This window comes from Enterococcus sp. 12C11_DIV0727 (assembly GCF_002148425.2).
GTDB lineage: Bacteria > Bacillota > Bacilli > Lactobacillales > Enterococcaceae > Enterococcus_L > Enterococcus_L lemimoniae.
Map to the genome: position 1 here is coordinate 3410307 of NZ_CP147248.1, position 115343 is coordinate 3525649.

The window sequence follows — 115343 nt, forward strand, 5'->3', positions numbered from 1 at the left end:
CTATTACCTCGTTTAAAGAAATTGTTTCTCGTGAATTGACACCTTATGCTTCTGCGATTCTTTTAGATCCAGAATACGGATTATCTGCAGCAAAAGTGCGAGATCAAGAAGCAGGGTTACTGGTTGCCTATGAAAAAACAGGGTATGACGCTAGTGAACCGGGACGTTTGCCTGATCTATTAAGTAATTGGTCAGTTAAACGGTTGAAAGAAGCTAAGGCAGATGCTGTTAAATTTTTATTGTATTATGATGTAGATGAGCCAAGCGAGATCAATGAACAAAAACAAGTTTTTATGGAACGAATCGGTTCGGAATGTGATGCAGAAGGTTTGCCATTTTTCTTAGAATTAGTATCCTATGATGCAAAAATAACGGATGTATCAAGCAAAGAATATGCCAAAATCAAACCGCACAAAGTCATTGAAATGATGAAAGAATTTAGTAAACCACGCTATAATGTGGATGTTTTAAAAGTAGAGGTACCTGTGAATATGGCGTTTGTAGAAGGTTTTGGTTCAGACGTTTGTTTTTCAAAAGAAGAAGCAAAGCAATTATTTAAAGAACAAAGTGAGGCAACGAATCTGCCATTTATTTTTCTAAGTGCAGGTGTTAGCAGTAAACGTTTTCAAGAAACGTTGTACTTTGCAAAAGAGGCTGGTTCAACGTTTAATGGCGTATTATGCGGTCGAGCAACATGGAAAGATGGGGTGATACCGTTTGCGCAAGAAGGAAAAATAGCAGCGGAGCAATGGATGAGAACTGTTGGGAAAGAGAACATCGAATCATTAAATCGTGTCTTGAAAGAAACAGCAACACCATGGATGAACAGATAAAATGAACTTGGAAAAGGCAATCTGCTACTCAGTAGGGATTGTTTTTTTCAATAAAATCAGTTGTAAAAAACCAAAAATTTGATAAAGTAAAAGAGAAGAGAAATTCTTGGAGGCAAAAGATGAGCGTATACCTAGAACGACCAGAGTTTGAAGGAAATCTCCTATTTAGAGCTTTTATCAATGACGGTATGACAATTGTTTATCCTCATTGGCATAAAGAAATTGAAATCATCTATTCAATACGAGGAACAGTCAACATCGGTGTAGGGGATGACGTTGTTTCCGTTTCAGAAGGGGAAATTTATTTTTTTGCCAGTGGAGAACCCCATTATTTTCTAGCTTCGCCAGATAGTGAACGAATTGTTTATCAGTTTGACTTGAGTTTATTTGATGAAAAAAACGTAAAATCAGCAAAGGATTGTTCCTTGATCGAACTATTTGAAACTGGAGAAAAGCATAGTTCAAAATGGTCGAAGTCATTAATAGTGGAGATGAAAAAACTATTGCAGCAGTTATTCGAGGAAGTTGAAAAAGATGCTCCAGGGAAAAACTATGCATTGTTTCATTTACTATTTCAACTGATTACAACCTTTTACAGAAGGTTACCTCAAACTCAGGTAAAAGTAAAAAAGGGTGCTAAGTCATCGACAATTAACTACAAAGGAAATTTAGAGCAGTTAGATCGGATCTTTACGTATGTTGAAAATCATTATGAAGAATCGATAACACTAGAAGAAATTGCCAAGTATAGTGGTTTTAGCTCCTATTACTTCACCCGCTTTTTCAAAGCGAATACTGGTACGACCTTTATGAGCTTTTTGACGGAATATCGAATTAATCAAGCCAAGTTTATTTTGGCAAATGAAAAAGTACCCATGATCGAGGTAGCTGAAAAATCAGGATTTGCTAGTGTGAAGACGTTTCACCATGTTTTTAAAGAACAGGTTGGCATATCACCTTTAAAATATCAGAAGAATTTTTTTGAAATATAGTATAAAAGCCCAAAATTTAGGGCTTTTTTTAATAATAAAAACTTGTATTTTCTGTTAGTTAATGTTATTCTTATTACTCTCAAAAAGTAATCATTACGATTTAGGAAGGGTGAAAAGAAAATATGGCTAAAAAATCAAAAATTGCCAAAGCAAAACGACAACAAGACTTGATCGAAAAATATGCGGAACTACGCATGGAATTAAAGGCAAATAACGATTACGAAGCATTGGCAAAATTGCCAAAAGATTCTAACCCGAATCGCTTAAAAAATCGTGATTTGATCGATGGACGACCAAGAGCATATATGCGTAAATTTGGCATGTCACGAATCAATTTTAGAACCTTAGCACATCAAGGAAAAATTCCTGGCGTGCATAAAGCAAGTTGGTAACAGTAACTAATAAATACTAGTAATGAGGTGATTTGATGGAAAAACAAGATCTTTCAAGTGCACGGAGACGATTGAAGTGTACAAATCGCAAAACAAGAAAACGAGCGTTAAAAATCATTCAGCAATCTAAGCGGGAGCAAAGACATCGTGCGATGGCTGCGGGTACTGTTGGCTGAGTGTTTTAGGGATCGGATTAGAGTGTGAAGTTCTTCCTTTTGTATAGAAGGGAAGGGCTTTTTTTATTTTGTGTGAGGTGTTTGGTGATTCAAGAGTAAGGAAACTTTTCTTTCTTTGTTTGTTATGTACTGCTTAACATTAGTTTTGTGTGAAGAGTTTGGTGATTCACAAGTAAGGAAACTTTTCTTTCTTTGTTTGTTATGTATTGCTTAACATTAGTTTTGTGTGAAGCGTTTGGCGATTCACAAGTAAGGAAACTTCGCTCCCTTTGGTCGCCAAGTACTGTTCATCATCTGCTCTGGCGGAGCCAGTCGCAGTGATTCACAGCAATATCCAGGAATTTTCCACCCATAATCTAGGAAGAAAGCTTTTTCATTTTTTTGTATAGTAGTGATATAGAAGTGGAACCGCTTTATTCGTCCACGAAATAAAATCCGATCACTGGAGGTTTTTTGATGTCATTGTTAAGAGTAGGAATTATTGGTTGCGGTGGAATTGCGAATGGGAAACATTTACCAGCCCTTGCACAAGTAAAGGAAGTAGAATTGGTCGCGTTTTGTGATTTGATCAGTGAACGGGCTGAAGAGGCAAAACTGCATTATGGTACGTTGACTGCTAAAACCTTTACTAATTATCAGGATATGCTTGAAGAGATGACGTTGGATGTTGTTCATGTTTGTACGCCAAACAGTACCCATGCGGAATTATCGATTGCCGCAATGGAAGCGGATTGTCATGTGATGTGCGAAAAACCAATGGCAAAAACCGCTGCTCAGGCTCGTAGCATGATCGAAGCAGCAACAAAAACAGGTAAAAAATTAACCATTGGGTATCAAAATCGCTTTAGAAAAGATTCCACATACTTGTACGAGATTTGTCAAGAAGGGGAGTTAGGAGACATTTATTTTGCCAAGGCTCATGCCATTCGTCGTCGTGCAGTGCCAACTTGGGGTGTTTTCCTTGATGAAGAAGCACAAGGTGGCGGGCCATTAATCGATATTGGCACGCATGCGCTAGATCTGACGCTGTGGATGATGGACAATTACAAACCAAAATATGTAGTGGGGAAAGCTTATCATAAGCTAGCTGAAACAGAAAAGGCAGCCAATGCTTGGGGTTCTTGGGATCCTGAAAAATTCACTGTAGAAGATTCAGCGTTTGGTTTTATCATGATGGAGAATGGGGCAACGATCTTTTTAGAATCTAGCTGGGCACTAAATAGTTTGGATGTAAAAGAAGCTAAAACTACTCTCCACGGAACGAAGGGCGGGGCTGATATGAATGATGGGTTGACCATCAACGGAGAAGATCACAGTACACTTTTTGAAAAGAAAATCGAATTAGAACCTGGTGGTGTTGATTTTTATGATGGCTCAGGAGATAAGCCTGAAGTGTTAGAAGCACAGTCTTGGATCGATGCAATTCTCAATGATACGGAACCTGTTGTGAAACCTGAACAAGCGTTAGTGGTGACAGAAATTCTTGAAGCAATCTACAAAGCATCAGAAACAAATCAGCCTGTATTTTTCGATTAAAGAAAGGATGGAAAAACGATGATCCAAGTCACAATATGGAATGAATTCCGTCATGAGAAAACAGATGAAGCGGTAAAAAAAGTTTATCCTGAGGGGATTCATCAACAAATCGCACAATTTTTAAAAGAAGATGATTTTTCAGTACGAACCGCTACTTTGGATGAGCCAGAACACGGTTTAACAGAGGAAGTATTAGCCAACACAGATGTTTTGATTTGGTGGGGACATGTTGCTCATAATGAAGTTTCTGACAAAATTGTTCAACGTGTTCATCAATGTGTTCTTGAAGGAATGGGACTCGTTGTACTTCACTCAGGTCATATGTCAAAAATTTTCATGAAACTAATGGGAACTTCCTGTGATCTAAAATGGCGGGAAGCGCAAGAGCATTGTCGGATCTGGACAATTGACCCCAGTCATCCAATCGTTGAAGGAATTGGTGAGTACATCGAATTAGAACAAGAAGAGATGTACGGGGAGCATTTTGATATCCCGACACCAGATGACTTGATTTTTATCAGTTGGTATCCAGGTGGCGAAGTCTTCCGCAGCGGTTGTACTTATCATCGTGGGAATGGAAAAATCTTCTATTTCCAGCCAGGTCATGAAACCTATCCTTCCTACTATAATAAAGAGGTCCAAAAAGTCATTAAAAACGGTGTTCGCTGGTGTCAGCCTACACAAAATACGTATCCTAATTATGGCCATCACGAACCATTAGAAGATATTACGAACAGGAAAGGAAATAAACAATGAAACTAGGTGTATTTACTCCCTTATTTAATAACTTAAGCTTTGAAGCAATGATTGAAACCGTGTCAAAGTCAGGCTTGGAAGCCGTGGAAATCGGTACCGGTGGTTCTCCTGGAAATGCTCATTTAGATATCGATAAGATGTTGGCAAGTTCAGATGCTAGAAAAGAATATCTAGCGAAATTAGCAGATAAAGGCTTAACAATCAGTGCTTTGAGTTGCCATAATAACCCAATTTCTCCAATCAAAGAAACGGCTCAAGAGGCAGATGAACTGTTACAAAAAACAATCAAGTTAGCTTCTTTAATGAATGTGTCTGTCGTCAATGGTTTTTCTGGTGTTTCAGGAGGAAATCCAACCGATTCACAAGTCAATTGGCCGGTCTTGCCTTGGCCAACAGAATACGATGATAATTACAACTACCAGTGGGAAAATAAATTGATTCCTTATTGGAAAAATATCAATACAATAGCTGAATCAGCTGGTGTGAAAATCGGAATCGAACTGCATGGTGGTTTCTTATGCCACACACCATACACCATGTTGAAACTCCGTGAAGCAACTGGCAAAGCGATTGGTTGTAATCTTGATCCAAGCCATTTATGGTGGCAAGGAATCGATCCTGTTGCTGCAGTAAAAATTTTAGGTGAAGCGGGTGCGATTCATCATTTTCATGCAAAAGATACTTATTTAGATCAAGACAATATCAATATGCATGGACTAACCGATATGCAGCCATATGGTAATGTGAAAACTCGTGCATGGACCTTCCGCTCAGTAGGCTGTGGTCATGATTTAAAAGTCTGGTCAGATATTATTAGTGCACTTAGAATTTACGGGTATGATTACGTTTTGAGTATTGAACATGAGGATCCAATCATGTCGACCGAAGAAGGATTAAACCGAGCAATTACAAATTTGAAAAGTATTATGATCAAAGAACAACCAGCGGAAATGTGGTGGGTATAATCAAGGAAACAATGCTCCATAAAGTCGCCTTGTACTGTTCAACATCGACTCACCGTGTTCCTCGTGGTTCACAGCAAAGCTGGATGTCAAATAGAAGACAACAACTGTTTCTGATAGCTCCCAAACGCCAATTAGGCACTGAGTAACACCTATTCCCTATCTTACATCAACTAACGCTTATATAGAAAGGATTCAAAAAATGACAGCAATCAATTTTGCCGTAATCGGCTACGGCGGCATGGGGTCATACCATGTCCATAACATTATGCCCAATGAAAATGAACGAATCCACGTTGTGGGAACCTATGATATTTCTGGTGAGCGTCAAGAAATTTCCAGTCAACATAACCATAAAATTTACGCCTCGCTTGAAGAAGTACTTGCAGATAAAATGATCGAAGCAGTATTGATCGCCACACCCAATGATTCTCATTCAGACCTAGCAATCCAAGCCTTAAAAGCGGGAAAACACGTAGTTTGTGAAAAACCAGTGGCTATGAATGTCGCAGAACTAGATGAAATACTGAAAGTTGCCAAAGAAACTGGTCAAACCTTTATGGTCCATCAAAACCGCCGTTGGGATCCAGATTTCTTAATTACTAGAGAACTTTATAAAAACCAACAAATCGGTGAATTATTCCAAATCGAAACGCGTGTTCAAGGTGCCAATGGAATTCCTGGCGACTGGCGTCATGAGTTAAAACATGGTGGTGGAATGCTTTTGGATTGGGGGGTTCATTTACTAGATCAGCTACTATTTTTAGTGGACAGTCGGATTGAAAAAGTTTCCGCTGATTTAAGTTATATTTTAGGTGACGAAGTGGATGATGGCTTTATTGCTTATATTATTTTTGAAAATGGTCTACGTACCATTATTGAAGTTGGTACTACTAATTACACTAAATTGCCAAGATGGTATCTAAAAGGAACCCAAGGAACGGCTGTTATTAACGATTGGAATCTTTCAGGCGAAATGGTGGTTGAGTCTGGCAAACAAAATATCCAAGCGCCAACACCAATCCAAGCAGGCGTTGGCTTGACGAAAACCATGGCGCCACCTTCGGAAGAGGCTACCGAGACGTTGCCTTTACCAACAGCTTTCGCCGAATATGACACATTTTATAAAAACTTTTATAAAGTAGTCAGAGAGCAAGCAGAACCGGTAGTTAAAAATGACGAAGTACGTCAAGTGATGGTTTTAATTGAAGAAATAATGAAAGCAGCAAAAAGATAAGCGTAAAAAGTCAGTTGATCTCAGCTTAAAAGTAAAGTTCCCTTAGGGGTGCTTTACTTTTTTTTCGACTAAGCATAAAATGTTAAAGAACGTGTTTAGGAAAGAGAAAAGGGAGAACGTTGTGAAAAAAAAATTACAAATATTCAAAAAAAAACCAATTAAGTATTCATTTATTGTCATTGGCATGATCCTCTTAGTGGTCATTAGCAATTTGTATCTGCAATGGTGTCAAAATGAATTATCACTGGAATTAGTCTTCAAATTTGCTTTTTCATGGCATACAGAAAAATTTATTTTAGGAAGCCTTGTCTTGCTCATTTTTTTACTATTTTTATGTAGTTTGGCAGGCTCGCTTATTTTAGGCAGTGTCTTATATGCGATCACTATCGGTATCTTAGGGTTTGCTGACTATCAAAAAATGTTTTATCGTACTGAGCCAATATATCCTGATGATTTAAAAATGATCACAGAGTTTGGTTTGCTGAGAGAAATGATCGGCACGATTCCGTTTGTTTTGATTCTTTTGATTGCAGGAGTAGGTTTATTCTTTTTCGGAAAGGCAATGTACAAAAGCCGGCTATTACCGAAAAAAATCCAGATCATCCGCCTGTCAAGTTTAGTCGTAACAATAGGGTTGTTGGTTTATGTGAGTAATTTTAATAATCCAAATAACCTATTACGAAAAGCATATGATAAAACAGCACTTTGGATTCCTTACAGTCAGAAAATGAATTATTATAACACCGGATTTATGGGTGGTTTTCTATATAATCTCAAGGTTGAAGCGATGGATAAGCCAGATAATTACTCTAAAAAGACCATTGAAGCAATTACCAGTAAGTATACAAAAACTGCTCAAGAAGTAAGTGGTTCATCCGAAGCAGAACAGCCAAATATTATTTTTGTCATGAGTGAAAGTTTCTCTGATCCGCAAAATTTGACTGGTGTGACAGTGGATCAAAACCCTTTAAAATCCTATGACGAGATTGCTAAAACAACTTATAGTGGGAAAATGCTATCGCAAAATTATGGTGGGGGAACGGCTAATATCGAATTTGAAGCGTTGACTAGTTTTTCGATGGAGCTATTTAATCCACAATTAACAACGCCATACACAATGCTGATTCCAAAAATGACCGAAATACCTTCGATCGTTTCACTTTTAAAAAATCAAGATTACCAAGCAACAGCAATCCATCCTTATAATACCTCAATGTATAAACGCAAAGATGTCTATAAAACGCTTGGATTTGATCAATTTATTAGTGAAGAAACGATGACTTATAAAGATAAGTTACAAAACAATCCGTATATTTCGGATGAATCGGCTTATAAAGAGGTACTGGATCTACTAGAAGATGAAGACAATCCGCAGTTTGTCCACTTGGTGACGATGCAGACACATATGCCTTATAGCGATAAATATACTTCAACAGACTATTCTTCTAAGAGCCAAGGCAATAAAAAAGCAATCGATAGTTATATGCAGGATGTTGCGTATAGTAGTGAAGCGTTAAAAGAATTTACAACAGCATTGAAAGACGTAAAACGGCGGACCTTAGTTGTTTTTTGGGGGGATCATTTGCCAAGTATTTATTCAGATGAAATCAAAGCCGATAACGACGAAGTCAGAATGCATGAGACAGAGTTTTTAATGTACGATAATCAACAAAAATTAAGCGATAAAAAGAACCATGATGCCCTTAGTAGCCCTTTTTATTTTGCACCAACTCTGTTTGATCAAAGTAATATGCAAATGACTGGTTTTTATCAATTGTTGAGTGAACTGGAGAAACAAGTTCCAGCATTTGAAAAAGGCTTTTATTACAAAGATCAGCAATGGAGTCAAACCTTGACCCTAAATCAAGTGCAAAAAGAATTATATGAAGACTACCGTTTGATCCAATATGATATCGTATCTGGTGAAAACTATAGCTTAAAAACCGATTTTTTCAACTAAATGTTGGGATAAAAAAGGAGTCCAAAATGAGTTTTAAAAAGAAAGACAATCAAACCTATTATAATCCGATTCGTCGAGCTGTATTGAAGCATCAAATGATCCAGCCAGGTGATAAAGTAGCGATTGGCATGAGTGGTGGGAAAGATAGCACCAGTTTGTTGTATTTCCTAGATATGATCAGTAAGCAGAAACGATTAGGGTTTGAATTTGAAATCGTGCCGATCACCTTAGCAATGGGGTTTGATATGGGTATTGCACCGCTACAAGAATTTGTGGCAGGGTTAGGGTATGAATTAGATGTAGTGCCAACCAATATTGCCCAAGTCGTATTTGATATTCGAGAAGAACGTTCACCGTGTTCATTATGCGCCAAACTTCGCCGTGGCATTTTGTATAAACGAGCTAAAGAAGTTGGCTGTACTAAAGTCGCTTTAGGTCACCATTTAGATGATGCGATTGAAACTTATTTTATGAATTTCTTATTTCACGGTCAAATGGCTAGTTTTGAACCGTTGAGTTATTTATCTAAGACAGATATTACGCTGATTCGTCCATTACTTTATGTAGAAGAAAAACAGATTATTCAGTTTGTTCAAAGAGAAGAACTGCCTGTGATTTTTAACCCATGTCCAGTAGATAAGAAAACCAAACGGGAAGAGATCAAGCAGCTTGTGAGTGGTTTGGCACAAACTTACCCTGATATCAGAGAGAAATTTGTCATGGGTATGGAGCAAGGAACTGCTGAAAATTTCTGGAAGAAATCGGTGACGTCGATTGAGTGAAAAAAGAGTGTTATACGATAAAAAATACCTGACAAAAATTTTGTCAGGTATTTTTTATTGCTTATTGACCGTCTACACACTTCGCTAAAGTTTCTTTAATAGAAGCAACGACATCATAATGTTTAACATTCAAAATAGGGAAGGTATCATTCGGATCCAAATATAAGTCATATTCCTGCATCATGGCTGATTTTGTTGAGTGGATGCCATGTTCCAACCCACCTTGATCAGCTTGGGCATCGATTCCTTCATAAATTGCTTTAACGTCTTCATAGCTGATAACAGGAACCTGGGTTTGTTGTCCTAAAGCCGCAACCATCATTTCGTAAAATTCTTGGTATTTCATATTCGTATCGCCGATGGCATAAGTACTGCGATGCGTTCCATTTTCCATTGCACCAACGGCCGCTTCGGCTACTTGTTCAACAGTGACCATTGCTGTTCCACCTTTAAGGGCTGGGAATACCGCTTGTCCTTTGATTTGATCGGTAAACATCTTCCAAAGAGGCTCTCTCCCTGGCATTGTGCCAAAAATATAAGGAAGTCGTAAGCTTGTCACGGTCATACGACCGTCACCTTCAGCGAAAGCTACTTGTTCTTGCAACAAACGCATCATTGGATACGCTTCTTGTTTTAAATTTGATTCTGGTAAACGCTCAGCAAATTCAGTAAAGTAAGAGCCGAAGACAACAAAATCTTTTACCCCAGCTTCCTTTGCCAAGTAAGCTAAACGTTGTGTAGGCAACACATTCGCTTCATAGAAAAATTTAGAAGCAGGCTTTTCTGGAACCACACGTTCATCTGCGCCAGCGGCATAGATAAAGCCTACACAGCCTTCAAGCATTTCTAAAATAGCCTCATCGGTCATGTCATTGATATTCCCTAATGTCACCGAAACTTGCTTTGAAAATAGATCAGTAGCAGGCATGGGTGGCAGAGCCACTGTTGCTACTTCATAGCCTTTTTTCAACAATTCTTCCGTTGTGTAATAACCTAAAAAACCAGTTCCACCTAACACGAAAACTTTTTTACTCATGAGAAAACCTCCATTGGTTTTATTGTGATATAAATCACATGTACAACTATAGTATAATCGTATTAAGAGTGAAATGTCGGACATTAGAAATAGAATTCTTATCCTAAAAGGACAAAGGAGCAAAGCAATGAAAAAGAAACTTCCATATAATGGGACGGAGTATTATGGTTTTAACATGACGGATGCAGATTTTATCGTAAGAAAAATAATTTTTCAAAGTGAAACCATTAAAACTAGCCGGATGTCGGTCCAATTTTTCTTTATTGAAAGTGGTTCAGGTAAAATTCAAATCAACAATCAAGAATACAGCTTAAAAAAAGGGAGTGTTCTCTGGTTATTTTCTTATCATGTCTATCAGATTGTTGAAGTGGAGGAAGCGATTCAAGCCATCACGTTCGAGTTATCCTTAAATGTGTTAATGCTCGCTACATTGACCACTCGCTCCGTCGAACAACATATGAATTTTTTTGAGTATTGGGATACACCTGCTTTAGACTGTAGTAAGAACGAATTTGCCTATCTACAAACAATCTTTACCCATGCTTTAAACGAATCTGAGCAGCAAGAACGTCTTTATGATTTATCCTTACTAGCTGACTTATATCAAGTGATCGTTTGGTTTGAACGAACGGCTAGACGTAATTGGATTCGGGAAAAAGATATGCGTGATCTCAGTTCAAAAACGCTGATGTATCTTCATTTTCATTTTAGAGAAACATTAACACTTGATCAAACGGCTGAAAAATTCAAAAGTACGCCTCAAACAATCAATCGAGGTTTAAAAAAACTGACAGGAAAAACCTTTGGAGACATTTTAAGCGAAGTTCGGATCAATAATGCATTAGCAATGCTGAATTTTGACGAGTTAGGGATTGCATTTATTGCAGATTTTGTAGGCTATTATTCAGTCCCTAGTTTTAATAAACAATTTAAACGAATAACTGGTTATTCGCCAACAGAAATCAAAAAAATAAAGCCAACACAGAAACAAGTCAATTCTTTTCGTTTCCAAAATAGCTTGCCTTTTGAAATCTATACCTATATTAACCAACATTATAGTGAACCAATCACCGTTCAAACAGTAGCGAAATACTTTTATTCAAGTCCAACAAAAATCGACCAAATCATTTTAGCGGAATTTGCGATGACCTTTAATGCCTTAGTCGAATATAACCGCATGTTATTTGCTCGTTCACTGTTGTTAAGTTCATCTAAAAAAATCAGTGAAGTCGCTGAAGCGTGCGGGTATCAATCAATCCGGACCTTTAATCGCCACTTTTTAACTTTTTGGGGAAATACACCGAGTAAATATAAAGAATTGATAACGGCTAGTAAGAAAGGACAGTAAAAGGAATCAAACTAAATTGACAGGCTAACATAATCGGAGTACGATGATATTAGATAGTAATTAAATGAAAAGTGGTGAGTGATTATGGAAAAAGTAAAAAGGATGTTGATCAGTCTCCTTGGACTCGTAGGTGCGATTAGTATTTTTGGTGGTGGAGTGTTATTTGCGGCGCTATTTATTTTACTGTTTGTATTATCAGTCGGACTGGAAATTATTACAAAACGCAGAGAAGATTCATCATCAATAATCTAACTGACTTAAAAATCATCCCCTATTGTTTATTGAAGTCATAACGATAGGGGTGTTTTGGCTGTAAACAATCGTAATCCTAGCAATCGTCCCCTTTTTTCAAACCAAACAGAAATTTTTCTGAAAATCAATACGATTTCATTTGAAAAACATTAAAAGAACAGGTATAATTAATTCAGCAATGATAATTGGTGTAAGATATTCAATCGGCAGCCATTCTATTATTTCATGAGGGAGTAACTGGCGGCGCTAGCTGCGGCAACATCACCAACTCCGAAAGAAATTTCTGGTGTTGTCTTAAACGGTGAGACTTATGTATGTTCTATTTAGCATACAGAGGTCTATTTTTTTTCGTTTCTGCTGCGAACCAATAAGTCCAAAAACGTGTTCGTTTCGCTATGTATGAAGTAAAATAGATTAAAGTAGCTGTAAACTATGAGGAGGATATCATGTCAGAAGAAAAAAAGGTTCAACTATCTGAAGCATTTTACACGCAGTCAGATGAAGAGGTCTTACAAAAGTTTGATACGACAACTGAAGGTCTATCAGCTCAAGAAGCCAAAAAAAGGTTAGAGAGTTACGGCGCCAATGCACTAGATGAAGGGAAAAAGAAATCGATCGTTGTAAAATTCTTTGAACAGTTTAAAGATTTTATGATCATCGTATTATTATTTGCGGCGGTGATCTCCGCAGTATTTTCAGGTGATATGGTCGATTCGTTCATCATTTTACTCGTTGTTGTCCTGAATGCAATCTTCGGTGTGATCCAAGAAGCCAAAGCAGAACAAGCCATCGAAGCGCTAAAAGAAATGTCCTCACCCAATGCGAATATTCGCCGTGATGGTCATGTAATAACTGTTAAAAGTGATGAGCTAGTACCTGGGGATATTGTGATATTAGAAGCAGGGGACGTTGTTCCAGCTGACTTACGTTTATTGGAAGCAGCTAGCTTGAAAATTGAAGAAGCAGCACTTACAGGTGAATCGGTGCCGGTAGAAAAAGAAGCAACTATTTTAGAAGGCACTGCATCTGATATTGGGATCGGTGACCGAATCAATATGGCTTACTCTAGCAGTAACGTAACCTATGGCCGCGGAATCGGTGTGGTTGTTGGGACTGGTATGAATACCGAAGTCGGTAAAATCGCAGGTATGTTAGCCAACGAAAAGGAAACAGAAACACCACTAAAACAAAATCTAAACCAATTAGGTAAAATGCTGACGATTGCGATTCTAGTGATTGCGGCGATTATGTTTGTGGTCGGTATGATGAATGGCCGCACATGGATCGATATGCTATTAACCTCTATTTCATTAGCCGTAGCAGCGATTCCAGAAGGATTACCTGCAATTGTTACGATTATTTTAGCTTTAGGTACACAAAAGATGGCGAAGAAAAATGCGATCGTCCGCAAATTGCCAGCTGTTGAAACCTTAGGTAGCACCGATATTATCTGTTCAGATAAAACTGGTACATTGACATTAAACCAAATGACAGTTGAAGCTCTTTACACAGATAATGAAGTAAAACCTGCAACGGCCGAAGTGTCATTGGATAATATGGCATTAAAAATCATGAACTATACAAATGATACTAAAATTGCTCAAGATGGCACATTGATCGGTGATCCGACCGAAACAGCCCTTGTTCAATATGGTTTAGATCACGATTTCAATGTAACTGAAAAAGTTGCGGCTGAACCTCGTGTTGCTGAAATTCCATTTGATTCAGATCGTAAATTGATGACAACTGTTCACCAATTAACAGATGGAAAATTCTTAGTTGCTGTCAAAGGAGCACCAGATGAATTACTAAAACGTTGTAACCAAGTTCTATTAAACGGTCAAACACCAGCTTTAGAGGACAAACAACGTCAAGAAATTTTAACCAACAATACAAAATTAGCGAAACAAGCATTACGTGTGTTAGGAATGGCGTATAAAATCGTTGATGCAGTTCCAGCTGAAATGGACTCTGACGTCGTTGAAAAAGACTTAGTTTTCGCAGGTCTTGTTGGCATGATCGATCCAGAGCGTAAAGAAGCAGCAGAAGCTGTAAAAGTTGCCAAAGAAGCGGGAATTCGCCCAATCATGATCACAGGCGACCACAGAGATACAGCCGAAGCAATCGCTGCTCGTCTTGGCATTATCAAAGAAGGCGACGATGATGCAGTAATCACGGGTGCTGAATTAAATGAATTATCAGATGAAGCCTTTGCAAAAGTCGTTGAACATTATTCCGTTTATGCACGTGTTTCACCAGAACATAAAGTCCGTATCGTAAAAGCTTGGCAACAAGAAGGGAAAGTCGTTGCCATGACTGGTGATGGTGTGAATGATGCACCAGCATTGAAAGCAGCCGATATTGGTATTGGCATGGGGATCACGGGGACAGAAGTATCTAAAGGGGCCTCTGATATGGTCTTAGCAGATGACAACTTCTCAACGATCATCGTAGCCGTTGAGGAAGGACGTAAAGTCTTCTCAAATATCCAAAAAACAATTCAATATCTACTTTCTGCCAACTTAGGGGAAGTTTTAACCTTATTTATCGCAACAATGTTAGCTTGGGATACTTTGCTACCTGTTCACTTATTGTGGATCAACTTAGTAACCGATACGTTCCCAGCAATTGCTTTAGGTGTTGAACCTGCTGAACGTGACGTGATGAGCCATGCGCCTCGCGGAAAGAAATCAAACTTCTTCTCTGGCGGTGTTTTAAGCAGTGTGATCTATCAAGGGATTACCCAAGGTGCGTTGACGTTGATCGTATACAAAATGGCGATCGAATTCCCAGCACACACAGCAGCCAATATGCCAAACTTATCAGCAACAGCCTTGTATGACTTACAACATGGTGATGCTTTAACAATGGCGTTTGCTACATTAGGTTTGATCCAATTGTTCCATGCCTTTAACGTGAAATCTATTTACCAATCAGTCTTTAAAGTTGGGTTGTTTAGAAATAAATCATTCAACTGGGCAATCTTAGTATCGTTCCTATTACTAGCTGCAACGATCTTGATTCCAGGTTTCAATGACTTATTTAGCGTAACGTCTCTAGATGGATACCAATGGGGAATCGTTGCTGGAACATCCTTTGCGATTATTCCAATCGTTGAAATCGTAAAATTTGTTCAACGTCGAATGGGTAAAAGCTAAGGGCAATAGTAATAAAACAGAAATGTGTCTTCGGATACATTTTTGTTTTATTTTTAAGGTCAAAACAAGTCAAAAAAGTGGACAAATTTTCAGATTGCGGTATTATTAATATAGACATTTAGCTTTAAAATATGGAGGTTATTCACTATGAACTATTTAGATGAAAATGAAGAAACAGAAGAGAAACAACAACCAAATGCATTTATGAAAAAACTTTTTGAAGAACGAACAATTTTGATCTATGGTGAAATCAATCAAGATTTAGCACGAGAAGTAACATCACAATTGCTATTACTGGCAGCGATGAATGATGAACCAATCAAAATTTTCATCAATAGCCAAGGTGGACACGTTGAAGCTGGCGATACGATTCATGATATGATCAAATTTGTAAAACCAGAAGTAATCGTGATCGGGACTGGTTGGGTCGCAAGTGCTGGAATTACCATTTATCTAGCTGCTGATGCGAAGAACCGTTACAGTCTACCAAATACTCGTTACATGATCCATCAACCTGCTGGCGGCGTTCAAGGACAAAGTACAGAGATTCAGATCGAAGCCAAAGAAATCATTCGTATGCGTGAACGTGTCAACCGTTTGATTGCTGAAGCAACAGGGCAAACATATGAAAAAATTGCCAAAGATACAGACCGCAATTTCTGGATGTCAGCTGATGAAGCAAAAGAGTATGGCATGATTTCTAAGATCATCCAAACAAGTGACGAAATTAAATAAATAATTGAAAAATAGGTTGGGACAGAAGCGTCTAGGCCTGAGAAATAAGCTAGTATTCACGAAAATTGTTCTTTAAATTTTTGTGAATACTAGCTTATTTCCGATGGGACTGCTTCTGCTTCCACCGTTTATTCGGGATTAGTATGTTTAACAAAAAGAGAACCGACTTTTGTCCCAAACCCGTTTATTTTTCTATTAATAAAAGGAAATAAGCATTTTACAGATTACTCTTGTCATCCACCTATAAAAAAGTGTAAAATTGAGTGATTACTAAAAGAAAGTAGGAAAAATTGTGAAACCAAATTTAGGCTATTATGTGCAAAACATCAATGATATTGTCAAAGAAACAGAAGAAGTCGGCGAAAAAATGAACGACTATTACGAAGAAGTTCGTAAAGCAATCGATGAAGAAAAAACAGCAGATTTATCACCAGAAAGAATTGCAGAAATCCAACGCATCTTCCAAGATGGTACCAAAGAATATACGATCATGTTGGAAAAAGTTACGCAATTACGTCCGCCAGCACGTGTGATGGGGATCCACAAAAAATTTGAACGTTCATATATTGAATACTTGGCTGGATGTAACGAAATGATTTTATCTTTAGATCCTGAAAAAGGCATAGATATCGATCTATTCAATCATTCAGAAGAAAAACAAGATAAAGCAACAGATGATATTTCATTTGCCATTACTCGAATGAGCAATCTTTTGTTAAAAAAATAAAAAAATAAATGAAAAATTGACAAAAAATAGGGATGGTTAATTTCTTTTTAATGTTATTTTTAGTAGACAAAAGAAAAAATGTGTTGTATTATATATTCATACCAACAACAACCTTTTTATTTTTCATTTTACTCTTATTGAGTAATACTCCTTTTCCATCGGCCTTTTCAGCCGGTGGTTTTTTATTTTTCTTGATTTTTATTAAACGTTTAATATTTGTTTATTATATGTTTTTGTGTAAAGTAAGTTATATTATTTAGACTAGTTAGACAAAAAAAGGACTAAAACAATTCGTAGAAGAGTTTGTTTTAGTCCTTTAAACTATACTGCGTTGATCTACCTTAATTTTCTACATTACGAACATAATCATCAAAATACTGAACCAAATCTGATTTGATTTTTTGATAGTCAGCTTCTGTGTATTCACGTTCTTCAATCGTTCCATTAAAAAATGGAATCTCCAACTCTTCACGCAGTCGATCTACAACTTCGCTTTGATCCATTTGGGCACCTTCTTTACCTAATATCTACTCTATTATAAAACATTAAAATCATTCGTCAACTGCTCAAAAGAATCTTTCATCGCAGATAACTTACTATAAAGTAGCGTACTATCATTATCTTCAAGGAAGAAGACTTGTTTCAATTCAAAATAAAAATCTTCAAAAGCGGCAAAAAAGGGCTGAACTTCTGATTTGGTTAATTCACTATTGCTAAAATAAAAAACACGCACACTATGATAATAAGTGAAGACCTCATTGATATTCAAAAGAATCCGAGTATCTTCAGGACGTGGACGGCTAGTAACTAAATCGTATAAAGATAGGCTTTTTGTGTGGATTTCAGATAAATAAGATAAAAGTAAATCCACTTTTTCATTGCTTGCTGACATTAAATCGACCTCCAATTTCCCTAATTATAATAAAAAATGGAAAGAAAGAGAAACAGGACACTCAATTTAAAAGAAAAATTTATAAAAAATGAAAATAGCAGAAAAAAGTTGACAAATAAATGAGAATGTTCTAATATTGATTTTAATAAAAAACTCATTGAAAAGAAGAGTACACAAGCTGACATTTATCACCAGTGAACGAATGATTTACTGGTATCAGAGAGCTTTCGTTTGGTGTAAGAAAGCAATGATCCCTTGTCGAAAATGATCTTGGAGAGGAAAAATCAATTCGATTTTTACGGCAGCTACCGTTAACCAGGCACCAAATCAAGAAGTTATTCTGCGTTTGGGTTGAGATGGATTTAAATTCCAATAAAGGTGGTACCGCGACAGTCGCCCTTTACTAGTCTAAAGCTAGTAAAGAGCGGCTTTTTTGTTTCATTCAAATTACTTTCCAATGAGAATAAATAGAGGAAGAGGTGGTCATTATGCAAGAAGGTGACATGTGGTGTAAAAAGGGAAATAGCATAAATATAATTAAAAATAGAAAAGGAATGAAGCATAATGACAAACTCTAACTATCAATTTGAAACGATCCAAATCCATGGTGGGCATACACCAGACAAAGAAACTAATTCAAGAGCGGTACCGATTTATCAAACAACCTCTTACACGTTTGACGATACTCAAGATGCGGCTGAAAAGTTTGCCTTATCTAAGGTCGGTAATATCTATACGCGAATTACGAATCCAACAACAGCAGTCTTAGAAGATCGACTAAATGAACTAGAAGGGGGTGTTGGCGCAGTTGCAGTAGCTTCTGGAACTGCAGCCGTTACTTATGCCATTCAAAATCTAGCTAGCAGTGGAGATCATATTGTTTCAGCATCTACTTTATATGGTGGTACATTTAATTTATTTGCCCATACGTTACCTGAGTTTGGCATTACAACAACGTTTGTTGACCCAGATCGCTTAGCTAATTTTGAAGAAGCAATCAAAGAAAATACGAAAGCGATATTTGTGGAAACGATCGGCAATCCGATTACAAATGTTGCAGATTTAGAAGCGATTGCAGAAATTGCCCATAAACACGAGCTCCCGTTGATTGTTGACAACACTTTTGCGACAGCCTATTTAAATCGTCCTTTTGATTTTGGTGCTGACATTGTTGTTTATTCTGCAACAAAATTTATTGGTGGCCACGGTGTTGCACTAGGTGGAGTGATCATTGATTCAGGTAAGTTCAACTGGGCTAATGGCAAGTTTCCCAAATTAGTTGATCCAGATCCAAGTTACCACGGACTTTCGTACACCAAAGATGTGGGAGCAGCAGCTTATATCACACGTTTAAGAGTCTCGTTATTACGAGATACAGGAGCGGCTATTTCACCATTCAACAGTTTCTTGCTGATTTTAGGTTTAGAAACACTGTCTTTACGTTTAGAACGCCATGTAGCCAATGCCCAAACTGTTGCAGAGTTTTTGATCAAACATCCTAAAGTTGCATGGGTAAATTATCCAGGCTTATCAGACAATAAGTATCATGAACTAGCAGAAAAATATTTACCTAAAGGTGCAGGCTCGGTCTTTACTTTTGGGGTTAAAGGTGGAGCGGAAGCAGGAAAAAACTTGATCAATCATGTCGAACTATTTTCACTATTAGCCAATGTTGGAGATGCCAAATCATTGATCATTCACCCTGCTTCAACTACTCATTCCCAACTAAGTGAGGAGGAATTAAAAGCCTCAGGAACTTCACCGGAATTGATTCGTTTATCGATCGGGATTGAAAATATTGAAGATATTATTGGCGATTTGGAACAAGCACTGAATAAGTTATAAGCATAAAAAAGAAAGCTGATCCCGAATAAACGGTGGGAGCAGAAGCAACTCCTTCTTATTTCTCGGAGTTAAACGCTTCTGTCCCAACCTCTTTCTTAAAAAAATTCTCATAAAGTTATTGACTTTAATTGAAAACTTCTGTATCTTTAACACTATAGTTTGAATTATTCAAAAATTCTGACAATAAAGGATGTTGAAAATGATGAACAAACAGACAACAACAATTACATTCTTATTATTAATTAAGGACTCATCACACTGATTTCTAGAAACCAGCTGTAGCCCAGCTTTTTCTTATCAGACGTTGAGAGTCCTGTTTTCGCATTGCATGAACGGGATGACAAAACATCCCATATTCGTGGGATGTTTTTTTATTGCAAATCACAGCGACTGCTTGCAGAGCTGATGATGCGCAATACTTGGCGAACGAAGAGAGAGAAGTTTCATTCGTTTGACCTAACTATAAAAAAAATGAAGAACACTATTCACTCAATTCAGAAAGGATGTATGAACATGAAAAATATCCAATTTTTTGACACCACTCTAAGAGACGGCGAACAAACTCCAGGTGTAAATTTCAACACGAAAGAAAAAGTCCAAATTGCCAAACAACTTGAAAAATGGGGCATTGATACGATCGAAGCGGGATTTCCGATCGCATCAGTTGGTGATTTTGAAGCAGTCAAAGCAATTGCTGAAAATGCAGAAAAAATGACTGTCGCAGGTCTGGCACGCTGTCAAAAAGCCGACATTGATCGGGCATACGAAGCCTTGCAAAATGCCAAGTATCCACAAATCCATGTATTCTTAGCTACAAGCCCAGTGCACATGGAATTCAAACTAAAAATGACACCAGATGAAGTGATTGCTTCTATTAAAGAACATGTCAGCTACGCAAGAACTAAATTTGAGAAAGTCCAATTTTCTCCAGAAGATGCGACGAGAACTGAAAAGCAATTTCTACTAAAAGCGGTTCAAACAGCTATTGATGCAGGGGCGACGATCATCAATGTTCCCGATACTGTGGGCTATTCCAATCCAACGGAATACGGTGCCCTATTCAAATTCTTAATTGAAAATATCCAAAGCGACCAAGAAATTATTTTCTCCTCTCATTGTCATGATGATCTAGGCATGGCGACGGCCAATGCCTTAGCGGCTATCGAAAATGGTGCTCGTAGAGTGGAAGGAACAATCAACGGTATCGGCGAACGTGCTGGTAATACAGCCCTTGAAGAAGTAGCTTTGGCTCTTTACATTAGAAAAGATTTCTACGAGGTCAAAAGCAATATCACCTTGAATGAAACGAAAAGAACCAGTGATCTCGTCAGTCGGCTATCAGGCGTGGCAGTGCCAAGAAATAAAGCTATTATTGGATCCAATGCCTACGCACATGAGTCTGGTATCCATCAAGATGGTGTCTTGAAAAATCCAGATACTTACGAAATCATCACACCGTCACTTGTTGGGGTCAATCAAAACTCATTGCCGCTAGGAAAACTATCTGGTCGCCATGCCTTTGCGACAAAAATGGAAGCTCTAGGCTACCAACTAACGGAAGCAGAACTAAAAGATGCCTTCAAACGGTTCAAATCACTAGCTGACAAAAAGAAACAAGTTACAGAAGATGATCTGATCGCCCTAATGGTTGGTCAATCGCAAGAATGTAGTGAAGATTATCGCTTAGAGCGTGTCCAACTACAATATGTTTCTGATGGTAGCCAAGGAGCGATTGTTTCCATCAATACTGGAGATGACGAAACCAAAACAGAATCAGCGATCGGTTCAGGAAGTATTCAAGCGATTTATAATTCGATCGATAAAATATTTGTCCAAAAACCAGAACTACAAGAATATTACATCAAAGCCATTACGGGTGGGGAAGATGCCCAAGCAGAAGTCCATGTAACGTTAGCAGATGCAGAAAATAGACAACAATTCAACGGCATTGGCATCGACTTTGATGTTCTACAAGCGTCAGCGAAAGCCTATGTTAAAGCTAGTGAACAATTTCAAAAAGAAGTGGGGAAAGCCTAATGAGTAAACGAATCGTAGCATTGCCAGGTGATGGCATCGGAGCCGAAATCATGGATAGTGCACTAAAAATTGTAGCCGAAATCATGGTACAAGATAATCTGGATTTTGATATTGAACGCTTTGCTTTTGGCGGTGCTGGTATTGATGAACAAGGAGATCCCTTACCAGAAGCTACCTTAAAAGCTTGTGAAAAGGCAGATGCCATTTTACTTGGTGCTATTGGTGGACCTAAATGGGATGATGCACCGAAACGACCTGAACAAGGATTGTTGGGGTTAAGAAAAGCTTTAGGACTATTTGCCAATATCCGCCCGATTTCAGTGCCAGATGCAGTCGTTCATTTATCTCCGTTAAAAGAAGAAAATGTTCGCGGTGTTGATTTTGTCGTTGTTCGAGAATTAACTGGTGGTATTTACTTTGGTGAAAAGAAACTTGGTGAAACAGAAGCCTCTGATCTGTGCACTTATTCCAAAGCAGAGATTCAACGGATTATCAGAAAAGCTTTTGAAATCGCTCAAACTAGAAATAAAAAAGTGACCTCGGTAGATAAAGCCAACGTGTTAGCAACAAGTAAATTATGGCGTCAAACAGCAGAAGAAGTGGCACAAGAATTTCCAGATTGTACCTTAGAACATCAATTAGTCGATTCAGCAGCGATGGTCATGATCCAAAAACCCAAAGACTTTGACGTGATCGTTACAGAAAATCTATTCGGCGATATCCTAAGTGACGAAGCATCAGTGATTCCAGGATCATTGGGCATGATGCCAAGCGCTAGTCACAGCGAATCAGGGCCTTCATTATACGAACCGATCCATGGTTCAGCGCCAGACATCGCCAATCAAAATAGAGCCAATCCAATGTCGATGATTTTATCAGCCGCAATGATGTTGCGCCAATCGTTTGGCTTAGAAAGCTCAGCAAAGAAAATCGAAAATGCGTGTGATCATGTCATGAATCAAGGAATCTTAACGACAGATTTAGGTGGTAAAGCAACAACCACAGAATTTACCGAAGCGGTCATCCAAGCACTACAATAAATCAAATAAAAAAAGCAATAGTAGGTGAAGAATCCATGAAACGAAATCAGCAGATCCAAGCCCATTTTGACCAAGAAGCACAAGCGTTTGATGAAGTTATCCAAAAAATTATTCCACATTATGATCAAATGATCGAAGCAATTGTTGCCAGTATTCCTTTTGCAAAAGACCGACCACTTTCGGTGATCGATTTAGGTTGTGGCACAGGGACGGTAGCACAAGCCGTTCAAAATATCTATCCCAACGCCGTGATCACATGTGTCGATTTGAGTGAAGAAATGCTGGAGATCGCCAAACAAAAACTAAACAATCAAGTGACTTGCATTGTTAGCTCTTTTGAAAATCTGACTTTTGAAACAAGCTATGATGTCGTCGTTTCTTCACTTGCGTTGCATCATTTAGAAGATCAAGCGGCACATCAACACTTTTATCGTCAAATTTATCAAGCACTAAATCACACTGGATTATTTATCAACGCAGATGTGATTCAAGCATCAAGCACTGAACTACAAGAAGCCTTTATGCAAAAATGGATCACTTTTATGAATCAGCAAATTACATTAAAAGAAATTCAAGAACGCTGGTTAAAAAGTCATTTTGAAGAAGATCGTCCTCAACCTTTAATGGCGGAGTTGAAAACACTAGAACAAGTTGGGTTTCAAGCTATTGATGTCGTATATAAATACTATAACTACGCAGTGTATCTTGGGAAAAAGGCTTAGAATTAGAACGAAAATAAAAAATGGATGTGACTTAACATGGGAAAAACACTATTTGATAAACTTTGGGAACAACATGTGGTATCAGGCGTTGCAGGAGAACCACAACTACTATACGTCAATCTTCATCTGATTCATGAAGTAACCTCACCACAAGCCTTTGAAGGGCTAAGAGAAGCTGGTAGAAAAGTCCGCCGACCAGATAGAACGTTCGGCACAATGGATCATAATGTGCCAACACAGGATATCTTTAATATCACCGATTTGGTTGCAAAAAAACAAATCGAAGCATTACAGAAAAACTGCGAAGAATTCGGCGTGACTCTTTGTGATAATGGTAGTGACCGCCAAGGGATCGTGCATATGGTGGGACCTGAAACAGGCTTGACCCAACCAGGAAAAATCATTGTTTGTGGTGATTCACATACAGCCACGCATGGTGCATTTGGTGCGTTGGCGTTTGGGATCGGGACAAGTGAAGTTGAACACGTTTTTGCAACACAATGTATTTGGCAAAATAAACCAAAATCAATGGGTGTCAAGATCACTGGGAAACTAGCAAAAGGCGTGTATGCCAAGGATATCATTCTAGCGTTGATTGCAAAATATGGCGTTGATTTTGGTGTGGGACATGCGGTTGAATTTTACGGGGAAACGATCGAAAACCTAACGATGGAAGAACGCATGACCATCTGCAACATGGCCATCGAAGGCGGTGCAAAAATGGGCATGATGGCACCAGATGAAAAAACTTTTGAGTATGTACGTGGCAGAGAATATGCGCCAGAAGATATGGATGCAGCAATTGCTGATTGGAAAAAACTGCCAAGTGATTCCGATGCAACATATGATGTGGATCTAGAATTGAATGCGGATGAATTGGTTCCTTTCATTACATGGGGGACGAATCCAGAAATGGGCATCCCAATCACAGGAACATTCCCCGAAATCCAAGACATGAACGATGAACGTGCCTATAATTATATGGATTTAAAACCGGGACAACGCCCATCAGATATCGAAATCGGTTACGTCTTTATCGGCTCATGTACCAACGGTCGCCTATCTGATTTGGAAGAAGCAGCACGTATTGTAAAAGGGAAAAAAGTTAAAGAAGGCATTACTGCGATCGTTGTACCAGGCTCAAGACCTGTTCGAAAAGCAGCAGAAAAAATTGGCTTGGATAAAATCTTTACCGAAGCTGGATTTGAGTGGCGAGAACCAGGTTGTTCCATGTGTCTAGGCATGAACCCAGACCAAGTACCAGCAGGCGTCCACTGTGCTTCAACGTCTAACCGAAACTTTGAAGGACGTCAAGGTAAAGGGGCAAGAACCCATCTTTGTAGCCCAGCGATGGCAGCAACTGCTGCAATAGAAGGAACATTTAAAGACATTAGAGAGGAGCTTGGTGCATAATGGAGGCATTTACACAACATACAGGAACCACGGTTCCACTAATGAACGACAATATCGATACAGATCAGATCATTCCAAAATCATTTCTAAAACGAATCGAAAAAACCGGATTTGGCGAGTTTTTATTTGATGAATGGCGTTACTTGCCAGATCGTACACCAAATCCAGAATTTACTTTAAATGAACCGCAATATAAAGAGGCGACAATTTTGATTTCAGGTGATAACTTTGGTTCAGGTTCATCAAGAGAGCATGCGGCTTGGGCACTGGATGATTATGGTTTTAGAGCAATTATTGCAGGCAGTTTTAGTGATATATTTTATATGAATGCAACAAAAAATGGCTTGTTGCCGATTGTCTTACAACAGGAAGAACTAAACGCTTTAGCGGGGCTTGGGGCTGATGAAACGATCACGATTGATTTGCCTGCCCAACAAGTAATCACACAAAGTGGCACCTATTCTTTTGAAATCGACAGCACTTGGAAGCATAAATTGGTAAATGGGTTGGATGATATTGCCATCAGTTTGACACATGATGATGAAATTGCTGCTTATGAAGCGAAGATTCCGGCTTATTGGCAATAGGAAGAGTAAGAGTGCTACATCGAAGACTGTTTTCGGTGTAGCTTCTTTTCATTAAATCGTTAGGATGGTGAAATCAATGGAATGGAATGCAAAAAAATATAATACCACCCATGATTTTGTTTTTAAATATGGTGCTGGACTGTTGGAATTATTACCGAAAGAGCCGAAAAAAGTGTTAGATATTGGATGTGGAACAGGAGCATTGACGAATCAAATTGCAGAACTTGGACATGAAGTGACAGGAATCGATCAGTCGATAAATATGATCAATCAAGCAAAAGAAAGCTACCCTGATTTGAGTTTTTTACAGGAGGATATTTTAAATCCCTCGGATCAAATTAGGCTGTATGATGTTGCTTTTTCGAACGCAGTTTTTCATTGGATTCCTGATCAAGATTTATTATTAAAGAATATCAGTGAGCATCTAAACGTAAATGGACAGTTGATTTGTGAGTTTGGTGCAGTTGGAAATGTTCAGATGATTAGAGAAGCTTTTGGGCGTGAGTTAAAAGCATTGGGTGTATCTTTTGAGGAGCCGTTTTGCTTTACGTCTGTTGAGGGTTATCGGTTTTTGCTAAAAAAGAATCATTTTGAGGTTGTGGAGATTTTAGAATACGAACGGCCGACACCGCTTAAAGGCGGTAAGTATGGTTTGAGAGAGTGGATGGAACAATTTTATGCTGCTGAGTTGGGTGAACTGTCGATAGAACAAAAAGAACAAGTTTTTGTGAATATGGAGCAAGAATTGGCACCTCGTTTGTGGAAGAAAGATCATTGGGAAGCAGATTATCGGAGATTGAAGATCAAGGCTTCAAAAACCAGATGATAGTAGCAACTAAGAGAAATTAGTAAGTACAAGGTGCTTGGAGCAGCGGCAGGTGTTATTGCAGCAGTTGCACCATGAATTGGTTGGCGATTAGTCTATTCTATAGTAGCTTCTGTCGCAAGTCTTGTCGGTCAGAATAGTAAAAATGATGTTATTGTTCGCGTCAGAAATTGAAGAATTTCTTCTATGTCTTATCAATAAAAAAGAAAGAATGTGATTGATGATAACGATGAATAAGCAAAAAAGGTTTGTAGGTACACTACTCGTTTTTGTCTTTTATGTAGGATTAAATTATTTTTAATTCATGAGAATTTCGAAAATAATTATTTGACAGGTTTGTTGGTGGTTTTTGTAAATAGCATTTTTATTATAATTTTAAGAATACTATTAAAGGGACTGTTTAACGTTAGTAGAAGTTTACTCGTTTTTTCTATAATGATATTACTTCTATTATTAGGAGTACCGTTGCTGCTTGTTGTTTTGTCTTAGTCAGTTACGAATGCGAATAGAGTGTCTAGAATAAGAATAGAAGAGAAAGCAAGAAATTTCCAATTTATGGTAATTCTTGCTTTTTTCTATTCATTTTTTTCGAATTTAAAATGAAAGAATTGATAAATATGTTAAACTAACTATGAGAAATAAAAAATAGCGTGTTATTTTTTATAATAAGTAGAAGCGGGTAAAAAATGAAGAAAAAAGTTTTGGGGATTTCCATTGGGGGAGTAATACTTATTGCCATTGTTATTGGCGGTATCATGTTGCAAAAGCAAGCAAACGAGAAGAAAAAAATTGCTATGACCCAACAGGATATCACAGCAATTGAAACAGCCACGACGAAAGATGGAGAACTGTATACTGAAGTTACAGCACTGTTTGATGAGAAAGAGGAGTTTCTAAATAAAGAAATCACACCAGTAATGATCAAAGAAGCAAAAGACAATCTTTTAAAGAAGCAGACCGAAATCGAAACACTAAAACGTGAGTACAGTAAAAAAATAAATGCTAGTGTAGCAGACGACAACATTCAACTCTTACAGAAAAAAATTGTTTTGGCAAGTAATAAATTAGAGATACAAACAGAGATAAATGATCTGTTCAGCTCAAAAGAATCAGCGATTGAAGGTCATACTATCAAAAAGGAATTACCAATTACGATTGATTTAACTAAAGAAAAAATCACCGCAGTTATGGAGAAAGTAACTGAAAACAAAAAGCTAAAAGGAAAATGGCAAGAAGCAATCGATTCTATCCTTAAAAATGCTACGGAGCAAGTAGAACAAGAAGAAAAAATCAAGAAACTAATCAATGACTCATTTGATGGTAATATACCCAAAGAAACCATTTAAAAAAGTGATTACGATGTGTTGAACAAAGAAATAGAGAAAGTTAAAAACGAAGAACTAAAAACTACATTTACTACAAAATTAATTTTAATGAAAGCCACGCTTGATACTCAGAGCCAAATAAGTGCGTTGACGCAACAACAAAAAAACGCTGAAGAAGAAGCCAAAAAAGCATTAGAAAAAGCAAAAGCAGACACCACCAAAGCGGTAGAACAAGCTATAGGGGATGATAAAATATTACTGGGGTATTCAGACGATCAGATTGAATATGCTCGTGTCTGGTTGACATTGATTGGTGTGAAACCTTCAGAACTGAATGCAAAAACAATTACTGCAGGAACATCTCTCAATCCATATGATAAAAGAAGTGTCACGTATCCGACTGATGCCATTATGCTTTACGGAGGCTATAGTGCTGAAGGGCAAATCGTGTATACAAGCAATCGAAACGGAACAATCAATGTATATCCAGTACCAAGTCATTGGCAAATCGGCCCAGAAGTTGCCAATGATCCAGAAAAAGTAAGAGCATTGACTCAAGATATTTTGGACAATGTCCGAGTGGTAACCGTAGATGTAGGGAATCCAAGAGATGTGCTGGATTTGATAAAGATACAGAAGTAATGAGTTTTAACTGAACAAAACAGGTAGTTTAGAAAATAAAAAATTTCTAAACTACCTGTTTTTATATAACCTTAATACTCTTATATTTGTTTTTTATGTATATTTTGCTTTGATAAGAAAAAAATGCAATTAAATTCAATAGTATTCAATTTTTTGTTAAAAATTATCTTGAAAGAATTAAGTTCAAGATAATTTTGTTCCTTATTATATGTAATCAAAAGAGTGGAATTGATCACTTGTATAAGTATATTCTATTATTTTTATTTAGTCTAGTAGAAAAAAAACATTTTTTTATCAAAATTTTCTATTTTTTGTTAAAAAAATGATAAAAATTTGTTGTTTTATTGATTGATTCCATTTTAGAAAGAGATATTTATAGGTATAATTCGTTTTTTAGCCGTCAAAAAACCGTCAAATTAAAAATTCCTAGGAGGAGAAAAGTATGTCAAAAAGAGGAGAAAATATCTATAAACGAAAGGATGGTCGCTGGGAAGGACGTTATAAAAAAGGTCGGAATAAGGAAGGTAGAATTGTTTATGGTTATGTTTATGGAAAACAATATAATGAAGCAAAAGAAAAATTATCAAAAAAAAATGTAGACTATTCTATGTATGGAGAAACAGCTGTACAAGAAGAAATGATGGTGGATGAATGGTTAAATTATTGGCTAAATATTTTAATGAAAAATAGAATCAAACCGTCTACCTATTCAAATTACAGGGGGCGAATCAACCGTCATCTTGCGCCATTTTTTAAAAATAAGCCATTATCTGAGCTGGAAACAGCCGATATAGACAGATTTATTTATTCATTGTATCTATCAGATCTTTCATCCAACACTATTCGCAGTATTATTAGTATGTTAAGAAGTGCTCTGAAAAAGGCTGTAAATGATAATAGAATTTCAAAAAATCCTTGCCAAGGGGTTCTTTTACCGGCATTAACCAAACCAAAAATAAAAAGTTTAGACAGAAAGCAACAAAAAAAATTAGAACAGATTTCTTTATATAAAAAAGAGTGTTCGGCAGAAATTATTGCGTTGTACACGGGAATGAGAATTGGAGAGATCAGTGGATTAAAATGGGAAGATATCGATTTTAAACACAATAAAATTTTTGTAAAAAGAACCATTTCCAGAATCCCTTCAGTAACAGAACCAAACAAAACTGAGATTATTATTGGGAAACCAAAGTCAATTAATGGAGAACGTGCCATACCAATATCTAAAAATTTAAAAAGATATTTATTGGCAAAAAAGCAAAAAAGTACCAGTGTATTTGTCATTTCATGCAAAAATAGTTTTACAGAACCACGTATTATTAACTATCGTTTTAAAAAAGTAGTAGAAGAATCAAAAATAGGTTCTGTTCACTTTCACGCACTTCGTCATACTTTCGCAACGAGATGTGTTGAATCAGGAATTGATATTGCGACATTGAGTAAAATCTTAGGGCATGCATCAACCAAAATGACACTCGACATCTATACGGATTCATTGTGGGAAACGAGACGCTCAGCCATGATGGTGATTGATAGACAGCTTAATTATGATGAAAAGATACTCTTATAATAAAAGAGGAGGCATTCAGCAAAACGCTGAGTGTCTATTTTTTTAACCGTCAAAATTATGGTCAAATCTTATTAAGAAATGAGGAATAATCGGATGAATCGAATGAATATCTTGAACTTAATTCTTTCAGGATATTCATTATTGTGTTTTTTTAAATTAACGTGATAAGTATAAATTTCAGATCAAAACGTCTTCAATAGTATTTTGCTTTTGAATGCACACTAAGAAAGTTTTTTAGTTCTGGATATAAATTTAGTAGGAGGTACCTGCAATGTACACTATCGGTATTTTTCGAGATTCGTCTCAACCTGAATTGGATTATACCAAAGAATTGGTGAGCTTAGGTCATGAGGTTACAATTTTACAAGTCAAAAATGTAGGTTCTGAACTAGCAAATGTAGATGCATTTATTATTGAAGAATCCACGATGAGTGATTTATCTAGTATTTGCAAAAATATTCTGGAGTTAAGAACGAGATTAAATAAATTGATCTGGGTATTGTTGATTGAAAATGATGAAGAAACAAAAACCAAAAAGAAAATTTACCTACAACTAGGTGCAGACGGGGTCTCTGTTTATGAAGATGAGTTTGTTTTACAATTTTCAAATATCTTAAAACGGATTGAGAATAAGGAAGAACCTAACGTTTTACAGACGAGATCAACGGCAGAACCCTTATTAGAACTACTTCCAGAAAATCTCAGTGTTTTAAAAGAAGGAAAAGTCGAAATCAGTTTAACCAAATTAGAATTTAAAGTCTTAGAACTCCTTCATAATAAGCACGATAAAGCATTGACCTATGAAGAAATCTACCAACATATTTGGGAAAATGAAAGTGCTGAGAAAAAAGAGTATCGAGTAAGTAATATCATATTCCATTTAAGAGGAAAAATAGAAGAAGACCCCACTACGCCGAAATTCATCAAAACAGTTCGGACAATCGGGTACAAATTAGCACTGAATCCACAGGTAAACAATGTTGGGATGAATCAAGCTTGAAGGAGGTGAAGAAACTGAGAACATTCTTTGTAAACTAATGGGGCAGGAGGGAAAATGAATGAAATGATTAAAAAAAGAAAATTTCAATTAGTTGGAATGAGCATAGCCATTCTTTCGATCCTTATTTTAGCTATGTTTTCACAGCTGCATTCTTCTACAAGTAAGATTTTTGCCAAATCACCGATTTCGTTGACAACTGTTGAAGAGGAACTTTATGCAAATGAAGTATTTCATATAAAGATCTCTGACACAAGAGCTGAAAACGAGCTAAAGAAGTCTGATGAGAGTAGTCCATCAACTGATTTGGGTGAGTCAAAAAAAGATTGGCAAATTCGTCTTCCTGAAGGAATAGAGTTTAATGAATCAGAAGAAAGAGCCATGCTTTTACAGGAAGATCCAAAAGCAGCGTTTCCTGTTTTTAATTGGAATGAAGAAACGCGGATGTTGACTATCACAGTGAATAGTACTCAATCTTCCCTGAAATTAGCATTATTAGCAGAAAAAAGTGGCGACTATTCACTGACATTGACCGATGAAGCAAATAGTGTTGGTCAAGGAGAGTTAAAAGTTGTCGTCAAAGAATCGAAAGAGAATACGGAAAATAGCCAAGCTCCTGCCAATTTAGATCTCGCTCAGCCGAGAGCATTAAGCAGCCGTGCTGCTGGAACAGCAGAAGTAACAGATTGGCAAAGTTTTGTTGAGGCGATCGCAGATAACACAGTGAATACTATTTCGATACAAAATGATATTACACTGTCAGGCACGTTAAATAACTATAAGGATTTATTTAGTGTTAGTTCAGTTGATCTAACCAGTGCGCAAAATGTTTATTTATATATCAATAAAAATGCGACTGCACGCTCACTAACGATTGATGGAAATGGTCATAACTTTAATTTTGGCAACTTAGCGATAGGCTTTTTAAACCAAACGAGTTATGTATCAGGAAGTTCAGGCACTATTTTTGGTTATTGGGATTTAAAATTTCAAAACATTAATATGAGTTCTTCAAACTATTCCGGCCCATTTTATATTTCATCGTATACGGCAACAGAGAGCGCTGCGAATGGATTGACAGGAACGATTCGAAGTAACGCGAATATTTCTTATGACCTTACTTCAGCTACCAATACGAGAAATGTGACCGACTTTTTAGGTTACACGATTGGACTAAATGATCCATGGGTAACAAATGTAGAACTGTTAAATGATATCTACACAACTGCCCCAACGTATTCATCCAGTTACTTCATTTATAGTCCATATTTACGGTACTCGCAAAATGTGACTTCAACAACATCGATTGGTATAGCTTCTGGTGGTGAGTCACACATGTATTTCCAGTTACAAGGTAATGCACGAACTGTTAAAGTGAATGGAAACAATTACACACTAGATTTTGGTTCACTTTGTTTTTCTTTTTTAGTCTACAATAACTTGGGGTCAAAAGAATGGGATATCCAATTTAGTAATATGACGGTTTACCATGGTAATTATTGGGGCGCAATGATTTTCAACAATGGTGCCAATGGTGGAAAGATGACCATGGACAATTATACTGGTTATGGAACACAGTTTTTAGAGTCGCAACAAACCAATTTAACCCTGAAAAACAAAGTCCATTTAGAACAACAACGTACGTGGACTTCTGTAAGAAAAGACGGGACAACGATTCGTACATGGAACGTGAATAATTACCAACAAGGAAGTTTAGCGATTTCCACAGCTGTTGTAGAAGATAATGCAGATGTTTATATTTCTTCACTTGGATCAAACGTTCTTTACATTCCATCAGGTAGTTTTGAAATCGGTAAAAATGTAAAACTAAAATTGGAACGTGGCAATCAAACAACTGCCGCCGAATACTATAATACCAACTTGAATATTTCAGGCGGTGTATTATCCGTTGGTGAAGGCTCTACCGTTGACATTTTAAACCATCACGGAACATTCGGTGGTGCTGTCTATTTAGGATCCGCCACATCTGAGTTAAATATTGGAAAAAATGCGACGGTCAATATCCAAACAGATGCCTATTCTGGAACGGGAAACAATGATATAAACTATAATCCAATTTACATGAATGGTGGTTCCATTAACGTTTCAGGAAACTTAAATGTTAAAGGGGTAAACATGGGGGCCAGCACAACAGATTTATTCTATGTTGCAAATAACTCAACCTTTATCGTTCAACCGAATGCTTCGTTTGATATTCAAAGCGACAGCACGTCTATCACGCAATATTTATTACGAATGGGTGGCGCATCATCAACCTTTAAATTCTCAGATGCAAAACGCGTGAATCTGCAAAAAAACAAAGCCTTGACCAGTGGAACAACGACAAATAATGGCTTGATTTGGTCTCAAGGAAACCTAGATGTTTCAGTTCAAAACGTCTTCCAATGGTCACTAAATAATGTGGCTGGCGGAGCTGATGGCGATAATGGGTATACGTATGAGTACATTCCTATGAGTAATATGCGATTAGCTTATGGAAGTGGCTTTAATCCTACGATCACAGCATCTAATGCGATGACAAATGAAACGTTGACTAGATTTAACGCGAATTTTACAACGAGAGGACAACAACGAGTTCTCTTTACCCGAGTACCAGATCCAAATATTGCGATTCATAGCATTGCAACCGATAATCGGGGCAATAACAGTTCGACTACTGTATCTGGCTACGCGATTCCAAATGCTTATATCCGTATCTGGGATGTACCGGTCAACAACTCGATTACGGCAGCCTTTGATCCATCAACAGATAGCGTAAAATCACCTGTAGAAGATACGTCTACTCCAGCTGAATACCGTGCGAATTTTACAACGAAATCAGATGCGGCAGGAAATTGGTCCGTAACTGTACCAGCAGGGCATTATTTTACAGCTGGAAGTGTCATTTATGCTTACGGATTTGCGAATCTAAAAGCAGAGGAAGTGACACAAACAGTCTTGGATAAAACACCACCTACAGCTTCACCGGTGACTTATTATATGACGAAAGGTGATCCTTTGCCTGCAGCAAAAGACATGGTGAAAGATGTTAGTGATACAAGTCCAGTCAATACTGGTTTTGATTATGCCTATACGGATCCTACTACGGCAGAAACAGCAGCGAATACGCCAGGAACACACACGGTACAGATCAATGTATCTGACAAGGCGGTTGATGCTGATGGAAATCCAGCGCCGAATACTAAAGTCGTTGAGTCAACGTTAGTTGTCTATGACCAGGCTTCAGGTGTTTCAGGTTCTGATTTTGAAGCATCGTATGTAGATATTCGTAATTTATCAGAAACAGAATTAAAGAATTATATCCTACAGCATAGTAAACCAGAAGCCTATAAACTGACAAATGGAATCAAAACAGACTTGACTCAATTTGTCACGGTAACGGACTTTGGCGGTTTAAATAATGTGAGTCAACTTCAACCAAAAGCCTACACTGTAACATTAGCGGTAAAAGCAGCTGATTCAGGATTACCTACAGATATCACAACAACGATCCAAGTAACTGTTGTGGATGTTGATGCCGTATTATCTGTTGAATTCTTAAATGAAGCAAACCAAGTGTTACCTGGGTATACCGTTAAACTAAATACCCAAGTCGGAGATACGATTGACTTAACAAAAGAAGAAAGTGTTACCACACAACTTACGAATCTAACGAAAGCCGGGTATGATATTGCCGAACGACCAGCAAATGAAACTGCGGTGAAGATTAATAATACTGCACTAACGGTTCAATACAAATTGCAAGGCGTATTGAGTTTGACCTCGGTACCAAGCGCTTTAGATTTTGGCTCGCTTGCTTATAATGCAACAACCAAACGAGTAGAAGACCCAGAATTTGATAAACAACTAGTTGTTACAGATACTCGGGCAGATGCTGCCAATGGTTGGCGTTTGACGGCTACGCTGACAACACCGATGAAAAACGGCAGCGGCCAAGAATTAGTCAATGCTTTACGCTATGTTGCAGATGGTAAGGAAACGATTTTAAATACGAATGCACAAGTCGTTTATACCAATAGTAAAGGCACTGCAGGTAGCTTTGATGTTAGTGACAGTTGGGGCAAAACGGCCAATACTGACGGGATAAAATTACAAATCAATTCATCTGATACAGTGTATACAGGAGATTATGTCGGCGTAATTACGTGGAAAGTCATGGCCGGACAACCATAAAGGAGAGTGGAAAATGAAACATAAAACAACAAAAATAATCGTCTGCTCTCTGGTTGTGTTGCTAGGTATTTTTAGTTACTCAAGTAGTGCAAGTGCCAATGAAGGAACAGGTGGCCAGGTCAATCGAGGTGGTAAGATTTCGTTTTACGAAGAATCGACCGAACCAACCGATTCATCTACCAGTACTGAACCAAGTTCACAGAAACCGACAACACCAAGTGCAACAGCGAAACCAGCTGGAAAAAATCTTCCCAGTACGGGTGAGCTGCTGAGACACTACGGCATTTTTGGCATAGGGATATTAATCCTACTGGCACTGCTTCTCTTTTTACGAAAAGGTAGAAAGGGGGAGCAAAAATGAAGTTAACACAAATCGGTATCTGGTCGTTAGCAATTGCCAGTTTGGTTCTAGTTAGAGAAACAGGCATAATTGCCCAAGCTGCCCCTGAAACGCTTGATCAATCAGGCTCAGTTAGTATCAAGGGAAGTGTGGTGACAAATCCTGTTGACCCTGAAAATCCAGGGAATGTTGTTGATCCAGGGGATAGTCCTTCAACCGAAGGCCCCCTTCGTATTGACTATGTTTCTGCTCTTGATTTTGGTGAAAGTAAAATTTCTAAAAATGGACGGACCTATCATGCGCTTGCGCAGCAATTTTTTGGTGAAACAGGCCCTAGAGGTAGTTACATTCAAATTACAGATCAACAAGCAGAATCGTCTGGGTGGACGTTACAAGTCAAACAAAACTATCAGTTTACCAATCCCATCATTCAAGAAACGGGTGAGCAGGATTTAAAAGGTGCGGTTCTTTCGTTAGATAAAGGATGGGCCAATTCAAGTGGTACAAGTGAAGCCCCAACTGTAATGCGAGAAACGATCGCGTTAAATTCAATTGGTTCAGCATACGAAGTCGCAACTGCCAGAGCAGGAAGCGGTAAAGGCGTTTGGACCATTGCCTTTGGCGCATCGGAGACGAATTCTAGCGATCAACCTGTAACACTGACACCTGTAGTAAATCAATCAGGAAAACCGGTGATAGATAGTATTTATAGTAAACCAGTGTATAGCAATTCAGCAATCACACTAAGTATACCGGAAGCAACGAAGATTCATCCGGTAGAATACCAAACGGAGATAACTTGGATATTAGCCAAGTTGCCTTAATAAAAAAACACACAAACAATTAGGAGGAATAGCAATATGAAAGCAAGAAGTCTTTGTGCATCAACATTAGTAGCAATTTTAGGAGTAACGGTTTTAGGAGCGGCAACACCTGCATTCGCAGCGCCAACTGAACTAACTTCAGAAGGTACAGTAAAAGTTACAGAAGGTACTGCCGGTGGTGGAGGGTCTGAAACAGTCGATCCAGAAAATCCTGGAGAAAAATTACCCCCAGTAGATCCAACATCGCCAGGTGAAAATACAAATCCAGATTCAGGATCATTAGTTATTGAGAAAACAACCGATTTAGATTTTGGGTCAGTTGAAACATCTGCAAATGCAGTAACAAGCTTTGCAAAACCAATGACATTTAACGGTGGAACAACAAAACGTGGTGCTTATGTACAATGGGCTGACGTTCGTGCCGGAGGCGTTTTCGGTTATACAATCACAGCACAATTAACAAAACAATTCACATCAGGAGCAAACGTATTATCTGGTTCAACAATTGACTTTAGCAATGGATTTGCTGCAGCACAAGGCGATAACACAAATACTGTTCCTTCAAACGTTCAAACTGGTTTCCAATTAACAGAAGCAGCGAACGATGCAAAACCAGTCGTTGTTGCAGACAAAGCAAACAAAGAAGGAAAAGGACGTTACGTAATGGAATTTGGTCAAAGTTCTTCTTCAACAGTAGGTACTGTTGGAACTGATGCAAATTCTGTGAAATTAACAATTCCTGCAGCAACTGCTTCAAACATGGCTGTAGCGGATTACACTGCTACTGTAACTTGGAAAATTACTGCTGCTGAATAATCTTTAAGTACTTTAGTAAGCTGGTGAGATCTTCACCAGCTTGCTTTTTAGCTGAAAGAACCACTAACGAACTAGTTTTTTTCAGCTTACATAGGAAAAAAATAATTGAGAATATACGAGGTTTACAATGAAAAAAAACATAAAAACAATCAAACAATGGCTTTTACCGATCCTAATCATAACCATCGGTCTGTTTTTTAGTCCATCCACGAATCATGCTGAAGAAAAACAAAATAACAATCCTGCTGGCGCAACAGGATTTACGTACAGCATTACCTTTCCTGATAATCAAGTCAAAAAAGACCTAGGGTACTTTAAATTGCAAATGGAGCCAGGTAAAAATCAACAGATTTCCATCGCATTAAGTAATCCTGGTACTGAAAAAGTGACGATTGACGTTAAATTAAATGGGGCAAAGACGAACCAAAATGGTGTGATTGAATATGGTGAATCCACAATTAAAAACGATCCATCATTACCCTTTGATTTTACCAACATTGTAACAGGACCAGAGACAGTTGAACTGGCACCTGGGGAAACCAAGAATCTGGATTTGACTATTCAAATGCCAGAAACAAGCTTTGATGGTGTGATTGCTGGCGGAATCCAGTTGATGAGAGCAAATCAAAATGGCACGACTTCTAATGAAGGCGGCTCAAAAATCATTAACCAATATGCCTATGTGATTGGTGTTGTGTTGCAGGAATCAGAAAAAGTGCTTGCTCCAAATTTAGAATTAAACAGTGTAAAAGCTGGACAAAGCAATTATCGCAATGCTATTTTTATTAACTATTCCAATGTGATGGCAGCCTATTTAAATGATATGACAGTTGAAGTCCAAATCAAACCCAAGGGCAAAGACACTGTTCTTTACGAACGCAAACAAACCGCCATGAGAATGGCACCCAATTCCTTTATTGACTTTCCTGTCAGTATGAATGGGGAACGCATGGTGGCGGGTGATTATGTAGCGGATATTCTCGTGACGTCTGGTGACAAAAAATGGGCTTGGACTAAAGACTTTACCATTTCAGATAAAGATGCGAATAAATTCAACGAACGGGATGTTGGCTTAGTACAAGAAAAAGGACTGGACTGGAAATTGATTGCTCTGATCGTTGCAGGTGTATTAGTGCTGATTATCTTGATCTTCGTGATTATTCGGATACTCCGTAAGAAAAAACAAGAAAAAGAATTAGCTTTAAAAAAAGAACGTAAAAAGAAAAAACAGCAAGGTTCATCTAATGGAAAAAGTAGTAAGAAAAAGGATTAGAAAAGTATAGGAGCTGAAGTGTATGTCTGTTTTAGATTGGGTTTTCATCATAGGGATAGCACTATCAATCGTTGCGCTCCTAGGATCAATTTATTGTTTAGTACAGTTTTTTCGTAAACGTGCTATGCTAAAAAAACTTCCGAATAAAAAATTTAAAAACAAAAAGAAAAATAGAAAAATAGCACGAAAAAAACAGCAGTTGATGAAACAGAAAAAAAAGAGCGTACGCTTATTTTGGGTAATGGCAGTAATAACAGCTATTTTAGCTGGTGGGATGTCGTATCTTTCTTATTATCAGTCGATGAATTTGACAACGGAGGATTCAGATTCGGTTGTGAAAGGCTACTATCTATTGCGGGATTTTGAAAATCAGCTGATTGTAGCTCGTGATAAAAGTGATGATGAAGAAAAATTACAAAAAAACCTTCGTTACTTAGCCACCTCTATGGCAAGCTACGGGACAAAAAAAGCAAGTGACGTCAATTCAGAAGAAGGACAAATTACCTTGAATCGGTACTATAATTCAGTCAAACAATTAGGGATGAATGCAAGTACGCAAACCAAAAACTTTTTCGGCAACCAAGAATTGGTGGATAGTTTTATAGCCGATATCAAGAAAGCGCAAGTCTATGAAAAAGAAACATTTGATTATTACAAAGTGAATGAATCTGCTTTTAAAGAAGAAAAGTAATCCAAGTGAGTGATTTTCGATGGAGAAAGAATCAAAGCGCATAAGAAAAAAGAAACCGTCAACTACAAGAAAAAAACGTTCTTCTCAAAAAGTACCAGCAAAAAAGACAGGAAACAAAAAAAGACCACACCATAATAAAAAGATCAAACGCCAAAAACAACCTGTTAAAAACTATCTAAAAGAACTTATCGTTGCTATAAGTTTGAGTGTCGTATTGATACTTGTCATCAGCTCCTTTTTTCTAACGATCGTAACGGTTCACGGTTTTAGTATGATCCCAACGTTACGAGAAAAAGATCAGATCCTTGTTCAAAAAACAACTGACTTCAAACGTTTTGATTTAGTTGCGTTTAAAAGTGGCAATGGGAACACGCAAATTAGACGAGTCATTGGTCTGCCAGAAGAAAAAATTGCGTATACGGATGATACACTTTTCGTGAATGACCAACCGATAGATGAAAAATTTATTATGGATGAAATCAATGAAAGCCAGCGCAATGGCAAAAATTATACAGAAGATTTCACGAATCGAACGTTAACTTCTGCTGTTGTGATTCCTGAGGGGTACTATTTGGTTTTGGGGGATAATCGACCGTATGCGACCGATAGTCGCCATTATGGTTTGATTGCAAAAGAGAATGTGATTGGGAAAATTACGATGCAGCTTTTGCCGTTTGGTGAGATGAAGAGTTTTTAGAGTGGGAATATAGTACAAAAAGGATGGAGATGTTCCATCCTTTTTTTATGCTATATTTAAAGTTAGTGAAGATGAACTAAAGGCTTTCTAAAACAACACCTTTCCCATCATTAGTGATATTTTCGGATAGTAGAATTTGATCCATATAAAAACCTCCTTTACATTTAAGTACGCAAAGGAGGAAAAATATCTTATTTGATGAAATCACCGTTATCAGTGTGAGTGCTTCTCCAAAAAACATAAAATGAGTATATCGAGTACACTATCAAAACTACAAAAAATAGTTTGCTGAGATTTATCATAGAATTTCCTAAATCATAATTGATAGAAAATTCTTTTTGTAGTTTAAACTTTTCTTCCATTGTTAATGTTTCAGGGTCTTGAATAGGTAAAAAATTCAGTGTCAGAAAAGTTCCAACAACTTTAAAAACTATAAATAGACAACTAAGTGTAATGATTAGCAACTTATTAGATTTTATGAAACTCACTCCTGTCTTATCTTATCTTGACATAGATCTTACTATTTCAATTTTATAAGGTTTTATATATCCACGAGATTGCATAGCATAGCAATAGTTATTCCCAAAACCGACAGCAAAATTATTACTATATCCATTTGGTTCCCAAGCAAAATCAAATATATCAGTAACTTTTACAGTAGTAAAGTAATTTCCATTTGCTTGTCGTTTATAGGACACTGTATAAGACACACCTCGTAAAGCTGTGAGTAAATGTCCACTTGTGAACGTATGTGATCCTGCAAAAAATCCTGAAGCTCTGCCTCCTCGGAAAGCTTCAGCTTTTAAACGACCGTAGTAAGAGCGCATTAAGTCTTCACTATCTACCATTTTAGCCCAAGTATCATTAGTATTGTAATACGTTGCTGGTGTATATGCTGAGTTGACTCTGTTTGCTGGAACAATAGCACGTCTCATATAATTAGCAGTCTGCCAATGTCCTATCCCTTCTACCAGTTTAATTCCAGCAGCGTATGCTCCTAAAGCGATATCATAAGGTGTTGCAACTAAAGCTCTAGACGTTCGAGGTAAGTTGCTATCCAAAGATAAGTCAACGTTTTCCTCAGCAAATTCAAGCTGATTTTCTAATTTTTCATCTTGATTATTATCGTAGTTTTTTAGTTCGACTAGAACTGAATTTAAAAATGAATTAAAATCTTCGCTAGAATCATTTTCGGAAGGTACTTCATAATACATATCAATAGTACTATTAATGTAAGCTGAATTTGCAGGTTCCGCTGAGGAGAGTTCCTCGATCAGATTAGTATTATTCTCACTGATTTCATACTTCTCTTGAGCCTCAACCTTTGTAGTAAATCCAAAACAAACAAATAGCGAAATTCCCCATAAAATTCTAATCATCATTTCATTTATTGTTAAGAGTGTATTATATCGTTCTTTTAGTGTCAATATTAAGTTTATTTGTATAGTGCTGATTTGATAATACAGACATTTACTATATAGGATTTGAAAATACAAGGTAGTAAATTTTCTATAGTTAAGAAAAAAGAAGAAATAACCGAGAATTGGTAATCATACTTGTCACATTTAGAGAATGTTTTCGAGTGAAGGGATGAGGATCAAAAATACGGAAACGGTATGTTGCTGTATATAATAATAGTGAAGCGAAAAAAAGAGTAAATTTTTAGATTAATTTAAAAACTAAAAACAGAACACATAATTATGTCGATAAATGTATTTTATAATTTCCTTTTAAGTAAGCAAACGGAACATTTGAAAATTATATATTTACATTGAGTTGTTTACGAATTACAATTAAGTATATATACTATTATAAAAACTAAGTCGTTAGACGTTTACTTTTTAATTATAGGAGGAAAAAACGATGCCAAAGGATATAAACAGTAATTCCGCAGTAGCACAAGCTGTCGCTACTTCTATAGCATCATCGGTGAGTTCTTTAAATCAAGAGACAACAATCACAAAAGATACCCAAACGACCGTTGCAGGCAATAGCAATGCGCAACAAGCAATCACGCAACTAACGACCTTTAATACCTCACTTGTCCAAGCCATTACCCAAGCAAGTAACAATATCCGGTCAGTGGCAGCTGAATTCGAAGCAGTTGATCAACGAATCGCTCAAATGCAGTATAACCAAATGCTTCCTTAAGCTGAAAGGAGGAATAAAGTATGTCCAACCTTGAAAAAATCAATCAACAAAAAATCCAACTCGAACGTGAACAAGAAAAACTCGAAGATCTAAAACGTGACATTAACCAAACAGAAGAACACTACGAAGAATATTTTTTCTATCAAAAGCAATTATTCAATGAATTACAAGAAGAATTTGCTCAAAGCCAGACAGATATGTTGTACCAAGATATGGCCGAGCAAATCAACTGGCAAAGCCGAGGCGTTCAAGATTTTTTAGAAGAGCAACAGCAAGAACTAAAAAAACAAACAAGAACGTTAGAGGATCAACAAGAAGACTTACATTGGCAAGAAATAAAAACAAAAGAAGAAAGGTCGGAACAGCATGAGTATTGATATGTACCTCGGTCAAGCGAGAAGCCAAGCGTCCAGCGTGAAAAATGCATGTAGTCAATTAGTACAAGGCTATACGTCGTTGATGCAAAGCAATCAACAGTTTATGAGTGCAGGCGAACTATCAAGTAAAGGCTATGACTCTGCCAAAGAATTTTTTGCGGCAGTGATCCAACCTTTAGTTCAAGGTGCCGAAGTAGGCGCAGACATGACAACAGAAGCTTGTCAAAAATTTGTGGATCAATATACATCTGAGGTTGATAGTATTGATTTGAAGTCAGATGACTTAGAAAGACGAATCAGACAAATCAATACGTCGATCCTGAATATGGAGAGTATCAATCGAGGCTTGCCAAAGCTTCCGACAGGAACGAATCCATTGGAACAAGCCAATCGGCGGATTATTGAATCGTTAGAGACGACAAAACGTGATTTAGAGAAGAAGTTAGAGAAATTAATGACGTTTAATGGAACATCTCCTGCTATTTTTGATGGAGTGAATAGTTTTTATTCGACGTTGTCGCAAGGCTTGCAGCAGGCGAATAGTGGGTTTAATCCTGCGACTGGGACTTTTTCGGTTCCTAAAGGGAAAGCGTTGGATTGGACGAACTCTGTGAAATCAGCTGTGAGAAAGAGAAATGAGAGAGAGTTAGATAAAATTGTTAAGAATTTACCTAACATTGGTCTTGCAGAGTATCAAAAAATTGGTCAAGCATTGAAAGATGATCCTAGTATCAAGATTCCAAAAGAGCTTGGTGAGTTCTTTAAAGAGAATGGTGTTGATTATGCAATTGGTGGAGTTCAAGATACGTTACTATCGTATTTTGAAGAATACTTATCAAAAGTCGCTCCAGCAATTACTTCCTTTTTTACTCAAAACGGAGGATATGCTAGTACGAATATAGCAGCTGCATCTGGTTTTGCTGCTACGAGCATGTTACAAGGCGCGGCGAAAATGGCAGGACCAGTAATAGGATTCACTACAGATATCCTAAATGGTAATTCTGTAGGTCAAGCGATTTCTCATACAGGAGGAACCATTGCAATTGGTACAGGACTAACGATGGGATTGGAAGCAACGTTGTTTACTCTTGGTGTATCTAATCCAGTGGGATGGGCAGCAATTGGAACTGCAGTAGCAATTGGTATTACAGCAAATATAATATATGATTCTAATTTCCTTGGCATTAAAGATTTAGCAGATGATTGGGCTAAAGGATTTGATGAAAATGTAGAGCGTGCTAAAAATGGACTAAATAAATTAGGCGAATCTATCTCAAGTGGTTGGGATAGTCTCACATCTTGTTTTGGTTGGTGATTATTATGAAAGTAGAAGATACATCGATACCTCGTTTTAAATTAGCAACAATCAATAAAAAGGATAAGTATTTACTTGATTTAGATTCGCACAAATTTACTTGGTTGATTCCAATGTCTACGTGGTATGTTGCTAACAACGCTACAAAAATTAGTGAAGACCAATATATTAAGCTTAGAAAAGTTCCTAAAAACAAAACGGGCGCTTCAATATGGTCGTTTTCTGGATTTATGCTAGGTGGTGTAATTTATGCGTTTATGAAAGGATTAGAAAGTATATTTTTTGAAGAACTAACAATGAATCTTATGTTTTTAGCTATTCTAACCGCTTTTTTCTGTAGTTTCATATTTAGATATGTACGATCTGTAGTTAATCTTAATAAGTTGAAAAAAATTTTTAATGAGGAAACAACTCTAAATTTAGATCATCTGATTATTTTAAAGAAGGATAATAATTTTTATAAAAAACGTTGTGTAACTGGAACAATTATTTTGATAGCAATCTTATTTTTTCTGTTGTCTTTATTGATCCAAGCTAAATCCTTAACGGTGATACCAGTAATATTCATCTATTTAGTGTTCGTGTCATTTTTAAACACGTCAATATTAAAACCTATGGAAAACATGGAATATAGTTATAAACCTGAGAAATAGTATTGAAATGTCAAGGTTCAAGTGAGAAGGAGTGAAAATTATGTTAACAATCGGTAGTATCGTTTACTTAAAAGAAGGTAGTCAAAAAATTATGGTTTTAAACAGAGGCCCCGTTGTAAATGAAAATGACAAAAATGTTTTGTATGATTATAGCGGTTGCAGATATCCAAGTGGTTTAAATCCTAATGAAGTGCTTTATTTTAATCAAGAAAATGTTGATTCTGTTTTGTTTAATGGTTATACAGATGAGGAAGAAGAACGGTTTGAACAATTGTATACTGAATGGCTAGATGGTGAAGGAAAGTTGATTGAAAGAGGGATTGTTAGTAAGAGTTTAGGATGATTTTGAATAAAATGTAAAAAATTGATATGTATAAGATGAAGATATAATCGAAAGATAGTTTGCCAAATGTAGTCTTGAAGATAATATGTATAATTTGAATCTATCTGTTTTAGGATACGAGAATGATAAAAAGAAGTAGCTTATATTTTTTACGAAAAACAAAAATATCAATTTTTAGTATTTATAATATACTGAGACACATCAAAATATCTGAGTGGACTAAAAAATGAACTATTCAAATATAGTAAGTATAGGAGGAACTTATGTTAGAAAAAAGTAAAAAAAAAGGAATAATTGATTATTTAAATGAGGTAAATAATACAATTAGAGATTTAAAAAAACACATTTCTGGTTTTTCAAATGGAGAATGCGTTTTAGCATATAGAGGTGAGCCAATGGATTATGGTGAAACTTCTTTAATGCCCTCCATTTTTAGGGAGAAATATACTTTAAAAGACGAATTAAATTTGTTAGATTTGATTTGTGATTATGAAATAGTTGACAAAGTAAATTTAAAAAATATTGAAAAAGCTATAGAGTCACAGCACTATATAGCAATCAGTCGTTTATTAGATATTACCTTTAATATTTTACCAGCTATTTATTTTGCTTGTAGCCAAAGAGAAGATAAAGATGGAAAAATTTATATTTTTGCATTTCCTGAATACTTTTCACCACAATCCAATTATATTGAAAATTTTTATTCATCGTTATTGGATGAAAAAAGTTTTAATTCTCCTTTTTTTGGAGATTTTAAAGTTATTACTCATGGTTATAATAATGAACGAATGAAGTTACAAAGCGGTGGTTTTATTCTTTTTCCTGGTCAAAAATACCGAAAAATTCCTAAGTGCTATTATAAAGAAATATATATTGATAAAAAGGACAAACAATTGATTTTAGATGAATTAAGTGCCTTTTTTAACATTTCTGAAGCAAGCATATATCCAGAAAAGGATAAGCGAGCTAGTTTGATAAGAGAGAAAGTAAAAAGAATACAATCAATAAAGAGATATGATACTGAAATAACAGTGGATTTAGAGGTTAGGGCATATCTTGACCGTCTAACTTTTGAAATGGCTCTACGAAAAGAAAAGAATGAAGATACCAAAAAAATTACTAGAATTTTTAGAAAAGAAATAGCAGATTTGATTTACTATATTGATAATAGTGGGATTGGCAATGGCGATTCTGATAAAAAGAATAAAGTTAATCTGAAAAACGAGTGTGAATCTACATTTAATTTTTATAAAAAAGTTATAAGAAAAGGTGGTAAGTAATATGAGTAAATTGAATAGTTGGAGCACTATAAAAAGATTAAGTGATTTTTTAAAAGAGACTAAGGATTTAAACACCTTGGAACCAGAACCAATAGGAGATAAGAAAGGATATTATAAACTAGAAGGGACTACAGAAAAAAGTGGTGATGGTGAATTTTATATAATTTATGATTGTAGTGGAGACAATGCTGAATTTGATTTTTTAGAGTTAAATCGTGTGAAGAAAGCGGATGAAAATTTTAGTTCTATAATTGTAATTTTTAAAAATTGGGATCATGAACGTGAGCTATTTTTCAAAGCACAAAAAGAACTCACTAATCGAAAAAGTAGAGCTACGTTAGATGAGATTTACTCGCAAAAGATTTCTTATTATATAGATATAGATAACGAAATCGATATTCCTGTAGATGGGGATGGAATAAACTTCTTAGAATATATGTACAGTCATAAAGAAGATAATCTTAAAAAAATAGAATTAAATGGATTTATTTATAATGTTTCGATGTCAGAATTAAAAGAAGTATTTAATGTTACAGGAATAAATTTATTTAGTAAGAATGTTCGTTATGGCTTGAGTAAGGATAAAACTGGAAAAAAGTTAAAAGAAAATTTTAAGATGTACATGAAAGTAAAATGTATAATGAATTACAAAAAGGATGGACAATTATATAAGAGTTTATCAACATTGTTTAATATTGATAAACAGGCATTAGACTATAATCAACCTGAACAATTTTGGTTTTATCACAATGGCATTACTATTTTTTCTTATGATTCTAAATCGTTAGATAGAACCGGAGAAACAGTAAAAATCAATCCTAGGAAAATTAGTGTTATAAATGGAGCACAAACTTTAACTCAATTTTTTACAGGTATGGAAGAAATGAATTCCGAGGTTGACAATTTAGTAGAAAATATAGAGGATTTAGATGGAAATCAATTAGTAGCACTAAAAGAAGAATTAAAAGCATTAATAAAAGATGCTTCAAAAGATATATTTGTAAAAGCAATATTTATAGAAGGAAATGAAGAGAACGTAAAAGTAATAACAAGTGGTCTAAATACCCAAATTCCAATCATGGAAGAGGATCAGATTGCTGACGACAATGTAGTGGTAAGAATAAACGAAAATTTGAAAAGTAATCAAATAAAAATTCTAAAAGGTGGGGAAAATCCTGGGTCATATACAGGAGTGAAGGTTTTAGATTTTGTAAAATTATATTTAGTAACCAAGATGAAACCGGGTGAAAGCAAGAATTTTCAAAAGAAAAAATTGGTTGAAACAATCAAGGAAATAGAAAGAGATTTAGAGGAAGAAAATACTAAAATGGACTTGTTAGACAAGCTAAATCAGGCTTTGATTGTTGATATTTGGTGGAAAAAAAGACCAAGAGAAGAACGGGAAAATTATAGAGAATTAGATAGCTACGGTAAAAATTATTTTCAAAGTTTTGTTATAAATGAAGTCATAAAATCTAAAGAGAGTATTGATGAAGAACTATTGATTCAATTATATAATAAATTTATAAAAGTATTTAATCAAGAAAATCTTGATGATGGAACTTTTAAGACAGATGAACTATTTGTAAAATATCTTAATGGTACTTTAAGTACAATTCAAAATCTAGTTGACAAGAGTATAAGAGATATTGATAAAGACGATCTAATTAGATATATAAATGAAAATAGAAAAAGTAATTATAGCGTAAGTAATACCATTACAAAATATTTGAATGATGAAGGAATCGTGATTAATTATTTCAGAGTTATCCCAGTAAAAAATAAAAAAGTCAAGGAATCATATCCATTTCCTAATTCAACCTTTAATGAACTTTATCAATGGGATGGTTATCCTGACGATGATAGGTATAAAAAATTCTCAGATTCAAAATTCTTAGAAGAATTAAGAAAAACCTATCCAGTTTTCATTGTTTTTTGGGAATATAAAGCTACCTCTGAGATAAATGGAAATTTAGAAGAGAAAAAAGAACTGGTGAGTGGCTTGGAAATTATTGAAGACTTCAGCTTTATGACGTTTAAAAAAGAAGCCCAGAAAGTCTATGAAGAGACAGTAGAAGCATTTTGTATGGGAAAAGAGAGTTTATTTCCTAAAATCAGTGATGATTTAAAATTTCATGTCCGTCCTAAAGCCGTAAATGCAGAAGATACTTTTGAATTTTCAAATGGAGATCTTTTAACTAAGAGAACTTTTTGGGCAAATTCAAAAACCATAGAAGAATTGATTAATGAAAAGAGGGAAGATATTGTTTTTCAAAGATAGTCTTGTAAAGTTTGCGATGTTTGAATAGATTTTTTATCTTTTAGTAAAAAGAAGACCGTAAATCATTGTACCCACAAAAAAAAATTTAGACTTTTTGGGGTCAGTACAATGATTTACGGTCTTCTTTTTATTTTTCGGTTTCTATTTGTTTAAGTTCGTCACCTATACGTTTAACAATACCTGTCACTAAAGCATTTCCCATAAAAAACATGCGCATTCTATCGCTTACTTCAACTTTTGTTCCATCGGAAAGTCGTTTGAATTTTGTCCAATCATCAGGAAAATCTTGTAGTCTTTCAGCTTCAATTGGAGTAATCAATCTGTATTTCCCATTTCTTTTGATAAGATGTGTTGAGCGATTCAAAGAACCTTCGGAAGTCAACATAGTTCTTCCAGGTAATGATAAATCATCATAAGGAGACATTCCGCCTTCTGAATAGATATACGTATGTCCATCTGCACTTTTTCGTTCAATTTTCTTTGGTCCACGTAGATATTTGAACTTTTCAAGTTTAGCTTCATCGTTAAGATAATATTTTTCGTCTATTTTATCTTCCTCTAGCAAAGTTTCTTCTAGAGGAATAGGTTTTTCTTGAGATGATAAGATTGGTTGTGTATCGACTGTAAAGTAACGACCATGCCTCATTATCCCAGTATTCCAAACCTTTCCTGAAAAGTTATCCGAGATTTCAACAATATCATCAGGTAAATCATAAGAGGCTTGGCGAGACTTATAAGGCATTTTTTCAATAGGGAACTGCCGAGCAAAAAGACCCTTCTCAAATATGTATTCATCATACATATGTTCATCAAATAATAAGTTAGAATCCTCATTCTCAAACTCAGCATCAATTCTTTTGGCGAAATTAGTATCATTTCTATATACAAAGAAGAAAACTCTTCTTCGTCTTTGTCTACGTCCGTATTCAGCAGCATTAATAACTCGCCATTCAACCGAGTAGCCTAATTCATTAAAAGCAGCTAACATGATAGCAAAATCACGACCACGCTGTTTAGATGGCGACTTCAACAAACGATCAACATTTTCCAAAATCAAATACTTAGGTTTTATATGATTTGTGGCACGTATGATTTGCCAAAATAGAACGCCCTTTTTCCCCTCTATACCCATCTCGTGTTTTTTACTTCGTGCAACTGAGTAGTCTTGGCATGGAAATCCACCAACAATGATATCTGCATCCATACTTTCAAACTTTTCATCAGAAATTTCTTCGATACTTTTATTTATGTTTTCGCTATCTGGAAACTTATAATTATAAACTTCAAAAGCATCTTGACTTTTTCTAGAAGGTTCCCATTGATTACTCCATTTAGTTATAAATAACTCAGGATCAGATTTTTCTAAACCAACTCTAAAGCCTCCAACGCCTGCAAAAAGTTCAAGTACATGTAGTTTTTTTGTCATTATACGAACATCCTTTCGACTGTCTGAATAGTATTATACTATAAAATACGCAAAAGATCAAGATCTTTTTCTCGAAAAATGATATAATTTCAATTAAGGAGTTGTTTGAACTATGAAATATATGACAAAACAAGAAGTACATAACAGAGCTGTTGATGCAATAGGGGAATGTATAGGAGAGCTTGATTTAAATAATAGACTTAAACAAAATGGAAAAGGTGACATTGGAATTGCAATCGAAGAAGGGTGGTTTGATCATCCAGCAGATAATCTTGCCCAGCCTGATTTTCCTGAAGCTGGTGTAGAATTAAAAGTAACTCCGTATAAGAAACTAAAAAATGGGGATTATTCAGCTAAAGAAAGATTGGTATTAAACATGATAGATTATTCTACTGAGGGAGAGAAGCAGTTTGAAGAGTCGTCATTTTGGTTTAAAAATAAAGTAATTGAATTGATGCATTATCAGTATATTGTTGGTGTACCTAAAACTGAAATGACTATTAGTTCAGCACATATGATGTCCTTAGTAGAACTACCCGAAATAAAAAAGAATCGAGACACATTGATTGAAATACCAAGTGAAGATTTTGATATCATTAAAAATGATTGGGAGAAGATAAACAGTTTTATATCACTTGGTAAAGCAGATGAATTATCAGAATCATTGACAAATTATTTGGGAGCATGTAAAAAAGGGAGCAAGGCTACAAAATTAAAAAAATATAAATTTAGTGAAGTAGGTGCTTTTCCTAGAGCCTATTCATTTAAACAAAGTTACATGACTTCGATACTTCGTGAACATATCATGAATGAGAAAAAGGTGAAGTTATATGAATCGATAATTAAAGAAAAAGATATACTTAAAAATATTAGTTTTGAAGAGTACGTAATTTCAAAAATTGATAAGTATGCTGGTAAAACTCAAAAACAGCTTTTTGATTATTTCAATATTGAAGTGCAAATGAATAACAAAGGAAAGTATCCTAAAAATGCTAATAATATGATAATTCGTGCTATTCTAGGATTAACTGATACAAATGGAAATGAAATCTTAGCTGAAGAGTTTGATAAGGCTAATATTAGAGTCAAAACGATTGTTTTGAAAAATAAAATTCCTGAAGAAAACATGAAAGTAGTTCCTATACCAAGTTTTATTGAACTATCTAAAGAAAGTTGGGATAGTTCAAAATTAAGAGAATATTTTGAAACAACACGTTTTCTATTTATAGTCTTTAATACTGATGGGGATGATATTGTTTTGAAAGGTGCTAAATTTTGGAATATGGAATTGGCTGATTTAGACAATACAGTAAGGTTTGGCTGGGAAAATACAATACATGGACTTAAGGAAGGCGTCGTTTTGGAATATAATCCTACAAAAAATGCAAAAGGATATATTATAAAAAATAATCTCTTAAAACAAAGTGATGATGTTATTATACACCTTCGTCCAGATTCAAAAATATCTTCTTACATTGAAGGAGACTTGACTAATGCAAGGGAATTACCTTCTGATTCGTTTTGGATAAATCGACCAAGTGAGAAAAAAGATGAGTTAAGTGATAAGTGGATGCAAAAGCAAGCTTTTTGGTTAAATAAACAGTATATTGCAAAACAAGTTAAAGAACTATCATAAATATTGGTTATTTATAGAGGAATGTACTTTAGATATACATTCCTCTAAATTTTTTAAAACCTCTTTTTCCCAAAAGTGAATGACGGTCCAATTATCCTTTATTAGCAATTCGTTGTTACGTGTATCTCTAGCAATATTTTCTTCAATTTTCTCAATCCAATATTCTTTATTTTTTTTAAGTTTTTGTTTCCTATTTTCCCAGTCAAAACCATGCCAAAATTCTCCATCAACAAATATAGCAATTTTATATTTAGTTATAGCTATGTCTGGTGAACCGGGTAGCTTTTTATAATTTTTTCGATATCTTATTCCTGAATTCCAAAGACTTTTTGCTAAAATAGTTTCAGCTTTACCACCTTTTAGTTTAACGTTACTCATTCTTTTTGATATAGCAGGAGATGTCTTAAGTTTTTGATGCTTCATTCTGATTCCTCCCAATCGTTCAAATAGTAAGTTAATTATATCACTATAACTACAAAAGTTGTGAGATATAGGAACAATTCAAAAAGCTTACTGGATATTATCATTTTTCTGTAAAATACTATCAACCTTCTCAGCCCTAACCAGCTCCATCACCAATTCATCCCCCAACTCAATCAACCGATTATAATCCTCATAAAAAGCATGAAACATCTGCGCTCGAGCATAATACTCCTTCACAATCCGTTTCTTATTGATTGGCCCAGACCGAAACTGAAAAAAATGAGCCAAAATCGCCAAAGGCTCCTGCCAAGAAGCCATCTTCTCCATAAAATCCCGTAACTCAATAATATCCTGATACGTAACTGCCTTTAAATTCTGTTGTTGTTTTTCCATTCTCCCAATCTCCTTTAAATTAAGCAGAGAAAAACTGGTAAATCTCATATTCTATCCCAACTTTTCCCGCTAGTTTTCCGCTGAATTTTGTGCTTCAGCGATTCTTGTTCTATATGCGCATTGACAAGGCAAACCTATAAACAAGCGCTACAAATGACTTCAAAAGCCTCGTGGTATTCATAACGCTTTCTCTCAGAGTAAAACAAAAAAACGATACCGAACCTGTCAATACCGTTATCAATCAGCTAAACCAAATCCACAGGTCACTTCTAAACAACCAGTAATCCCAAGAAATTCCCAAAACCAACTAGAATTTCAAAAGAAAATTAGGTACAATAAAGAAGCTAGTGCTTCGGTGCTAGCAAATTGGCAACTTGTGTAGACAGGGTCTAGATGTCTGTACAAGGCTTCATCGTATGGTTGCCGCTAAACGGTGAAGTGCCTTTTTGTTTTATCCAGTTTTTCATCGATTCTTAAAATACTCCTCCCTTCAAAATAGTCGTAGGACAGAAAAAAACGGCATTGAGCAGATGCCCAATACCGTCGACAATAGACTAATCCCATATACACAACAACCAATCATCACCGAAAAAAGCAAAGATTCCCTAGAAATCCCAACCTATTTTAGGTACAATAAAGAAGCTATTACATGTTGCTAGCACTATTGGCAACTTGTTTGGACTATGTCTAGCATGTCGTAACAAGGCTTCGATCGTAAGGTTGCCGCCGAACGATTGAAGTGCCAATTTTTATTTATCTTTTTAAATCCACTGACCTCAAATGATCAACGATCCTAATTTCTATCCTACACCATTTATTATACCGAAAGACAACACCCACCGCAACGAAATTCAGTATTTCCACCCATTAAATAACACTAAAAACAGCTCCCTTATATATAAGGAAAAATAACAAAACTTTTTTTATTAACACATTCAACGTCAACAAATTCATTCTTTTTCTGTCTATCTAAAAATGATACGATAAAAGAGGTACAAATAAAGCAAAAAAAGGAGAAAAAATGGAGTTGGGACGGTTATATTCCGATGCATATCGGAGAGGAATCTTGTTGGGGCTATTTTTTTTAGTACCAGCAATCGTAGTGTATGGATTTATTATTTTTGGCGATACAGATCAATTAGGAATTCAGATTGGTTTAGTGATCGGAACTGTTTTTACAATATTAGCGATTTTTCAATTTGTCTTTAGAAAAGACGGCTTGTATTTGTATGAAAATGGCTTGGAGCTGGTTCATTTTAATCGTAAGAAAGTGTTGATGTACGAAGAGATTCGCTATTTCACGATTACGAGCAATTGGAATTTATCAGGGATTGGCTCAAGTTTTATCTCATTCAGAAAATCCCCCCATATTGTGATTCGCTTAAAGAATGAAAAAATGATCAAAGTCTTTTTTGAAGCCAATCAATTTGCGGCAAGCGAATTGGCGAATAAAGTAACATATGTAAAATCATAGAAAATTAAGAGAAAAATCTGTCGAGAAGTAGCGACAGGTTTTTAGTTTAGTTTAGTAAGAAAATAAGATTTAAGTATATTGATATGCCTTAAAACCGGAAGTGCAAAAATCAAAAGAAGTGAAAATAGAAGATAAAGCTGGTTACCTACATCAACTATTTTCTCGTCAAATTGAGACGATTTCAGTAAAGAAAGATCCTGTTATCTTAAGCTTAAAGTTCAAAAAAATAATAATAATAAATGGCAAATTGATTCAAATCAATTTAGCTTGCTAAATATATATTTAGGTTTTTATGCTGGTGAAAGTAATATACTAGCATTAAAAGGAATGATGGATGGTTTAGAGTTTAAATAATTAAATTGAAATGAAGTTGATAGAGTATTTTCAAAAACAGGTTTATTACTTTAATTAAGTAATAAACCTGTTTTTTTGTATGTTATAAAAAAATGATTTTAAGAATTAAATTTGCAATTTTTTTACAACAGAAAGAAATAATTGATAACTATAAGGCGTTTAAATGTGTCAAAATGAATGTTGAGGGGTTGGATATATAGGTGTAAAAAACAGGGCAAAGGGGTTTGTAAAATGTCAGGAATCAAAAGCAGTCTAACTGTGGCAGGAGGCGTTTCAGCGCAGTTCAGTCAAGCGGCCAGCGGTTTTGCATCTGTGAATGAAGCAACGACTAAAGCAGAACGAACCACCGTGAGTGGAAATAGTAATGCGAAGAATAGCTTAACCAGTCTGCACAGTTGCGGGCAACGCATATCAAATGCAATCGCACGTGATGGCAATGCTATTCATTCAGTGGCACAAGAATTTAGCCAAATTGATCAAAAAATTAAGAAAAGTTTTGATTTACCCATGTTTTCTCCAAATCTTGGAGGTGACAGGCGGTAATGAGTGAAGCAAAAGAATTAAAAATCAATCAACAATTACGACAAGTAAGCATTGATCAAGAGGAAAAACGTCGTGAAATTCGAGAATTAGAAGAGTTGGAAGCGGATTATTTTTCGATTCACCAACAAGAACAACGCTATTATCAAGATCTGATCGGTAATAATCAAGGATCTCGGCTTGTCGGTCATTTTATAAAGTTAGATGAAGAGGCGAACCGTCTACACCAATACGAGCGCCAACGATTAGAAGATATGGCCGAACATTTGGTCAACGAAGAAGTACAGCTTAGAGACAAAGAAGATAAATTATACGCTGAGAGGATGCAGTTGTTTTCTGAAGAGCAGGAAACGGAGGACAATCGCTATGGCTATTGATTTTTATGTTGGCGAAGTGAAGTCACAAAGCGCCGCTGCTAAGCAAATGGCTAACGAGTATAGCCAATTTTGCGGCACACTGACAGATAGCGTTAATGCGTTTATGAGTGCACCACTCTCCAGTAAAACCTACGATTCAGCGAAACTTTATTTCTCAGCAGTCTACCCATCGTTAGCAAGTGGGTTTATACTAGCATGTGAGGCCTTAGTCGAAGCTCACAGTAAATTTCCAGAGGAGTTTCAATCAGCGGTAGATACTTGTGATGTGATCGAGGAGCAATTAAAAGCTGAAATCACTCAAGGACAAGCGCTACTCCAAAATATAGCACGTACAATGGATAAGGAAAAAGAGCCTAACCAACGCACGGAACAACGCTATATGGGCGTGCAAAGTTCAATTCAAAAGAATGAAGAGAAGTTGCAGAAACTGTATGAATTTAACGCAAGTTCACCGAACTTATTTGCTGATTTTGAAGCACAGCTGGCTAATTTGGAAGCCGGCTTGGCAGAGGTAGAAAAAGGGGCGGCATGGGATCCGACATCAGGGACGTTTGATTTAAGTAGGGTCAATTTGTTTTGGACGAAACTGATTGGGAATAACTGGGATAAACGTCAGAAGAAGATTGATGCGGTTAGACAAGCAGAGATGCAAAAAGAAATTGGGAAATTGGATGGTTATGAAATAGTTTGTATTGATTATGGTAAAACTAAATCATGGTATATTAAGAAAAATGGAAAGTGGATTTATCCAGGAGAGGAATCTGAATTATACGGAATACTGGATCAGTGCAAAGACTTTTTGAAGAGAGATCAATATAAAGTAACACAACTAAAAATTGTGCGTAATGTTGCTCCGTTGGCGATTCCTGGCGCACCAATCTTAGAAAATCTAATTAAAGCTGCGAAGGTAACGGTAGGTGGAGCCGCTGCTATTGTCGTGGGAAAAGGGATTATAGACCAGATAAAAAATGCACCATCTTGGCAAGGAACAAAAAAAATTGAAATTGAAATACCTAAAAATGTAGAAAGAAAGATAAAAAAATTATCACCAGAGCAGAAAAAGGCTTTGGATAAAGCATTAGATAAGTTGAAAAATGGTGATAGTACGGGATTACATGATCATGGACTAAAAGGAGACCGAAAAGGAGAACGTGCCATTGATATTAGAGGGAAAGGAACTGGTGTAAATCGTGGCGGAGGTAGAGTAATATATGAAAAGGATAAAAATGGTAATATAAAACTTAAAGATGTCATTACTGGACATAAATACTGAGAAAAGAGGAAGTAAACATAATATGAGAATGAAACATGTATTGTTAGAAATGTATTTTGAAGATAATTTGAATCTAGAAGAAGTACTAGATGACAGTAATTCGTTTGAAGATTTAGTGAGTAGTGGAATTAGTTTTACTTATGCAGACTATGAACTTGCGTATGCAGGGAAAAATGGCATTGTACAGACTTTAGAAGACTTTGCTGGGTTTGGCGGGGAGATGGATATTGAACCAGAAACGGAAAATTATGAAGCTGTTAGAGAAGAATTAATTAAAAAATGGCAATCAGTTTGTCAAAGGAAAATCGAAGAAGCAGTCGATGAATATTTAGAAATAAAAAAACAGTTTCTTCAAGAAAAAGGAATAAAAGACGAGATAGAATAAACGCTCTATAACAGTACTCTTCTTAATAAAAAATCAAGACCAGCAGCCATCGTCACGGTTGCTGGTCTTTTAACCATTTCTTAAACTGTTTCAAAACCAAAGAACTGTCCAGTTGATTATCTTGCATCCACGATTTTGATTCGTTACATATTTTCGTTCATTTTTTAGGAATTTAATTTCAATTGAAAATATTGTATTTTAATGTATTTTAATCTTTTTGGATGTTTAAGTGTGCTTTTTTCGGTATGTTCGTTTGTTTATTGAAATTTTATTTCGTTTTTTTAGATAAAAATGTTGAAAAAAAGATTCGTTAACTGTATGATGGGGTTGTCGATAGAAGAAATAGCTAATTATCGATTCGCATTATTCACTTCACTAACGATAAAAACGAAAAAATGGGCTAGCAGGAGGGATGATCGTTTTTAATTGATGTAGATAGATTCGTAGGCATTGTTTAGTTTGGTGGGTCAAATAAGTAGGTTCAGGCAATTATGTCGATTTTTTTCAAATTTTTTTGATTGTTTTTGTAAGGGCTTTTATATCAGTTCAATGTAAAATAGGAGATGAGAATAGTGAAGAAGTTTACTGAGTTTATCGAAGAACATTTAGCAGGTCCCATGGCAAAATTAGCGAATCAGCGTCATTTACGTGCGATCAGAGATGGGATCATTGCCACATTACCGTTGATCATCATTGGATCATTTTTCTTAATTATTGCCTTTCCACCGTTACCGGCGGATTGGGGAATCACGCAGTTTTTAACATCAAATGCGGCAACTATTTTATTACCTTATCGCATGACGATGTACATCATGACCTTGTATGCAACATTTGGGATTGGGGCAAGTTTATCCAAAACATATAACTTGGATGTCATTTCAGGTGGAATTTTAGCAACGATCGCTTTTCTATTGACGTTTGTTCCAGTCAATATTCCAGCAGAAGCGTTAGATGCGGCTGGAACAGCTGGGTTTGTATTGCCAATGGCTAATTTGGGTGGCGGCGGAATGTTTGTTGGAATCATCACATCGATTTTGGCCGTTGAAATTTATCGTTTAACGGATAAATCAAAATTCAAAATCACGATGCCAGAACAAGTACCACCTGCTGTAGCGAGATCGTTTGAAACGTTAACACCAACGTTGATTGTTATTTTAGGGATTTCTACGTTAACTTACTTTATTGGTTTCGATTGGCATTCAACGATTTCTAAAATTGTAAGCCCTTTAGTAAGCGCTGCAGATAGTTTGCCAAGTGTCTTATTCTTGATCTTTATGATTACCTTCTTTTGGTCATTCGGGATTCATGGTGTATCGATCGTTGGGTCGTTAGCAAGACCGTTGTGGTTGCAATTATTGGATGGAAACACTGCGGCAATGGCAGCTGGTAAAGAACTACCAAATATTGCGGCAGAGCCTTTTTATCAATGGTTTGTCTGGATCGGTGGATCAGGTTGTACAATTGGACTAGCGTTATTATTAGCATTTAAAACAAAATCTCAATTTGCTTCAAAACTAGGGAAAGCGACGTTAGCACCAGCTATTTTCAATATCAATGAACCGTTGATTTTTGGAACACCGATCGTATTGAATCCGATTTTGATCATTCCGTTTATTTTAACACCAATGGTGACTGCAACGATTGCTTGGTTTGTCACTCAGTTTGGTTTGGTCAATCGTGTGATCTTTACGGCACCTTGGACATTACCTGGACCAATTGGCGCTTATTTAGCAACGGGGGGCGATTGGCGTGCAGCAGTTTTAAGTGTTGTCCTGATCATTATTTCCGTCGTGATCTATTATCCATTTGTGATGATATATGATAACAATGAATTGGAAAAAGAACATGCTGTCAGCAACTAAAGACGGCTAATCAGATAAAAATGAGCGAAACGAAAATCCTTGTTACTACATTTTCGTTTCGTCATTTCTTTTGAGACGAGGAGACGAATAGAATGACGAAATTAGTATTTATGGCCACAAGTGTTTTATTCATCGTGGTTGGGTTGATTATGACCCACTATTTAAAAAAGAAGGATTTATTACCTAATCGTTGGTTGATCGGTTGTTCGGTCTTTTTGATTGCGTTGATTCCAACGCTTTTATTTCCAACTATGCCGGAAATGATCAAACAAGCGATTTTTTGCATCAGCGGTTTATTAGCTGTTGTCTTTTTTGAAAGTAGTCGATTATTAGCTGAACAAACTAAAAAGGGGTCGAGTCAATGAGAAAATTAGGGATTTCAGTTTACCCAAATCATAACAGTGTAGCAGAAATCAAAGACTATCTGGATTTAGCGGCGAAATATAATTTTAAGCGTGTCTTTACTTGTTTATTATCGGTAGAAGCAGGCAAAGACCAGATTGTCAAAGAGTTTACAGAAACGATTGCTCATGGAAAATCATTAGGAATGGAAGTTATTGCAGATGTGAGTCCTAAAGTATTTGGAGCATTAGGCATCAGTTATGATGATTTATTATTTTTTAAAGAAATCGGAGCGGACGGAATTCGCTTAGACATGGGATTTACAGGAAATGAAGAATCGATCATGACGTTTAATCAGCAAGAGTTAGCAATTGAATTAAACATTAGTTCAGGTACTCGATATTTGGAAAATATTCTAAGCTATCAAGCAAATTCAGATAAATTATTGGGCTGCCATAATTTTTATCCCCATCGTTACACAGGATTGAATTATGACCATTTTATCGCAACATCAGAAGTCTATAAAGAACATGGGATTCGGACGGCCGCATTTATTAATTCTCCCACGGCAACGATTGGGCCGTGGCCAGTAGAAGAAGGCTTATGTACCTTAGAAATGCACCGAACTTGGCCAATCACCACTCAAGCAAAACATTTATGGGCGACAAATGTGATCGATGATGTGATCATTGCCAATGCCTTTGCCTCTGAAGCAGAGTTAAAAGCATTGAGTGAAATCGACCCATATCGTTTAACGCTTGATTGTGTGATCGATCCAAAAACTCCAGCACTAGAAAGAAAAATTATTTTAGAAGAGTTTCACTTTAATCGTGGGGATGTCTCTGATTATGTGATCCGTTCAACGCAAAGTCGTGTAAAATACAAAGGACATGAGTTCATCCCTTTTAATACAGTCAACATGGATACTGGCGATATTATTATTGAAACCTCGCTATGTGCTCATTACGCAGGAGAACTGCAAGTTGCATTATTACCGATGGAAAACGCTGGGAAATCCAATGTGGTAGGCCAAGTTACCGCAGCTGATCAGATCTTATTATCGTACCTTAGACCATGGCAAAAATTTGCCTTCCATGAAGTCTAAATTGGATTAAATAATAGAATAGAGGAGAAACAGATGGTTTATGCAATAGGTTTAATGTCAGGAACATCATTAGATGGCATCGATGCCGCATTAGTAGAAATTTCTGGTAAAAATGAAACGACCGCCGTTAAACTGATCGACTTTTTAACGGTACCCTTTAGTGAGGGAACTTTGCAGCGAATTCGTGAAGCACTATCACTTGAAAGTTCGGACGTAGAAAAAATTTGTTCCTTGAATATTGAATTAGGGGAGTGCTTTGCCCAAGCAACCTTAGCTGTTTGTACGCAAGCTGGGATTGCTTCGACGGAACTTGCTTTTATCGGCAGTCATGGTCAGACTATTTTTCATATTCCTTTTGCTCGAGATACTCTTTACGCCTCGACATTTCAAATTGGAGATCCGGCAGTGATTTGTGAGCGAACGAAAACAACGGTGGTTTCGAATTTTAGAGAACGGGATATGGCAGTTGGCGGTCAAGGAGCACCAATTGTTCCATATTCAGAATACGTGTTATATCAAAAGCCAAATACAACTAGATTGTTGCAAAATATTGGTGGGATCGGCAATGTAACAGTAATTCCAAAATCAGGAAACATAAACGATATGATCGCATTTGACACTGGACCAGGCAATGTCATCATGAATGAACTATGCTTGTACTTTTTCAATCAAGCGTATGATGAAAATGGAACTTATGCTAGTCAAGGCAAAGTTAGCCAAGCGTTGTTAGAAGAATTATTAGCGCATCCTTACATTCAAAAACCTTATCCAAAAACAACTGGACGAGAAGATTTTGGCAAACAATTTACGACAGCCCTACTTGAAAAATGGTCACTTGTCCCAAAAGATTTTATTGCAACAGCGACAATGTATACTGCTAAAACCATTGCCAAAGCTGTTCAACCGTTTATTCAAGATGAAACGGAATTGATTGTTGGCGGCGGGGGGAGTTACAATCAAACCTTGATTGCAATGATCAAAGCAGAGCTTCCAGAAGTCAAGGTGATGATCCAAGAGGAAATGGGTTATTCTTCAGAAGCCAAAGAGGCGATTGCGATGGCTGTTTTAGCCAATCAAACCTTACAGCATTGTCCCGGCAATGTTCCAAGTGCTACCGGTGCGGAAAAAGCTGTCCCATTAGGGAGTATCACCTACTATTAAATAATTGATTAATAATAGAAATTAAAAAAAAGAGCGGTGCAAAATAATTAGGATTTTGCACCGCTCTTTTTATATTTCTATTTAAAATAAACACAGACACACTCAGGTGCGTAAACATCTTTTTGGATCATTTCCAAAAGACCTGTTGTTTCATCACGACGATAAAGGGTTAAATTATCCGTATTTTGATTCGCTACAACGGCAAATTTTCCTGTAGGATCTAAATCAAAATCTCTAGGGATCTCACCTTCTGTTGAAATCAATTGAATACGGTCAACTTTACTACCGTCTTCCGTTGTTGCAAAAACAGCAATCGAATCATGTCCGCGGTTTGATGCGTAAACAAAACGTCCATCTGCTGAAATACGAATCGCTGCACCACCGTTGAATTCGTTGAACCCAACAGGTAAAGTGGATACTTTTTGAACTTGTTCAAAAGAACCATCAGCCGCATTATAAGCTAAAACCGTCACAGTACTATCTAACTCACCAAACAGATAAGCGAATTGATTATTTGGGTGGAAGACTAAATGACGAGGACCAGTTCCAGGTTCTGCTACATATTGGGCAACCTCAGATAATTTGCCAGCTTCACTGACGTCATATGTGTACACGCGATCAGTCCCAAGGTCACAGACTACTAAACGACGATCGGGTGTTAAGTCTGTATAATGTACATGTGCATTGTCTTGATTTTCATGCGGTCCAGTTGGTTCATCATGGACGATCTTATCCGTATGTTCTAATTGTCCATCGGCTAAAATACGATAAACATGAACGATTCCTTGGTGATAATTGGCACCAAAAACCAGTTGTTTTTCTTCATCAAGCGCTACATAACATGGAGGAGCGCCGGCTTCAGTGACTTTATTTAATAAATCAAATTGTCCATTATTGTGTTTATAAGCAGCCATACCACCTTCACCATCAACCGAAGTAACATTGAATAAGTCACCTGTTTGATTTAACGCTAAGTAGGTTGGGCTCGTTTCTTCTACTAATAAAGTTGCGTCAGAAAGTGTTCCATTTTCTGTATCTAACGTAATCTGATAAATCCCTTTACTTTCTCGACGTGTATACGTCCCTAATAAAATTTGTTCCAGCATGAAATTCCCTCCATTTTTTACTGAATACTACTAAGAATCAGCAATTGATTTAACTCTTTTAGTATACCATAAGAATTCCTTTATTTAGCAAATCTTTCCAAATCCAATGTTCGCATTTTCACTTGATTTATGCTATTATATTTTAAGACTGTAACGACAGTCATTTTTAATTTTAGAGGGGTGACACGCATGTACGATAATACAAATAGCAACAATGGTGCAGTTCGCTGTTCATTTTGTGGTAAGACACAAGAAGAAGTGAAAAAAATCGTTGCTGGACCTGGTGTCTATATTTGTAATGAATGTATCGACTTATGTAAAGAGATTATTGATGAAGAATTTTACGACGAAGCCGTACGTGAATTAACGGATGTCCCAAAACCTCAAGAAATATTGGATGTCTTAAACGAATATGTAATTGGACAAGATCAGGCAAAACGCTCATTAGCAGTGGCTGTCTATAATCACTATAAACGTGTAAATCAATCAGAAAATTCAAGCTCTGAAGATGTAGAATTACAAAAGAGCAATATTTGTTTAATTGGACCAACAGGTTCTGGGAAAACATTTTTAGCCCAAACATTGGCTAGAACATTGAATGTACCATTTGCGATTGCGGATGCAACAAGTCTTACAGAAGCAGGCTATGTCGGGGAAGACGTAGAAAATATTCTATTGAAACTGTTACAATCAGCAGATTTCAATGTAGAGCGTGCTGAAAAAGGCATTATCTATATTGATGAGATCGACAAAATTGCCCGTAAGAGTGAAAATGTTTCAATCACAAGAGATGTTTCAGGTGAAGGCGTGCAACAAGCCTTGCTTAAAATTTTGGAAGGAACAGTTGCTAGCGTGCCACCACAAGGCGGACGTAAGCATCCCCACCAAGAATTTATCCAAATCGATACAACAAATGTCTTGTTTATTGTTGGAGGAGCCTTTGACGGGATTGAAAACATGGTAAAAAATCGCTTAGGCGAAAAAACAATCGGTTTCGGTACAAAAAACAGCAAGTTGAATGAAGACGAGAGCGTAATGCAACAAATCATTCCAGAAGATTTGTTGAAATTCGGCTTGATTCCTGAATTTATCGGGCGCTTACCTGTTACAGCTGCATTAGAGAAGTTGACGACAGATGATTTAGTTCGTATCTTGACTGAACCTAAAAATGCACTAGTCAAACAATATCAAAAATTATTATCTTTAGATGACACAGAACTAGAATTTGATGAGGATGCTCTTCGTGCGATTGCCAATAAAGCAATCGAGCGTAATACAGGTGCTCGCGGTTTACGTTCAATCATTGAAGAAATCATGATGGATGTGATGTTTGATGTGCCATCAGATGATACGATCGAAAAAGTGATCATCACCGAAATGGCGGTTGAAGGTACAGGGAAACCAGCGATTGTGTATAATAAAAAAGATAAAAAAGCTGGCTAAATGTTAAAAGACAAAAAAGTAGAGATGCGTCTCTACTTTTTTACTGATTTTTATACAACAACGTTATTTAGCTTTGCGAGTTCGTTCAGCTTTGTAACTTATCTAGCTGCACAAGCCAGCTCTTCGGGAAAAAGATAAAATAGGAATAAGGTAAAAAGCACCTTATTCCTATTTTTCTGTCAGAGCTAAACGGCTTGTTCCGCTTTTAAACGAAGGAGGTTCAATTATGAATGTTCATAACGCAGAAATTATTATTAGTGCGGTTTCACCTAAACAGTATCCGGAAACAGAGCTTCCAGAAATTGCTTTAGCAGGTCGCTCAAATGTCGGAAAATCATCCTTTATCAATACGTTGATCAACCGTAAAAATTTAGCCAGAACTTCTGGGAAACCAGGGAAGACGCAAACGTTGAATTTTTACCTAATTGAAGACGCCTTGCATTTTGTTGATGTTCCTGGCTATGGCTATGCCAAAGTGTCGAAGACAGAACGGGCTAAATGGGGCGAGATGATCGAAACCTATATGACAACTAGAGAGCAATTAAAGGCTGTTGTTTCGTTAGTCGATTTGCGTCATGCACCAACGCAAGAAGATATTCAAATGTATGAGTTTTTAAAATACTATGATATCCCAGTAATCGTGGTTGCAACGAAGAAAGATAAAATTCCTCGTGGTAAATGGAATAAACATGAGAGTGTGATCAAGAAAGCCTTGAATTTCGATAAATCTGATGATTTTATTCTGTTCTCTTCGCAAACCAAAGAAGGAAAAGAAGAAGCCTGGCAAGCGATTGAAAAATATTTATAATAAAAAAGTAGCTTTGACGACTCACTTATGAGAGCAGTCAAAGCTACTTTTTTATTGTTCTTTTTTCTTTTCTTCTTTTTGTTCAGCTTTCGCTGCTTGTTTTTCTAGTTCTTCTTTCGGCATTTCGACTTTTTTAGGATCTACTGCAAAAGAGTCAAACAATTTATCTAAGTCATCTGTACGTTCAAATTTTAAGCCCATGCTGGTTTGCTCCATTTCATTTTAGATTGAATAGAAGCTTATGACCTTGTTCAGCCTTCACTTCTTTTCTCTAGTTTAGCATCCTTTCAGAAATTTGAATAGTTTTCTTTTTCAAATCGTAAGAATTTATATAAAAATAGTTTTACTTTCAATTTGTAAGTTTGCATTCAATTACAAAACAAGGTATAGTTTTTTCGAATAGAGAAAAGAGGGACGAAATGGCAGGAAATATTTTTGTTGGAATGGTGCGCGGCTATCAGCGTTTTATTTCACCTGGGCTTCCAGCTAGTTGCCGCTATCACCCAACATGTTCACAATATATGATCGATGCCATCCAAACACATGGTAGTATCAAAGGTGTGACAATGGGGACAGCGAGATTTTTAAGATGTCATCCGCTGACCAAAGGCGGAATCGATTATGTACCGTTGAAATTTAGTTTAAAAAGAAATCCGGATCAAGAATATCATGGTCCCTATAACTATAGAAGAAACAAACACAATAAATAGATGAAGGCGGGCAGAAAACATGGCGATTTTGGCATTTGATTTTGGTGGTTCAGCAGTAAAATATGGGGTTTGGAACGGACAAGAAATGACCGACAAAGGGAAATTCACTACTCCTAAAACATGGGAAGAAATGAAAGCGTCCTTATTAGCTGTATTTGTTGGAATGGCGCAAGATTTTGAAGGGGTAGCATTAAGTGCACCAGGTGTGGTTGATGTTGAAAAACAATTGATCAATGGTATTTCAGCAATTCCGTATATCCACGGCTTTAACATTTTTAAAGAACTGGAAGAACTATTTAACCTGCCTGTTGCAATCGAAAACGACGCAAATTGTGCTGGGATGGCTGAAATTTATGAAGGAGCGGCAAAAGGGAAAAAAGAAGTTGCTTTTGTTGTTGTTGGTACTGGAATCGGTGGGGCAATTTTTCATAATGGGCAAATCGCTAAAGGCGCCCATCTTTATGGCGGCGAATTTGGTTTGATGTACCTAAATGAAGGAGAAGCCTTTAGTAAGTTAGGAACTGCGGTGCAAATGGCGTGGCGTTATTGCGAACGAAAAGGCGTAGAGAAAGAAACCTTTACTGGAGAAGATGTTTTTCGTTTAGCAGAAAATGGGGATGAATTGGCCAAAGAAGAAGTCAATCTCTTTTATGAGTATTTAACCCAAGGCCTGTTTAGCATTCAATTTTCACTTGATCCAGAGATGATTGTTTTGGGTGGCGGTGTTTCTGCTAAAGAAGGATTGTTAGATGAAGTCAATCGTCGAATGAAAGAAAAACTAGCGCATTTTGAATTAAATGACTTTATCCCAAAAATCGTTACCTGCAAATATGAAAATGATGCCAATCTGATTGGAGCGGCCGCTAATTTTATCACGAGCCAAAAGAATAACGAATAATCGAATCGAAAACGTCGAATTGCTGAGTGCAAGGAGACGTTTTTTTTTACGAAAAAGAGAGAGTAAAATCTTGGATTATAAGTAACGGACAAATCTTAATAATTTGAATTATAGAAATTTTCTGAAAATTCATTGACATTTCTTTCGTTATTGATTATATTTGTATACATACTTCTTTAATAATTATATATGCAAAGAAAATTATCTGGCTTTACGAATTCATTCAGCTTTAAAATCATCTAGCTTTTTGTGTTAGCTCTTCGGGAAAAAGATAAAAACTGATTGTGGCAAAAAGCACCACATTCTGTTTTTCCTATTTTCCAGTCAGAGCTGACCAACACAACAAGCTTTAAAATCATCTAGCTTTTTGTGCTAGCTCTTTGGGAAAAAGATAAGAACTGATTGTGGTAAAAGACACCACATTCTGTTTTTCCTATTTTCCAGTCAGAGCTAATCAACACAATCAGCTTTAAAATCAAGGGGGAAATAAAATGAAAAAATTTAGTTTTTTATTTGCTAGTCTCTTTTTACTAGCAGCATGTGGTCCAGCAGCTGGCGGAGGCGCAAGCGGCGGTGGAAATAAGGTTGAAGGCGATACGATCAAAATTGGGATGAACATGGAGCTTTCTGGAGATGTTTCAGCGTATGGGAACGCTGAAAAAGAAGGAATCACTTTAGCTGTTGAGGAAATCAACGAAGCAGGTGGCGTGTTAGGAAAAAAATTAGAGTTGATCGAAAAAGACAATAAATCAGAAAATGGCGAAGCAACCTCAGTCGCAGCCAATTTAACGGCAAAAGATAAAGTTGTTGCAGTCGTGGGGCCAGCAACATCTGGTGCAACAAAAGCAACGATTCCAAATATGACGAAAGCGGCAGTTCCAGTTATCACACCTTCCGGGACGGATGACAGCATCACTGTTGTAAACGACAAAGTGCAAGAATATATTTTCAGAGCTTGTTTCCAAGATACCTTTCAAGGGGTCATCTTAGCAAATTTTGCGCAAGACAATTTGAAAGCGAAAAACGTTGTGATCATTGGCGATAACTCAAGTGATTACGCTATTGGCTTAACAAAATCATTCAAAGATACATTTAAAGGCAAGATCGCTAAAGAAGAAACCTTTACAGCAGGAGACAAAGATTTCCAAGCCATCTTAACAAAAATCAAAGACCTTGATTACGATGCAATCTACATCCCAGGCTACTATGCAGAAGCTGGCTTGATCATCAAACAAGCACGTGAAATGGGCATCGACAAACCGATTCTTGGAGCTGATGGATTTGGTGATGAAAAATTAGTTGAAATCGCTGGTGCGAAAAATGTATCTGAAGTTTATTACACAGGTCATTTCTCAGAAAAAGCACCTGCAACAGACAAAGTAACACCATTTGTAGAAGCATTCAAGAAAAAATATGACAAACAACCATCTGCATTCAACGCTTTAGGCTATGATTCAGTTTACATGTTGAAACAAGCAATGGAAGATAAAGATTCAGCAGATTCAAAAGACATTACAGCAGGTTTAGCTTCATTAAAAGACTTTGTTGGTGTAACAGGGAAAATGACGATGGATAAAGATCACAATCCTGAAAAATCTGCTGTTGTACTAGGCTTGACAGAAGGAAAAGAAACATCTGCGGATGCTGTAAATCCTTAACAACATTATCGTGACGAAACTAAAAGAGGGTGAGACAAGGTTCCGCGTTTTGTCCATCCTCTTTTTTCATTTATTAAATAGCAATTATTCTAAAACATTGGAAGTGATAAACATGGAAGTAGTTATCCAACAACTAGTCAATGGACTTTTTCTAGGTAGTATTTATGCGCTATTGGCGTTAGGGTATACAATGGTATACGGGATCATCAAATTGATCAACTTTGCCCATGGAGAAATCTATATGTTAGGTGGTTTTATGGGGTATTTCTTTATTAATAAATTAAGTTTAGGGTTCTTCCCAGCCTTAATTTTATCGATGGCAGGAGCTGCGGTAATCGGTGTTGTAATCGAATTTTTAGCGTATAGACCGCTAAGAAAATCAACACGAATTGCAGCTTTGATTACAGCGATTGGGGTTTCATTTTTACTACAAAACGGGATGATTTACTGGTTAGGACCTGAGAAAAAATCATTTCCGCAAGCAATTGAATTTAAAAATTATCAACTAGGTTTTATTCAAATTTCAAATATTCAAGTTCTTATTTTAATCATATCCATAGTCCTGATGATTGCGTTGCAATTGATTGTGAAAAAGACCAAGATGGGTAAAGCAATGCGAGCTGTTTCGGTTGATGCAGATGCTGCGCAATTGATGGGGATCAATGTTAATCGGACTATTTCATTTACGTTTGCTTTAGGTTCAGCATTAGCTGCAGCAGCAGGTATGCTGATAGGCTTGTATTATAACTCTATCGATCCTATGATGGGTGTTGTTCCAGGACTTAAATCTTTCGTTGCCGCAGTTTTAGGTGGAATCGGGATCATACCTGGTGCAGCTTTGGGCGGCTTTGTGATCGGTTTGTTGGAAACGATCACGATAGCACTTGGTTTTTCAGATTATAAAGATGCAGTCGTATACGCATTGTTGATTATTATTTTATTGATTCGTCCTGCTGGTATTCTCGGCAAGAACATCAAAGAGAAAGTGTAGGTGGTAAGTATGAAAAAGAATTTAAAATATAACTTCGTTTGGCTTTTACTTGCCGCATTAGCTTATGCTTTTATCTATGTATTATATGTTACAGGGGTTATTACACCCTTCACTGAATATACCTTGATTACGATCGGAATCAATATTATGTTAGCGTTAGGATTGAATTTGATCATTGGTTTTTCAGGTCAGTTTTCTTTAGGGCATGCTGGGTTTATGGCAATCGGGGCTTATAGTGCAGCGATCATGTCCGTTAAATATCCTACAATGGGTGGTTTTTTTAGTGGGATTTTACTAGGAATCTTTTTATCTGGAATCGTGGCATTATTAGTTGGTATTCCAACATTGAGATTAAAAGGCGATTACTTAGCGATTGCAACTTTAGGAATTTCTGAGATTATTCGAATCATTATTATCAACATGAAAGATATCACGAATGGCCCTGCTGGAATCTTTGGTATTCCCCCAATGGTCAATTGGTCGATGGTCTTTGGATTTGTGGTTATTGTGACCTTAATCATTGTTAATTTTATTCACAGTGGACCAGGACGCGCAACAATGGCAATCAGAGAAGATGAGATTGCTGCTGAATCAATGGGCGTTAATACGACTAAATATAAAGTAGTTGCGTTTATTATTGGTGCGGTTACAGCTAGTGTGGCAGGTGCTATTTATTCAAGTTATGTTCAAACGATTGCACCAAAAGATTTTGGTTTCATGAAGTCAATCGACATTTTGATCATCGTGGTTTTTGGTGGCATCGGTAGCGTGACAGGGACCTTTATTGCAGCCATTGTACTAGGAATTTTGAACATGTTTTTACAGGATGCAGGCGCATTAAGAATGATCATTTACGCATTGGCCTTGATCATTATTATGATTTTCAAGCCAGGTGGTTTACTTGGAACGTGGGAATTTTCGGTAAAAAAAATCTTCAAGAAGAAGGAGGACAAAACAAATGCCTCTATTGAACGTTGAGAACTTAACAAAAAATTTCGGTGGGCTGGCTGCCGTTTCAAATGTCAATCTTTCTTTAGAACCCAACGAATTGATTGGATTGATCGGTCCTAATGGTGCTGGTAAAACAACGCTGTTTAATCTTTTGACCGGCGTTTATGAGCCAAGCGATGGGACCGTGACATTAGATGTTTTAGGGAAAGAGCATGTCTTAAACGGAATGAAACCATATCATATTGCCGACATGGGCTTGAGCAGAACTTTCCAAAATATTCGTTTATTTAAAGATTTGACGGTCATGGATAATGTATTGATTGCAATGAATAGTAAAAATAAAGAAGGCATCCTATCGAGTATTTTACGTTTGCCAACTTTTTATAAAAAAGAAGAAGAGATGGAAAAGAAAGTGTTGGAGTTGCTTGCAATTTTTGGCTTAGAAGATAAAGTTCAAACTCTAGCAAAAAATCTTCCTTATGGAGAACAAAGACGTTTAGAAATCGTGCGTGCGTTGGCAACACAGCCAAAAGTGTTATTTTTAGATGAACCAGCAGCTGGGATGAATCCACAAGAAACGGCGGATTTAACTGAACTAATCAGGAAAATCCAAAAAGAATTTCAAATTACGATTGTGTTGATCGAGCATGATATGAGTTTAGTCATGGAAGTTTGTCAAAGAATTTATGTGTTAGAATATGGCAGAATCATTGCTGAAGGGGAACCAGAAACAATCAAAAACGATCCTCGAGTAATCGAAGCCTATCTTGGGGGGGAACTGTAATGTTAACAATTGAAAATTTATCCGTTCATTATGGCGTAATCCAAGCTGTTCGTGATGTTAGTTTTAATGTAGAACAAGGTGAAATCGTGTCGTTGATTGGCGCCAATGGGGCTGGAAAAACGACGATTTTAAGAACGATTTCAGGCTTGAATCGACCCTCAAATGGAACGATCACTTTTGAAGGGCAACAGATCCAAAAAATGCTTCCACAAAAAATTGTTGCTTCAGGATTGTGTCAAGTTCCAGAAGGTCGCCATGTTTTTGCTGGATTATCGGTTCAGGAAAACTTAGAAATGGGTGCCTTTTTGAGAAAAGATGGCGAGCTAAAGCAAGATTATGAGATGATTTTTGAACGATTTCCTATTTTGAGAGAACGAAAGAACCAAGATGCAGCTACTTTATCAGGTGGAGAACAACAAATGTTAGCTATGGGACGGGCGCTGATGTCTAAACCAAAATTATTGCTACTGGACGAACCATCGATGGGATTAGCACCCATTTTTATTCAAGAAATTTTTAATATCATAAAAGAAATCAATAAACAAGGAACAACCGTTTTACTAATTGAACAAAATGCGAAAATGGCACTTTCCATTGCAGATCGAGGCTATGTTTTAGAAACGGGTGAAGTTGTTTTAAGCGGTCCAGGAAAAGAGCTTCTTGAAAGTGAAGAAGTTAAAAAAGCCTATCTAGGAGGATAAAAGCATGAGTGTAAGTGATTTTATGACAAAAAATTTAGTCGTTGCTCAACCAGAAATGAAAATTTTTGATGCGGTAGATTTGATGAAAAAAAATAATATTCATCGTTTACCTGTAGTCAAAAATGAGCGCATAATTGGGTTGATCACAGAAGGCACGATTCAATCTGCAATGCCGTCAAAAGCTACTAGCTTAAGCGTTTATGAAGTAAATTACCTACTTAACAAGACGACAGTAGCAGATATCATGGTAAAAGAGGTTCAAACTATTGAACCAGTCGCTTCTTTAGAAGATGGTATTTTTAAAATGCGTCAAAATAATATTGGGGTATTGCCTGTTGTAGACGGAAACGAGACACTAGTCGGAATTATTACAAATAATGATATTTTCGATGCATTCTTAAAAATCACAGGGTACAATGACGGTGGGACACGTGTTCAACTGCGCATTCCAGAAGATCACAAAGGCATATTAGCGGATATTACAAAGTTGCTAGCCGATAATGATTTTAGCATTTTGACGGTTGTCGTAAATCGTAAAGAGTTAGAAACTGTTATTGAGTTACAAATTGAAAGTCGCGAGACTAATCAAATTGAAAAAATTTTAAAAGAAGCAAATTATGATGTTTTTGAAGCGGTATTTATATCAAAAAAAGTATAAAAAAGTCAATAATAGCAAGAATTTACCAGAAATTTTTTACTGAAAAAGAGTTTGACTATTATATTGGCATGTGATAGTTTTATATAGTGTGGTAAGGAGAATCTCTTTTAATCACACTTAAATAGTAAAAGATTTAACGTTTTACTATTTGTACATTATGTCCTAAAACAATAGGGGTTATTGTTGGTATGATTATTACAGAACATCTGTAATTAATTATAAATATTTAAGATAGGAGGAAAACAAATGAAAAAAGTTATTGGATTTATCGTGACTGTTGTTGCGGTATTAAGCTTTGCTACACCAGCTTCTGCTGATGGAGCTATTTCAACAACAGAACAGTCTATTCTTAATGAATTGAATGCTGGTGTAACAATCGGCGGTAAAAAATTCAATTTTGATGCGGCTGAAACAAACGCAGCTGCAAATCACTTGAAACGTGTTGACTTAACACAAGCTCAAGCTGATGAGGCTGTAAAAAATATTCAAGCAGCACGTGGATTAGTTGAAAGTGTATCTGTTAATACATCAAGTGCTAATTCTCTTGCAAGTGCAATTAAATTATTGCCAGCTAACGTAATTTCTCAAGTACAAAATTACGCAGTTGCTGCTGGAAATGCTGTTGGCGTGAAAATTACTTTTGGTGGCGGAAGCTACTCAGCAGTAACAATCACAGATGCGAATGGCGCACCTGTTTACAAAACTGGAACTCCAGTGAAAAACACAGGTTCTAATTACGCATTAAGCGGTATTACTTTTGGCTCATTGATCGTAGCTGCAGCAGGTGCAGTATTCGTGAGCAGAAAGAACAAACTAGCATAATATGAAACAATTAAAAAGAGTAGGGGCATTTATTTACATGCCTCTTCTCTTTATGTTTTTTGGCTATCTCATTATTTACATAATTGGCGCACCTGTCATTAATTTTGCTACTTCAGCAGTCGAATTGATTTCACTGAATGATGCTCCGAATTTTGAGCAAAAAGGGACGAACCTTTTTGAACAAAGAAATGCAACAAAAGAGCAAACAACATCAGGAAAAGTAACCGATAAATCAGTAAATCAAACCACTGAGCAGACAGCGGACCTCGTTGAACAAGAGTCGAAAGCAGTTGCGAATGGAATCGAAGTGACTAAAACGGGCGATTTAGCTTCTTCAAGTATGATCTATCCAGTAGGTGGAGATCAATTTGGGGAAGTAGTGATCGATAAAGTTGGAATTAATGAGCCATTATATTACGGAGATAGCGAAGAAATCTTGCGTTTAGGGGCAGGACAGTACATCGGCAGTATGATTCCAGGAGATCTTGGAGCAACGTTGATCGGCGGGCATAATCTGCCTTCTTTTGGGAAAATCTATTACTTAGAACCTGGTGATCAAGTCGAGGTCCATACTCATTATGGCGATTATACGTATCAAGTGACAGAAGTAAAGGTTGCGAATTATAAAGACTCAGCAATCAATACGAAGTTAGGCGACCGTTCAAAAAGATCACTGATTCTTTATACTTGTTATCCATTAGATGCGATTGGTTTAACACCAGAACGTGTTTTTGTTTCTGCAGACTATGTATCTGGACCAATCATTGATGAGAAGTCATAAAGGAGGAGAACCCGTCAGATGAAAAAAAGTGGTCATTTAATGAAAACTATCTCTCGCTATTTTATTGCTTTCTTATCTTCTGTATTTTTGTTTGCCTTTTTGATTTTATTGACCTTACGATTGACACTTTTTAGTGAAAGCTATATAGAAAAACAAGCAGTTAAAGCAGACTATTATTCAGAGTTGACTGAAGAAATCAATCGACAAATTGAAAATAGCGCTTTAGGAAGTAACATTCCAGAAGGTGTATTGCATCAATCAATCAGCAAAGAGTTAGTAAAAAAAGATGTAGATGCCTATTTTAACGCAATGTACAATACTGGGACAAAATATTCGATTTCTAATGAAAAAGAGATTCAAACAACTGTTTCAACGGCAATCAGTAATTATATGAATGAGAAGGGCATCCAGACAACACCAGAATCAGAGGCGGCTGTCACGGGACTTTCAGAGAATGCTGTGAAAATTTATAAAGGCTATGTTGAGCTGCCGTTTTTAGTTTCTTACGGACGTAAAGTGATGAATTATAAATCAACATTAGTTATTTTTATGGTTGTTTGTGGTGTTTTATGGGCTTTACTAAGCTTTTCTCTCTATTCTTCGTTAAGAGGGTATGTCCATCGTTTATTTAGATACTGGGCTTATGTTTGGGTTGGTAGTGGCTTGATGATGCTTGTAGTTCCAGCAATTATCCTAATTCAGGGTACTTTAACGAGGCTTGGTATTCAGTCTAAGGCCATGTATGATTTTATCCAAACTTACTTATCAAGCTTTTTATGGCTGTTTATCGTTGTAGGAGCTGTTTCGATTGTAGCAGGTATTGTCTTTGGCTTACTTAGTGAAGTGAAGAGAAAGCAATTATTTAGTGTTTAAACTTAGAACAATTAAAGAGCGGGACAAAACTAAAAACCAGTTTTATCCCGCTCTTTAAATTCGAATAAACGGCGAGAAAAAAATAGCTCTTTCGGAAATAAGCAGAAGCTAAACACTTTTGTCTCGGCCTCTTTCTTTTTTTCGTGTAACGTGATACCATAGAGGCTTGGGAGGGATGAAGATGTCGAAGAAAAATAAAGATATAGAAGTAAAAATAGAAGAAACTGAAAAAAAAATCAATGGTGAGTCAGTCACAGTTAGTACCTTAACGATCGGCAAGAAAGAAATCGGTCAAGTTCTTGCACAAGAAGCAAAAAAATTTGCGGTTGTGATCGATGGACGCAATGAAGCGACTGTGAAAACGCTTGATGAAGCGATCGAATACGTGATTCGCCAATGGAATTTAAACGACTAAAATAAATAACAACTTTTTTTCGAAAAAGGCTTGCATTTTTGTTAAAAGTTTTGTATTATAACTAAGTCAGGTTTTTTACTAAAACCTTTTGGAGGAATAGCGAAGTGGCTAAACGCGACGGACTGTAAATCCGTTCCTTAGGGTTCAGTGGTTCGAATCCACTTTCCTCCATTTTTAACCTTTGGGGTATAGCCAAGCGGTAAGGCAACAGGTTTTGATCCTGTCATGCGTTGGTTCGAATCCAGCTACCCCAGTTTTTTTTATGAGAACAACTCACTAAGAGTTGTTCTTTTTTTTGCTTGAAAAATCAGGGTGACTTCTGTTCTCTTTTTTCAAAATATGTGATAAAGTGGATAAAAAGCATGAGGAGTGAACCCGATGAATATTAAAGACAAAATAACTGAAACGGCAGAAAGAGTCTATGACTTAGCACGTGAAGGTAAATATGATGTAAAGGTCAATCTTTTTTCTAAAAAAGACAGCAAAGATAAAGCGACAGGTATCCAAGTTGTATCTACTCGAGATACGGCGCATACAAAAAAATGGCGTGCTAAAAACCGCTAAATCAATAATAGGCTAAAACAACAGCGATTATCTGTTGTTTTAGCCTATTTTCCTTTAATCTGGGTTATTTATCGATTTCTAGGCCCAGAACGGTCAGGTGACCATTTCCGACCAGTTTAATAACAAGTCTAGCCAGATGGTTTGGCGACATGTCTGTGTCACTTGTGATCCACCAATGTAGGGTGCCAATGAAGATAGAAGTCATGTATTCAATGATAAAATCAATCGGTACTTCAATATCATTCTCCGTAATTTTCAACTTAGAAAAGATATCCGCATATTTTTCATAAATGATATCTGCTAACTTCTTGCGTAACAACTCATTTGAACTTCCATCCATGATCGTCAAAAAGAAATTTTTGTTTTTTTGAATATTGATATAAATATGGGTTAGTAAAAATTCTATCTGTTTTACTTTGATGCGATTACTGACGATGATCTGCTCCGTATCAATAACAGAAGTGAAGGCATTGATTGCAAAATCAAAAATTTGTTCATAAAGGTCTTGTTTGTCTTTGAAGTGAGCATAAAAAGTCGCACGATTGATCATTGCTTCGTCGGCGATGTCTTGAATCGTTATACAGTCATATCCTTTTTCCTCAACTAAGTGAAAGAAAGCTTCAATAATCATTTTGTGTGTTCGTTTTACTCGGAGGTCAGTTTTCTTTGACATAAAAATTTCCTTTCGAAATAATCAACAGATTTTTAAAGTTTGTTGCTTATCTCACAAATTTGGGTATTTTGCTTGTTGCATTTAAATTAGAATCTTTCTAAAATATACATAAGTATTATATCAGACACCTTGTAGGATAATCAACAAAGTGTTGTGAAATAAAAGGATATGGATTATAAGGAGATCAAACGTATGACAATCAGAGCAGGAATAGACGTTGGTTCAACAACTGTGAAATTAGTAATTATTGACGAAAAAAATCATACACTATTCGCCAAATACGAGCGACACTACTCCGATGTAAAAGCAGCAACCGAAAAAGTATTGAATGAAGCGATGAATGAAATCGGTGAAGAAACGCCGATCACAATGACAATCACTGGGTCTGGTGGTATGGGACTAGCAGATGTTTTGACTATTTCTTTTGTTCAAGAAGTGATTGCTTGTACAAGAACAGTAGAAGAAATCATACCAGAAACGGATGTCGCAATCGAGCTAGGTGGTGAAGATGCCAAAATCACCTTTTTTGAAGGTGCCTTAGAGCAACGGATGAATGGTAGCTGTGCAGGAGGTACAGGTGCTTTTATCGATCAAATGGCAGTATTGTTGAAAACAGATGCAAATGGTGTCAATGAATTGGCTAAAAACTATCAAACAATCTATCCAATTGCCTCAAGGTGCGGTGTGTTTGCTAAGACTGATGTGCAGCCGTTGATCAATGAAGGGGCAGCGAAAGAAGATATCTCTGCCAGCATTTTTCAAGCAGTCGTCAATCAAACAATTGCGGGCCTTGCGGCTGGTCGCAAAATCAAAGGAAAGATCGCCTTTTTAGGCGGACCGCTGTTCTTTATGTCAGAACTTAGAAAACGATTCATTGAAACCTTGGATGTAAAACCAGAAGATGTGATTTTTCCAGAAAACCCTCAATTATTTGTGGCAATGGGTGCGGCGATTTATTCAGAAGGGGCTAATCCAACCACATTAGCTGAGTTGATCCACCGTTTAACCAAAGGCGATCAAGAACAATTAAAGCCGACCGATACGTTAGAACCATTATTTCAAGGTGAAGCAGAATTAGACGCGTTTAGAGCACGTCATAATCAAGCGAAAGCGCAAGAAAAAGCCTTGTCTGAACATCATGGTGTAGCATTTTTAGGAATCGATGCTGGCTCAACTACAACCAAAGTTACCCTGATCGATGAAGACGGTAATTTATTATTTTCATTTTACGGAAACAATCAAGGACAGCCGTTAGAGACCACAATGAGTGTTTTAAAAGACTTATACCAACAATTGCCGCAAGATGTTTTTATTGGGAAAGCAGCAGTTACAGGCTATGGAGAACATCTAATCAAAAATGCCTTAAAAGTTGATATCGGTGAAGTTGAAACGATGGCGCATTATAAAGCCGCTAATCATTTTCAGCCGGGTGTCGATTTTATCTTAGACATTGGTGGTCAAGATATGAAGGCGATGACGATCAAAGATGGTGTGTTGTCTTCGATTCAATTAAATGAAGCTTGTTCCTCTGGTTGCGGTTCTTTTATTGAAACGTTCGCTAAATCATTGAATTTTAATGTCAAAGAGTTTGCCCTTGAAGCGCTCAGTTCCAAAGCGCCGGTGGATCTTGGGTCTCGTTGTACTGTATTTATGAACTCGAAAGTGAAACAAGTTCAAAAAGAGGGGGCATCAGTTGGCGATATTTCAGCTGGACTTTCTTATTCAGTAATCAAAAACGCCATTTACAAAGTAATCAAAGTCCGTCGTCCGGAAGAACTAGGGAAAAAAATCGTTTGCCAAGGTGGGACTTTTTATAATGAAGCCGTGTTGCGAGCCTTTGAAATGATCAGTGAACGAGAAGTGGTTCGCCCGTCTATCGCAGGTTTAATGGGTGCTTATGGTGCCGCATTGATTGCCTTAGAAAATTACGAATTAGGAGAAGAAACTACGATTCTTGGGCTAGAGGAGCTAGATACATTTACAGCTGATAAAGAATTTACTCACTGTGGTCTTTGTGAAAACAATTGTATGATGACGGTAACGATTTTTTCTGATGGGCGTCAATTTGTCACTGGGAATCGCTGTGAACGTGGTGCAAGGATCAAAGTCAAGAAAGAAGATCGCAAGGTTAATTTAGTTGATTATAAATACCGGAAACTATTTAAGTACCGCCCTTTAAAAGAAAAAGATGCGGTGCATGGCAGGATTGGGATCCCTCGTGTCTTGAATATGTATGAAAATTATCCGTTGTGGCATACCTTCTTTACAGATCTGGGCTTCCGAGTAGAATTATCGCCACGTTCAAATAAAGAATTGTATGAACAAGGTATGGAAACTATTCCAAGTGATACAGCGTGTTATCCAGCTAAAATTTCTCATGGTCATATTCAAGCCTTGATCGATTCTAAGGTACCAATGATTTTTTATCCTGGTGTCGTTTTTGAACGCCAAGAGTCAGCCGAAGCAGATAATCATTTTAACTGTCCAATCGTGCAAAGCTATCCTGATGTCATTCGGAACAATGTTGATGATATTCGTGACGGTAAAGTCGATTATCGTAATCCTTATATCAATCTAGCAAATGAAGCTTCTGTAGCAAAAGTGTTAAGTGAAACCTTTGCAGATCTTGGTATTTCAGCAGAGCAAGTGGCCCAAGCACTTCGTCATGGTTATGAAGAATTAGATGCTTTTAAAGATGATGTCCGTAATAAAGGAGAAGAAACCTTAGTAATGCTAAATCAAAAAGGCGAGAAGGGCATTGTTTTATCTGGGCGCCCGTATCATTTAGACCCTGAAATCAATCATGGAATCGCCGATGTGATCACGCAAGAAGGGTTCCATGTTTTAACGGAAGATTGTGTTTCTCATTTAAGTGATGTTGGAAATTTACGCGTGGTAAATCAGTGGGTGTATCATTCTCGTTTATATGCAGCAGCACGTGTTGTGGCAAAATCTAAAAATCTTGAACTAGTTCAATTGAATTCATTTGGCTGTGGCTTAGATGCCGTTACAACCGACCAAGTAGAGGAAATCATGGATCAATATGGCAAAATCTATACGGTCTTAAAAATCGATGAAGGGTCTAATTTAGGGGCTATCAGGATTCGGTTACGTTCTTTGAAAGCGGCAGTTGGCGAACGGGAAAAAATGCATTTTGAACCAAAAATGCAGCACGAAGAGCCAGAAAAAATCATCTTTACCAAGGAAATGAAAAAGACCCATACCTTGTTACTACCAATGCTTAGCCCAATCCATCAATCTGGGTTAGTCGATGTTGCATTAAAAGCATCTGGTTATAATGTGGTTTGTTTACCAGCAGATGATCGGGAAGCGGTCAATGTCGGTCTGAAATACGTCAATAACGATGCCTGTTATCCAGCAATTATTTCGATCGGTCAACTGGTTGAAGCGCTGGAAAGCGGTGAGTATGAACTCGATCATGTCAGTGTGATGATGACGCAAACAGGTGGTGGTTGTCGAGCAACGAACTATATTCCGCTCCTTAGAAAAGCCTTGAACGATGCTGGTTTTCCGCAAGTGCCTGTTGTTTCTGTCTCAATGGGGAACAAAGGGGTCGAATCTAATCCAGGGTTTAAGTTTACCTTGCCAATGTTGAAACGTGTCGCAGTCGCATTTTTATACGGGGATTTATTTGAACGGGTCGTTTACCGCACACGCCCTTATGAAACCGAAGTCGGGATGATCGATGCGCTCCATGATAAATGGCTAAAACAAATCGAAAAAAATGTCCGCAACGGTTCACTGACGTTATTCAATCGTAATATGAAAAAAATTATTAAAGAGTTTGATGAAGTGCCCTTGAATGAAATCAAGAAACCCAAAGTCGGTATCGTGGGTGAAATCTTAGTAAAATACTCACCGACTGCTAATAACGATATTGTCCGTTTATTAGAAGCAGAAGGGGCAGAAGCTGTCGTACCAGACATCGTTGGCTTTATGAATTACTCTTTATATAATCAAATTTGGAAATACGATAATATGGGCATGTCTAAACAAAGTAAAAACTTAGCTCAATTTGCAATCCGAATTATCGAATATGTTGAAAAACCGATGGATAAAGCCTTAAGAAGTTCCAAGCGATTTGAAGGATTGAGTTCTATCCACGAATTAGCTGAGGATGCCGGAAAGATCCTTTCAATTGGAAATCATACTGGTGAAGGCTGGTTCCTGACTGGTGAAATGATAGAACTATTAAAGTCAGATGTCAATAATATTGTCTGTATGCAGCCGTTCGGTTGTCTACCAAACCATGTTGTCGGTAAAGGTGTGACAAAGGAGTTACGTCGTCAATACCCTAAGGCGAATATTGCACCGATTGATTATGATCCTGGGGTATCATTAGTGAATCAATTAAATCGAATCCGTTTGATGATGGCGACAGCCAATAAAATGATGAATGAAGAAAACGTTCGTTCATAAAAGAATAGAGGGTGTGAAACAAAAGTACTTTTTACTTTTGTCCCACACCCTCTATTTTTTCTACGATTAGTCAATCTGAAAAGATAATTCAATCGAAACTTTTTCTTTCTTTTTGTGTGAAATTCGTTATAAAATAGACTTAATGACTAAAAAAATTTCTCATTTGAAGCATACCAAATTTTGACGTAAAGGCTTCCCTTTACTGAATTTTAGACTTTGTGGTTGTTTATGAGGTATATACCAGTTATAATGAAAGAGAATAAAAAGGAGGAAATAAGATGGTTTCGAGTTTACCAGTTTATATTCAAATCCACGATAAAATTAAAGATGATATTGAGCATGGTGTTTGGAAGATTGGAGACCGCCTTCCATCCGAACGTGAGTTGGCAATCCAGTTCAGTGTAAGTCGAATGACGTTGAGACAAGCGATTCAAACACTTGCTGACGAGGGGATTTTAGAACGTAAGATTGGCTCAGGAACTTACGTTGCCCGTAAAAAAGTCCAAGAAAAAATGACAGGTACCACCAGTTTTACGGATATCATGCTTTCACAAAATCGAGTACCTTCTAGTCGTACAATTTCTTATTATGTAGCGAAACCAAGTTCTAGCGAGATGGAAAAGTTGAACCTAAAAGAAAACGAGCAAATCGTTCGAATGGAGCGTGTTCGTTTTGCTGATGACCTGCCCATCTGCTTTGAAGTTGCTAGTGTACCGTATTCTTTAGTAGATCAATATAGTAAAGCCGAAATCACAAATTCTTTTTATAAAACGTTAGAAGAAAAAGGCGGCAATAAAATCGGTCACGCCAATCAAACAATCTCAGCAATGTTGGCATCGGAACAGATTGCTGATTATTTAAAAATCAAACGAGGAGATGCGATTCTTCGTTTACGTCAAATTTCTTATTTTGAAAATGGCACGCCGTTTGAGTATGTCAGAACCCAGTACGTAGGAAATCGCTTTGAATTTTACTTAGAAAAATAAACTAAAAAAAGAAAATGAACGCGTTAAACATACTCAGATCGAAGAGTTGTCAGCATTCATTTTCTTTTTTATTTAGTTAAATCTATTTTTTCATTAACCCAATAAATCAAGATACCGCCAACGGACATAGATAATACTTCACTAATTCCAACGGTTAGCCATGTATAGAAAAAGGGTAATTGATAAAAGTAAGTCAATTGTCCAGCTACTGTAAACATTGATAGTGAACAAATCATTGCAGTTAGAATAATTTTTTTGACGGGGCTTTTTAGCTGCTTGGTGGCATAATAAGATAAACATAAAACGACGAATGTCGATAAACTACCTATTATAACATCTACTAAACCCAATGGTGAAGCAAAGTTTGAAATAGCTACACCCAATGTAACGGCGCCAATATAACGCTTGTTAAAAATCGGTAAGTAATTGAACAACTCAGAAAGCCTAAGTTGAACAGCACCAAAACTAAAGGATGCTAAAAAAATAGTAACAACAACATACAGTGCTGTAATCAGCGCCATTTTTGTCAGGGACATGACAGACCAAGCTTTAGTCTGCGAATTTGGATTATTCATTTGGATTCTCCTTTGTAAAACAGTTTCTCTGTTTTAGTGATAACTATGACCAAAGGACGTGACAGAAAGAATGCTGCCAACTGAAGTGTCATAGTGTGAAAGCTAGCTCGTAAAGCTAGACAGTGTGAATGGCTTCACTGGATGTTATGTTATCGGAGATTGTGCTATTTGTAAAGTAAGGTGTGAAATATAAATGTTATTATTTTTCTAACCAACCACCATCGATTGTCATGACAGTTCCGTGAATATAGTCTGCCTGTTGACTTGCCAAAAATAATGTTAGCGAAGCAACTTCAGCAGGTTTAGCCCAGCGTCCAGCAGGAGTTTCATTAGCGACCCATTCGGCCATTTTACCATCTCCAGCAAAATCAGCCGCATTCATGGGTGTCTGGATCGCTCCAGGAGCAATTGCATTCGCACGGATGCCTTGTCTGATATAATCATGATCCAACTGCTTTGTATAGCCAATGATCGCATGTTTTGAGGCAGTATAAGCCGCGCCACCGCCGCCAGCTACCATGCCAGCAATCGAAGCCATGTTGATGATCACACCATGCTTTTGCATCAAAAGTTGTGGTAAAATTTGATTAGTGAGTAAAAAGGTTCCTTTTAAATTTACAGCTAAAACACGATCCCACAAGGCTTCTGTTGTTTTCAATGTAGGGGTGTAGTCATCTAGAATGCCCGCAGTGTTTAATAAAATATGAATACTGCCAAATGTGTCATTTACGCTTTCCACAGCAGCAACAATATCGTTGGGTTTGGTTACATCACCGATAAAAGCGACAAACTTTCCAGGATAATTTGTTGCTTGCTCAGACGTATTACGCAAGCCAATTTGATCAACATCCATACCAAACACATTTGCACCTTGTTCTACGAAAGCGATCGCTTGAGCTTGACCGATCCCGGAAGCCGCTCCTGTTACAAAAATTGTTTTACCTTGGTATTCATCGAAATGCATACTTGTACCTCTTTTCATAGTAATCAAAGAAAAGCTAGAGCGACTTATTTTAAGTGTTCTAGCTTTTTAGCAAAATTTTAGTCGGCGTGGACGATTTTCCAGTCTTCAGCCAAAACATCACAAGGTGTTGGAGAGAACATGCTGTATCCTTCGTCAGATGTTTTAATTAAAAAATAGGGAGTGACTTGGAGGAACGTGCCATCTGAGGTACCGATCTCGTCTCTAAGCTCAATGTACAATTCAAAACCACCCCAGCCCTCTCTGACCGCTTTTGCTCCTTTTTTAATATGTGGCAATATTTCTTCAAATGTCATCTACTTGCTCCTTTTTTATGATTGGCAGTTCATGATAAGAACACTCGCCTGTTTCAAACGTTACTTGTCCATTCACTAATTCAACGATTTTTGTCATAAATTCCTCAGATTTAGGTTCATCTACAAGACAGATAACATCAACATGTTCGCCGTAAACCGTGTCTTTTAGAGTATACGAGTTGTGTTCCATGAAATTTTGAACACTGCCTAAATTTGGATAACTGATCGTTAAACGGATCTCCTGTTGTAATTTTCCTTCGACTAAGCCAACAGCGCTCAATGCATGAGATACGGACTGACTATAAGCTCGAATCAAACCACCTGCGCCTAATTTCGTTCCACCAAAATAGCGGGTAACAACGGCTGCGACATTGATCAATTCTTGTTTTTTCAGTACTTCTAACATAGGAATACCAGCAGTTCCGCTAGGTTCACCATCATCACTACTACGTTGGATATCACTTTTTTCACCAATCACAAAAGCACTACAATTGTGATTGGCTTTCCAATGTTCTTTTTTCTTTTGAGCAATAAATTCCTTGGCTTCCTCTTCTGAATAAACTCGTTTGAGAGAACAGATAAAACGAGATTTTTTGATCTCAATTTCACTTTCTCCATCAGAGCGAATGGTAAAATAACTTTCAAGCATTTGCTCAGTCCTTTACTACATAATGCTTTAAGTATAAAAAAAATCAAGACGAGAAGCAACTGTTCTCTTTAAAATACCTGAGAGAGCTTCATTTGCTTCTTGAAAATTTTATGAGATAATAATAAAAGGAATACTGTTTTTTTGGCAGAAATTATTTTTTCAACTAAAGGAGTGAATGATTTGGCAAAAGAGCGTCAAAAGAAATATGATAGCGTTACTCATTATTTAACAACTAATGGTGGATCACAAGTAACTCTAACGTTTACTCAGTTTGACGAGTTGCTTTTTCCTCATTCAGGACTTCCTAAGACAGCACGAACTGATATTGATTGGTGGGCCAATGATCATAAGCACCCTGAAAAAGGAGCTTACGGCTGGCTTAACGCAGGATATCAAGTGGTACAAGTCAATCTTGAAAAAGAATATGTGGTCTTTAATAAATTACTAAAATCAAATTGGTTATTTTGAACGAAAAAATAACGAGAACCCAAAAGCGGGAAGCGTTGACAAATATTTGGTTTATACGATATCATGAAGAATAGAAGACAAAGATCAGCTAGGTTATCATTAGAAAAAGGAGATGGATAGAATGGCTAAAAAAACAATTATGCTTGTATGTTCTGCAGGGATGAGCACAAGTTTGTTAGTAACAAAAATGCAAAAAGCTGCCGATGCACAAGGGCTGGATGCGGATATCTTTGCAGTTTCGGCTTCTGATGCGGATAACAATTTAGAAAGTAAGCCTGTAGATGTCTTATTATTAGGTCCACAAGTACGTTTTATGAAGGGTGACTTTGAGAAACGTTTAGAACCAAAAGGAATTCCTTTAGAAGTAATCAACATGGCAGATTATGGTATGATGAACGGGGAAAAGGTTTTACAACAAGCGTTGAGACTAATTGGAGACAATCAATAAAAAATCGGCGGTTGCTTTAATAGCAAGTTTATTTTAATTGAGCAAAACAAAACGTGTCGCGTTTTGTTTTGCTCTTTTTTTTTATTTTCTACACTGAGAGCTTCCCTTCAAAAAAAACAAAGCAAGAAATGCGTAGCTTAATAGTGGAGGGGATAAAAAATGCAAGAATTATGGGGAAGAAAAGTCTTGAAAAAAGAAATCAAGCATAGCGAACAAATTGACACAGCGAGTCTGACCTTACCGACGATGAAAGAACTAGCGGAAAATAAAATTCAATGTTTACGTTGTGGTCAGATTCAATTGAAATTTACCGTACAGTTAGTGAACCAGTGCTACTATTGTCCAGAATGCATCCAATTAGGTAGAGTAGATACTGGTCAGCAATTTTACCATTTACCAGAGCCTGATTCAGGCAAAAGAAAGGTTTCTTTTGCTTGGGAAGGTCAATTAACTATAGGACAACAGCAAGTTTCAGATGAATTAGTTGCTTCTGTAAAAAAAGCTGAATCTCGCATGATTTGGGCGGTTACAGGTGCTGGGAAAACGGAAATGTTGTTTAAAAGCATCCATTATTCTTTAGAATGTGGTTATCGAGTTGGAGTAGCTTCGCCTAGAGTGGACGTTTGTTTAGAGCTTTTCCCAAGAATACAAGCTGTTTTTCCAGATGAAGGGGCCCTGCTGCTTCATGGAAAGATGGAAGAGAGCTACCGTTATACTAAATTGCTGATATGTACAACACATCAATTACTGCGCTTTTATCAGGCTTTTGACGTATTGATCATTGATGAAGTAGATGCCTTTCCGTTTGTTGATAATCCACTACTACAATATGGAGTAAAGCAAGCAGTCAAGCCAAAAAGTTCACTGATCTATCTCACGGCAACTCCGACCGAAGCGTTAACTAAAAAAACAAATCAAAATGAATTAAAGACAAGTATTTTACCCGCTCGTTATCATAGAAGAGTGTTACCTGTTCCAAAAATGAAATGGTGTTATCGTTGGCACGAAAAAATCAAGCAAGGCGTCAGCCCTAAATCTTTTGAGAATACGATTCGTATGCTGATAAGTAAAAATGATGTCTTGATTTTTTGTCCCACTATTACATTGATGAATCAACTAGAAAAAGCTGTGGAAAAGAGTTTTCCAGAAACGCCACTCGCTTCTGTTCATTCGCAAGATTCACAACGGCTAGAAAAAGTTCTAAAGATGAGAAATAAGGAATATCGTATTCTGATGACGTCGACTATCTTAGAACGTGGTGTGACATTTGACGGTGTTTCTGTGATTGTTTTAGGTGCCAATCATACTGTTTTTGCAACATCTGCTCTGGTTCAGATTGCGGGTAGAGTTGATCGGAGAAAAGAATATACTGCAGGAGAAGTCTGGTTTTTACATGATGGCTGCACAAAAGCTATGAAAGAAGCAGTCAAGCAGATCAAAAAAATGAATACGCTAGGATTAGAGCGAGGCTTGATCGATGAAGTGTAATTACTGCAGTCAAGTGATCAATAGAAATCTAACGCTCGCCGAAATATTCTTACCTAAGAAAATTGTATCGGAGCAATTATGTTCTCGGTGTACCCAAAAATTTCAGTTACTGGAGTCAAAAGGGAACTGTCAAGGATGCCAGCGTCAAACCCAAAATACGTATTGTAGTGATTGCTTAAAATGGCAACAACTTTACCCACAGTATGATTTTCATCATGAAGCACTTTTTTCATATAATCAAGCGATGCAAGAATGGTTTGAAGAATATAAATTTAAAGGCAATTATAGACTTAGGTATAGTTTTGTTGCGCTGTTACAAACTTACTTTAGACAAAAGAAAAATTGGATAGTCATACCAATGCCAATTTCCAAAGAGCGTATGGCTGTCCGTGGGTTTAATCAAGTTGAAGGGTTACTTGAGGCAGCAGGAATCGCCTATCAGCCATATTTGGTCCGTTTTGCCGATGGTCTTTCTCAAGTGACGAAAACTAGAAGTGAACGACTCCAGTTAGTTCAACCTTTTGAGCTGACCAAAGAAGGGCAAAAAGCAGTCTCAAATAAAAGCGTTCTTTTGGTCGATGATATCTATACAACGGGGCGGACGATTTTTCATGGAGCACAAGTTATTTTAGAAAATCACCCGGCTAAACTGTATACGTTTTCTCTTGCGAGATAGCAGAATAAATAAAATGAAAAATCGTCCGCAATTTTGTTGGCAAAAGTACTATAATTCGTTATAATAGAATTAAGAAGAAGGATAACAGAGTGGTCCTTTTATTCCTTCTTTAGTGGCAGATGAAAGGGGTAATCGTTATGTTTAGATATAATGTGCGTGGAGAAAACATCGAAGTTACTGAAGCAATCCGAGACTATGTAGAGAAAAAAGTTGGTAAACTAGAACGTTATTTCAGTGATTCACCAGAAGCAACCGTTCATGTAAACTTAAAAGTCTACACTGAAAAAACAGCAAAAGTCGAGGTTACTATTCCTCTACCTTATTTAGTATTACGTGCTGAAGAAACATCACCTGATTTATATGCAAGTGTTGATTTAGTTGTAGATAAATTAGAACGACAAATTCGTAAATTCAAAACAAAAATCAACCGTAAATCTCGTGAAACAGGGATGAATACTGCTAAAGCAGCTATTTTCTTAAATGGTGAAGAAACACCAGATGAAACGCCAGAATTAGACATTGTTCGTACAAAACGTCTTTCACTAAAACCAATGGACAGTGAAGAAGCTGTTTTACAAATGAACATGTTAGGACATAACTTTTTTATCTTTGAAGATTCAGAAACAAATGGAACAAGCATTGTTTACCGCCGTAAAGATGGTAAATATGGTTTGATTGAAACAGACTAAACAAAAATAGGAACGTAAATTTCCTTGATTTGGCTTTAAACTATCTGATTCATTAGAAGATAGAGCGTTTTGAAGAATAGAAAGATCAAGTGGATTTTACTTCTAGATATTCGATATTTAAGAGACTGTAGCAAGACGGCACACGTTTTGCCGCAGTCTTTTTTCTTTGTTTTACGTGCGTATACATAAAAAATAATATAATATATTGTTAATATTAAGAGAAGTTATTTCCTTTCTTGGCAACTAATGATAAAATGGAAAGGATGATTGTGCATTTAGTGCAAAAAATAAATAGAGTTTATTGAAAGGAACACTTAAAAACATGGCTAATTTTTTGAAAAAGATGATTGAAAATGATAAAAAGGAACTAAAACGCTTGGATGGTATTGCCAATCAAGTAGAAACTCACGCTTCAGCAATTGCTGCATTAAGCGATGAAGAATTAAAAGCAAAAACAGACGAATTCAAATCGCGTTATCAAAAAGGGGAAACACTAGATCAATTATTGCCAGAAGCATTTGCGGTCGTTCGTGAAGCAGCTAAACGTGTTCTAGGTTTATATCCGTACCATGTTCAATTAATGGGTGGTATTGTCTTGCATGATGGGAATATCCCTGAAATGAGAACAGGGGAAGGGAAAACCTTGACTGCCACAATGCCGGTTTACTTGAACGCATTGACAGGTGAAGGAGTTCATGTTGTAACCGTCAATGAGTATTTAGCAACTCGTGACTCAGATGAGATGGGTGAGTTGTACAATTTCTTAGGTCTGACAGTGGGTCTAAATATCAACTCAAAAACATCAGAAGAAAAACGCGATGCTTATAACTGTGATATTACTTATAGTACAAATAACGAACTAGGCTTTGATTATTTACGTGATAACATGGTTGTTTACCGCAATCAAATGGTACAACGTCCGTTAAATTATGCTATCGTAGATGAGGTCGATTCAATCCTGATCGATGAAGCACGGACACCCTTGATCATTTCTGGTCAAGCTGAAAAATCAACAGCTCTTTATACGCGTACAGATAATTTTGTGAAACGATTAAAAGAAGAAGAAGATTATAAAATCGATGTTCAGTCTAAAACAATTAGTTTAACTGAAGCTGGTATTGAAAAAGCAGAAGAAAATTTTGGTTTAGAAAACCTGTATGATATCGAAAATACAGCGTTAACGCATCATATGGACCAAGCGTTACGTGCAAACTTTATCATGTTACGTGACATTGATTACGTGGTTCAAGAAGGCAAAGTTCTGATTGTTGACCAATTTACAGGTCGTATTATGGACGGTCGTCGTTATTCAGATGGTTTACACCAAGCAATCGAAGCTAAAGAAGGCGTAGAGATTGAAGACGAAACAAAAACTATGGCGACAATCACATTCCAAAACTATTTCCGTATGTATAAGAAACTAGCTGGGATGACTGGTACCGCCAAAACGGAAGAAGAAGAATTCCGTGAAATCTATAATATTCAAGTGTTCCAAATCCCAACAAACCGTCCAATCATTCGTGATGACCGTGCAGATTTACTTTACCCAACATTACAAAGTAAATTTAAAGCGGTAGTTCAAGATATCAAAGAACGTTACCATAATGGACAACCTGTCTTAGTTGGTACGGTTGCTGTTGAAACTTCTGAGTTATTATCAGAATTATTGAATCAAGAAAAAGTACCGCACGAAGTATTGAATGCGAAAAATCACTTTAAAGAAGCGGAAATCATCATGAATGCTGGTCAAAAAGGAGCGGTTACGATTGCTACCAATATGGCTGGTCGTGGTACCGATATTAAATTAGGCCTTGGCGTGATCGAACTTGGTGGTTTAGCCGTGATTGGTACTGAGCGTCATGAGTCTCGCCGTATTGATAATCAATTACGTGGACGTGCAGGTCGTCAAGGAGATCCTGGGGTTTCTCAATTCTATCTATCACTTGAAGATGACTTGATGAAGCGTTTTGGTTCAGAGCGTATCAAAGCGTTCTTAGATCGTATGAATATTGAAGAATCAGATGCAGTAATCCAAAGTAAAATGTTAAGCAAACAAGTGGAATCTGCTCAAAAACGTGTTGAAGGTAATAACTATGATACACGTAAAAATGTCTTGCAGTACGATGATGTCATGCGTGAACAGCGTGAAGTAATTTACGCTCAACGTCAAGAAGTTATCATGGAAGATAAAGAGTTGACTGAAACATTATTAAATATGGTAAAACGTACGATTACTCGTGTTGTTGATAGCCATACACAATTAGAAAAAGAAAACTGGAACCTTGACGGCATCGTAGATTTTGCTGCATCAACCTTAGTTCATGAAGATTCTATTGCAAAATCAGATATCGAAGGTAAGACACCAGAAGAAATCAAAGAATATTTAGTTAAACGTGCTCAAGAAGTCTATGACATCAAAGTAGAACAACTAAACGGACCAGAACAAATCTTGGAATTCCAAAAAGTTGTTATCCTACGCGTTGTCGATACAAAATGGACAGATCATATCGATGCAATGGATCAATTACGTCAATCAGTTGGCTTACGAGCTTACGGACAAAATAATCCATTAGTCGAATATCAAACAGAAGGCTACAATATGTTTGAAGAAATGATTGGAGCCATCGAATTTGAAGTGACACGCTTATTCATGAAATCAGAAATTCGTCAAAATGTTCAACGTGAACAAGTGGCACAAGGTGAAGCAGTTCATCAATCCGATGAAGAAGAGCCTCAAAGCAATACAAGTGCTAAAAAGAAACCAATCCACGTTGATGAAAAAATTGGCCGTAACGACCCTTGTCCATGTGGCAGTGGGAAGAAATACAAAAATTGTCACGGTAAAGGATTGTAACAATTAAAGAAGGTGAGGCATTCGCCTCGCCTTCGTTTGTGTAATAAAGTATTGAAAATGGAAGGAAGAAAATATCATGGAAAATGCTGAAATCCGAACTCTTTTAGATGAAATGAATCAGTCAATTACAAGCTTCAGGGGGTCTCTTTGACTTAGATCAGCTAGAAGAAGACATTGCAGAAGCAGAAAACAGAATGGCCGAGCCGGGTTTTTGGGATGATTCAGTGACGGCTCAACAATTGATCAATGAAACCAATTCGTATAAAGAAAAATATCAGCAATTCCATCAGTTTGCGGATGAATTGGAAGAATTAGAAATCATGAGTGAGATGCAGCAAGAAGAATATGACGCTGAAACTCAAATAGAACTGGAAGAACGCTTGTTAGCACTGAAAGAAAAGTTAAGTATTTACGAGCTATCGCTATTGTTAAACGAGCCTTATGACAAAAATAATGTTATCATGGAACTGCATCCTGGAGCTGGCGGAACAGAGTCACAAGATTGGGGCAGCATGTTGCTTCGAATGTACACTCGCTGGGCTGAAAGTCATGGATTTCAAGTTGAAACATTGGATTACCAATCTGGAGACGAAGCAGGCATTAAAAGTGTTACGCTCTTAATTAAAGGATACAATGCTTATGGCTATTTAAAGTCTGAAAAAGGAGTTCATCGTTTAGTCCGAATCTCACCGTTTGATTCAGCTAAACGTCGTCATACTTCTTTTTGTTCCGTTGATATCATGCCTGAATTAGATGAGAATGTTGAGATCGATATCAATACCGATGATTTAAAAGTAGATACGTATCGTGCTAGCGGAGCTGGTGGACAACATATCAATAAAACTGAATCAGCAGTCCGAATCACTCATATCCCAACAGGAACAGTAGTTGCAAGCCAAGCGCAACGTTCGCAACTAAAAAACCGTGAACAAGCAATGGGGATGTTGAAAGCAAAACTTTATCAATTAGAAATGGATAAAAAAGCACAAGAAGCAGCTTCACTACGTGGTGAACAACTGGAAATCGGCTGGGGTTCACAAATTCGTTCTTATGTTTTCCATCCGTACTCAATGGTTAAAGATCATCGGACGAATTACGAAACGGGAAATGTGCAGGCGGTAATGGATGGAGAGTTGGATGGTTTTATCGATGCATACTTAAAGCAGAAATTAAATTGATCAATTCACAGAAATGAAACAAAATTGTAAACTGTTGAAAGAGCCTTGAAACAAAGTCATGTTATAATGATTGATAGTCTAGAAAACAGAGATGGAGAGAATACGCCATGATTGAAATGAAAGATGTAATGAAGAAATATTCGAATGGTACAACGGCTATCCGAAATATTTCAGTAGAAATAAAACAAGGTGAATTCGTTTATGTTGTTGGCCCTTCTGGTGCCGGAAAATCAACGTTCATCAAACTAATGTACCGTGAAGAAAAAGCAACAAAAGGACGTTTGAAGGTTGCCAGTCATGATTTGATGAAAATAAAAAATTCGGAAGTCCCTTACCTTAGAAGAGAAATTGGTATCGTCTTTCAAGATTACAAATTATTGACGAAAAAAACCGTCTATGAAAACGTTGCGTATGCTATGCAGGTTGTTGGACGTAAGCCAAGAGATATCAAGAAACGAGTGATGGAAGTTCTTGATTTAGTTGGTTTAAAACATAAAGTCAGAGTCTTTCCAAGTGAATTATCTGGTGGAGAACAACAACGTGTTTCAATTGCTCGTGCAATTGTAAATACACCGAAAGTTCTAATTGCCGATGAACCAACAGGAAACCTTGATCCAGAAAACTCATGGGAAATCATGAAATTGTTGGACCGGATCAATGCTCAAGGAACAACTGTTGTAATGGCAACACATAACAGTACGATTGTAAACACGATCCGTCATCGCGTAATCGCCATTGAAAATGGCCGAATTATTCGAGACCAAGCGGAAGGAGACTATGGCTACGATGATTAGAACGTTCTTTTCTCACGTCCTAGAAAGTATCAAAAGTTTAAAACGTAATGGGTGGATGACGATTGCTTCTGCCAGTGCCGTTACGATTACTTTAGTCCTTGTTGGGATTTTTATGGCAGTAATTTTCAATGCTACAAAATTAGCAAAAGATATCGAAGAAAACGTAACTGTTTCTGTATTCGTTGATATTGGTACAACACCAGACGAAATGCAAAAACTAGAAAAAGAATTGAATAAGATCGATAATGTTGAGACTATTTCTTATTCAAACAAAGATAAACAATTGGAGAAAATCCAAAAACAAATGGGTGAAGCGTGGAACCTCTTTGAAGGCGACAGCAATCCATTGTATGACGTTTATTATGTAAGTGCAAAAGAACCTTCAGATACAAAGAAAATCTCAGAAAAAGCGGCAAAACTACCGAATGTCTTTAAAGCGGATTACGGCGGCGTTTCTTCAGATAAGATTTTTAGTATTGCAGGAAAAGTTAGAACTTGGGGATTAGGTGCTGCAATTTTATTATTATTTGTAGCAGTATTCTTAATTTCTAATACGATTCGTATCACGATTCTCTCACGCCAAAGAGAAATTCAAATCATGCGTTTAGTTGGTGCTAAAAACGGCTATATTCGTTGGCCTTTCTTTATTGAAGGAGCTTGGATTGGCTTGATTGGAGCGATTATTCCAATCTTAGTCTTAACATTTGGGTATCAACAGTTCTATACCTTGTTTAACCCGCAATTGTTGAGTTCAAATTACTCATTACTAAAACCTGAGTCATTTGTTTGGCAAATAGATATTTTGATGATCGTGATTGGAATGACAATTGGGTCTTTAGGGTCAATCATTTCAATGCGTCGTTTCTTAAAAATTTAAAACTCGAAAGCAGACAATTTTGTCTGCTTTTTCTTTACTTATTTTCTTAAGTTGGTTATGCTTTACTAGGGATATATGTAAAAGTGATTGGGGTGGATACATGAAATTTTTATATGATAATTTATTTGTTATTATTTTTATTGCGAACATGCTATTATCGTTAGTCATTGTTTTTAGGGAAAGGAAACAAACAGCACAAACCTGGTCATGGTTGCTTGTACTAATGTTTATTCCAGTCTTAGGCTTTATCCTTTATATTTTCTTAGGACGTGGAATTTCAAAAGATAAGATTTTTGATATGAAGATGCAAGCGAAAATTGGGATGAATGCTGAAATAGAATCGGAGAAACAAGCGTTATTAAGAGGCTTATTTCCACATCCACCAACAGGAGAAGTTGACTCAAAGCAATTGATTTATATGCTGACTTTATTTGAAAGTTCCTTATACACAACCAATAATGAGGTTCGTTTATATACAGATGGAAGAGAAAAATTTGATGGACTGATCGAAGATATCCGTCAAGCAACGGATCATGTGCATATGGAATACTACATTTACCGTGGTGATACACTAGGCAAAGAGATTAGACAGGAATTAATTGATGCAGTAAAACGAGGCGTAAAAGTCCGATTGCTTTTAGATGCTTGGGGTTCAACACAAGTCAATATGAAATTTTTTGAAGAACTAAAAAAGCTTGGCGGAGAAATTGCCTTTTTCTTTCCATTGTTTGTGCCGTATCTAAATCCTAGAATCAACTATCGCAATCATCGGAAAATCGTCGTAATTGATGGTAAAATCGGCTATACTGGCGGATTTAATGTCGGAAATGAGTATTTAGGTGAGGTTGAAAAATTTGGTTATTGGCGAGACAATCATTTACGGATTCATGGAGAAGCTGTTTACAGTTTACAAAATCGTTTTTTGATGGATTGGAATTCACAACATAGACAAGAGTTAAGCTATGATGATGCCTATTTTCCACCAATTTATTCTGATGGAAAAAAAGCAGTTCAAGTGGTAACTAGCGGACCCGATTCAGAACATGAGCAGATCAAAATGACTTACCTTAAGATGATTTCAATCGCTAAAAAGGAAATTCTGATTCAAACGCCCTATTATATACCAGATGCATCGATCCATGAAGCATTAAAATTAGCCCTGTTATCTGGTGTTAAAGTCCGTATACAAATACCAAACAAACCAGATCATATGTTAGTTTATTGGGCAACCTATTCATTTTCAGCTGAATTACTAGAATATGGAGCAATTATTGAAACCTATGAGCAAGGATTTATTCACGCTAAAACGATGATTATTGATGGTGGGATTGTGTCAGTTGGCTCAGCTAATATTGATGTTCGTTCATTCCGCTTAGATTTTGAAGTGAATACGATTATTTATGATCAAGAATTTTCAAAAGAAGTTAGGGACGCTTTCTGGGAAGATTCTAAAGTATCGAAGCTCTTAACAGAAGAAATATACCGTAATCGTGGCTTAATTATTAAACTAAAAGAAGGACTGGCTCGTCTAATTTCACCATTATTATGATGCGTTTGGAAGGCGGCTGAGACAGAAACGATTAAATGGATTTAAGGTGTGAGACAAAAGTGATTTTTACTTTTATCCACATCTTTTTTTGTTTTTCAGAATAAGTATTTATGTTATTTTATTCTAAAAAAAGGCTGAGTTCAACAACTTATAATTTTCAACTGAAACAGTTAATGTTAAAATGAATTGATTGAATTGAGTTTGGAGGATTAACAGATAAATGAAAAAGAAAATGCTATTATTTTTTAGTCTAATTGGAATATTAACATTGTCAGGTTGTACGAAGTGGATTGATCGAGGTGAATCGATCACAGCAGTTGGCTCGTCAGCCTTACAACCTTTAGTTGAAACAGCTGCAGAAGAATTTCAAAATCAAAATCCAGGACGTTTTGTTAATGTCCAAGGTGGCGGGAGCGGTACCGGGTTAAGTCAGGTTCAATCTGGAGCCGTGGATATTGGAAATTCAGATTTATTTGCAGAAGAGAAAAAAGGAATTGACGCTGCTAAACTGACTGATCACAAAGTAGCCGTGGTTGGAATTACACCGATTGTTAACAAAAATATTGGAGTATCGGATATTTCATTAGAAAATCTTAGAAAAATCTTTTTAGGTGAAATCAACAACTGGAAAGAAGTTGGCGGGAAAGATATTCCTATTGTTATGCTGAATCGGGCTGCGGGTAGTGGTACTCGTGCAACGTTTGAAAGATGGGTCTTGGACGGAAAAACTGCGATCCAAGCTCAAGAACAAGATTCTAGTGGGATGGTTCGCTCGATTGTTGCAGATACACCGGGAGCAATCAGCTATACAGCTTTTTCTTATGTGAACGATGAAGTCAACACTTTAAGTATTGATGGTGTAAAACCAACGGAGGAGAATGTAATCACCAATAAGTGGACGATTTGGTCTTATGAACATATGTATACATTAGGTAGACCAAAACAATTAACAGAAGAGTTTCTCGCGTTTATGTTATCAGATGATGTACAAGAAAAAATTATTGGACAATTAGGCTATATTCCAGTTTCAAAAATGAAAGTAGAGCGTGATTGGCAAGGAAATCTTATCAACTAATCACCTTTACACAAAATTTACAAACTTAACATAAGATTTACATGTTATTAAACGCAAATTTATGTAGGAAAGTTACACTGGATTTATTGTGATAGGAGTTGCATTCATGGGAACTTATCTAGCTTCACGAGCTAGCTTCTCGAAAAAAAGATAAAAAATGAGTGAGGTAAAGAACACCTCAATCATTTTTTCCTATTTTTCTGTCGAAGCTGAACGAGCTCGTTATGCATTTATGGTTATCTAGCTTCACGAGCTAACTTCTCGGGAAAAAGATAAAAATAGATTGTGTCAAAAAGCGCCACATTCGATTTTTACTATTTTCCAGTGGGAGTTGAACGAGCTCGTTACGCTTTTAAAATAAGGAGGAATTTTCTTGGAAGATGTGCAGAAAACATTGTTAACGAAATCAAAGCGCGCAAAAATGGAACAGCGGGGGAAATTTATTAGTTTTCTGTGTATTGCTTTGATTGTTTTAGTTGTTCTATCGATCTTTTATTTTGTCGCAAGTAAGGGTTTAGCGACTTTTTTTACAAATAAAATTAAAGTTTCTGACTTTTTATTCGGTACAAATTGGAATCCAAGTGAAACTGGAACTGACGGTAAGCCTATGGTAGGTGCGTTACCGATGATTGCAGGTTCTTTTATTGTGACGTTTATGTCTGCAATTATTGCAACACCATTTGCAATTGGTGCTGCAGTGTTTATGACAGAAATTTCTCCTAAGAAAGGCTCAAAAATTTTACAACCAGTTATTGAGTTATTAGTTGGGATTCCATCTGTTGTTTATGGTTTTATTGGTTTGTCTGTGATCGTCCCTTTTATTCGCTCGATTTTCGGTGGTACAGGGTTTGGGATTTTAGCTGGGACGTTTGTCTTGTTTGTAATGATTTTACCAACGGTAACTACAATGACAGTCGATGCCTTAAAATCAGTACCTCGTCATTATCGTGAAGCCTCTTTAGCTTTGGGGGCAACACGTTGGCAAACAATCTATAAAGTCGTTTTACGAGCAGCGGTACCAGGAATTTTAACTGCTGTCGTTTTTGGGATGGCACGTGCTTTCGGTGAAGCGTTGGCGATTCAAATGGTTATCGGTAATGCAGCGATCATGCCATCAAGTTTAACAACACCAGCATCTACTTTAACCAGTATTTTGACAATGGGGATTGGGAATACGATTATGGGAACAGTAGAAAACAATGTACTGTGGTCATTGGCTTTGATCCTGTTGTTAATGTCATTATTCTTTAATATTATTATTCGAATTATTGGTAGGAAAGGGGCCTTGAAATAATGAATGCAAAAAAGGCAGATAAATTTGCAACTGGCGTCTTGTATGCTGTTTCAGGAATTATTGTTTTGATTCTAGCAGCGTTACTACTGTACATTTTAATTCGTGGTATTCCTCATATTTCTTGGGACTTTTTAACGAAACCTTCTAAAGCATATCAAGCAGGTGGTGGAATCGGAATTCAATTATTCAACTCCTTATACTTGTTACTGATCACAATGCTGATCAGCTTTCCAATTTCGTTAGGTGCGGGTATCTATTTATCTGAATATGCAAAGAAAAATTGGGTAACAGACGTGATTCGGACATCAATCGAAATTTTAAGTTCGCTTCCTTCTGTTGTAGTTGGTTTGTTTGGCTTCTTGATTTTTGTAGTTCAAATGGGCTATGGTTTTTCTATTATTTCTGGCGCATTAGCTCTAACCTTTTTCAACTTACCATTATTAACTAGGAATGTGGAAGAATCATTAAAAGCAGTCCACTATACACAACGTGAAGCGGGATTATCGTTAGGGTTATCTCGCTGGGAAACGGTTATGAAAGTAGTCGTTCCAGAAGCGTTACCAGGGATTTTAACAGGAGTGATCTTAAGCTCAGGAAGAATTTTTGGTGAGGCGGCAGCGTTGATCTATACTGCAGGGCAAAGTGCACCAGCACTTGATTTTAGCAATTGGAATCCCTTAAGTGTATCAAGTCCAATCAGTATTTTCCGTCAAGCAGAAACACTAGCCGTTCATATTTGGAAAATCAACACAGAAGGCACAATGCCTGATGGCGCAGCTGTTTCTGCAGGTGCTTCGGCTGTTCTGATTTTAGTCGTTTTACTATTTAATTTCGGCGCACGTTTTATCGGAAACAGATTATATAAAAGAATGACATCAGCCTAATGTTAGGGGAATCAGAATGAAAGAATATAATTTAAATGACACCAATATTATTAAATTGCCAGAACCAATTGCTTTGCATACCGATGATTTACATGTGTGGTATGGTGATAACGAAGCGATCAAAGGGGTCGACTTAGAGTTTGAAAAAAATAAAATCACCGCGTTGATCGGACCATCTGGCTGTGGTAAATCGACGTATCTACGTTCGTTAAATCGAATGAATGATGGTATCGCTAATACTCGGGTAACGGGAAATATCATGTATAAAGGTGTGAATGTCAACACGAAAGAGGTTGATGTGTATGAAATGCGGAAACGGATCGGTATGGTATTTCAACGTCCCAATCCATTTAGCAAATCAATTTATGAAAACATTACCTTTGCATTAAAACAACATGGTGAAAAAAATAAGAAAAAACTAGATGAGATTGTCGAAACTAGTTTAAAACAAGCTGCACTTTGGGAGCAGGTCAAAGATAACTTAGATAAAAGTGCGTTAGCTTTGTCAGGTGGTCAACAACAACGTCTGTGTATTGCCAGAGCAATTGCGATGAAACCTGATATTTTACTTTTAGATGAACCTGCTAGTGCACTAGATCCGATTTCAACCGGTAAAGTAGAAGAAACATTAGTGAATTTGAAAGATGATTACACAATCATCATAGTGACGCATAATATGCAACAAGCTGCCCGTATCAGTGACTATACTGCCTTTTTCTATTTAGGCAAAGTTATTGAGTACGATGAAACTAGAAAAATCTTTACACGACCAAAAATTCAAGCAACAGAAGACTACGTTTCTGGACATTTTGGTTAGGAGGAGCATGATGACAAAAGAGATTATTTCATCAAAAGATCTGCATTTATATTATGGTAAAAAAGAAGCCTTGAAGGGGATCGACTTGAGCATCAATCAAGGGGAGATTACTGCTATGATTGGACCGTCCGGTTGTGGTAAATCGACCTATCTACGTTCATTGAATCGTATGAATGATTTGATTCCAGGCGTGACGATCACCGGTAGCGTTGTGTATAAAGGCAAAGATATCTATGGTCCTAAAACAGATATCGTAGATTTACGGAAAGAAATCGGCATGGTTTTTCAACAACCTAATCCCTTTCCTTTTTCAATTTATGAAAATGTCATCTACGGTTTACGTTTAAAAGGAGAAAAGGATAAACAAGTCTTAGATGAAGCCGTAGAAAATAGCTTAAAGGCAGCCTCAGTTTGGGATGATGTGAAAGATAAACTGCATAAAAGTGCATTATCTTTATCAGGTGGTCAACAACAACGCGTCTGTATCGCTCGTGTTTTAGCAGTTGATCCTGAGATCATTTTATTAGATGAGCCGACTAGTGCTTTGGATCCTGTTTCAAGTGGTAAAATCGAGAATATGCTTTTAACGCTAAAAGAAAAATATACGATGATCATGGTGACGCATAATATGTCACAAGCTTCGAGAATTTCTGATAAAACGGCTTTCTTTTTACAAGGAGAGTTGATAGAATTTAATGATACAAAGAAAATATTCTTAAACCCTAAAGAAAAACAAACAGAAGACTATATTTCTGGAAAATTTGGTTAAAAAAAAGGAGGAACACACATGTTGCGCAGTCAATTTGAAGAAGAACTATTAAATCTTCATAATCAATTTTATGAGATGGGGATGATGGTAAGTAATGTCGTTCATAAATCTGTTCGAGCTTACATTAACCACGATAAAAAAATTGCCAATGAAGTCATCGATTATGATGTAGAAATCAATGATATGGAAGTAAAATTAGAAAAGAAAAGCTTTGAAATGATTGCTTTACAACAACCTGTCACAACGGATCTAAGAATGATCATCACCGTTATGAAAGCCAGTTCCGACTTAGAGAGAATGGCAGATCACGCTGTATCGATCGCTAAATCAACGATTCGATTAAAGGGAGAAACGAGAATTCCTGAAATCGAGAAAGAAATTTCAGATATGTCTGATTACGTGAAGAAAATGGTTGATAACGTATTGATTGCTTATGTCAAAACGGACCAAAAAGATGCACGAATGATCGCTAAAATGGATGCCCGCGTAAATGAATATTTTGATAGTATCTATAGCCATTCGATTAAAGCGATGCAAGCAAATCCAGAAACTGTAATCAGTGGAACGGATTACCTCCATGTTGCTACGTATCTAGAACGTATCGGTGATTATGTGACGAATATTTGTGAATGGATCGTTTACTTGGCAACGGGTAAAATTACTGAGTTAAATAGCAATCATGATGAATAAAGTAATAAAAGAGGTTGGGACAGGAGTGTTTAACCCCGAGAAATAAGCTGAAATTCACGAAAATTGCTCTTCAAATTTTTGTGAATTTCAGCTTATTTCCGAAGGGGTTGCTTCTGCTCCCACCGTTTATTCGCATTTAGGGTGTGAAACAAAAGTGCTTTTTACTTTTGTCCCACACCCTTTTTATTTTCATCTCAGAAAGGATTTATTAATGTAAAAAATATTTTTAAACATAATTTCATTAACGTTTTTACATTTGTTCTGACCTCGTGTATTATACAATTATATTGGAAAGCGTTAACCATTATAACTAAAATTTTTGGGCGAGTTAATTTGGAAGAAACGAATGTAGTTGTTGGTAAAATGAACCGACCGACCTTAGCTGAGCAAAGGAAGCAATGGTTCAAGGAATTTATGAAACCGTTTTTGGTCGTTGTGGTGATTTAAATCACGATGTATATGATTCGTAATAACTTTAAAGCAGCACAGCCATTATTAAAAAGTCAATTAGGTCTTACAACGACCGATCTAGGTTATATTGGTTTTGTCTTTTCGATTGTCTATGGGTTTGGTAAATTTATTGTTGGTTATATTGTAGATGGCAAAAATACGAAGAAAATTTTGTCTATTTTGTTATTATTATCTTCGATCACTGTTTTATGTATGGGGATCCTTTTTACCATGAATAATGTTCCGATGGGATGGATCGTTGTTTTATGGTCATTGAATGGCTTGTTCCAATGTGTAGGTGGGCCAAGTTGTGCTTCAGTGATCACACAATGGACAACAAGAAGTAATCGCGGTCGCTAAATTGGGTTATGGAATGCCTCACATAATATTGGCGGAGGTTTTGCTGGGATTTTTGCAGTTTGGTGTGCAACAACATTCTTTAAAGGACAAGTTGCCGGAATGTTCATTATTCCAGCGATCGTAGAAGCTGTGGTGGCAATCGGCACATTTTTCATCGGTAAAAATAGACCAGAAGATCTGGGCTGGAATTCAAGTGAGGAAATCTTTGATGAACCGGTTGAAAAAGCAAATGTAGATGCAGAAAATTTAACAAAATGGGAGATTTTCAAAAAGTATCTTTTAACCAATCCGTATATTTGGGTTTTATGTGTGGCCAATGTGTTTGTTTATATCGTCCGAATCGGGATCGATAACTGGGCACCATTATATGTAACCGAACATTTGAACTTCTCACAAGAAGCTGCGGCACAAACGATTTTCTATTTTGAAATGGGTGCCTTGATTGGATGTTTAGCTTGGGGATACATTTCAGATTTATTAAAAGGTCGTCCAGCTTTAGTTGCTACTGTCAGCACAATTTTATTACCGATCGGAATTATTGGGTATCAATTAGGAACAACAGAATTTGTGATCAATGCTTCATTATTTATGTTGGGGATGATGGTCTTTGGTCCTCAGTTATTGATCAATTTATCGATGTTAGGCTTTGTGCCTAAAAAAGCAACGGTTGTTTCAGGTGGACTATTGGGCGCCTTTGCGTATCTCTTTGGTGATTCAATGGCTAAAATTCTTTTAGCTAAAATTTCTGATCCTTCTAAAGATGGCGTGAATTTCTTTGGACATGTTTTACATGGTTGGAATGATACATTTATCATCTTTTATATTTCAATAGTGATCATCGCCATTCTATTAGGGATCGTAGCATTGGCAGAAGAACGAAGAAGAAAACAAGTAAAGGCATAAAGGTGGAATAGACAAATGAATATACAAATTACAAATTTTAGAGATCTAGGTGGCATCAAGAACAAAGCAGGTAAAGTCGTCAAAGCGAATAAATTACTACGCTCAGGTCATTTAGTCAATTTAGATCAAGCGACGCAAACAGCTTTAGTTGATCAGTTCAATCTAACAAGAATCATTGATTTTAGGCGTGGTTTTGAAATCAGTGAATCACCAGATACGCCAATTGAAGATGTGGAATATGTCAATTTGGACCTACTTGGAAAAATGAATGCTAAAAATTCTAGCTTAGCTGACTTTGCCAAGTTAAAGTCAATTGAAGCTGTTGATAAACATATGTTAGGTGTTTACGAAGACTTAATTTTGAACTCAGGTGCTCAAGAAGGGTTTACAGAATTCATGGAGTATATTTTAGCAAATAAAGCAGGATCAACGATTTTCCACTGTTTTGCTGGTAAAGATCGGACAGGCTATGCTTCAGCCTTGTTACTTTTATTATTAGATGTTGAAAAAGAAGAAATCTATAAAGATTTTTTGATTACAAATACAGAAAGAAAACAAGCGAACGATGAGTTGATTCAACAGTTTAGAAAACAGGGATTTGGTGAGGAACAACTAGAATCATTAGCTACGGCACTTTATGTTAAAGAAGACTATTTAAATCATGCCTTCAATTTGATCGAGAAAAATTTTGGGACAGCAGAAAAATATGCTGCTGAATGTTTGAACTTTGATCAGGAAAAATTAATGGAACTAAGAAGAATCTATCTAGCTGACTAAAAAGAGTGATTTGTCTTCCTTGTTTGTTCTTGCTATAATGGGCTTAAATAATTAGGAACGGACAATGAGTATGGATAAAGAAAAACAACAGCTTAGTATCGAAGTCGCAAGACTCTATTATCAATCTTCACTTAGTCAGCAAGAAATAGCTGAAAAACTAAATGTTTCACGTCCAACGATTTCGCGACTTTTAAATTATGCAAAAGAAAAAGGGTATGTTCAAATCACAATTTTCGATCCTTTTTCCGATTTATTTGAAATTGAAAAGAAGCTAAAAGAAAAATATGGTTTAGCAGAAGTTCATGTCGCTTTTTCACCAGATCCAAACTACAATTCTATTTCAGAATATCTAACTTCATATGCTGCTGAATATCTTGAAGATACCATTAAAAGTGGCGATATCGTTGGCGTCAGTTGGGGCACAACGATGCATAAGACTGTCACAAAGATGGATCGTCTGGATGTTAAAGGGGTCGAGGTCGTCCAGCTAAAAGGCGGTATTGCGTATTTTGATGTTAATAATTATGCATTTGAGACAATCACGCTACTAGCTGAACTTTTAAATACAAAAGCCCGGACTTTTCCTTTACCGGTTATTTTAGATAGTAAAGAAGCCAAAGATTTGGTCGTAGTCGATCGCCATATCAGTAAAGCCATCGAGTTGGGGAGACAGGCAAACATTGCAGTATTTACTGTTGGGACCATACAAAGCGAATCATTGCATTTCCGGTTAGGTTATTTTACCGAACAGGAAGAAAAATCCCTCAAAGCCAACGCAGTCGGCGATATCTGTTCTAGATTCTTCAATGAAGAGGGACAAATCAGTGATGCAGAGATCAATAGTCGCACAATTGGTATCGAACTTGAAGAACTGAAGACTAAAGAAAAATCAATTTTGATTGCTGGTGGAGATCGTAAAATCAAAGCGATTCATGGTGCACTAACGGGTGGCTATGCGAATGTTTTGCTGATCGATAAATTTACAGCAATGAAGTTGTTAAAGCACTAAACTTATATTTGGTTAGCGGAGTAGGCAATAGTGGCTACTCTTTTATAAATACTTATCATGAACGAAATTTCATGTATTTAGAACGGAATTTCGGAAAGGGAGAGTAAAATGAACGTAAACAAAATGATCGACCACACATTACTAAAACCAGAAGCAAATGAGGAAGCATTATTAATGTTGATCGAGGAAGCGAAAAAATATGAATTTGCTTCAGTTTGTGTAAATCCTTACTGGGTTGCTTTAGCAAGTAAAGAGCTAGCAGGTACTTCAGTTGAGATTTGCACAGTGATTGGATTTCCTTTAGGTGCAAACACAACGGCAGTCAAAGCCTTTGAAGCAGAAGATGCTATTAAAAATGGTGCAACAGAAGTTGATATGGTCATTAATGTCGGTGCCTTGAAATCAGGCGATGAAGAGACTGTGTTAAAAGACATCGAAGCAGTTGTTGCAGTAGCGAAAGGAAAAGCATTAGTTAAAGTAATTCTTGAAAACTGTTTGCTAACTGATCGAGAAATTGCAGTAGCCTCAAAATTATTTGTCCAAGCAGGAGCCGATTTCGTTAAAACGTCCACTGGTTTTTCAACTGGAGGAGCTACGATCAAAGATGTTGCATTAATGCGCAAAACGGTTGGCCCTACTATTGGTGTTAAAGCCTCAGGTGGTGTTCGTACAGCAGAAGATGCTAAAGCAATGATTCATGCTGGTGCATCAAGAGTTGGTGCAAGTTCAAGTGTTGCAATTGTTGATGCAGCAATTAACGATACAACAGGCGGCTATTAAATTTTAAACAATTGAGATCGTGGGGTACAGAATATGAGAATGGTAGACATCATTGAAAAAAACGCAATGGCAAAGAGCTAAGTAAAACGGAAATCGAATTCTTTATTGAAGGTTTAACTAACGGAACGATTCCAGATTACCAAGCAAGTGCTTTTTTGATGGCAGTTTATTTCCAAGATATGTCAGATGAAGAAAGAGCAAATTTAACATTGGCAATGGTTCACTCAGGCGACGTGATCGATTTATCCAATATTGAGGGAATCAAAGTAGATAAACATTCAACAGGTGGTGTCGGAGATACGACAACCTTAGTTTTAGCGCCACTCGTGGCCGCACTTGATATTCCTTTTGCAAAAATGTCAGGACGCGGCTTAGGTCATACAGGTGGTACGATCGATAAATTAGAGGCTTTTGCAGGATTCCATGTAGAGTTAACCGATGATGAGTTTACCGAAATGGTTAATCGCGATAAAATCTCAGTGATTGGTCAATCAGGTAATTTAACACCAGCTGATAAAAAATTGTATGCGTTAAGAGATGTGACGGCAACGGTTAGTTCGATCCCGTTGATTGCTAGCTCGATCATGAGTAAGAAAATCGCAGCTGGAGCAGATGCAATCGTCTTAGATGTTAAGACGGGAGCGGGTGCTTTTATGAAGACTGAAGAAGATGCCGCTGAACTTGCTTCTGCGATGGTTAGAATCGGTAATTTAGTGGGGAGAAATACGATGGCAATCATTTCTGATATGTCACAACCGCTAGGAAATGCAATCGGTAATTCTTTAGAAGTCCAAGAAGCAATCGATACACTACATGGCAATGGACCAGAAGATTTAACGGAGCTTGTTATGACTTTAGGTAGCCAAATGGTCGTTTTAGCAGGTAAGACTGATTCCTTAATAGAAGCGAGAGAATTATTAAAAGGCGTCATCAATGATGGTTCGGCTTTAGTTAAATTCAAACAATTTATTAAAAACCAGGGTGGTAATCCGGAATGGGTGGATGATCCTAGCCTATTGCCACAAGCTAAATTTGAAATAGAGGTTGTAGCTGACTCTGATGGCGTTGTTTCAGAAATCGCTGCAGATAATATTGGGGTAGCTGCAATGAAACTTGGCGCAGGTCGAGAAACAAAAGAAGGTGATATTGATTTGGCGGTCGGCTTGATTTTAAGAAAAAAAGTTGGCAGCCAAGTGAAGAAAGGCGAAAGCTTAGTTACAATTTTTGCAAATCAAGAAAACGTTTCTGACGTTACTGCGATGATCAAGGAGAATATCCGAATTGGGGCAGAAGTTCCAGAGAGTAAACTAATCTATCGTGAGATCCATAGTTAGTCTAAAAAAATAAAAATAAAAAGTGCTTGTTTCATATATAGAAAAGGTTGGGATGTGACTCGGTGAGAGTGCTGCTCAAACCTTTTCTTTTTTGATTTAAAACTAACTTTCTTCCTATTAAATGTAGTCAAAATCAACAGATGTAAAAAATAAATGAGTGATTACCCTTGAGGACTACCTAAAATTCATTCTTAAGTCCTATGACAAACAACAAAAAAGAAGGCATAATAGGTACATAAGGAAAACACCCTCGGGTGAAAAATTTGCTAAGGAGGCAATTTCCATGAAAGAAAGAGAAAGAGTATTAGACTTAGTTAAAAAAGGTATCCTATCTTCAGAGGAAGCTTTAGTATTATTAGAAAACATGGCCACAGAAAAAGATGAGAAACAAATCAAAAAAGCTGCTGACCAAGTAAATGTAACAAATCCAACTGTTGACACAAAAGAAAATGATAAAGTCGTAGATTTACTAAATAAGCTAGAAAATCAAAAAGAAGCTGAGATCGTTGAACCAGAAATTTCTGACGAAGAGGTCAAAGCAAAAGAAGCGCAAGATCATGAACGTTTAGAAAAAATTCTAGATGATCTAGCAACGGAAGCGAATCGGACATCTGTAGAATTAGATGAAGTTAATGCTGAAATCGCTGGTGTCAAAGAAGAAATTAAAGAAGCGCAAGAAAAATTAATGGAATTAAATACTAAAGAAGAACTAAGTGAATTAACTAATGAAGATTTAGATGTTAGAGCATCATTAGAAGCTGAAATTAAATCATTAGAAGATGCTTTAGATGAACAAATTCAAGAAAAAATTACTTTAGAAGCAGAGTTGAAAAATATTCGTAAAGAACAATGGTCAGAAACCAAAGACCGTGTCACATCAAAATTTGATATTCCAGATGATTGGAAAGATCAAGCAACCGATACAATCAATCAAGTCGGTGAAAAAATGAGTGAAGCAGGTTCTCAATTAGGTTCATTCCTGAAAAAAACATTTAACTCATTTTCCGAAACAATGAATGATAATATGGAATGGAAAGACGTAAGCTTCAGAGTTCCAGGTGTAGCGACAACCAAATTTGAACATGAGTTTAATTATCCAGCACCACTTGCAAGTTTGATCGATGTTAAAGTTGCAAACGGAAATATTGTATTCAAAACTTGGGATCAACCAGATATTAAAGTAGAAGGAAAAATCAAACTTTATGGTAAAATGGATGCTGAAACACCACTTGAAGCATTCTTAGAAAGAAGTCAAATCGATGTGGATGACGAAGTGATTTCCTTCCAAATCCCTAATAAACGTGTACGTGCAGACTTGATTTTCTATTTACCTGAGCGGACGTTTGATCATGTATCTATCAAATTATTGAACGGAAACGTATCTGTTGAATCTTTAAAAGCAAAAGATGTTTACACTAAATCAACGAATGGCTCAATCACATTCAATAAAATCGATGCAACAATGCTTGAAATCGAAGGTGTAAACGGTGATATCAAGGTTTTAGATGGTGAAATTTTAGACAATATCATCGAAACTGTCAATGGTACAGTAACAATTGCTGCTACTCCTCAAACAATCGGTGTTTCATTGATCAATGGTGATGTTCGCATCACAGCGAAAGAAAAAACATTACGTAAAGTTGAGGCAAGTTCAGTCAATGGGAATGTGAAAATTGCGCTACCAACTGAACTAGGCGTTGAAGGTACAGTGAAAACAAGTCTAGGGAGTATTAATAGCCGTTTGAGTGACTATGAAGTGATTCGTGAGAAGAAAGAAAGAACCAACCAATTACTACAATTTAGACGATTGAACGAAGAGAATATGGCGCAAATCAATGCTTCTACAACAACAGGAAACATTTATTTAAAAGACACAGATAAATAGATGCGTAGAACTTGATACTTTGAACTTGTGTTGATTTCTATTTGATAGTTGAGAGGATTACTCTTAACTATCAAATAGAAAAATTAAAAGAAAAAAAGGATGATTCTTCATCCATTCTATTGTAAAATCTAAGAGATGTGAGGTGAAAGAAATGAAAAGACGATTGACGAAATCTCCTAATAATGTGGTACTAACAGGAACCCTAGCAGGAATTGCTGAATGGTTAGGAATTGATCCAACGATTGTACGTGTGATTTATGTAGTAGCCAGCTTTATCTTTATTGGCAGCCCAATTGTATTATATATTTTATTGGCTGTACTGATACCTTCTGGTAGAGTTAGAAACAATGGTTATGGTCATCAAAATCCATACAATCGAAATACCCGTAATGCAAATCCGTATGCTAATGAGCAAAAACAAAGAAAACAAGCTGAAAAAGTGAATGACGATGACTGGAGTGACTTCTAATGACTTACTTTCAACGTCTGATCGTTAACACGTTGACATTTGTTTCACTCTCAGTGATTTTTCCGAATATGATATATGTAAGAAGTATTTGGATGGCGATTATCGCAGCGTTTGTTTTATCTATCTTAAATATGTTGGTAAAACCAGTATTGACGATTTTATCCCTTCCCTTTACTTTGCTTACATTTGGTCTATTTAGTTTTATTGTGAATGCTGCAATTTTAAAGATGACTTCTTCTTTTGTTGGAGAAATGAATTTCGGTTTTTCCAGTTTTGGAGCAGCAATTCTAATGGCAGTGATCATGTCTTTGGTCAATATGATCGTTAGTGAACGTAATTTAGATAAATATAGTGAATAAGGATAAGACCCAAACGAATGTGTTGGGTTTTATCCTTTTATTTTTTTAGTCAAAGGGGTCGTCAATAGCGACTAAGTGGCATTCTTTATGATGGTTAATATAACGATAAAGAATATTGATAAAATCAACTTGATCTTTAGAAAATTGTTGAATAGTTGTAGGCTTTTTAGAGGGTATTTTTTTTTTAGCTAGTTCATTAGGTGTATATTTACTAAAAGTCTGTTTTGTCAGGATTCGCTCGTGAACAACAAGACCTTGATAAAGTAAATAGTATTTTACTTTTGAACCAACTGGAATAGATAATAGCTGCCAATTCGTTTGGCTGGCTAGAACAAGTTTTTTATTTTGGTTAAAAAAGCGAGTAAGAAATTGCCAGTCTTCTCGTAATTTTTGAGCTTTTTCAAATGAATGATTTTCAGCAGCTAACAACATGGCTGCTTCTAGACGTTTTTGTGGTAGTTGATTGTCTTGCGTAAAGGCACCTAATAGTTCCATAGTGGAAACAGGTTGAGCTAGTGGTGTGGTAGTCTGTTGAGAAAAAGAGTGTTGCCAATAGTTATTTTGGTTTAGTCCATATAAGTTTTCTAAAATTTGTTTTAATTCAGAAAGTTTCCGATTGATTGAAAAAGGGCCGAAGCAATTTTTATTAGTCGGAATCGATAAAATGTTGAGTGAGAGTTCATCATTATCTGTGTTGATCTCAAAATAGTTATATTTTTCAAATGAATTCATTTGTCGATTATAAAAGGGGCGGTACTCTTGAATAAGGCGGCATTCTAACAACAAGGCATCAAGTTCAGTCGCCACCTCAATAACCTCAAAATCAACTAGTTGGCGGATCATCCATCGTGTCTTGCTGGAGTGCTGTTTATTTTTAACGAAATAACTACTAACGCGATCACGTAATTTTTTGGCTTTCCCTATATAAATAATCGTTCCTTGTTTATCTTTCATTAAATAAACGCCAGGATTTAAAGGTAGATTTCTCGCTTGTTCCTTTAAAAGATCATTCATTCGCAATACCTCCTAACAGCTGTTTTCGATAAGATACAAATTAAGTATACAAACTAATTTGGGATAGTCAAACATCAGTTGAAATAAGATTTAGATTTAAGTTCAGAATAAAACTGAGGCAATCTTCCTAATAGCTAGAAACTTCCCACCTGAAATGATAAAATGGTACGAGTAGAGAACTGGAAAGGAATGGAAGATAGATATGGAAGAAGTTGTAAAAATTCATCAACTGGTAGAGAAGCTTTCTTTAGAAGTCGTTTATGGCGATGAAGAAAGTTTAAATAGAGAAATCACAACAGGAGACATCTCACGACCTGGACTGGAGCTGACAGGGTATTTTAATTATTATCCTCATAACCGTTTACAGTTATTTGGTAGTAAAGAGATTACTTTTTCTGAACGAATGATTCCAGAAGAACGCTTGATGGTCATGCGCCGCTTATGTGAAAAAGATACACCAGCATTTATTATCTCAAGAGGACTAGAAGCACCAGAAGAAATGGTTCAAGCGGCCAAAGAAAAAGGTTTGGCAGTCTTACGTTCACCCATCTCAACTTCAAGATTATTAGGTGAACTATCAAGTTACTTGGATAGCCGTTTAGCTGCAAGAACCAGCGTTCATGGTGTTTTAGTTGATGTGTATGGTTTAGGTGTTTTGATTCAAGGCGATAGTGGTATTGGAAAAAGCGAAACAGCCTTGGAGTTGATCAAACGTGGTCATCGTTTGATTGCAGATGATCGTGTGGATGTTTATCAACAAGATGAGTTGACAGTAGTTGGCGAACCACCAAAAATTTTACAGCATCTGATTGAAATTCGTGGAATTGGAATCATTGATGTCATGAATCTATTTGGTGCAAGTGCAGTCCGTGGTTTTATGCAAGTACAACTTGTGGTTTATTTAGAGGCTTGGGAAAAAGACAAAAAATATGATCGTTTAGGTTCAGATGATGCAATGGTTGAAATTGCCAATGTGGATGTTCCGCAGATCAGAATTCCTGTGAAAACTGGGCGAAATGTAGCCATCATCATTGAAGTAGCAGCAATGAATTTCCGTGCGAAAACAATGGGCTATGATGCGACTAAGGCTTTTGAGGAACGTTTGACTAGATTGATTGAAGAAAATTCAGGTGTAGAATAGTATCAGGTGTGGTGAAGCGGAACGTTGTTACCATGCGTTATCTAGCTTCAAGAGCTAGCCTTTCGGGAAAAAGATAAAAAATAAATGAGGCAAAAAGCGCCACAGTTATTTTTTCCTATTTTCCTGTGAAGGCTGAACGAGCTCTTTCAGCTTTTGCTTTGAAACACAGTGAAAGAAAAGAACTGATGTTGAAAAGTACAAGGTGAAGCGAAGCGGAACGTTGTTACCATGTGCTATCTAGCTGCACGGGCTAGCTCTTCGGAAAAAAGATAAATTTTGAATGAGGCAAAAAGCACCTCAGTCAAAATTTCCTATTTTTCAGTCAGAGCTGAACGAGCCCGTTCCGCTTTTAGAATAGGAGGAAGCCAAATGTTAGGTCAAGTAAATCCAGTAGCGTTTAATCTTTTTGGGATATCTGTTTACTGGTATGCAGTTATTATTGTTTCAGGGATCGTACTAGCTGTTTGGCTAAGTAGTCGAGAAGCAGTTCGCGTCGGGTTAAAAGAAGATGATGTGATTGATTTTATGTTATGGGGATTACCAAGTGCGATTATTGGTGCTCGTCTGTATTATGTGATCTTTCAGTGGCAGGATTATGTCGATAATCCAATTGAAATTATTTTGACTAGAAATGGTGGTTTAGCAATTTATGGTGGTTTGATCGGTGGAGGGCTGGCATTGTTTTTCTTCACTAGACATCGCTTTATTTCAACATGGACCTTTCTAGATATTGCAGCACCCAGTGTGATTTTAGCGCAAGCAATTGGACGATGGGGTAATTTTATGAATCATGAAGCGTATGGCCCAGCCACTACAAGAGGATTTTTAGAAGGACTACATTTACCTAAATTCATTATTGATAATATGAATATTGATGGAACGTATCATCAGCCTACGTTCTTATATGAATCTGTCTGGAATGTCTTGGGATTTATTGTCTTGGTTCTGTTAAGAAAAAAGAAGGATTTCTTAAAAGAAGGCGAAGTTGTTTTAGGTTATGTCATTTGGTATTCTTTCGGACGCTTCTTTATTGAAGGGATGAGGACAGATAGTCTATATGCATTTGGCAGTATTCGTGTCTCACAATTGTTTTCTTTGGTCCTATTTTTCGGAGCAATTGCAATTTTAATTATTCGTCGTAAAAAAGGCTCGATACCATTTTACAACCGTGAAAAAGGAACAGTAAAAAAAGCCGATTAGAACTGCCCATTATGGTCTAGCTATGTTAAACTATTAAGTGGGTATGAAAGTTATACAATTAGTAATTTAGTCTGTTTATTTAAAGGGGATATAAAGTGACGATCTAGATTTTCGAGAAATTGATATTCTTCAGTCAGAGCGAAATGATTCGTTCAGCTTTTCTATGATCTAGCATTACGAACTAGCTCTTCGGAAAGAAGATAAAAATTGAAGGAGTCAAAAAGCGACTCAATCAATTTTTCCTATCTTTCTGTCAGAGCTGGGCAAGTTCGTTCAGCTTTTCTATGATCTATCTTCACCGAATCAGCTCTTCGGAAAATAGATAATCTTTACATGGAACAAAAAGCGTTCCCTGTGCAGATTCCTAATTTTCAGTCAGAGTTAAACGATTCGTTCAGCTTTTCTATTTTGAAAGGAGTTTTTCACCAATGAAACAAAAAGTTGCTGTTTTAGGTCCCGGTTCATGGGGAACTGCATTGGCTCAAGTTTTAGCAGAAAATGGGCATGAGGTTCGGATATGGGGGCATAATAAAGCACAAATTGATGAAATCAATACTCACCATACGAATCGGCATTATCTTCCCGATTTAGTAATTCCAGAATCGATTCAAGGGAAAATGTCGTTGGAAGAGTGTATTGCTGATGCAGATGCAGTTTTGTTCGTTGTTCCGACTAAAGCGATTCGAACGGTTGCACAAGAATTTAAAGCAAAATGCCAAAATCAGCCATTGATCATCCACGCCAGTAAAGGGTTGGAGCAAGGGAGTCATAAACGGATATCTGAAATTTTGATGGAAGAGATTCCATCAGAAAAAAGGCGCGGCGTAGTTGTTTTATCTGGACCAAGTCATGCAGAGGAAGTAGCAGTTCATGATATTACGACGATTACTGCCGCAAGTGAGGATTTAGAGGTAGCGACATATGTTCAACGTCTGTTTATGAATGATTATTTTAGAATTTATACGAATGACGATGTTATTGGTGTTGAAACGGGAGCGGCTTTGAAAAATATCATTGCGTTAGGTGCTGGAGCGATTCATGGTTTAGGTTTTGGAGATGATGCAAAAGCTGCGATCATGACACGTGGTTTAGCTGAAATCAGCCGTTTAGGTGTAGCTATGGGGGCTAATCCTTTGACTTTTATTGGTCTAAGCGGAGTTGGTGACTTAATCGTTACATGTACTAGTGTTCATTCACGTAATTGGCGTGCAGGGAATTTGCTTGGCAAAGGCCATAATTTGGACGAAGTTCTTGAGAATATGGGGATGATTGTTGAAGGAGTTTCGACAACTAAAGCAGCCTATGAGTTATCTCAACAATTAAATGTCGATATGCCGATTACGACAGCAATTTATAACGTATTATATGAAGGTCAAGATGTCAAACAAGCAGCAAAAGAGATCATGTTGCGTGACGGTAAAATGGAGAATGAATTTTCCATATAATTTTTGAGGAGGCCAATTGGCATGAAAGTAAAAAAAGCGGTGATTCCAGCAGCTGGTCTGGGAACAAGGTTTTTACCAGCAACAAAAGCGATGGCAAAAGAGATGCTGCCAATCGTAGATAAACCAACGATTCAGTTTATCGTTGAAGAAGCGTTAGCATCAGGAATTGAAGATATTTTGATCGTTACAGGAAAAGCAAAACGTCCAATCGAAGATCATTTTGATGCAAATTTTGAATTAGAAAGTAATCTTCGCGAAAAAAATAAAACAGACTTACTAAAATTAGTAGAAGAAACAACGGATGTTAATCTGCATTTTATTCGCCAGTCTCATCCAAAAGGCTTGGGACATGCTGTCTTACAAGCAAAAGCTTTTGTAGGAAACGAACCTTTTGTGGTTATGCTAGGCGATGATATCATGGAAGATAAAATTCCATTATCAAAACAATTAATGAACGATTATGATGAAACACATGCCTCGACGATTGCAGTTATGAAAGTGCCTCATGAAGAAACATCAAAATATGGCATTATTAATCCAGAAGCTGAAGTTTCTAAAGGATTATACAACGTCAATAATTTTGTTGAGAAACCAACACCTGAAGAAGCACCAAGTGATCTAGCGATTATCGGTCGTTATTTGTTAACACCAGAAATTTTCCATGTATTAGAATCGCAAAAACCAGGCGCTGGTGGTGAAATTCAATTAACCGATGCCATTGATACCTTGAACAAAACACAACGTGTATTTGCTAGAGAGTTTACTGGTAAACGTTATGATGTAGGGGATAAATTTGGCTTTATGAAAACAAGTATTGAATATGGCTTAGTCCATCCAGAAGTGAAAGACAATCTACGTGACTATATCATTGAATTGGGTGCTGAATTAGCAAAAGAAGATGCACCAAAAGAAAAATAATTAGAAGTTGTTTCTAGATTTTTTTCAGTTGAAGGCAGAACAAATATGTTCTGTCTTTTTTTATTAAATCAATATGGAGACCTATACTATAAATTGTTATAATTAAAATAACAAAGCCAACTGAATAATTTGTGAAAAAGAGCAGTTGGTGTTATTCTAAGAACATGAAATAATTGATGGAAGGAGCAAGAATATGACAGGTGGAGAGGTTGCAGCGATAATCGCTGCAGTGGCGTTTGCTGTATTAGTAGTATTTATTGTTTTGGTATTGATAAAAATCGGTAAGACCGCTGAACGAGTTACTACGACAGTTGATGAAGCAAATAAAACGATTGAGGTCGTAACAAAAGATGTTGATATTTTATCTAGGCAAGTAGAGGGGCTTTTAGTAAAAAGCAATGAATTGCTGGATGATGTCAATAAGAAAGTAGCAACGATCGATCCATTGTTTGCAGCAGTTGCTGATTTAAGTGAAAGTGTTTCTGAGTTGAATTATTCTAGTAGAAATTTACTAGGAAAAGTTGGTGCAGTTGGGAAATCAACAGCTAAAGCAGGTGTTGTCGGTAAAGTAGGAGGAGCAGCTTTTCGTGCTTTTCGACCAAAGAAAACATCAAAAACAAGTGAATCGGTTAAATAATAAAAGATAATGGAGGAATAAACATGGCAAAAAAAGGCGGATTTTTTTTAGGAGCAATTATTGGTGGGACAGCAGCAGCCGTTGCAGCTCTTTTATTAGCACCAAAATCGGGTAAAGAATTACGTGAAGATCTAGCAAATCAAGCAGATGATTTTAAAGATAAAGCATCAGATTATACAGATTATGCTGTGCAAAAAGGTTCTGAATTATCATCGATTGCAAAAGACAAAGCAAGTGTGCTAGGGGAGCAAGTAGGCGATTTAGCTGGCAATGTCAAAGATAAGACAAAAGCTTCTTTAGATAAGGCTCAAGGCGTTTCAGATACAGTCTTAGAATCATTTAAAAAGCAAACAGGTGATTTATCTGATCGCTTTAAGAAGACTGCTCAAGACGTGAATGATCAAGTTGATGAATTAGGGGATATCGCAGAAGATGCTTCAGACGATATTTTTATTGACGTTAAAGAGTCAGCAAAAAAAGCGAAAGAAACTGTGTCAGAAGGCGTTTCTGAAGCAAAAGAAGTAACGAAAGATGTTCCTGAAAAAGTAGAAGCAGCAAAAAAGGAAACAAAGCAAGCTGCTAAA

The 115343-nt window shown here is 36.7% G+C and carries 110 protein-coding genes, 2 tRNA genes, 2 pseudogenes and 1 other annotated feature (2 of these 115 cut by a window edge); of the genes and pseudogenes, 99 read left to right on the forward strand and 15 right to left on the reverse strand.

Features of this window, described 5'->3' with window-relative positions; all coding sequences use genetic code 11:
* From lacD to A5866_RS16310, 10 genes are all read left to right on the forward strand, one after another.
* Window positions 1-833, forward strand: partial view of a tagatose-bisphosphate aldolase gene (gene lacD / locus A5866_RS16265; RefSeq protein ID WP_086280851.1) — the 3' portion only. It extends 145 nt beyond the left edge of the window; the window shows 833 of its 978 coding nt (coding positions 146-978); the start codon falls outside the window, past its left edge; the stop codon is at window positions 831-833.
* Between the two features lie 119 nt (window positions 834-952).
* Window positions 953-1825, forward strand: coding sequence for an AraC family transcriptional regulator (locus A5866_RS16270; protein ID WP_086280854.1), 873 nt, complete (start codon window positions 953-955; stop codon window positions 1823-1825).
* 122 nt (window positions 1826-1947) lie between these two features.
* Window positions 1948-2217, forward strand: a complete 270-nt coding sequence (gene rpsN / locus A5866_RS16275; protein WP_086280857.1) for a 30S ribosomal protein S14 — start codon at window positions 1948-1950, stop codon at window positions 2215-2217.
* A 35-nt stretch (window positions 2218-2252) separates the two neighbouring features.
* Window positions 2253-2393: a putative metal homeostasis protein gene (locus A5866_RS16280; protein WP_176271332.1), complete on the forward strand. Its 141-nt coding sequence runs from the start codon at window positions 2253-2255 to the stop codon at window positions 2391-2393.
* Window positions 2394-2849: 456 nt separating this feature from the next.
* Window positions 2850-3929, forward strand: a complete 1080-nt coding sequence (locus tag A5866_RS16285) for a Gfo/Idh/MocA family protein (protein ID WP_086444811.1) — start codon at window positions 2850-2852, stop codon at window positions 3927-3929.
* 18 nt (window positions 3930-3947) lie between these two features.
* Window positions 3948-4685, forward strand: coding sequence for a ThuA domain-containing protein (locus tag A5866_RS16290; protein ID WP_086444810.1), 738 nt, complete (start codon window positions 3948-3950; stop codon window positions 4683-4685).
* Complete coding sequence (locus A5866_RS16295) at window positions 4682-5650, forward strand: sugar phosphate isomerase/epimerase family protein (RefSeq protein ID WP_086280864.1); 969 nt, start codon at window positions 4682-4684, stop codon at window positions 5648-5650. Before A5866_RS16290 ends, A5866_RS16295 begins: the two co-directional genes overlap by 4 nt.
* A 199-nt stretch (window positions 5651-5849) precedes the next feature.
* A complete protein-coding gene (locus tag A5866_RS16300) occupies window positions 5850-6884 on the forward strand; it encodes a Gfo/Idh/MocA family protein (protein ID WP_086280867.1) in 1035 nt (344 codons plus the stop codon).
* A gap of 121 nt (window positions 6885-7005) precedes the next feature.
* On the forward strand, window positions 7006-8844 hold the full coding sequence (locus A5866_RS16305; RefSeq protein WP_086444809.1) for an LTA synthase family protein: 1839 nt from the start codon (window positions 7006-7008) through the stop codon (window positions 8842-8844).
* A 26-nt stretch (window positions 8845-8870) separates the two neighbouring features.
* Window positions 8871-9626, forward strand: a complete 756-nt coding sequence (locus tag A5866_RS16310; RefSeq protein ID WP_086444808.1) for a tRNA 2-thiocytidine biosynthesis TtcA family protein — start codon at window positions 8871-8873, stop codon at window positions 9624-9626.
* Window positions 9627-9687: 61 nt separating this feature from the next.
* Here A5866_RS16310 and A5866_RS16315 read toward each other — a convergent pair whose 3' ends face one another.
* On the reverse strand, window positions 9688-10662 hold the full coding sequence (locus A5866_RS16315; protein WP_086444807.1) for an NAD-dependent epimerase/dehydratase family protein: 975 nt from the start codon (window positions 10660-10662) through the stop codon (window positions 9688-9690).
* Window positions 10663-10789: 127 nt separating this feature from the next.
* Here A5866_RS16315 and A5866_RS16320 point away from each other — a divergent pair, with 127 nt between their 5' ends.
* The 5 genes from A5866_RS16320 (at window position 10790) to A5866_RS16340 (ending at window position 16882) form a co-directional block, all read left to right on the forward strand.
* Window positions 10790-12010, forward strand: a complete 1221-nt coding sequence (locus tag A5866_RS16320) for an AraC family transcriptional regulator (RefSeq protein WP_086444806.1) — start codon at window positions 10790-10792, stop codon at window positions 12008-12010.
* A gap of 84 nt (window positions 12011-12094) precedes the next feature.
* Window positions 12095-12262: a hypothetical protein gene (locus A5866_RS16325; RefSeq protein WP_176332581.1), complete on the forward strand. Its 168-nt coding sequence runs from the start codon at window positions 12095-12097 to the stop codon at window positions 12260-12262.
* Window positions 12263-12708: 446 nt separating this feature from the next.
* Entirely contained in the window at window positions 12709-15420 is a 2712-nt protein-coding gene (locus tag A5866_RS16330; RefSeq protein WP_086280885.1) for a cation-translocating P-type ATPase, read from the forward strand.
* A gap of 147 nt (window positions 15421-15567) precedes the next feature.
* Complete coding sequence (locus A5866_RS16335) at window positions 15568-16155, forward strand: ATP-dependent Clp protease proteolytic subunit (RefSeq protein WP_086280888.1); 588 nt, start codon at window positions 15568-15570, stop codon at window positions 16153-16155.
* 292 nt (window positions 16156-16447) lie between these two features.
* Window positions 16448-16882 carry a hypothetical protein gene (locus A5866_RS16340; protein ID WP_086444805.1) on the forward strand — a complete coding sequence of 145 codons (435 nt, stop codon included), beginning with the start codon at window positions 16448-16450 and terminating at the stop codon, window positions 16880-16882.
* A gap of 341 nt (window positions 16883-17223) precedes the next feature.
* On the opposite strand, the gene A5866_RS16345 is transcribed toward A5866_RS16340, so the two are convergent.
* Together A5866_RS16345 and A5866_RS16350 are read right to left on the reverse strand one after the other, a co-directional pair.
* Window positions 17224-17385, reverse strand: a complete 162-nt coding sequence (locus A5866_RS16345) for a hypothetical protein (protein ID WP_086280894.1) — start codon at window positions 17383-17385, stop codon at window positions 17224-17226.
* A gap of 32 nt (window positions 17386-17417) precedes the next feature.
* The gene (locus tag A5866_RS16350; RefSeq protein WP_086280896.1) at window positions 17418-17774 is read right to left on the reverse strand and encodes a hypothetical protein; all 357 of its coding nucleotides are present in this window, start codon (window positions 17772-17774) and stop codon (window positions 17418-17420) included.
* Between the two features lie 148 nt (window positions 17775-17922).
* Window positions 17923-18178 (forward strand) — a binding site (T-box leader).
* A 160-nt stretch (window positions 18179-18338) separates the two neighbouring features.
* Here A5866_RS16350 and A5866_RS16355 point away from each other — a divergent pair.
* The 18 genes from A5866_RS16355 to lepB all read left to right on the forward strand — a co-directional run bounded on the left by A5866_RS16355 (window position 18339) and on the right by lepB (window position 39613).
* The gene (locus tag A5866_RS16355) at window positions 18339-19619 is read left to right on the forward strand and encodes an O-acetylhomoserine aminocarboxypropyltransferase/cysteine synthase family protein (RefSeq protein WP_086280899.1); all 1281 of its coding nucleotides are present in this window, start codon (window positions 18339-18341) and stop codon (window positions 19617-19619) included.
* Window positions 19620-20132: 513 nt separating this feature from the next.
* Window positions 20133-21656, forward strand: a complete 1524-nt coding sequence (locus A5866_RS16360; RefSeq protein ID WP_086444804.1) for a 2-isopropylmalate synthase — start codon at window positions 20133-20135, stop codon at window positions 21654-21656.
* Window positions 21656-22696 carry a 3-isopropylmalate dehydrogenase gene (gene leuB / locus A5866_RS16365; protein ID WP_086280904.1) on the forward strand — a complete coding sequence of 347 codons (1041 nt, stop codon included), beginning with the start codon at window positions 21656-21658 and terminating at the stop codon, window positions 22694-22696. The genes A5866_RS16360 and leuB overlap by 1 nt, the downstream gene beginning before the upstream one ends.
* A gap of 35 nt (window positions 22697-22731) precedes the next feature.
* Complete coding sequence (locus A5866_RS16370; protein WP_086280907.1) at window positions 22732-23418, forward strand: class I SAM-dependent methyltransferase; 687 nt, start codon at window positions 22732-22734, stop codon at window positions 23416-23418.
* A 36-nt stretch (window positions 23419-23454) separates the two neighbouring features.
* The gene (gene leuC / locus A5866_RS16375) at window positions 23455-24831 is read left to right on the forward strand and encodes a 3-isopropylmalate dehydratase large subunit (protein WP_086280910.1); all 1377 of its coding nucleotides are present in this window, start codon (window positions 23455-23457) and stop codon (window positions 24829-24831) included.
* Complete coding sequence (leuD, locus tag A5866_RS16380; protein ID WP_086280911.1) at window positions 24831-25418, forward strand: 3-isopropylmalate dehydratase small subunit; 588 nt, start codon at window positions 24831-24833, stop codon at window positions 25416-25418. Before leuC ends, leuD begins: the two co-directional genes overlap by 1 nt.
* Before the next feature lie 76 nt (window positions 25419-25494).
* Window positions 25495-26244, forward strand: coding sequence for a class I SAM-dependent methyltransferase (locus A5866_RS16385; protein ID WP_086280914.1), 750 nt, complete (start codon window positions 25495-25497; stop codon window positions 26242-26244).
* A 686-nt stretch (window positions 26245-26930) separates the two neighbouring features.
* A complete protein-coding gene (locus A5866_RS16390; protein WP_086280919.1) occupies window positions 26931-27590 on the forward strand; it encodes a hypothetical protein in 660 nt (219 codons plus the stop codon).
* Between the two features lie 15 nt (window positions 27591-27605).
* Window positions 27606-28211: a hypothetical protein gene (locus A5866_RS16395; protein WP_086280921.1), complete on the forward strand. Its 606-nt coding sequence runs from the start codon at window positions 27606-27608 to the stop codon at window positions 28209-28211.
* Window positions 28212-28653: 442 nt separating this feature from the next.
* On the forward strand, window positions 28654-29781 hold the full coding sequence (locus A5866_RS16400) for a site-specific integrase (protein ID WP_086444803.1): 1128 nt from the start codon (window positions 28654-28656) through the stop codon (window positions 29779-29781).
* Between the two features lie 271 nt (window positions 29782-30052).
* Window positions 30053-30781, forward strand: coding sequence for a winged helix-turn-helix domain-containing protein (locus A5866_RS16405; protein ID WP_086444802.1), 729 nt, complete (start codon window positions 30053-30055; stop codon window positions 30779-30781).
* Window positions 30782-30835: 54 nt separating this feature from the next.
* Window positions 30836-34972 (forward strand): pectate lyase-like adhesive domain-containing protein, encoded by a 4137-nt coding sequence (locus A5866_RS16410; RefSeq protein WP_086444801.1) that lies wholly within the window; start codon window positions 30836-30838, stop codon window positions 34970-34972.
* Window positions 34973-34985: 13 nt separating this feature from the next.
* Window positions 34986-35333, forward strand: a complete 348-nt coding sequence (locus tag A5866_RS16415; protein ID WP_086444800.1) for an LPXTG cell wall anchor domain-containing protein — start codon at window positions 34986-34988, stop codon at window positions 35331-35333.
* Window positions 35330-36136, forward strand: a complete 807-nt coding sequence (locus A5866_RS16420; protein WP_086444799.1) for a WxL domain-containing protein — start codon at window positions 35330-35332, stop codon at window positions 36134-36136. The genes A5866_RS16415 and A5866_RS16420 overlap by 4 nt, the downstream gene beginning before the upstream one ends.
* 36 nt (window positions 36137-36172) lie before the next feature.
* A complete protein-coding gene (locus tag A5866_RS16425; RefSeq protein WP_086444798.1) occupies window positions 36173-36952 on the forward strand; it encodes a WxL domain-containing protein in 780 nt (259 codons plus the stop codon).
* Window positions 36953-37079: 127 nt separating this feature from the next.
* Window positions 37080-38225: a DUF916 and DUF3324 domain-containing protein gene (locus A5866_RS16430; RefSeq protein ID WP_086280941.1), complete on the forward strand. Its 1146-nt coding sequence runs from the start codon at window positions 37080-37082 to the stop codon at window positions 38223-38225.
* Between the two features lie 22 nt (window positions 38226-38247).
* Complete coding sequence (locus A5866_RS16435; RefSeq protein WP_086444797.1) at window positions 38248-38916, forward strand: hypothetical protein; 669 nt, start codon at window positions 38248-38250, stop codon at window positions 38914-38916.
* Between the two features lie 19 nt (window positions 38917-38935).
* Window positions 38936-39613, forward strand: a complete 678-nt coding sequence (lepB, locus tag A5866_RS16440; protein WP_086444796.1) for a signal peptidase I — start codon at window positions 38936-38938, stop codon at window positions 39611-39613.
* Window positions 39614-40113: 500 nt separating this feature from the next.
* Here the strand turns inward: lepB and A5866_RS16445 are convergent, their stop codons facing one another.
* On the reverse strand, window positions 40114-40995 hold the full coding sequence (locus A5866_RS16445) for a hypothetical protein (protein ID WP_339099698.1): 882 nt from the start codon (window positions 40993-40995) through the stop codon (window positions 40114-40116).
* 481 nt (window positions 40996-41476) lie between these two features.
* Here A5866_RS16445 and A5866_RS16450 point away from each other — a divergent pair, with 481 nt between their 5' ends.
* From A5866_RS16450 to A5866_RS16480, 7 genes are all read left to right on the forward strand, one after another.
* Window positions 41477-41764 (forward strand): TIGR04197 family type VII secretion effector, encoded by a 288-nt coding sequence (locus A5866_RS16450; RefSeq protein ID WP_086444794.1) that lies wholly within the window; start codon window positions 41477-41479, stop codon window positions 41762-41764.
* Window positions 41765-41784: 20 nt separating this feature from the next.
* Complete coding sequence (locus A5866_RS16455) at window positions 41785-42141, forward strand: DUF3958 family protein (protein ID WP_086444793.1); 357 nt, start codon at window positions 41785-41787, stop codon at window positions 42139-42141.
* Window positions 42131-43456, forward strand: a complete 1326-nt coding sequence (locus A5866_RS16460) for a hypothetical protein (protein ID WP_086444792.1) — start codon at window positions 42131-42133, stop codon at window positions 43454-43456. Before A5866_RS16455 ends, A5866_RS16460 begins: the two co-directional genes overlap by 11 nt.
* 5 nt (window positions 43457-43461) lie before the next feature.
* Window positions 43462-44109 (forward strand): DUF443 family protein, encoded by a 648-nt coding sequence (locus tag A5866_RS16465; RefSeq protein WP_339099699.1) that lies wholly within the window; start codon window positions 43462-43464, stop codon window positions 44107-44109.
* A 40-nt stretch (window positions 44110-44149) separates the two neighbouring features.
* Window positions 44150-44452, forward strand: a complete 303-nt coding sequence (locus tag A5866_RS16470) for a DUF4176 domain-containing protein (protein WP_339099700.1) — start codon at window positions 44150-44152, stop codon at window positions 44450-44452.
* 263 nt (window positions 44453-44715) lie between these two features.
* Window positions 44716-45732, forward strand: coding sequence for an FRG domain-containing protein (locus A5866_RS16475; protein WP_339099701.1), 1017 nt, complete (start codon window positions 44716-44718; stop codon window positions 45730-45732).
* Between the two features lies 1 nt (window position 45733).
* Window positions 45734-48013 (forward strand): hypothetical protein, encoded by a 2280-nt coding sequence (locus tag A5866_RS16480; protein WP_339099702.1) that lies wholly within the window; start codon window positions 45734-45736, stop codon window positions 48011-48013.
* Between the two features lie 127 nt (window positions 48014-48140).
* Here the strand turns inward: A5866_RS16480 and dcm are convergent, their stop codons facing one another.
* Window positions 48141-49439, reverse strand: a complete 1299-nt coding sequence (gene dcm / locus A5866_RS16485; RefSeq protein ID WP_086444791.1) for a DNA (cytosine-5-)-methyltransferase — start codon at window positions 49437-49439, stop codon at window positions 48141-48143.
* A 112-nt stretch (window positions 49440-49551) separates the two neighbouring features.
* On the opposite strand from dcm, the gene A5866_RS16490 reads away from it, so the two are divergent.
* Complete coding sequence (locus tag A5866_RS16490; protein ID WP_086444790.1) at window positions 49552-51075, forward strand: Sau3AI family type II restriction endonuclease; 1524 nt, start codon at window positions 49552-49554, stop codon at window positions 51073-51075.
* Here A5866_RS16490 and A5866_RS16495 read toward each other — a convergent pair.
* Both A5866_RS16495 and A5866_RS16500 read right to left on the reverse strand, forming a co-directional pair.
* On the reverse strand, window positions 51070-51498 hold the full coding sequence (locus tag A5866_RS16495) for a very short patch repair endonuclease (protein ID WP_086444789.1): 429 nt from the start codon (window positions 51496-51498) through the stop codon (window positions 51070-51072). The two genes, A5866_RS16490 and A5866_RS16495, sit on opposite strands and share 6 nt — an antisense overlap.
* Before the next feature lie 87 nt (window positions 51499-51585).
* On the reverse strand, window positions 51586-51891 hold the full coding sequence (locus A5866_RS16500; protein WP_086444788.1) for a hypothetical protein: 306 nt from the start codon (window positions 51889-51891) through the stop codon (window positions 51586-51588).
* A gap of 1069 nt (window positions 51892-52960) precedes the next feature.
* Here A5866_RS16500 and A5866_RS16505 point away from each other — a divergent pair.
* The 9 genes from A5866_RS16505 to anmK all read left to right on the forward strand — a co-directional run bounded on the left by A5866_RS16505 (window position 52961) and on the right by anmK (window position 60764).
* Window positions 52961-53365: a hypothetical protein gene (locus A5866_RS16505; RefSeq protein ID WP_254907577.1), complete on the forward strand. Its 405-nt coding sequence runs from the start codon at window positions 52961-52963 to the stop codon at window positions 53363-53365.
* A 585-nt stretch (window positions 53366-53950) separates the two neighbouring features.
* Window positions 53951-54262, forward strand: a complete 312-nt coding sequence (locus A5866_RS16510; protein WP_086444786.1) for a TIGR04197 family type VII secretion effector — start codon at window positions 53951-53953, stop codon at window positions 54260-54262.
* Window positions 54262-54636 (forward strand): DUF3958 family protein, encoded by a 375-nt coding sequence (locus A5866_RS16515; RefSeq protein ID WP_086444785.1) that lies wholly within the window; start codon window positions 54262-54264, stop codon window positions 54634-54636. Before A5866_RS16510 ends, A5866_RS16515 begins: the two co-directional genes overlap by 1 nt.
* Window positions 54626-55909: an LXG domain-containing protein gene (locus A5866_RS16520; protein ID WP_254907576.1), complete on the forward strand. Its 1284-nt coding sequence runs from the start codon at window positions 54626-54628 to the stop codon at window positions 55907-55909. Before A5866_RS16515 ends, A5866_RS16520 begins: the two co-directional genes overlap by 11 nt.
* 22 nt (window positions 55910-55931) lie before the next feature.
* Window positions 55932-56294, forward strand: coding sequence for a hypothetical protein (locus A5866_RS16525; RefSeq protein WP_086444784.1), 363 nt, complete (start codon window positions 55932-55934; stop codon window positions 56292-56294).
* A gap of 563 nt (window positions 56295-56857) precedes the next feature.
* Entirely contained in the window at window positions 56858-58156 is a 1299-nt protein-coding gene (locus A5866_RS16530; protein ID WP_422389664.1) for a PTS sugar transporter subunit IIC, read from the forward strand.
* A 92-nt stretch (window positions 58157-58248) separates the two neighbouring features.
* The gene (locus tag A5866_RS16535) at window positions 58249-58521 is read left to right on the forward strand and encodes a hypothetical protein (RefSeq protein WP_086280955.1); all 273 of its coding nucleotides are present in this window, start codon (window positions 58249-58251) and stop codon (window positions 58519-58521) included.
* Complete coding sequence (locus tag A5866_RS16540; protein WP_086444783.1) at window positions 58518-59603, forward strand: DUF871 domain-containing protein; 1086 nt, start codon at window positions 58518-58520, stop codon at window positions 59601-59603. The genes A5866_RS16535 and A5866_RS16540 overlap by 4 nt, the downstream gene beginning before the upstream one ends.
* Window positions 59604-59636: 33 nt before the next feature.
* Window positions 59637-60764, forward strand: coding sequence for an anhydro-N-acetylmuramic acid kinase AnmK (gene anmK, locus A5866_RS16545; protein WP_086444782.1), 1128 nt, complete (start codon window positions 59637-59639; stop codon window positions 60762-60764).
* 77 nt (window positions 60765-60841) lie between these two features.
* On the opposite strand, the gene A5866_RS16550 is transcribed toward anmK, so the two are convergent.
* The gene (locus A5866_RS16550; protein WP_339099703.1) at window positions 60842-61870 is read right to left on the reverse strand and encodes a lactonase family protein; all 1029 of its coding nucleotides are present in this window, start codon (window positions 61868-61870) and stop codon (window positions 60842-60844) included.
* A gap of 189 nt (window positions 61871-62059) precedes the next feature.
* On the opposite strand from A5866_RS16550, the gene clpX reads away from it, so the two are divergent.
* Both clpX and yihA read left to right on the forward strand, forming a co-directional pair.
* Window positions 62060-63313: an ATP-dependent Clp protease ATP-binding subunit ClpX gene (gene clpX / locus A5866_RS16555; RefSeq protein WP_010760745.1), complete on the forward strand. Its 1254-nt coding sequence runs from the start codon at window positions 62060-62062 to the stop codon at window positions 63311-63313.
* A 226-nt stretch (window positions 63314-63539) separates the two neighbouring features.
* Entirely contained in the window at window positions 63540-64121 is a 582-nt protein-coding gene (gene yihA, locus A5866_RS16560) for a ribosome biogenesis GTP-binding protein YihA/YsxC (RefSeq protein WP_010760746.1), read from the forward strand.
* Window positions 64122-64172: 51 nt separating this feature from the next.
* On the opposite strand, the gene A5866_RS16565 is transcribed toward yihA, so the two are convergent.
* A complete protein-coding gene (locus A5866_RS16565; protein WP_010771573.1) occupies window positions 64173-64322 on the reverse strand; it encodes an SPJ_0845 family protein in 150 nt (49 codons plus the stop codon).
* 218 nt (window positions 64323-64540) lie between these two features.
* Here A5866_RS16565 and yidD point away from each other — a divergent pair, with 218 nt between their 5' ends.
* The 15 genes from yidD (at window position 64541) to A5866_RS16640 (ending at window position 74927) form a co-directional block, all read left to right on the forward strand.
* Window positions 64541-64831 carry a membrane protein insertion efficiency factor YidD gene (gene yidD / locus A5866_RS16570; RefSeq protein WP_086280991.1) on the forward strand — a complete coding sequence of 97 codons (291 nt, stop codon included), beginning with the start codon at window positions 64541-64543 and terminating at the stop codon, window positions 64829-64831.
* Window positions 64832-64850: 19 nt separating this feature from the next.
* Window positions 64851-65729, forward strand: a complete 879-nt coding sequence (locus A5866_RS16575) for an ROK family protein (RefSeq protein WP_086280993.1) — start codon at window positions 64851-64853, stop codon at window positions 65727-65729.
* Window positions 65730-66220: 491 nt separating this feature from the next.
* On the forward strand, window positions 66221-67387 hold the full coding sequence (locus tag A5866_RS16580; protein WP_086280996.1) for an ABC transporter substrate-binding protein: 1167 nt from the start codon (window positions 66221-66223) through the stop codon (window positions 67385-67387).
* A 112-nt stretch (window positions 67388-67499) separates the two neighbouring features.
* Entirely contained in the window at window positions 67500-68378 is an 879-nt protein-coding gene (locus A5866_RS16585; protein WP_086444780.1) for a branched-chain amino acid ABC transporter permease, read from the forward strand.
* Between the two features lie 9 nt (window positions 68379-68387).
* Window positions 68388-69356: a branched-chain amino acid ABC transporter permease gene (locus A5866_RS16590; protein ID WP_086281001.1), complete on the forward strand. Its 969-nt coding sequence runs from the start codon at window positions 68388-68390 to the stop codon at window positions 69354-69356.
* Entirely contained in the window at window positions 69337-70113 is a 777-nt protein-coding gene (locus A5866_RS16595; protein WP_086444779.1) for an ABC transporter ATP-binding protein, read from the forward strand. Before A5866_RS16590 ends, A5866_RS16595 begins: the two co-directional genes overlap by 20 nt.
* On the forward strand, window positions 70113-70814 hold the full coding sequence (locus tag A5866_RS16600) for an ABC transporter ATP-binding protein (protein ID WP_086281007.1): 702 nt from the start codon (window positions 70113-70115) through the stop codon (window positions 70812-70814). Before A5866_RS16595 ends, A5866_RS16600 begins: the two co-directional genes overlap by 1 nt.
* Before the next feature lie 4 nt (window positions 70815-70818).
* A complete protein-coding gene (locus tag A5866_RS16605) occupies window positions 70819-71472 on the forward strand; it encodes a CBS domain-containing protein (protein WP_086444778.1) in 654 nt (217 codons plus the stop codon).
* Between the two features lie 246 nt (window positions 71473-71718).
* A complete protein-coding gene (locus A5866_RS16610) occupies window positions 71719-72294 on the forward strand; it encodes a hypothetical protein (protein WP_086444777.1) in 576 nt (191 codons plus the stop codon).
* Between the two features lie 37 nt (window positions 72295-72331).
* Window positions 72332-73075 (forward strand): class D sortase, encoded by a 744-nt coding sequence (locus A5866_RS16615; protein ID WP_254907575.1) that lies wholly within the window; start codon window positions 72332-72334, stop codon window positions 73073-73075.
* Between the two features lie 18 nt (window positions 73076-73093).
* Window positions 73094-73948, forward strand: a complete 855-nt coding sequence (locus A5866_RS16620; RefSeq protein WP_086444775.1) for a hypothetical protein — start codon at window positions 73094-73096, stop codon at window positions 73946-73948.
* Between the two features lie 181 nt (window positions 73949-74129).
* Complete coding sequence (locus A5866_RS16625; protein ID WP_086444774.1) at window positions 74130-74363, forward strand: DUF2969 domain-containing protein; 234 nt, start codon at window positions 74130-74132, stop codon at window positions 74361-74363.
* Between the two features lie 90 nt (window positions 74364-74453).
* Window positions 74454-74534: transfer RNA gene (locus A5866_RS16630), tRNA-Tyr, on the forward strand.
* 11 nt (window positions 74535-74545) lie between these two features.
* Window positions 74546-74617, forward strand: a tRNA-Gln gene (locus A5866_RS16635).
* 124 nt (window positions 74618-74741) lie between these two features.
* Window positions 74742-74927: a hypothetical protein gene (locus A5866_RS16640; protein ID WP_086281026.1), complete on the forward strand. Its 186-nt coding sequence runs from the start codon at window positions 74742-74744 to the stop codon at window positions 74925-74927.
* Between the two features lie 64 nt (window positions 74928-74991).
* Here A5866_RS16640 and A5866_RS16645 read toward each other — a convergent pair whose 3' ends face one another.
* On the reverse strand, window positions 74992-75600 hold the full coding sequence (locus tag A5866_RS16645; RefSeq protein WP_086281028.1) for a TetR/AcrR family transcriptional regulator: 609 nt from the start codon (window positions 75598-75600) through the stop codon (window positions 74992-74994).
* A 192-nt stretch (window positions 75601-75792) separates the two neighbouring features.
* On the opposite strand from A5866_RS16645, the gene A5866_RS16650 reads away from it, so the two are divergent.
* Both A5866_RS16650 and A5866_RS16655 read left to right on the forward strand, forming a co-directional pair.
* Window positions 75793-80040: a 2-hydroxyacyl-CoA dehydratase gene (locus tag A5866_RS16650; RefSeq protein WP_086444773.1), complete on the forward strand. Its 4248-nt coding sequence runs from the start codon at window positions 75793-75795 to the stop codon at window positions 80038-80040.
* A gap of 278 nt (window positions 80041-80318) precedes the next feature.
* Window positions 80319-81026, forward strand: a complete 708-nt coding sequence (locus A5866_RS16655; protein WP_086281034.1) for a GntR family transcriptional regulator — start codon at window positions 80319-80321, stop codon at window positions 81024-81026.
* A gap of 68 nt (window positions 81027-81094) precedes the next feature.
* Here the strand turns inward: A5866_RS16655 and A5866_RS16660 are convergent, their stop codons facing one another.
* The 4 genes from A5866_RS16660 to A5866_RS16675 form a co-directional block, all read right to left on the reverse strand.
* Window positions 81095-81601 carry a QueT transporter family protein gene (locus tag A5866_RS16660; RefSeq protein WP_086444772.1) on the reverse strand — a complete coding sequence of 169 codons (507 nt, stop codon included), beginning with the start codon at window positions 81599-81601 and terminating at the stop codon, window positions 81095-81097.
* Window positions 81602-81800: 199 nt separating this feature from the next.
* The gene (locus tag A5866_RS16665) at window positions 81801-82583 is read right to left on the reverse strand and encodes a 3-oxoacyl-ACP reductase (protein ID WP_176271330.1); all 783 of its coding nucleotides are present in this window, start codon (window positions 82581-82583) and stop codon (window positions 81801-81803) included.
* 59 nt (window positions 82584-82642) lie between these two features.
* Window positions 82643-82879: a DUF2829 domain-containing protein gene (locus A5866_RS16670; RefSeq protein ID WP_086281043.1), complete on the reverse strand. Its 237-nt coding sequence runs from the start codon at window positions 82877-82879 to the stop codon at window positions 82643-82645.
* Window positions 82869-83528 carry a YigZ family protein gene (locus A5866_RS16675; RefSeq protein WP_086444771.1) on the reverse strand — a complete coding sequence of 220 codons (660 nt, stop codon included), beginning with the start codon at window positions 83526-83528 and terminating at the stop codon, window positions 82869-82871. The genes A5866_RS16670 and A5866_RS16675 overlap by 11 nt, the downstream gene beginning before the upstream one ends.
* 180 nt (window positions 83529-83708) lie before the next feature.
* On the opposite strand from A5866_RS16675, the gene A5866_RS16680 reads away from it, so the two are divergent.
* The 24 genes and pseudogenes from A5866_RS16680 to A5866_RS16795 all read left to right on the forward strand — a co-directional run bounded on the left by A5866_RS16680 (window position 83709) and on the right by A5866_RS16795 (window position 108404).
* On the forward strand, window positions 83709-83996 hold the full coding sequence (locus tag A5866_RS16680; protein ID WP_086281048.1) for a DUF7662 domain-containing protein: 288 nt from the start codon (window positions 83709-83711) through the stop codon (window positions 83994-83996).
* 121 nt (window positions 83997-84117) lie between these two features.
* Window positions 84118-84444 (forward strand): PTS sugar transporter subunit IIB, encoded by a 327-nt coding sequence (locus A5866_RS16685; RefSeq protein ID WP_086281051.1) that lies wholly within the window; start codon window positions 84118-84120, stop codon window positions 84442-84444.
* A 159-nt stretch (window positions 84445-84603) separates the two neighbouring features.
* Window positions 84604-85932: a DEAD/DEAH box helicase gene (locus A5866_RS16690; protein ID WP_086444770.1), complete on the forward strand. Its 1329-nt coding sequence runs from the start codon at window positions 84604-84606 to the stop codon at window positions 85930-85932.
* Complete coding sequence (locus A5866_RS16695; protein WP_086281060.1) at window positions 85922-86608, forward strand: ComF family protein; 687 nt, start codon at window positions 85922-85924, stop codon at window positions 86606-86608. Before A5866_RS16690 ends, A5866_RS16695 begins: the two co-directional genes overlap by 11 nt.
* Window positions 86609-86745: 137 nt before the next feature.
* The gene (hpf, locus tag A5866_RS16700) at window positions 86746-87297 is read left to right on the forward strand and encodes a ribosome hibernation-promoting factor, HPF/YfiA family (RefSeq protein ID WP_010760772.1); all 552 of its coding nucleotides are present in this window, start codon (window positions 86746-86748) and stop codon (window positions 87295-87297) included.
* Window positions 87298-87619: 322 nt separating this feature from the next.
* Window positions 87620-90151: a preprotein translocase subunit SecA gene (gene secA / locus A5866_RS16705; protein ID WP_086281063.1), complete on the forward strand. Its 2532-nt coding sequence runs from the start codon at window positions 87620-87622 to the stop codon at window positions 90149-90151.
* A 76-nt stretch (window positions 90152-90227) separates the two neighbouring features.
* Window positions 90228-91329, forward strand: a protein-coding gene (gene prfB, locus A5866_RS16710; RefSeq protein WP_217808599.1) for a peptide chain release factor 2 whose coding sequence is annotated in 2 segments (ribosomal slippage) — window positions 90228-90299 and window positions 90301-91329 — 1101 coding nt in all. Because the reading frame shifts where the segments join, the coding sequence is not laid out codon by codon here.
* A 107-nt stretch (window positions 91330-91436) separates the two neighbouring features.
* Window positions 91437-92123, forward strand: a complete 687-nt coding sequence (ftsE, locus tag A5866_RS16715; RefSeq protein ID WP_010764430.1) for a cell division ATP-binding protein FtsE — start codon at window positions 91437-91439, stop codon at window positions 92121-92123.
* A complete protein-coding gene (gene ftsX, locus A5866_RS16720) occupies window positions 92116-93000 on the forward strand; it encodes a permease-like cell division protein FtsX (RefSeq protein ID WP_086281074.1) in 885 nt (294 codons plus the stop codon). Before ftsE ends, ftsX begins: the two co-directional genes overlap by 8 nt.
* Before the next feature lie 100 nt (window positions 93001-93100).
* Entirely contained in the window at window positions 93101-94549 is a 1449-nt protein-coding gene (gene cls, locus A5866_RS16725; protein WP_086281077.1) for a cardiolipin synthase, read from the forward strand.
* Window positions 94550-94769: 220 nt separating this feature from the next.
* Window positions 94770-95624 carry a phosphate ABC transporter substrate-binding protein PstS gene (locus tag A5866_RS16730; protein WP_086444768.1) on the forward strand — a complete coding sequence of 285 codons (855 nt, stop codon included), beginning with the start codon at window positions 94770-94772 and terminating at the stop codon, window positions 95622-95624.
* 373 nt (window positions 95625-95997) lie between these two features.
* Window positions 95998-96918, forward strand: a complete 921-nt coding sequence (gene pstC, locus A5866_RS16735; RefSeq protein ID WP_086444767.1) for a phosphate ABC transporter permease subunit PstC — start codon at window positions 95998-96000, stop codon at window positions 96916-96918.
* Window positions 96918-97802: a phosphate ABC transporter permease PstA gene (gene pstA / locus A5866_RS16740; protein WP_086444766.1), complete on the forward strand. Its 885-nt coding sequence runs from the start codon at window positions 96918-96920 to the stop codon at window positions 97800-97802. The genes pstC and pstA overlap by 1 nt, the downstream gene beginning before the upstream one ends.
* Window positions 97803-97818: 16 nt before the next feature.
* Entirely contained in the window at window positions 97819-98619 is an 801-nt protein-coding gene (gene pstB / locus A5866_RS16745; protein WP_086281092.1) for a phosphate ABC transporter ATP-binding protein PstB, read from the forward strand.
* A gap of 10 nt (window positions 98620-98629) precedes the next feature.
* Complete coding sequence (gene pstB / locus A5866_RS16750; protein ID WP_069655593.1) at window positions 98630-99388, forward strand: phosphate ABC transporter ATP-binding protein PstB; 759 nt, start codon at window positions 98630-98632, stop codon at window positions 99386-99388.
* Between the two features lie 18 nt (window positions 99389-99406).
* Window positions 99407-100078 (forward strand): phosphate signaling complex protein PhoU, encoded by a 672-nt coding sequence (gene phoU, locus A5866_RS16755; protein WP_086281095.1) that lies wholly within the window; start codon window positions 99407-99409, stop codon window positions 100076-100078.
* Window positions 100079-100537: 459 nt separating this feature from the next.
* Window positions 100538-101791, forward strand: a pseudogene (gene uhpT, locus A5866_RS16760) (hexose-6-phosphate:phosphate antiporter).
* A gap of 15 nt (window positions 101792-101806) precedes the next feature.
* Entirely contained in the window at window positions 101807-102568 is a 762-nt protein-coding gene (locus tag A5866_RS16765) for a tyrosine-protein phosphatase (protein ID WP_086444765.1), read from the forward strand.
* 70 nt (window positions 102569-102638) lie between these two features.
* A complete protein-coding gene (locus A5866_RS16770; protein WP_086445534.1) occupies window positions 102639-103577 on the forward strand; it encodes a sugar-binding transcriptional regulator in 939 nt (312 codons plus the stop codon).
* Between the two features lie 108 nt (window positions 103578-103685).
* Window positions 103686-104357, forward strand: coding sequence for a deoxyribose-phosphate aldolase (deoC, locus tag A5866_RS16775; RefSeq protein WP_086444764.1), 672 nt, complete (start codon window positions 103686-103688; stop codon window positions 104355-104357).
* A gap of 33 nt (window positions 104358-104390) precedes the next feature.
* Window positions 104391-105691 (forward strand): annotated as a pseudogene (locus A5866_RS16780) (pyrimidine-nucleoside phosphorylase).
* Window positions 105692-105974: 283 nt separating this feature from the next.
* On the forward strand, window positions 105975-107576 hold the full coding sequence (gene liaX, locus A5866_RS16785; RefSeq protein WP_086444763.1) for a daptomycin-sensing surface protein LiaX: 1602 nt from the start codon (window positions 105975-105977) through the stop codon (window positions 107574-107576).
* A gap of 151 nt (window positions 107577-107727) precedes the next feature.
* Complete coding sequence (locus A5866_RS16790; protein ID WP_086281432.1) at window positions 107728-108045, forward strand: PspC domain-containing protein; 318 nt, start codon at window positions 107728-107730, stop codon at window positions 108043-108045.
* On the forward strand, window positions 108045-108404 hold the full coding sequence (locus A5866_RS16795; RefSeq protein WP_086281106.1) for a phage holin family protein: 360 nt from the start codon (window positions 108045-108047) through the stop codon (window positions 108402-108404). The genes A5866_RS16790 and A5866_RS16795 overlap by 1 nt, the downstream gene beginning before the upstream one ends.
* Window positions 108405-108449: 45 nt before the next feature.
* Here the strand turns inward: A5866_RS16795 and A5866_RS16800 are convergent, their stop codons facing one another.
* Complete coding sequence (locus tag A5866_RS16800; protein ID WP_086444762.1) at window positions 108450-109418, reverse strand: GIY-YIG nuclease family protein; 969 nt, start codon at window positions 109416-109418, stop codon at window positions 108450-108452.
* Window positions 109419-109620: 202 nt separating this feature from the next.
* Here A5866_RS16800 and hprK point away from each other — a divergent pair, with 202 nt between their 5' ends.
* The 6 genes from hprK to A5866_RS16830 all read left to right on the forward strand — a co-directional run.
* Complete coding sequence (hprK, locus tag A5866_RS16805) at window positions 109621-110559, forward strand: HPr(Ser) kinase/phosphatase (protein WP_086281111.1); 939 nt, start codon at window positions 109621-109623, stop codon at window positions 110557-110559.
* 369 nt (window positions 110560-110928) lie between these two features.
* Window positions 110929-111759: a prolipoprotein diacylglyceryl transferase gene (gene lgt / locus A5866_RS16810; protein WP_086444761.1), complete on the forward strand. Its 831-nt coding sequence runs from the start codon at window positions 110929-110931 to the stop codon at window positions 111757-111759.
* Between the two features lie 428 nt (window positions 111760-112187).
* Window positions 112188-113204, forward strand: a complete 1017-nt coding sequence (locus A5866_RS16815) for an NAD(P)H-dependent glycerol-3-phosphate dehydrogenase (protein ID WP_086444760.1) — start codon at window positions 112188-112190, stop codon at window positions 113202-113204.
* A 21-nt stretch (window positions 113205-113225) separates the two neighbouring features.
* Complete coding sequence (gene galU / locus A5866_RS16820; protein ID WP_086281124.1) at window positions 113226-114122, forward strand: UTP--glucose-1-phosphate uridylyltransferase GalU; 897 nt, start codon at window positions 113226-113228, stop codon at window positions 114120-114122.
* Window positions 114123-114315: 193 nt separating this feature from the next.
* Window positions 114316-114759, forward strand: coding sequence for a DUF948 domain-containing protein (locus A5866_RS16825; protein ID WP_086444759.1), 444 nt, complete (start codon window positions 114316-114318; stop codon window positions 114757-114759).
* A gap of 23 nt (window positions 114760-114782) precedes the next feature.
* A protein-coding gene (locus A5866_RS16830; protein WP_086444758.1) for a YtxH domain-containing protein crosses the window boundary here: on the forward strand, window positions 114783-115343 show its 5' portion. It continues 30 nt past the right edge of the window; only the first 561 of its 591 coding nucleotides appear in the window; it begins with the start codon at window positions 114783-114785; the stop codon falls past the right edge of the window.

Coding starts and splice junctions, on each gene's coding strand:
- A5866_RS16355 (WP_086280899.1), top strand. CDS start 18,339: ATGACAAACTCTAACTATCAATTTGAAACGATCCAAATCCATGGTGGG.
- lgt (WP_086444761.1), top strand. CDS start 110,929: ATGTTAGGTCAAGTAAATCCAGTAGCGTTTAATCTTTTTGGGATATCT.
- A5866_RS16510 (WP_086444786.1), top strand. CDS start 53,951: ATGTCAGGAATCAAAAGCAGTCTAACTGTGGCAGGAGGCGTTTCAGCG.
- A5866_RS16345 (WP_086280894.1), bottom strand. CDS start 17,385: ATGGATCAAAGCGAAGTTGTAGATCGACTGCGTGAAGAGTTGGAGATT.
- A5866_RS16540 (WP_086444783.1), top strand. CDS start 58,518: ATGAGAAAATTAGGGATTTCAGTTTACCCAAATCATAACAGTGTAGCA.
- A5866_RS16460 (WP_086444792.1), top strand. CDS start 42,131: ATGAGTATTGATATGTACCTCGGTCAAGCGAGAAGCCAAGCGTCCAGC.
- ftsE (WP_010764430.1), top strand. CDS start 91,437: ATGATTGAAATGAAAGATGTAATGAAGAAATATTCGAATGGTACAACG.
- A5866_RS16590 (WP_086281001.1), top strand. CDS start 68,388: ATGAAAAAGAATTTAAAATATAACTTCGTTTGGCTTTTACTTGCCGCA.
- phoU (WP_086281095.1), top strand. CDS start 99,407: ATGTTGCGCAGTCAATTTGAAGAAGAACTATTAAATCTTCATAATCAA.
- A5866_RS16360 (WP_086444804.1), top strand. CDS start 20,133: ATGAAAAATATCCAATTTTTTGACACCACTCTAAGAGACGGCGAACAA.
- anmK (WP_086444782.1), top strand. CDS start 59,637: ATGGTTTATGCAATAGGTTTAATGTCAGGAACATCATTAGATGGCATC.
- A5866_RS16640 (WP_086281026.1), top strand. CDS start 74,742: ATGAATATTAAAGACAAAATAACTGAAACGGCAGAAAGAGTCTATGAC.
- A5866_RS16500 (WP_086444788.1), bottom strand. CDS start 51,891: ATGGAAAAACAACAACAGAATTTAAAGGCAGTTACGTATCAGGATATT.
- A5866_RS16695 (WP_086281060.1), top strand. CDS start 85,922: ATGAAGTGTAATTACTGCAGTCAAGTGATCAATAGAAATCTAACGCTC.
- galU (WP_086281124.1), top strand. CDS start 113,226: ATGAAAGTAAAAAAAGCGGTGATTCCAGCAGCTGGTCTGGGAACAAGG.
- A5866_RS16350 (WP_086280896.1), bottom strand. CDS start 17,774: ATGTCAGCAAGCAATGAAAAAGTGGATTTACTTTTATCTTATTTATCT.
- pstA (WP_086444766.1), top strand. CDS start 96,918: ATGAATGCAAAAAAGGCAGATAAATTTGCAACTGGCGTCTTGTATGCT.
- A5866_RS16625 (WP_086444774.1), top strand. CDS start 74,130: ATGTCGAAGAAAAATAAAGATATAGAAGTAAAAATAGAAGAAACTGAA.
- A5866_RS16310 (WP_086444808.1), top strand. CDS start 8,871: ATGAGTTTTAAAAAGAAAGACAATCAAACCTATTATAATCCGATTCGT.
- A5866_RS16475 (WP_339099701.1), top strand. CDS start 44,716: ATGTTAGAAAAAAGTAAAAAAAAAGGAATAATTGATTATTTAAATGAG.
- lepB (WP_086444796.1), top strand. CDS start 38,936: ATGGAGAAAGAATCAAAGCGCATAAGAAAAAAGAAACCGTCAACTACA.
- A5866_RS16285 (WP_086444811.1), top strand. CDS start 2,850: ATGTCATTGTTAAGAGTAGGAATTATTGGTTGCGGTGGAATTGCGAAT.
- A5866_RS16655 (WP_086281034.1), top strand. CDS start 80,319: ATGGTTTCGAGTTTACCAGTTTATATTCAAATCCACGATAAAATTAAA.
- A5866_RS16385 (WP_086280914.1), top strand. CDS start 25,495: ATGGAATGGAATGCAAAAAAATATAATACCACCCATGATTTTGTTTTT.
- A5866_RS16480 (WP_339099702.1), top strand. CDS start 45,734: ATGAGTAAATTGAATAGTTGGAGCACTATAAAAAGATTAAGTGATTTT.
- cls (WP_086281077.1), top strand. CDS start 93,101: ATGAAATTTTTATATGATAATTTATTTGTTATTATTTTTATTGCGAAC.
- leuB (WP_086280904.1), top strand. CDS start 21,656: ATGAGTAAACGAATCGTAGCATTGCCAGGTGATGGCATCGGAGCCGAA.
- A5866_RS16410 (WP_086444801.1), top strand. CDS start 30,836: ATGAATGAAATGATTAAAAAAAGAAAATTTCAATTAGTTGGAATGAGC.
- pstB (WP_086281092.1), top strand. CDS start 97,819: ATGAAAGAATATAATTTAAATGACACCAATATTATTAAATTGCCAGAA.
- secA (WP_086281063.1), top strand. CDS start 87,620: ATGGCTAATTTTTTGAAAAAGATGATTGAAAATGATAAAAAGGAACTA.
- A5866_RS16615 (WP_254907575.1), top strand. CDS start 72,332: ATGCCTCTTCTCTTTATGTTTTTTGGCTATCTCATTATTTACATAATT.
- A5866_RS16585 (WP_086444780.1), top strand. CDS start 67,500: ATGGAAGTAGTTATCCAACAACTAGTCAATGGACTTTTTCTAGGTAGT.
- A5866_RS16645 (WP_086281028.1), bottom strand. CDS start 75,600: ATGTCAAAGAAAACTGACCTCCGAGTAAAACGAACACACAAAATGATT.
- A5866_RS16315 (WP_086444807.1), bottom strand. CDS start 10,662: ATGAGTAAAAAAGTTTTCGTGTTAGGTGGAACTGGTTTTTTAGGTTAT.
- A5866_RS16675 (WP_086444771.1), bottom strand. CDS start 83,528: ATGCTTGAAAGTTATTTTACCATTCGCTCTGATGGAGAAAGTGAAATT.
- A5866_RS16470 (WP_339099700.1), top strand. CDS start 44,150: ATGTTAACAATCGGTAGTATCGTTTACTTAAAAGAAGGTAGTCAAAAA.
- A5866_RS16650 (WP_086444773.1), top strand. CDS start 75,793: ATGACAATCAGAGCAGGAATAGACGTTGGTTCAACAACTGTGAAATTA.
- A5866_RS16420 (WP_086444799.1), top strand. CDS start 35,330: ATGAAGTTAACACAAATCGGTATCTGGTCGTTAGCAATTGCCAGTTTG.
- dcm (WP_086444791.1), bottom strand. CDS start 49,439: ATGACAAAAAAACTACATGTACTTGAACTTTTTGCAGGCGTTGGAGGC.
- A5866_RS16370 (WP_086280907.1), top strand. CDS start 22,732: ATGAAACGAAATCAGCAGATCCAAGCCCATTTTGACCAAGAAGCACAA.
- A5866_RS16790 (WP_086281432.1), top strand. CDS start 107,728: ATGAAAAGACGATTGACGAAATCTCCTAATAATGTGGTACTAACAGGA.
- A5866_RS16405 (WP_086444802.1), top strand. CDS start 30,053: ATGTACACTATCGGTATTTTTCGAGATTCGTCTCAACCTGAATTGGAT.
- ftsX (WP_086281074.1), top strand. CDS start 92,116: ATGATTAGAACGTTCTTTTCTCACGTCCTAGAAAGTATCAAAAGTTTA.
- A5866_RS16300 (WP_086280867.1), top strand. CDS start 5,850: ATGACAGCAATCAATTTTGCCGTAATCGGCTACGGCGGCATGGGGTCA.
- hprK (WP_086281111.1), top strand. CDS start 109,621: ATGGAAGAAGTTGTAAAAATTCATCAACTGGTAGAGAAGCTTTCTTTA.
- A5866_RS16595 (WP_086444779.1), top strand. CDS start 69,337: ATGCCTCTATTGAACGTTGAGAACTTAACAAAAAATTTCGGTGGGCTG.
- leuD (WP_086280911.1), top strand. CDS start 24,831: ATGGAGGCATTTACACAACATACAGGAACCACGGTTCCACTAATGAAC.
- A5866_RS16445 (WP_339099698.1), bottom strand. CDS start 40,995: ATGATGATTAGAATTTTATGGGGAATTTCGCTATTTGTTTGTTTTGGA.
- A5866_RS16765 (WP_086444765.1), top strand. CDS start 101,807: ATGAATATACAAATTACAAATTTTAGAGATCTAGGTGGCATCAAGAAC.
- A5866_RS16465 (WP_339099699.1), top strand. CDS start 43,462: ATGAAAGTAGAAGATACATCGATACCTCGTTTTAAATTAGCAACAATC.
- A5866_RS16600 (WP_086281007.1), top strand. CDS start 70,113: ATGTTAACAATTGAAAATTTATCCGTTCATTATGGCGTAATCCAAGCT.
- A5866_RS16415 (WP_086444800.1), top strand. CDS start 34,986: ATGAAACATAAAACAACAAAAATAATCGTCTGCTCTCTGGTTGTGTTG.
- A5866_RS16660 (WP_086444772.1), bottom strand. CDS start 81,601: ATGAATAATCCAAATTCGCAGACTAAAGCTTGGTCTGTCATGTCCCTG.
- A5866_RS16330 (WP_086280885.1), top strand. CDS start 12,709: ATGTCAGAAGAAAAAAAGGTTCAACTATCTGAAGCATTTTACACGCAG.
- A5866_RS16605 (WP_086444778.1), top strand. CDS start 70,819: ATGAGTGTAAGTGATTTTATGACAAAAAATTTAGTCGTTGCTCAACCA.
- hpf (WP_010760772.1), top strand. CDS start 86,746: ATGTTTAGATATAATGTGCGTGGAGAAAACATCGAAGTTACTGAAGCA.
- A5866_RS16620 (WP_086444775.1), top strand. CDS start 73,094: ATGAAAAAAAGTGGTCATTTAATGAAAACTATCTCTCGCTATTTTATT.
- A5866_RS16795 (WP_086281106.1), top strand. CDS start 108,045: ATGACTTACTTTCAACGTCTGATCGTTAACACGTTGACATTTGTTTCA.
- A5866_RS16670 (WP_086281043.1), bottom strand. CDS start 82,879: ATGACATTTGAAGAAATATTGCCACATATTAAAAAAGGAGCAAAAGCG.
- A5866_RS16535 (WP_086280955.1), top strand. CDS start 58,249: ATGACGAAATTAGTATTTATGGCCACAAGTGTTTTATTCATCGTGGTT.
- yidD (WP_086280991.1), top strand. CDS start 64,541: ATGGCAGGAAATATTTTTGTTGGAATGGTGCGCGGCTATCAGCGTTTT.
- A5866_RS16665 (WP_176271330.1), bottom strand. CDS start 82,583: ATGAAAAGAGGTACAAGTATGCATTTCGATGAATACCAAGGTAAAACA.
- A5866_RS16800 (WP_086444762.1), bottom strand. CDS start 109,418: ATGAATGATCTTTTAAAGGAACAAGCGAGAAATCTACCTTTAAATCCT.
- A5866_RS16525 (WP_086444784.1), top strand. CDS start 55,932: ATGAGAATGAAACATGTATTGTTAGAAATGTATTTTGAAGATAATTTG.
- A5866_RS16490 (WP_086444790.1), top strand. CDS start 49,552: ATGAAATATATGACAAAACAAGAAGTACATAACAGAGCTGTTGATGCA.
- rpsN (WP_086280857.1), top strand. CDS start 1,948: ATGGCTAAAAAATCAAAAATTGCCAAAGCAAAACGACAACAAGACTTG.
- clpX (WP_010760745.1), top strand. CDS start 62,060: ATGTACGATAATACAAATAGCAACAATGGTGCAGTTCGCTGTTCATTT.
- A5866_RS16400 (WP_086444803.1), top strand. CDS start 28,654: ATGTCAAAAAGAGGAGAAAATATCTATAAACGAAAGGATGGTCGCTGG.
- A5866_RS16575 (WP_086280993.1), top strand. CDS start 64,851: ATGGCGATTTTGGCATTTGATTTTGGTGGTTCAGCAGTAAAATATGGG.
- A5866_RS16550 (WP_339099703.1), bottom strand. CDS start 61,870: ATGCTGGAACAAATTTTATTAGGGACGTATACACGTCGAGAAAGTAAA.
- A5866_RS16390 (WP_086280919.1), top strand. CDS start 26,931: ATGAAGAAAAAAGTTTTGGGGATTTCCATTGGGGGAGTAATACTTATT.
- A5866_RS16690 (WP_086444770.1), top strand. CDS start 84,604: ATGCAAGAATTATGGGGAAGAAAAGTCTTGAAAAAAGAAATCAAGCAT.
- A5866_RS16430 (WP_086280941.1), top strand. CDS start 37,080: ATGAAAAAAAACATAAAAACAATCAAACAATGGCTTTTACCGATCCTA.
- A5866_RS16450 (WP_086444794.1), top strand. CDS start 41,477: ATGCCAAAGGATATAAACAGTAATTCCGCAGTAGCACAAGCTGTCGCT.
- A5866_RS16730 (WP_086444768.1), top strand. CDS start 94,770: ATGAAAAAGAAAATGCTATTATTTTTTAGTCTAATTGGAATATTAACA.
- A5866_RS16565 (WP_010771573.1), bottom strand. CDS start 64,322: ATGGGCTTAAAATTTGAACGTACAGATGACTTAGATAAATTGTTTGAC.
- A5866_RS16580 (WP_086280996.1), top strand. CDS start 66,221: ATGAAAAAATTTAGTTTTTTATTTGCTAGTCTCTTTTTACTAGCAGCA.
- A5866_RS16280 (WP_176271332.1), top strand. CDS start 2,253: ATGGAAAAACAAGATCTTTCAAGTGCACGGAGACGATTGAAGTGTACA.
- A5866_RS16455 (WP_086444793.1), top strand. CDS start 41,785: ATGTCCAACCTTGAAAAAATCAATCAACAAAAAATCCAACTCGAACGT.
- A5866_RS16520 (WP_254907576.1), top strand. CDS start 54,626: ATGGCTATTGATTTTTATGTTGGCGAAGTGAAGTCACAAAGCGCCGCT.
- A5866_RS16320 (WP_086444806.1), top strand. CDS start 10,790: ATGAAAAAGAAACTTCCATATAATGGGACGGAGTATTATGGTTTTAAC.
- A5866_RS16335 (WP_086280888.1), top strand. CDS start 15,568: ATGAACTATTTAGATGAAAATGAAGAAACAGAAGAGAAACAACAACCA.
- A5866_RS16290 (WP_086444810.1), top strand. CDS start 3,948: ATGATCCAAGTCACAATATGGAATGAATTCCGTCATGAGAAAACAGAT.
- A5866_RS16295 (WP_086280864.1), top strand. CDS start 4,682: ATGAAACTAGGTGTATTTACTCCCTTATTTAATAACTTAAGCTTTGAA.
- A5866_RS16530 (WP_422389664.1), top strand. CDS start 56,858: ATGAGAATAGTGAAGAAGTTTACTGAGTTTATCGAAGAACATTTAGCA.
- deoC (WP_086444764.1), top strand. CDS start 103,686: ATGAACGTAAACAAAATGATCGACCACACATTACTAAAACCAGAAGCA.
- A5866_RS16815 (WP_086444760.1), top strand. CDS start 112,188: ATGAAACAAAAAGTTGCTGTTTTAGGTCCCGGTTCATGGGGAACTGCA.
- A5866_RS16610 (WP_086444777.1), top strand. CDS start 71,719: ATGAAAAAAGTTATTGGATTTATCGTGACTGTTGTTGCGGTATTAAGC.
- A5866_RS16425 (WP_086444798.1), top strand. CDS start 36,173: ATGAAAGCAAGAAGTCTTTGTGCATCAACATTAGTAGCAATTTTAGGA.
- pstB (WP_069655593.1), top strand. CDS start 98,630: ATGACAAAAGAGATTATTTCATCAAAAGATCTGCATTTATATTATGGT.
- A5866_RS16685 (WP_086281051.1), top strand. CDS start 84,118: ATGGCTAAAAAAACAATTATGCTTGTATGTTCTGCAGGGATGAGCACA.
- A5866_RS16770 (WP_086445534.1), top strand. CDS start 102,639: ATGGATAAAGAAAAACAACAGCTTAGTATCGAAGTCGCAAGACTCTAT.
- A5866_RS16435 (WP_086444797.1), top strand. CDS start 38,248: ATGTCTGTTTTAGATTGGGTTTTCATCATAGGGATAGCACTATCAATC.
- leuC (WP_086280910.1), top strand. CDS start 23,455: ATGGGAAAAACACTATTTGATAAACTTTGGGAACAACATGTGGTATCA.
- A5866_RS16495 (WP_086444789.1), bottom strand. CDS start 51,498: ATGAAGCATCAAAAACTTAAGACATCTCCTGCTATATCAAAAAGAATG.
- A5866_RS16325 (WP_176332581.1), top strand. CDS start 12,095: ATGGAAAAAGTAAAAAGGATGTTGATCAGTCTCCTTGGACTCGTAGGT.
- A5866_RS16270 (WP_086280854.1), top strand. CDS start 953: ATGAGCGTATACCTAGAACGACCAGAGTTTGAAGGAAATCTCCTATTT.
- A5866_RS16825 (WP_086444759.1), top strand. CDS start 114,316: ATGACAGGTGGAGAGGTTGCAGCGATAATCGCTGCAGTGGCGTTTGCT.
- liaX (WP_086444763.1), top strand. CDS start 105,975: ATGAAAGAAAGAGAAAGAGTATTAGACTTAGTTAAAAAAGGTATCCTA.
- yihA (WP_010760746.1), top strand. CDS start 63,540: ATGAATGTTCATAACGCAGAAATTATTATTAGTGCGGTTTCACCTAAA.
- A5866_RS16515 (WP_086444785.1), top strand. CDS start 54,262: ATGAGTGAAGCAAAAGAATTAAAAATCAATCAACAATTACGACAAGTA.